Source organism: Clostridium sediminicola (assembly GCF_050402865.1).
Lineage (GTDB): Bacteria > Bacillota > Clostridia > Clostridiales > Clostridiaceae > Clostridium_AF > Clostridium_AF sediminicola.
The window spans coordinates 1-115343 of the sequence record NZ_BAABMF010000012.1; the positions used below are offsets into that span (position 1 = coordinate 1).

The 115343-nt window shown below is 29.0% G+C and carries 137 protein-coding genes, 1 tRNA gene, 2 pseudogenes and 1 riboswitch; of the genes and pseudogenes, 124 read left to right on the forward strand and 16 right to left on the reverse strand.

The features are described 5' to 3' along the window. A partial coding sequence (locus ACQ3F0_RS17435) for a hypothetical protein (protein ID WP_428866637.1) occupies positions 1-211 on the forward strand: 211 nt, incomplete at its 5' end. Between the two features lie 154 nt (positions 212-365). On the opposite strand, the gene ACQ3F0_RS17440 is transcribed toward ACQ3F0_RS17435, so the two are convergent. After that, complete coding sequence (locus ACQ3F0_RS17440; RefSeq protein WP_428866638.1) at positions 366-980, reverse strand: 3'-5' exonuclease; 615 nt, start codon at positions 978-980, stop codon at positions 366-368. A 213-nt stretch (positions 981-1193) separates the two neighbouring features. Here ACQ3F0_RS17440 and ACQ3F0_RS17445 point away from each other — a divergent pair, with 213 nt between their 5' ends. Continuing rightward, positions 1194-1610 carry a secondary thiamine-phosphate synthase enzyme YjbQ gene (locus ACQ3F0_RS17445; protein ID WP_428866639.1) on the forward strand — a complete coding sequence of 139 codons (417 nt, stop codon included), beginning with the start codon at positions 1194-1196 and terminating at the stop codon, positions 1608-1610. 441 nt (positions 1611-2051) lie between these two features. Continuing rightward, a complete protein-coding gene (locus ACQ3F0_RS17450) occupies positions 2052-2177 on the forward strand; it encodes a hypothetical protein (protein WP_428866640.1) in 126 nt (41 codons plus the stop codon). A gap of 27 nt (positions 2178-2204) precedes the next feature. Here the strand turns inward: ACQ3F0_RS17450 and ACQ3F0_RS17455 are convergent, their stop codons facing one another. Next, positions 2205-2372, reverse strand: a complete 168-nt coding sequence (locus tag ACQ3F0_RS17455) for a hypothetical protein (RefSeq protein ID WP_428866641.1) — start codon at positions 2370-2372, stop codon at positions 2205-2207. A 181-nt stretch (positions 2373-2553) separates the two neighbouring features. Here ACQ3F0_RS17455 and ACQ3F0_RS17460 point away from each other — a divergent pair, with 181 nt between their 5' ends. From ACQ3F0_RS17460 to ACQ3F0_RS17475, 4 genes are all read left to right on the forward strand, one after another. After that, positions 2554-2922: an ArsR/SmtB family transcription factor gene (locus ACQ3F0_RS17460; RefSeq protein ID WP_428866900.1), complete on the forward strand. Its 369-nt coding sequence runs from the start codon at positions 2554-2556 to the stop codon at positions 2920-2922. An 11-nt stretch (positions 2923-2933) separates the two neighbouring features. Continuing rightward, positions 2934-5057 (forward strand): heavy metal translocating P-type ATPase, encoded by a 2124-nt coding sequence (locus tag ACQ3F0_RS17465; protein WP_428866642.1) that lies wholly within the window; start codon positions 2934-2936, stop codon positions 5055-5057. Between the two features lie 123 nt (positions 5058-5180). Then, entirely contained in the window at positions 5181-5369 is a 189-nt protein-coding gene (locus ACQ3F0_RS17470) for a hypothetical protein (protein WP_428866643.1), read from the forward strand. Positions 5370-5717: 348 nt separating this feature from the next. Then, positions 5718-6647, forward strand: coding sequence for a Ppx/GppA phosphatase family protein (locus ACQ3F0_RS17475; RefSeq protein ID WP_428866644.1), 930 nt, complete (start codon positions 5718-5720; stop codon positions 6645-6647). A gap of 17 nt (positions 6648-6664) precedes the next feature. On the opposite strand, the gene ACQ3F0_RS17480 is transcribed toward ACQ3F0_RS17475, so the two are convergent. Beyond that, the gene (locus ACQ3F0_RS17480; protein WP_428866645.1) at positions 6665-7390 is read right to left on the reverse strand and encodes a hypothetical protein; all 726 of its coding nucleotides are present in this window, start codon (positions 7388-7390) and stop codon (positions 6665-6667) included. A 171-nt stretch (positions 7391-7561) separates the two neighbouring features. Here ACQ3F0_RS17480 and ACQ3F0_RS17485 point away from each other — a divergent pair, with 171 nt between their 5' ends. The 5 genes from ACQ3F0_RS17485 (at position 7562) to msrA (ending at position 13295) form a co-directional block, all read left to right on the forward strand. Beyond that, a complete protein-coding gene (locus tag ACQ3F0_RS17485) occupies positions 7562-8761 on the forward strand; it encodes an FprA family A-type flavoprotein (protein WP_428866646.1) in 1200 nt (399 codons plus the stop codon). 236 nt (positions 8762-8997) lie between these two features. After that, on the forward strand, positions 8998-9996 hold the full coding sequence (locus tag ACQ3F0_RS17490; protein ID WP_428866647.1) for a GIY-YIG nuclease family protein: 999 nt from the start codon (positions 8998-9000) through the stop codon (positions 9994-9996). 123 nt (positions 9997-10119) lie between these two features. Further along, positions 10120-10980, forward strand: coding sequence for a DegV family protein (locus ACQ3F0_RS17495; protein WP_428866648.1), 861 nt, complete (start codon positions 10120-10122; stop codon positions 10978-10980). 110 nt (positions 10981-11090) lie between these two features. After that, positions 11091-12617: a transcriptional repressor LexA gene (gene lexA / locus ACQ3F0_RS17500; RefSeq protein ID WP_428866649.1), complete on the forward strand. Its 1527-nt coding sequence runs from the start codon at positions 11091-11093 to the stop codon at positions 12615-12617. Positions 12618-12815: 198 nt separating this feature from the next. After that, positions 12816-13295, forward strand: a complete 480-nt coding sequence (gene msrA / locus ACQ3F0_RS17505; RefSeq protein ID WP_428866651.1) for a peptide-methionine (S)-S-oxide reductase MsrA — start codon at positions 12816-12818, stop codon at positions 13293-13295. Positions 13296-13449: 154 nt separating this feature from the next. On the opposite strand, the gene ACQ3F0_RS17510 is transcribed toward msrA, so the two are convergent. After that, positions 13450-13797, reverse strand: coding sequence for a cupin domain-containing protein (locus ACQ3F0_RS17510; protein WP_428866652.1), 348 nt, complete (start codon positions 13795-13797; stop codon positions 13450-13452). Between the two features lie 371 nt (positions 13798-14168). Here ACQ3F0_RS17510 and ACQ3F0_RS17515 point away from each other — a divergent pair. The 9 genes from ACQ3F0_RS17515 (at position 14169) to ACQ3F0_RS17555 (ending at position 21142) form a co-directional block, all read left to right on the forward strand. Next, a tRNA-Leu gene (locus ACQ3F0_RS17515) sits at positions 14169-14255 on the forward strand. A gap of 513 nt (positions 14256-14768) precedes the next feature. After that, positions 14769-15746 carry a hypothetical protein gene (locus tag ACQ3F0_RS17520; protein ID WP_428866654.1) on the forward strand — a complete coding sequence of 326 codons (978 nt, stop codon included), beginning with the start codon at positions 14769-14771 and terminating at the stop codon, positions 15744-15746. Next, a complete protein-coding gene (locus tag ACQ3F0_RS17525) occupies positions 15731-16498 on the forward strand; it encodes a hypothetical protein (protein WP_428866656.1) in 768 nt (255 codons plus the stop codon). Before ACQ3F0_RS17520 ends, ACQ3F0_RS17525 begins: the two co-directional genes overlap by 16 nt. Before the next feature lie 78 nt (positions 16499-16576). Further along, positions 16577-17155 carry an imm11 family protein gene (locus tag ACQ3F0_RS17530; RefSeq protein ID WP_428866658.1) on the forward strand — a complete coding sequence of 193 codons (579 nt, stop codon included), beginning with the start codon at positions 16577-16579 and terminating at the stop codon, positions 17153-17155. A gap of 186 nt (positions 17156-17341) precedes the next feature. Beyond that, entirely contained in the window at positions 17342-17569 is a 228-nt protein-coding gene (locus tag ACQ3F0_RS17535; RefSeq protein ID WP_428866660.1) for a hypothetical protein, read from the forward strand. A gap of 190 nt (positions 17570-17759) precedes the next feature. After that, the gene (locus tag ACQ3F0_RS17540) at positions 17760-18662 is read left to right on the forward strand and encodes an NUDIX hydrolase (RefSeq protein ID WP_487250444.1); all 903 of its coding nucleotides are present in this window, start codon (positions 17760-17762) and stop codon (positions 18660-18662) included. 58 nt (positions 18663-18720) lie between these two features. Then, positions 18721-19167 carry a riboflavin biosynthesis intermediates N-glycosidase gene (ybiA, locus tag ACQ3F0_RS17545; protein ID WP_428866663.1) on the forward strand — a complete coding sequence of 149 codons (447 nt, stop codon included), beginning with the start codon at positions 18721-18723 and terminating at the stop codon, positions 19165-19167. A gap of 17 nt (positions 19168-19184) precedes the next feature. Continuing rightward, positions 19185-20201, forward strand: a complete 1017-nt coding sequence (locus ACQ3F0_RS17550) for an SPFH domain-containing protein (protein ID WP_428866665.1) — start codon at positions 19185-19187, stop codon at positions 20199-20201. Continuing rightward, the gene (locus ACQ3F0_RS17555; RefSeq protein ID WP_428866667.1) at positions 20201-21142 is read left to right on the forward strand and encodes a diacylglycerol kinase catalytic domain-containing protein; all 942 of its coding nucleotides are present in this window, start codon (positions 20201-20203) and stop codon (positions 21140-21142) included. The genes ACQ3F0_RS17550 and ACQ3F0_RS17555 overlap by 1 nt, the downstream gene beginning before the upstream one ends. Positions 21143-21181: 39 nt before the next feature. Here ACQ3F0_RS17555 and ACQ3F0_RS17560 read toward each other — a convergent pair whose 3' ends face one another. After that, entirely contained in the window at positions 21182-21334 is a 153-nt protein-coding gene (locus ACQ3F0_RS17560) for a hypothetical protein (RefSeq protein ID WP_428866669.1), read from the reverse strand. A 1406-nt stretch (positions 21335-22740) separates the two neighbouring features. Between ACQ3F0_RS17560 and ACQ3F0_RS17565 the strand changes: the two genes are divergently transcribed. Continuing rightward, entirely contained in the window at positions 22741-23238 is a 498-nt protein-coding gene (locus ACQ3F0_RS17565; protein WP_428866671.1) for a DUF6241 domain-containing protein, read from the forward strand. 56 nt (positions 23239-23294) lie between these two features. Here ACQ3F0_RS17565 and ACQ3F0_RS17570 read toward each other — a convergent pair whose 3' ends face one another. After that, positions 23295-23651 carry a helix-turn-helix domain-containing protein gene (locus tag ACQ3F0_RS17570; RefSeq protein WP_428866672.1) on the reverse strand — a complete coding sequence of 119 codons (357 nt, stop codon included), beginning with the start codon at positions 23649-23651 and terminating at the stop codon, positions 23295-23297. A gap of 246 nt (positions 23652-23897) precedes the next feature. Here ACQ3F0_RS17570 and ACQ3F0_RS17575 point away from each other — a divergent pair, with 246 nt between their 5' ends. From ACQ3F0_RS17575 to ACQ3F0_RS17660, 18 genes are all read left to right on the forward strand, one after another. Then, positions 23898-24539: an MBL fold metallo-hydrolase gene (locus ACQ3F0_RS17575; protein ID WP_428866674.1), complete on the forward strand. Its 642-nt coding sequence runs from the start codon at positions 23898-23900 to the stop codon at positions 24537-24539. 122 nt (positions 24540-24661) lie between these two features. Then, a complete protein-coding gene (locus tag ACQ3F0_RS17580) occupies positions 24662-25153 on the forward strand; it encodes a lamin tail domain-containing protein (RefSeq protein ID WP_428866675.1) in 492 nt (163 codons plus the stop codon). Positions 25154-25172: 19 nt separating this feature from the next. Continuing rightward, positions 25173-25670, forward strand: a complete 498-nt coding sequence (locus ACQ3F0_RS17585; RefSeq protein WP_428866677.1) for a hypothetical protein — start codon at positions 25173-25175, stop codon at positions 25668-25670. Positions 25671-25726: 56 nt separating this feature from the next. Further along, positions 25727-26176 (forward strand): COG2426 family protein, encoded by a 450-nt coding sequence (locus tag ACQ3F0_RS17590; protein WP_428866678.1) that lies wholly within the window; start codon positions 25727-25729, stop codon positions 26174-26176. A gap of 116 nt (positions 26177-26292) precedes the next feature. Continuing rightward, positions 26293-26688, forward strand: a complete 396-nt coding sequence (locus ACQ3F0_RS17595) for a hypothetical protein (protein WP_428866680.1) — start codon at positions 26293-26295, stop codon at positions 26686-26688. 57 nt (positions 26689-26745) lie between these two features. Further along, entirely contained in the window at positions 26746-26877 is a 132-nt protein-coding gene (locus ACQ3F0_RS17600; protein ID WP_428866682.1) for a hypothetical protein, read from the forward strand. Between the two features lie 54 nt (positions 26878-26931). Beyond that, a complete protein-coding gene (locus ACQ3F0_RS17605; RefSeq protein WP_428866684.1) occupies positions 26932-27117 on the forward strand; it encodes a hypothetical protein in 186 nt (61 codons plus the stop codon). Positions 27118-27292: 175 nt separating this feature from the next. Next, positions 27293-27625 (forward strand): hypothetical protein, encoded by a 333-nt coding sequence (locus tag ACQ3F0_RS17610; RefSeq protein ID WP_428866685.1) that lies wholly within the window; start codon positions 27293-27295, stop codon positions 27623-27625. A gap of 96 nt (positions 27626-27721) precedes the next feature. Beyond that, entirely contained in the window at positions 27722-28027 is a 306-nt protein-coding gene (locus ACQ3F0_RS17615) for a TIGR04104 family putative zinc finger protein (protein ID WP_428866687.1), read from the forward strand. Positions 28028-29569: 1542 nt separating this feature from the next. Beyond that, positions 29570-30016, forward strand: coding sequence for a hypothetical protein (locus ACQ3F0_RS17620; protein ID WP_428866689.1), 447 nt, complete (start codon positions 29570-29572; stop codon positions 30014-30016). Between the two features lie 103 nt (positions 30017-30119). After that, positions 30120-30527, forward strand: a complete 408-nt coding sequence (locus ACQ3F0_RS17625) for a DUF2251 domain-containing protein (protein ID WP_428866690.1) — start codon at positions 30120-30122, stop codon at positions 30525-30527. Positions 30528-30560: 33 nt separating this feature from the next. Beyond that, complete coding sequence (locus ACQ3F0_RS17630; RefSeq protein ID WP_428866692.1) at positions 30561-30821, forward strand: DUF7660 family protein; 261 nt, start codon at positions 30561-30563, stop codon at positions 30819-30821. A gap of 149 nt (positions 30822-30970) precedes the next feature. Next, the gene (locus ACQ3F0_RS17635; RefSeq protein WP_428866694.1) at positions 30971-31621 is read left to right on the forward strand and encodes a HEAT repeat domain-containing protein; all 651 of its coding nucleotides are present in this window, start codon (positions 30971-30973) and stop codon (positions 31619-31621) included. A gap of 401 nt (positions 31622-32022) precedes the next feature. Continuing rightward, positions 32023-33396 (forward strand): MBL fold metallo-hydrolase, encoded by a 1374-nt coding sequence (locus tag ACQ3F0_RS17640; RefSeq protein ID WP_428866695.1) that lies wholly within the window; start codon positions 32023-32025, stop codon positions 33394-33396. 18 nt (positions 33397-33414) lie between these two features. After that, complete coding sequence (locus tag ACQ3F0_RS17645; RefSeq protein WP_428866697.1) at positions 33415-33840, forward strand: hypothetical protein; 426 nt, start codon at positions 33415-33417, stop codon at positions 33838-33840. An 83-nt stretch (positions 33841-33923) separates the two neighbouring features. Continuing rightward, positions 33924-34355, forward strand: a complete 432-nt coding sequence (locus ACQ3F0_RS17650) for a hypothetical protein (RefSeq protein WP_428866699.1) — start codon at positions 33924-33926, stop codon at positions 34353-34355. Between the two features lie 1686 nt (positions 34356-36041). Then, the gene (locus tag ACQ3F0_RS17655; RefSeq protein ID WP_428866700.1) at positions 36042-36353 is read left to right on the forward strand and encodes a hypothetical protein; all 312 of its coding nucleotides are present in this window, start codon (positions 36042-36044) and stop codon (positions 36351-36353) included. A gap of 52 nt (positions 36354-36405) precedes the next feature. After that, a complete protein-coding gene (locus ACQ3F0_RS17660) occupies positions 36406-36744 on the forward strand; it encodes a hypothetical protein (RefSeq protein WP_428866701.1) in 339 nt (112 codons plus the stop codon). Positions 36745-37332: 588 nt separating this feature from the next. Here the strand turns inward: ACQ3F0_RS17660 and ACQ3F0_RS17665 are convergent. Beyond that, a pseudogene (locus ACQ3F0_RS17665) lies at positions 37333-38421 on the reverse strand (IS3 family transposase). Between the two features lie 812 nt (positions 38422-39233). Between ACQ3F0_RS17665 and ACQ3F0_RS17670 the strand changes: the two are divergent. The 6 genes from ACQ3F0_RS17670 to ACQ3F0_RS17695 all read left to right on the forward strand — a co-directional run bounded on the left by ACQ3F0_RS17670 (position 39234) and on the right by ACQ3F0_RS17695 (position 43452). Beyond that, positions 39234-39785, forward strand: coding sequence for a hypothetical protein (locus ACQ3F0_RS17670; RefSeq protein ID WP_428866703.1), 552 nt, complete (start codon positions 39234-39236; stop codon positions 39783-39785). A 4-nt stretch (positions 39786-39789) separates the two neighbouring features. Continuing rightward, positions 39790-40596 (forward strand): transposase, encoded by an 807-nt coding sequence (locus ACQ3F0_RS17675; protein WP_428866705.1) that lies wholly within the window; start codon positions 39790-39792, stop codon positions 40594-40596. A gap of 549 nt (positions 40597-41145) precedes the next feature. Continuing rightward, positions 41146-41475, forward strand: coding sequence for a hypothetical protein (locus tag ACQ3F0_RS17680; RefSeq protein ID WP_428866707.1), 330 nt, complete (start codon positions 41146-41148; stop codon positions 41473-41475). Between the two features lie 98 nt (positions 41476-41573). Then, entirely contained in the window at positions 41574-42002 is a 429-nt protein-coding gene (locus tag ACQ3F0_RS17685) for an OsmC family protein (RefSeq protein WP_428866708.1), read from the forward strand. A 138-nt stretch (positions 42003-42140) separates the two neighbouring features. Next, positions 42141-42626 carry a GNAT family N-acetyltransferase gene (locus tag ACQ3F0_RS17690; protein WP_428866710.1) on the forward strand — a complete coding sequence of 162 codons (486 nt, stop codon included), beginning with the start codon at positions 42141-42143 and terminating at the stop codon, positions 42624-42626. Between the two features lie 376 nt (positions 42627-43002). Continuing rightward, positions 43003-43452 (forward strand): hypothetical protein, encoded by a 450-nt coding sequence (locus ACQ3F0_RS17695; RefSeq protein ID WP_428866712.1) that lies wholly within the window; start codon positions 43003-43005, stop codon positions 43450-43452. Between the two features lie 170 nt (positions 43453-43622). On the opposite strand, the gene ACQ3F0_RS17700 is transcribed toward ACQ3F0_RS17695, so the two are convergent. Beyond that, positions 43623-43904, reverse strand: coding sequence for a hypothetical protein (locus ACQ3F0_RS17700; protein ID WP_428866714.1), 282 nt, complete (start codon positions 43902-43904; stop codon positions 43623-43625). Then, positions 43901-44494 (reverse strand): transposase, encoded by a 594-nt coding sequence (locus ACQ3F0_RS17705; RefSeq protein WP_428866902.1) that lies wholly within the window; start codon positions 44492-44494, stop codon positions 43901-43903. Before ACQ3F0_RS17705 ends, ACQ3F0_RS17700 begins: the two co-directional genes overlap by 4 nt. 607 nt (positions 44495-45101) lie before the next feature. Here ACQ3F0_RS17705 and ACQ3F0_RS17710 point away from each other — a divergent pair. From ACQ3F0_RS17710 to ACQ3F0_RS17730, 5 genes are all read left to right on the forward strand, one after another. Then, a complete protein-coding gene (locus tag ACQ3F0_RS17710; RefSeq protein WP_428866715.1) occupies positions 45102-45233 on the forward strand; it encodes a helix-turn-helix domain-containing protein in 132 nt (43 codons plus the stop codon). Continuing rightward, positions 45220-45966 carry a hypothetical protein gene (locus ACQ3F0_RS17715; protein ID WP_428866717.1) on the forward strand — a complete coding sequence of 249 codons (747 nt, stop codon included), beginning with the start codon at positions 45220-45222 and terminating at the stop codon, positions 45964-45966. Before ACQ3F0_RS17710 ends, ACQ3F0_RS17715 begins: the two co-directional genes overlap by 14 nt. A gap of 38 nt (positions 45967-46004) precedes the next feature. After that, positions 46005-46349: a hypothetical protein gene (locus tag ACQ3F0_RS17720; RefSeq protein ID WP_428866719.1), complete on the forward strand. Its 345-nt coding sequence runs from the start codon at positions 46005-46007 to the stop codon at positions 46347-46349. 244 nt (positions 46350-46593) lie between these two features. Further along, positions 46594-47823, forward strand: coding sequence for an aminopeptidase (locus ACQ3F0_RS17725; RefSeq protein ID WP_428866721.1), 1230 nt, complete (start codon positions 46594-46596; stop codon positions 47821-47823). Positions 47824-48051: 228 nt separating this feature from the next. Further along, the gene (locus tag ACQ3F0_RS17730; protein WP_428866722.1) at positions 48052-48345 is read left to right on the forward strand and encodes a hypothetical protein; all 294 of its coding nucleotides are present in this window, start codon (positions 48052-48054) and stop codon (positions 48343-48345) included. A 320-nt stretch (positions 48346-48665) separates the two neighbouring features. Here ACQ3F0_RS17730 and ACQ3F0_RS17735 read toward each other — a convergent pair whose 3' ends face one another. Then, a complete protein-coding gene (locus ACQ3F0_RS17735) occupies positions 48666-49799 on the reverse strand; it encodes an IS91 family transposase (RefSeq protein ID WP_428866724.1) in 1134 nt (377 codons plus the stop codon). Next, positions 49792-50655 carry a tyrosine-type recombinase/integrase gene (locus ACQ3F0_RS17740; RefSeq protein WP_428866726.1) on the reverse strand — a complete coding sequence of 288 codons (864 nt, stop codon included), beginning with the start codon at positions 50653-50655 and terminating at the stop codon, positions 49792-49794. The genes ACQ3F0_RS17735 and ACQ3F0_RS17740 overlap by 8 nt, the downstream gene beginning before the upstream one ends. Before the next feature lie 181 nt (positions 50656-50836). Between ACQ3F0_RS17740 and ACQ3F0_RS17745 the strand changes: the two genes are divergently transcribed. From ACQ3F0_RS17745 to tnpA, 12 genes are all read left to right on the forward strand, one after another. Then, positions 50837-51004, forward strand: a complete 168-nt coding sequence (locus ACQ3F0_RS17745; protein ID WP_428866727.1) for a hypothetical protein — start codon at positions 50837-50839, stop codon at positions 51002-51004. A gap of 374 nt (positions 51005-51378) precedes the next feature. Next, positions 51379-53490, forward strand: coding sequence for a BglG family transcription antiterminator (locus ACQ3F0_RS17750; RefSeq protein ID WP_428866729.1), 2112 nt, complete (start codon positions 51379-51381; stop codon positions 53488-53490). 5 nt (positions 53491-53495) lie between these two features. Then, positions 53496-53933, forward strand: coding sequence for a PTS sugar transporter subunit IIA (locus ACQ3F0_RS17755; RefSeq protein WP_428866731.1), 438 nt, complete (start codon positions 53496-53498; stop codon positions 53931-53933). A 45-nt stretch (positions 53934-53978) separates the two neighbouring features. After that, on the forward strand, positions 53979-54257 hold the full coding sequence (locus tag ACQ3F0_RS17760; protein ID WP_428866732.1) for a PTS sugar transporter subunit IIB: 279 nt from the start codon (positions 53979-53981) through the stop codon (positions 54255-54257). A gap of 15 nt (positions 54258-54272) precedes the next feature. After that, positions 54273-55547 carry a PTS ascorbate transporter subunit IIC gene (gene ulaA / locus ACQ3F0_RS17765; RefSeq protein ID WP_428866734.1) on the forward strand — a complete coding sequence of 425 codons (1275 nt, stop codon included), beginning with the start codon at positions 54273-54275 and terminating at the stop codon, positions 55545-55547. Then, a complete protein-coding gene (gene trpA / locus ACQ3F0_RS17770; RefSeq protein ID WP_428866736.1) occupies positions 55548-56276 on the forward strand; it encodes a tryptophan synthase subunit alpha in 729 nt (242 codons plus the stop codon). It abuts the gene before it with no gap. 608 nt (positions 56277-56884) lie between these two features. Beyond that, complete coding sequence (locus tag ACQ3F0_RS17775; protein ID WP_428866738.1) at positions 56885-57715, forward strand: hypothetical protein; 831 nt, start codon at positions 56885-56887, stop codon at positions 57713-57715. Positions 57716-57962: 247 nt separating this feature from the next. Then, the gene (locus ACQ3F0_RS17780; protein WP_428866904.1) at positions 57963-58175 is read left to right on the forward strand and encodes a CatA-like O-acetyltransferase; all 213 of its coding nucleotides are present in this window, start codon (positions 57963-57965) and stop codon (positions 58173-58175) included. A 184-nt stretch (positions 58176-58359) separates the two neighbouring features. Beyond that, positions 58360-58887: a hypothetical protein gene (locus ACQ3F0_RS17785; RefSeq protein WP_428866740.1), complete on the forward strand. Its 528-nt coding sequence runs from the start codon at positions 58360-58362 to the stop codon at positions 58885-58887. A 36-nt stretch (positions 58888-58923) separates the two neighbouring features. After that, positions 58924-59049 (forward strand): hypothetical protein, encoded by a 126-nt coding sequence (locus ACQ3F0_RS17790; RefSeq protein ID WP_428866742.1) that lies wholly within the window; start codon positions 58924-58926, stop codon positions 59047-59049. A gap of 341 nt (positions 59050-59390) precedes the next feature. After that, positions 59391-60164, forward strand: a complete 774-nt coding sequence (locus tag ACQ3F0_RS17795) for a 4Fe-4S binding protein (protein ID WP_428866744.1) — start codon at positions 59391-59393, stop codon at positions 60162-60164. Between the two features lie 217 nt (positions 60165-60381). Continuing rightward, positions 60382-60708, forward strand: a complete 327-nt coding sequence (tnpA, locus tag ACQ3F0_RS17800; protein ID WP_428866746.1) for an IS66 family insertion sequence element accessory protein TnpA — start codon at positions 60382-60384, stop codon at positions 60706-60708. 289 nt (positions 60709-60997) lie between these two features. On the opposite strand, the gene ACQ3F0_RS17805 is transcribed toward tnpA, so the two are convergent. Then, positions 60998-61636, reverse strand: a complete 639-nt coding sequence (locus ACQ3F0_RS17805) for a type 1 glutamine amidotransferase family protein (RefSeq protein WP_428866748.1) — start codon at positions 61634-61636, stop codon at positions 60998-61000. Between the two features lie 130 nt (positions 61637-61766). Between ACQ3F0_RS17805 and ACQ3F0_RS17810 the strand changes: the two genes are divergently transcribed. The 8 genes from ACQ3F0_RS17810 (at position 61767) to ACQ3F0_RS17845 (ending at position 67527) form a co-directional block, all read left to right on the forward strand. Next, positions 61767-62699 carry a helix-turn-helix transcriptional regulator gene (locus ACQ3F0_RS17810; RefSeq protein WP_428866750.1) on the forward strand — a complete coding sequence of 311 codons (933 nt, stop codon included), beginning with the start codon at positions 61767-61769 and terminating at the stop codon, positions 62697-62699. 325 nt (positions 62700-63024) lie between these two features. Next, complete coding sequence (locus ACQ3F0_RS17815; RefSeq protein ID WP_428866751.1) at positions 63025-63372, forward strand: hypothetical protein; 348 nt, start codon at positions 63025-63027, stop codon at positions 63370-63372. A gap of 254 nt (positions 63373-63626) precedes the next feature. Beyond that, positions 63627-63935 (forward strand): hypothetical protein, encoded by a 309-nt coding sequence (locus tag ACQ3F0_RS17820; RefSeq protein ID WP_428866753.1) that lies wholly within the window; start codon positions 63627-63629, stop codon positions 63933-63935. A 239-nt stretch (positions 63936-64174) separates the two neighbouring features. Further along, entirely contained in the window at positions 64175-64306 is a 132-nt protein-coding gene (locus tag ACQ3F0_RS17825) for a hypothetical protein (RefSeq protein WP_428866754.1), read from the forward strand. Between the two features lie 74 nt (positions 64307-64380). After that, positions 64381-65496 (forward strand): NAD(P)-binding protein, encoded by a 1116-nt coding sequence (locus tag ACQ3F0_RS17830; RefSeq protein WP_428866756.1) that lies wholly within the window; start codon positions 64381-64383, stop codon positions 65494-65496. A 170-nt stretch (positions 65497-65666) separates the two neighbouring features. Further along, positions 65667-65924, forward strand: coding sequence for a hypothetical protein (locus tag ACQ3F0_RS17835; protein ID WP_428866758.1), 258 nt, complete (start codon positions 65667-65669; stop codon positions 65922-65924). A gap of 309 nt (positions 65925-66233) precedes the next feature. Next, positions 66234-66947 (forward strand): class I SAM-dependent methyltransferase, encoded by a 714-nt coding sequence (locus ACQ3F0_RS17840; RefSeq protein ID WP_428866760.1) that lies wholly within the window; start codon positions 66234-66236, stop codon positions 66945-66947. Positions 66948-67029: 82 nt separating this feature from the next. Next, positions 67030-67527 carry a Csac_0668 family 2Fe-2S cluster-binding (seleno)protein gene (locus ACQ3F0_RS17845; protein WP_428866762.1) on the forward strand — a complete coding sequence of 166 codons (498 nt, stop codon included), beginning with the start codon at positions 67030-67032 and terminating at the stop codon, positions 67525-67527. 29 nt (positions 67528-67556) lie between these two features. Here the strand turns inward: ACQ3F0_RS17845 and ACQ3F0_RS17850 are convergent. Next, positions 67557-67715 (reverse strand): annotated as a pseudogene (locus tag ACQ3F0_RS17850) (flavodoxin family protein); the annotation flags it as partial. 161 nt (positions 67716-67876) lie between these two features. Here ACQ3F0_RS17850 and ACQ3F0_RS17855 point away from each other — a divergent pair. The 17 genes from ACQ3F0_RS17855 (at position 67877) to ACQ3F0_RS17935 (ending at position 81444) form a co-directional block, all read left to right on the forward strand. Next, positions 67877-68131 carry a hypothetical protein gene (locus ACQ3F0_RS17855; RefSeq protein WP_428866764.1) on the forward strand — a complete coding sequence of 85 codons (255 nt, stop codon included), beginning with the start codon at positions 67877-67879 and terminating at the stop codon, positions 68129-68131. A gap of 511 nt (positions 68132-68642) precedes the next feature. After that, positions 68643-69035 carry a hypothetical protein gene (locus ACQ3F0_RS17860; protein ID WP_428866765.1) on the forward strand — a complete coding sequence of 131 codons (393 nt, stop codon included), beginning with the start codon at positions 68643-68645 and terminating at the stop codon, positions 69033-69035. An 816-nt stretch (positions 69036-69851) separates the two neighbouring features. Then, on the forward strand, positions 69852-70850 hold the full coding sequence (locus ACQ3F0_RS17865) for a LacI family DNA-binding transcriptional regulator (RefSeq protein WP_428866767.1): 999 nt from the start codon (positions 69852-69854) through the stop codon (positions 70848-70850). A 347-nt stretch (positions 70851-71197) separates the two neighbouring features. Beyond that, positions 71198-72499, forward strand: a complete 1302-nt coding sequence (locus ACQ3F0_RS17870) for an ABC transporter substrate-binding protein (RefSeq protein ID WP_428866769.1) — start codon at positions 71198-71200, stop codon at positions 72497-72499. Positions 72500-72570: 71 nt separating this feature from the next. Continuing rightward, complete coding sequence (locus ACQ3F0_RS17875; protein ID WP_428866771.1) at positions 72571-73224, forward strand: carbohydrate ABC transporter permease; 654 nt, start codon at positions 72571-72573, stop codon at positions 73222-73224. An 18-nt stretch (positions 73225-73242) separates the two neighbouring features. Beyond that, a complete protein-coding gene (locus ACQ3F0_RS17880; protein WP_428866773.1) occupies positions 73243-73440 on the forward strand; it encodes a hypothetical protein in 198 nt (65 codons plus the stop codon). Between the two features lie 2 nt (positions 73441-73442). After that, positions 73443-74258, forward strand: coding sequence for a carbohydrate ABC transporter permease (locus ACQ3F0_RS17885; RefSeq protein ID WP_428866775.1), 816 nt, complete (start codon positions 73443-73445; stop codon positions 74256-74258). Positions 74259-74281: 23 nt separating this feature from the next. Next, positions 74282-75016, forward strand: coding sequence for a hypothetical protein (locus tag ACQ3F0_RS17890; protein WP_428866777.1), 735 nt, complete (start codon positions 74282-74284; stop codon positions 75014-75016). An 85-nt stretch (positions 75017-75101) separates the two neighbouring features. Further along, the gene (locus tag ACQ3F0_RS17895) at positions 75102-75611 is read left to right on the forward strand and encodes an MgtC/SapB family protein (protein ID WP_428866778.1); all 510 of its coding nucleotides are present in this window, start codon (positions 75102-75104) and stop codon (positions 75609-75611) included. Between the two features lie 569 nt (positions 75612-76180). Continuing rightward, a complete protein-coding gene (locus ACQ3F0_RS17900; RefSeq protein ID WP_428866780.1) occupies positions 76181-76390 on the forward strand; it encodes a hypothetical protein in 210 nt (69 codons plus the stop codon). 290 nt (positions 76391-76680) lie between these two features. After that, entirely contained in the window at positions 76681-77502 is an 822-nt protein-coding gene (locus ACQ3F0_RS17905; protein ID WP_428866781.1) for a class I SAM-dependent methyltransferase, read from the forward strand. A gap of 174 nt (positions 77503-77676) precedes the next feature. Further along, positions 77677-78351, forward strand: coding sequence for an HD domain-containing protein (locus ACQ3F0_RS17910; RefSeq protein ID WP_428866782.1), 675 nt, complete (start codon positions 77677-77679; stop codon positions 78349-78351). Positions 78352-78476: 125 nt separating this feature from the next. Then, positions 78477-78914 (forward strand): NUDIX hydrolase, encoded by a 438-nt coding sequence (locus ACQ3F0_RS17915; protein ID WP_428866784.1) that lies wholly within the window; start codon positions 78477-78479, stop codon positions 78912-78914. A 48-nt stretch (positions 78915-78962) separates the two neighbouring features. Next, positions 78963-79523, forward strand: a complete 561-nt coding sequence (locus tag ACQ3F0_RS17920; RefSeq protein WP_428866785.1) for a GNAT family N-acetyltransferase — start codon at positions 78963-78965, stop codon at positions 79521-79523. 246 nt (positions 79524-79769) lie between these two features. After that, the gene (locus ACQ3F0_RS17925) at positions 79770-80147 is read left to right on the forward strand and encodes a hypothetical protein (RefSeq protein WP_428866787.1); all 378 of its coding nucleotides are present in this window, start codon (positions 79770-79772) and stop codon (positions 80145-80147) included. A gap of 141 nt (positions 80148-80288) precedes the next feature. After that, complete coding sequence (locus tag ACQ3F0_RS17930) at positions 80289-80504, forward strand: hypothetical protein (protein WP_428866788.1); 216 nt, start codon at positions 80289-80291, stop codon at positions 80502-80504. Positions 80505-80553: 49 nt separating this feature from the next. Next, the gene (locus ACQ3F0_RS17935; RefSeq protein WP_428866790.1) at positions 80554-81444 is read left to right on the forward strand and encodes a GNAT family N-acetyltransferase; all 891 of its coding nucleotides are present in this window, start codon (positions 80554-80556) and stop codon (positions 81442-81444) included. A gap of 174 nt (positions 81445-81618) precedes the next feature. On the opposite strand, the gene ACQ3F0_RS17940 is transcribed toward ACQ3F0_RS17935, so the two are convergent. Together ACQ3F0_RS17940 and ACQ3F0_RS17945 are read right to left on the reverse strand one after the other, a co-directional pair. Beyond that, positions 81619-85839, reverse strand: coding sequence for an acyl-CoA dehydratase activase-related protein (locus tag ACQ3F0_RS17940; RefSeq protein WP_428866791.1), 4221 nt, complete (start codon positions 85837-85839; stop codon positions 81619-81621). Between the two features lie 146 nt (positions 85840-85985). Continuing rightward, on the reverse strand, positions 85986-86552 hold the full coding sequence (locus tag ACQ3F0_RS17945; protein WP_428866793.1) for a DUF2238 domain-containing protein: 567 nt from the start codon (positions 86550-86552) through the stop codon (positions 85986-85988). A 240-nt stretch (positions 86553-86792) separates the two neighbouring features. Here ACQ3F0_RS17945 and ACQ3F0_RS17950 point away from each other — a divergent pair, with 240 nt between their 5' ends. The 13 genes from ACQ3F0_RS17950 (at position 86793) to fliB (ending at position 97630) form a co-directional block, all read left to right on the forward strand. Next, entirely contained in the window at positions 86793-87704 is a 912-nt protein-coding gene (locus ACQ3F0_RS17950) for a radical SAM protein (RefSeq protein WP_428866795.1), read from the forward strand. A 53-nt stretch (positions 87705-87757) separates the two neighbouring features. Next, positions 87758-88042 carry a hypothetical protein gene (locus ACQ3F0_RS17955; RefSeq protein WP_428866797.1) on the forward strand — a complete coding sequence of 95 codons (285 nt, stop codon included), beginning with the start codon at positions 87758-87760 and terminating at the stop codon, positions 88040-88042. 284 nt (positions 88043-88326) lie between these two features. Next, a complete protein-coding gene (locus tag ACQ3F0_RS17960; protein WP_428866906.1) occupies positions 88327-88476 on the forward strand; it encodes a histidine phosphatase family protein in 150 nt (49 codons plus the stop codon). Beyond that, on the forward strand, positions 88469-88993 hold the full coding sequence (locus ACQ3F0_RS17965; RefSeq protein WP_428866798.1) for an HXXEE domain-containing protein: 525 nt from the start codon (positions 88469-88471) through the stop codon (positions 88991-88993). The genes ACQ3F0_RS17960 and ACQ3F0_RS17965 overlap by 8 nt, the downstream gene beginning before the upstream one ends. A gap of 308 nt (positions 88994-89301) precedes the next feature. After that, the gene (locus ACQ3F0_RS17970; RefSeq protein WP_428866800.1) at positions 89302-89850 is read left to right on the forward strand and encodes a nucleotidyltransferase family protein; all 549 of its coding nucleotides are present in this window, start codon (positions 89302-89304) and stop codon (positions 89848-89850) included. Positions 89851-90013: 163 nt separating this feature from the next. Then, positions 90014-91099, forward strand: a complete 1086-nt coding sequence (locus ACQ3F0_RS17975; RefSeq protein WP_428866802.1) for a DUF3626 domain-containing protein — start codon at positions 90014-90016, stop codon at positions 91097-91099. 483 nt (positions 91100-91582) lie between these two features. Next, positions 91583-92485: an NAD-dependent epimerase/dehydratase family protein gene (locus ACQ3F0_RS17980; RefSeq protein WP_428866803.1), complete on the forward strand. Its 903-nt coding sequence runs from the start codon at positions 91583-91585 to the stop codon at positions 92483-92485. Between the two features lie 448 nt (positions 92486-92933). Next, positions 92934-93437 carry a helix-turn-helix domain-containing protein gene (locus ACQ3F0_RS17985; RefSeq protein WP_428866805.1) on the forward strand — a complete coding sequence of 168 codons (504 nt, stop codon included), beginning with the start codon at positions 92934-92936 and terminating at the stop codon, positions 93435-93437. A 58-nt stretch (positions 93438-93495) separates the two neighbouring features. Next, positions 93496-94449 carry an alpha/beta fold hydrolase gene (locus ACQ3F0_RS17990; protein ID WP_428866806.1) on the forward strand — a complete coding sequence of 318 codons (954 nt, stop codon included), beginning with the start codon at positions 93496-93498 and terminating at the stop codon, positions 94447-94449. Between the two features lie 121 nt (positions 94450-94570). Next, positions 94571-95011, forward strand: coding sequence for a MarR family winged helix-turn-helix transcriptional regulator (locus ACQ3F0_RS17995; protein ID WP_428866807.1), 441 nt, complete (start codon positions 94571-94573; stop codon positions 95009-95011). Between the two features lie 20 nt (positions 95012-95031). After that, positions 95032-95949 carry a 4Fe-4S binding protein gene (locus tag ACQ3F0_RS18000; RefSeq protein ID WP_428866809.1) on the forward strand — a complete coding sequence of 306 codons (918 nt, stop codon included), beginning with the start codon at positions 95032-95034 and terminating at the stop codon, positions 95947-95949. Between the two features lie 74 nt (positions 95950-96023). Continuing rightward, entirely contained in the window at positions 96024-96476 is a 453-nt protein-coding gene (locus tag ACQ3F0_RS18005) for a GNAT family N-acetyltransferase (RefSeq protein ID WP_428866811.1), read from the forward strand. Then, positions 96473-97630: a flagellin lysine-N-methylase gene (gene fliB, locus ACQ3F0_RS18010; protein WP_428866812.1), complete on the forward strand. Its 1158-nt coding sequence runs from the start codon at positions 96473-96475 to the stop codon at positions 97628-97630. Before ACQ3F0_RS18005 ends, fliB begins: the two co-directional genes overlap by 4 nt. Before the next feature lie 115 nt (positions 97631-97745). Here fliB and ACQ3F0_RS18015 read toward each other — a convergent pair whose 3' ends face one another. Next, positions 97746-98906 carry a MerR family transcriptional regulator gene (locus ACQ3F0_RS18015; RefSeq protein ID WP_428866814.1) on the reverse strand — a complete coding sequence of 387 codons (1161 nt, stop codon included), beginning with the start codon at positions 98904-98906 and terminating at the stop codon, positions 97746-97748. A 264-nt stretch (positions 98907-99170) separates the two neighbouring features. Between ACQ3F0_RS18015 and ACQ3F0_RS18020 the strand changes: the two genes are divergently transcribed. From ACQ3F0_RS18020 to ACQ3F0_RS18130, 23 genes are all read left to right on the forward strand, one after another. Next, a complete protein-coding gene (locus ACQ3F0_RS18020) occupies positions 99171-99338 on the forward strand; it encodes a hypothetical protein (RefSeq protein WP_428866816.1) in 168 nt (55 codons plus the stop codon). Positions 99339-99513: 175 nt separating this feature from the next. Then, positions 99514-100047 (forward strand): GNAT family N-acetyltransferase, encoded by a 534-nt coding sequence (locus tag ACQ3F0_RS18025; protein WP_428866817.1) that lies wholly within the window; start codon positions 99514-99516, stop codon positions 100045-100047. Between the two features lie 96 nt (positions 100048-100143). After that, positions 100144-100803, forward strand: coding sequence for an HAD family hydrolase (locus ACQ3F0_RS18030; protein ID WP_428866819.1), 660 nt, complete (start codon positions 100144-100146; stop codon positions 100801-100803). Positions 100804-100965: 162 nt separating this feature from the next. Continuing rightward, positions 100966-101062: riboswitch (guanidine-I (ykkC/yxkD leader) on the forward strand. Positions 101063-101147: 85 nt separating this feature from the next. Continuing rightward, positions 101148-101537 (forward strand): ACT domain-containing protein, encoded by a 390-nt coding sequence (locus tag ACQ3F0_RS18035; RefSeq protein ID WP_428866820.1) that lies wholly within the window; start codon positions 101148-101150, stop codon positions 101535-101537. A 1-nt stretch (position 101538) separates the two neighbouring features. After that, the gene (locus ACQ3F0_RS18040) at positions 101539-101802 is read left to right on the forward strand and encodes a nitroreductase family protein (protein ID WP_428866822.1); all 264 of its coding nucleotides are present in this window, start codon (positions 101539-101541) and stop codon (positions 101800-101802) included. Positions 101803-102057: 255 nt separating this feature from the next. Continuing rightward, complete coding sequence (locus ACQ3F0_RS18045; protein ID WP_428866823.1) at positions 102058-102672, forward strand: MBL fold metallo-hydrolase; 615 nt, start codon at positions 102058-102060, stop codon at positions 102670-102672. A 107-nt stretch (positions 102673-102779) separates the two neighbouring features. After that, complete coding sequence (locus tag ACQ3F0_RS18050; protein ID WP_428866825.1) at positions 102780-103241, forward strand: flavodoxin family protein; 462 nt, start codon at positions 102780-102782, stop codon at positions 103239-103241. 17 nt (positions 103242-103258) lie between these two features. Next, positions 103259-103903: an NAD(P)H-dependent oxidoreductase gene (locus tag ACQ3F0_RS18055; RefSeq protein ID WP_428866826.1), complete on the forward strand. Its 645-nt coding sequence runs from the start codon at positions 103259-103261 to the stop codon at positions 103901-103903. A gap of 45 nt (positions 103904-103948) precedes the next feature. Continuing rightward, positions 103949-104530, forward strand: coding sequence for a GrpB family protein (locus ACQ3F0_RS18060; protein WP_428866828.1), 582 nt, complete (start codon positions 103949-103951; stop codon positions 104528-104530). A 154-nt stretch (positions 104531-104684) separates the two neighbouring features. Then, on the forward strand, positions 104685-105107 hold the full coding sequence (locus tag ACQ3F0_RS18065) for a VOC family protein (protein WP_428866830.1): 423 nt from the start codon (positions 104685-104687) through the stop codon (positions 105105-105107). Positions 105108-105174: 67 nt separating this feature from the next. Further along, positions 105175-105669 (forward strand): GNAT family N-acetyltransferase, encoded by a 495-nt coding sequence (locus tag ACQ3F0_RS18070; RefSeq protein ID WP_428866832.1) that lies wholly within the window; start codon positions 105175-105177, stop codon positions 105667-105669. Between the two features lie 90 nt (positions 105670-105759). Then, a complete protein-coding gene (locus ACQ3F0_RS18075) occupies positions 105760-106251 on the forward strand; it encodes a prolyl-tRNA synthetase associated domain-containing protein (protein WP_428866834.1) in 492 nt (163 codons plus the stop codon). Between the two features lie 124 nt (positions 106252-106375). Continuing rightward, a complete protein-coding gene (locus ACQ3F0_RS18080) occupies positions 106376-106591 on the forward strand; it encodes a hypothetical protein (RefSeq protein ID WP_428866836.1) in 216 nt (71 codons plus the stop codon). A gap of 340 nt (positions 106592-106931) precedes the next feature. Then, positions 106932-107399 carry a GNAT family N-acetyltransferase gene (locus tag ACQ3F0_RS18085; protein ID WP_428866838.1) on the forward strand — a complete coding sequence of 156 codons (468 nt, stop codon included), beginning with the start codon at positions 106932-106934 and terminating at the stop codon, positions 107397-107399. A gap of 44 nt (positions 107400-107443) precedes the next feature. Then, on the forward strand, positions 107444-107893 hold the full coding sequence (locus tag ACQ3F0_RS18090) for a hypothetical protein (protein ID WP_428866840.1): 450 nt from the start codon (positions 107444-107446) through the stop codon (positions 107891-107893). Positions 107894-107935: 42 nt separating this feature from the next. Further along, on the forward strand, positions 107936-108436 hold the full coding sequence (locus ACQ3F0_RS18095; protein ID WP_428866842.1) for a hypothetical protein: 501 nt from the start codon (positions 107936-107938) through the stop codon (positions 108434-108436). A 37-nt stretch (positions 108437-108473) separates the two neighbouring features. Then, on the forward strand, positions 108474-108995 hold the full coding sequence (locus tag ACQ3F0_RS18100; protein WP_428866844.1) for a hypothetical protein: 522 nt from the start codon (positions 108474-108476) through the stop codon (positions 108993-108995). A 170-nt stretch (positions 108996-109165) separates the two neighbouring features. Next, positions 109166-110080: a class I SAM-dependent methyltransferase gene (locus tag ACQ3F0_RS18105; protein WP_428866846.1), complete on the forward strand. Its 915-nt coding sequence runs from the start codon at positions 109166-109168 to the stop codon at positions 110078-110080. Between the two features lie 213 nt (positions 110081-110293). Beyond that, positions 110294-110995 carry a FadR/GntR family transcriptional regulator gene (locus ACQ3F0_RS18110; protein ID WP_428866848.1) on the forward strand — a complete coding sequence of 234 codons (702 nt, stop codon included), beginning with the start codon at positions 110294-110296 and terminating at the stop codon, positions 110993-110995. 364 nt (positions 110996-111359) lie between these two features. Then, positions 111360-112067, forward strand: coding sequence for a FadR/GntR family transcriptional regulator (locus ACQ3F0_RS18115; RefSeq protein WP_428866850.1), 708 nt, complete (start codon positions 111360-111362; stop codon positions 112065-112067). 134 nt (positions 112068-112201) lie between these two features. Then, positions 112202-112903, forward strand: a complete 702-nt coding sequence (locus ACQ3F0_RS18120; protein WP_428866852.1) for a FadR/GntR family transcriptional regulator — start codon at positions 112202-112204, stop codon at positions 112901-112903. 33 nt (positions 112904-112936) lie between these two features. After that, on the forward strand, positions 112937-113824 hold the full coding sequence (locus ACQ3F0_RS18125) for a sugar phosphate isomerase/epimerase family protein (protein WP_428866853.1): 888 nt from the start codon (positions 112937-112939) through the stop codon (positions 113822-113824). 27 nt (positions 113825-113851) lie between these two features. Beyond that, positions 113852-115240, forward strand: a complete 1389-nt coding sequence (locus ACQ3F0_RS18130) for a transaldolase family protein (RefSeq protein ID WP_428866854.1) — start codon at positions 113852-113854, stop codon at positions 115238-115240. Positions 115241-115343: the final 103 nt, after the last annotated feature.

A 115343-nucleotide genomic window follows, 5' to 3' on the forward strand; every position in this document is an offset into this window, starting at 1 on the left:
AAGCTCCCAGGAATTTAACGTCAATAACTCTATTCAAAATAATTTAGTTTCACTAGTTAGGGTTTACACTAAAAATATGAATATTCGTACTTGTTTCTATACTTTTATTATACGAGGAATTTATAAATTCCATCCATCAGGCGGTAGAAGAAGCATATATAGCGGAAAAGACATTGGAGCAAGCTTTAGAAAGTCTTATTCATTTTCGTAATACATGCGTTAATAAAAATTATTGTTTGAGCTTGCGAGTTATAATTTTTTAGCAAGTATTTAAGAAAATGAATTAGACTTTCTTAGTGAAGTGGAAGGACTTTTACACTATATATGCCTTTGTTCTTTGTTATCAATATAAATTAAAACAGATGCTAAAACAAATCTATTTGTTCTGAATTTTCTTCACCTAGATTAATTGGTCTGTTTTGGGATAGAAGACAGCACATATACATTGCTGCTGTGTCAAATCTTGCATCGTGAAAAGATACTTTGTCAGCGTTGAATAAAATTTTTGTTCTTCTAAGAATATCGTCAGGATCAAGATTATAGTGTTTAACAACTTCTGATAGTTTAGGATTTTTAAAATCTACACCATTCCTACCAGGAATTTGTACAATATTTTTAAAATATTTCATAGTACAAAATTCTTTAGCTATTTCTGTTTCTAAATTCAGTCTTCCGAACTCAGCGTCTATAAATTTTTTGTCAAATTTAGAATTATGAGCTATGAAGATTGAGTTGATAAGATCATTTTTAATTTCTGATATAGAATCTTCAAATAATCTGCCATTAGATAAAATGGCTAGCTTGTCTACACTAAAACCGTGTACTTTTTCAGCACCAGGTTCCATCTCGCCGTCTTCTATCATGAAAAAGAAGTTTTTTGCTTCTTTAAAAGTTTTGTTTTCTTCAATTATATAAGTTAATTGAACAATTTTTCCAGGGCGCAACCCTGTGGTTTCTGTATCAATAAAAATACTTTTCATATTTTTCTCCTTTTGTTTTTATCAATAATTTAGTTTGTCTATATATAACAAGATTATATCACATGGAGTTTTTATAGTGAAACATAAATATAGTATTGATTATTTTTACAAATAATAATAGAATTAAGATAAAGTATAAAATAAAGTAAAAATTCCAAATAAAATATAAATATTAAAAAAATGGAAACTATAAAAGTAAAAGGGTGAATAAAAGTGAAAACTTTTCGAAAAGAATTATGGTTTGAGTTAAGAAAGAGAAGAGGATTTGTTAATATTACAGATGAATTGGAGAAATGTTTAAAGTCTAGTGGTGTTAAAGAAGGGCTCTTATTATGTAATGCAATGCATATTACTGCATCAGTATTTATTAATGACGATGAAGAAGGTCTGCATGAAGATATGGAAAGATGGCTTGAAGAATTAGCGCCAGAAAAACCTTATAGTATATATGCTCATAATGGATTTGAGGATAATGCAGATGCTCATTTAAAAAGAACTATTATGGGAAGAGAAGTAGTAGTTGCAATAACAAAAGGTAATTTAGACTTAGGGCCATGGGAACAAATTTTTTATGGTGAATTTGATGGAAAAAGGAAAAAAAGAGTATTAGTAAAGATTATAGGAGAATAGCAATATGGTGTTATTTCAAGTGTTAACTACATATAATTAAAAATTATCTAGAAAATAAGATGAATATAAAACGACGAGTGATAAGCTCGTCGTTTTAGAGTGGTGAAATTATTTAGTTTCGGGAACTATTCTTGGGTTTTCTCTTTGGTTTTTATGCTTGTGTTGTCCTTTTTGGTTTTCTTCTGGTGAAGGTCTTTTAGTACCTTTTTTAGCCATAAAATACCTCCTTTGTGAGTTATGTTTAATTCTAAAACATGTTTATCTGAATAGGGGGGAATTAAATTTGTTATAGATACTCACATTAAATATTATCTGTAGAAATCAAGATAATATACATAGAGCAAATATTATTTTTGATTCAGTAAATAATAAGAATGATTAAAAATTATTAATTTTTGATCTACTTAAAATATTTTTTATCTTACATTTAGGAGGAATTAGATGAGTCAAAGTAGCAAAGGAAAAAAAAGAAGAAAAAAAGCACCAGTAACAAAAAGTAATAAAGAAACTTTTAGAACTGAAGATATGGAAAAACATCATTCTCAAGGAGCAATTAAAGAGCAATAAAAAAGTGCGGAAATTTTCCGCACTTTTTTATTGTGTAGATTTATTATTTTTTGTTTTATAATTTGGAGCATCTACTCTATTAACCATACCTGCATCAGATATTTTGTGACTTTGAGAGGTAGGGTCCATTCTTTGAGCTCTTCTATCGTTATTTTTTTTTGTGGATTTTTTTGGTGAGCGGGGTGCTTCGTACATAAAAAAACTCCTTTCTATATTTAGACAAGGTTATTTTTTGCAAGAAAAAAAATTTTATTCGTAAGAGAAATATTTCCTTAATTTTATTTACATTATATAAAAAATATAGTATTATTATATCAACATATGAACAAGCATTCATATGTTTACATATAATGAATGAGGTGATATTTTGAAGGAAATGGATACGTGTATAGATAGATGTGATTGTAATATATTGCATCATGAGATTGTAAAGGAAGTAGAAAAAGGATTATTAAGCGAAGTAAAAACTAAAGACTTAGCAGATTTTTTCAAAGTTTTTGGTGATCCAACTAGAATCAAAATTTTAAATGCGCTATCTATACATGAAATGTGCGTATGTGATATGGCATATTTATTAAAAATGAAGCAATCAGCAGTATCTCATCAACTTAGAGTACTTAGAACTGCAAGGCTTGTAAAATACAGGAGAGATGGAAAAACTATTTTTTATTCTCTAGATGATGAACATGTACAAACAGTATTTAAACAAGGATTAGATCATATAATGGAAAAATATATTGGATAGGAGTAAATAACATGGGAAAGAAAGTTGAATTAGTATTAGATGGTTTACATTGTGCAGGATGCGCTGCTAAAATTGAAGATAAAGTAAGTAAATTAGATGAAGTAGATGAAGCAAGTTTAAATTTTGCTCGTTCTATATTAATTTTAGAGACAAGCACTAAAGAGGTGGACAATCTAGTAAATAAAGTAACAAAAATTGTAGATAACACTGAAAGAGGAGTAGACGTAAAATTAAAAACAGGACAATCTGAGAAGAAAGCTAAAGGAACTATTGCAGATCATATAAATAAAAAAGAGCTTATTATACTTTTAATAGGATTAGCAATTTTTGCTGTTGCATTAGGAATGAAAGGATCTCAGTTTGAACTTATAATATTCATTGTAAGTTATGTTATAATTGGAGGATCTATTATACGAAGCGCTTTCAGAGGAGTAACTAGTGGAGAATTGTTTGATGAGAATTTCCTTATGGTTATAGCTACTTTTGCAGCATTCTTTGTTGGTGAATATCCTGAAGCTGTTGCAGTTATGATTTTCTTTAGAATTGGGGAGTTGTTTCAAGATGCTGCAGTTGACAGATCAAGAAAGTCTATTGCAGATATTATGGATATAAGACCAGATTATGCAAATTTATTTGTTCTTGGGATTGTTAACAAAGTTAATCCTGAGGATGTTAAATATGGAGATACAATTTTAGTAAAAACAGGCGAAAAAATTCCTTTAGACGGTGAAATAATTGAGGGAAAAGCAGCTCTTGATACTTCTGCTTTAACTGGTGAGTCATTGCCTCTTGATGTTGAAGTTGGAGATGAAGTTTATAGTGGTGCTATCAACTTGAATGGGTTATTAAAAATAAAAGTAACAAAAATATTCCAAGAATCTACAGTTTCTAAAATTTTAGATTTAGTTCAAAATGCTTCAAGTAGAAAAGGAGAAACTGAAAAGTTTATTACAAAATTCGCAAAGATTTATACTCCTATTGTAGTTTTTGCTGCAGTATTGGTGTCAATAATACCTCCTTTTATACTAGGTATTGGAGAATTTTCTCAATGGGTTTATAGAGCAGCAATATTTTTAGTTGTATCTTGTCCATGTGCTTTGGTGGTTTCAATTCCACTTGGTTACTTTGCAGGACTAGGTTCGGCATCAAAGAATGGTATATTAATAAAAGGAAGTAACTTTTTAGAAGCTTTATATAATGTAAAACACATTGCTTTTGATAAAACAGGAACATTAACTAAAGGAGTTTTTAAAGTAGTAAGTATAGAAACAACTGATAGTTTTAGTGAAGATGAAATTTTAAAATACGCATCTATAGCTGAAAATAACTCACAGCATCCAATAGCAAAAGCAATTGTTAAAAAATACAATAAATCTATAGATGAATTTAAAATTAATAATTATGAAGAAATTGCTGGTAAGGGAATAAATGCAACTACAATAGAAAATGATAAAGAAATCCTAATTTCTGTTGGTAACAGCAAACTTATGAAGGAAATTGGCGCTGACTTTAGTTTGATTAATAAGCCAGGAACTCATATTTATGTAGCAATTAATAAAGTTTTTGCAGGATCTATATTGATAAGCGATGAAGTAAAAGAAGAATCTGAAAAAACAATTGCTTCTTTGAAAAACATGAATATAAGCGAAATTGCTATGGTAACAGGTGATAATGAAGAAAATGCTAGATTCTTTGCTAATAAAGTAGGATTAGACAAGTTCTATCATAGTTTATTACCAGGTGATAAGGTATCGGTAGTTGAAGAAATTAAAAGTAAAATCGATGCTTCAAGCAAAGATAAGTTAATATTTGTAGGTGATGGAATAAATGATGCACCAGTACTTGCAAGAGCTGATATTGGTGTAGCAATGGGAGGAATAGGCTCAGATGCAGCCATTGAAGCTGCTGATGTTGTTATAATGGATGATGATATGACAAAAATTCCAAAAGCTATTCAAATAGCTAATAGAACTAGGAAAATCGTAATGCAAAATATTGTTTTCTCAATAGGGATAAAATTAGCAGTTTTACTTCTTGCGGTTATAGGAAAATCTACAATGTGGATTGCGATATTTGCAGATGTTGGAGTTGCATTGTTGGCTGTTCTCAATTCTATGAGAATACTAAAAGATTAGTTGTAAGTTGAACTGTATATTGAAACCTTTAAACTAAAATTAATTAGCGTATCCTAATGTATAATTAAAGAATATTAATCTACAACTTTGGAAAAGATATCTTTAGAAAGGATGTGATTAGTTTTGGTAAGAAAAGGATTCAATAAAGGTGAGTATGAAACGGCTGTGGAAAAAGTTAGAGCATGCTTGCAACAAGGTTTAAGTGTTAGACAAATTGTTGAGGAGACAAATCTTTCTCAAGAGCAAATAAGTGAAATACGAAATAGAATGCAAACTAAACAAGATCAAGAATGGAATGATACTATAATTTAACTACAGCTTAGGCTGTAGTTTTTGTTTGTTGTATACGAGGAATTTATAAATTCCATCCTTCAGTGAGTTGAAGAAGCATATATAGCGTAAAAGGCATCGTAACAAGCTTTAGAAATTCTTATTCATTTTTGTAATATATGCGTTAAGAAAAATTATTGTTTGAGTATGCGAGTTATAATTTTTTAGTATATATTTAAGAAAATGAATTAGAATTTCTTAGTGAAGTGGAGTGGCTTTGTAGCTATATATGCATTTGTTCTCATAAATCCAACAAATCCTTCATAAGATAGATTAAACAAAAAAATCACAAAATGAGTTTGTAGTATAATAATCATCTTGGTGGTGTTTATGAAAAAAATAGGTGTTATTGATATTGGGTCAAATTCAATTAAGTTAGATATTTATTTGGTAAGGGATAATGGAGTTATTGTCAAAAAGAATAAACATAGAAGTCTTATGAGTTTGGAAGATAATTGCCGTAATGGAGATATGAGCGAATATTATATTCAGAGTACATTAAAAGTAGTACAAACCTATGTAGATCTGTGTACTCTTACAGGGATTGATGATATTGTTGTTTTTGCTACTGAATCTATTCGCAGGGCAAGAAATAAAAGGGATATTATTAGAGGCATTGATGACTTATGTCATATTAATATAAACATTATGAGTGGAAAAGAAGAAGCTTTCTATAGTTATGAAGGAATTAAAGATGACGTTGACGTAACAAGTGGTATTATGATAGATATTGGAGGAGGAAGCACAGAAGTATTATTTTTTGATAATGAGAAGGTAATGGAATCTATATCATTTCCTTTTGGTGCAAGAACGATTTCTAATAAATTTCAGCTAAAAGATTGTATTACTGAAATTGTGGAGAAAAAAATCATGGAATATTTAGTTTATAATTTTTCACATGAAATATCTTGGTTGAATGGAAAAAATGATCTTGTACTTGTAGGTTCTGGAGGAACGATGAAAAATGTAGCGAAACTTATAAATAGTAATATAAATCCTTGTCTAGGTAAAAATGATAATTACTATCTTACAGATGAGTATGTAAAGATAATCTATAAAGTTATTAAAAACAAAAAGATAGAGGATATCAAGAAATTAAAAGGGATGTCTGACAGAAGAGTTGAAGTAATAAAGGGAGGTATAGAAATATTATTATCCTTCTTAATGACTACTGATATTAATTCAATAATAGTTAGTAAAAAAGGAATTAGAGAAGGTGTATTAAAAGATTATTTAGAAAAGAATCCATATAACAAATGATGATATGATTTTTGACATCATTTGTTAAAGGGTATTGTCTTGATTGCAAAGCTATACAAATTTGGATATTCAGCATTAAGATGACGCATATAGTAGAACCATTCGCATAATAAATAAGAATATGTTCTGTCAATATCTTTAGCAAGATGTTCAAGATCTTCCTCGGATAGAAAATCCAAGTCTTCTCTATAGGATAATTCTTCGTTAATGTGAAGTACTTCAAAAATTAAATCACTAAAAGTTTCGTGTTCTTGAAGATTTGAATTTTGTAGTAAATCGATAAGATAAATCCGTTTAGAATTCAAAAATTTGTTAAGAGATTTAAAATCACATTTACTACTTTGTACACCAAAATCTTTATATTTAATATATTGTGCAAAGCTTTTAAATTCTCTTTCTTTTAGCTTTATTACTTTATTTAAATCGGATTTTGCTTTTTCAGAATCATAGGCTAAGGGTAAATTTTTAAAATAATGAATTAAATCTGTTCCTACTTCACTAAAGAAGGTGCTAATAATCATATTTCGCATTGCTGTTTTTTCGTCTTTTCTCTTTCGTGTTAAGAGTTCATTTAAAATGAAAGTAACAAAGAGTGTTGAAATAGGAAGATAACCTAGTTGAATAAGGATAAATTTAAAAATATATTCAGAGTCATTAAATATATAAAAATGTATAGTGTTTATTAAAATAGAAATTATGATAAATGATAAATATAATTTATAGGTCCAACTTTTTTTATGCATAGTATATCATTCCCCTAGTTTGAGTTGCTAATTTATGTTATTATAATAATTTATTTTATCAATAATAATACTATCAGTAAAGGATTATTGGAACTTTCACTGACTTGTGATAAAATATGTTTAGTGTTAAACTATTATCAATCAATAATAATTAAATGAGGAAGTGGTTAGATGAACTGTAATATGAGTATAACAGAAAAAGTATTCTGGGTTGGAGTCAACGATAGAGAAACACATTTATTTGAAAATTATTGGCCGTTGGAAAAAGGAGTTTCATACAATTCTTATATAATAAATGATGATAAAGTTGCAATTTTAGACACTGTTAAATTCAATAAAACAAGTGAGTTTATTGATAACATTAAAGCTGTTATTGGAGATAAAAAAGTAGATTATTTAGTTGTAAATCATATGGAACCAGATCATTCTAGCTCTATGAGTGCAGTAATTGCTGAATGGCCTGATGTTAAAATTGTTGGGAATAAAAAAACATTTGATTTTATAAAAGGTTTTTATGAAATACATGATAATTTTTACGAAGTAGCTGAGGGGGATGTTTTAGACCTTGGGGAGCACAAACTTCAATTTTATATGGTTCCTATGCTTCATTGGCCAGAAACAATGGTTACGTATGATTGTACTGATAAAATTCTATTTTCAATGGATGCATTTGGTGGATTTGGTGCTTTAGACGGTACTATTTTTGATGATGAGGTTAATTTAGAATTTTATGAAGATGAAATAAGAAGATATTATTCAAATATTGTATCCAAGTATAGTCCTATGGTTCAAAAAGCATTAGCTAAGTTAGGTGGATTAGAGATAGAAATAATTGCTCCTACTCATGGTGCTGTTTGGAGAGATAATCCTGGAACAATAATAGATTTATATGACAAATGGAGTCGATATGAAGCAGAAGAGGGCGTTGTAATAGTTTATGGATCTATGTACGGAAACACTGCTAAAATGGCAAATCATATTGCAAGAGTAGTAGCAGAATGTGGTATAAAAAATGTTAGAGTATATGATGCTTCAAAAACTCACGTATCTCATATTATTAGTGATATTTGGAGATTTAAAGGTATTATCTTGGGATCATGTGCGTATAACGGTACTATATTCCCAGCTATGGAAACTGTAATAAATAAAATATATCACTCTGGATTAAAAAATAGATACTTATCAATATTTGGTAATAAAGCGTGGAGTGGCGGTGGAGTAAAAACTATTAAAGCGTTTGCTGATAGAACTAAGTTTGAGATTGTAGGGGACTCTGTAGAGGCTACTTATTCGCCTAAAAAGACTGAGTTTGAAGCATTGACTGAAATGGGTAAACAAATTGCTGAATTAGTTAAAAGTAATCCTAAATAGAAATATGAACCTGATAATTATTTTATCAGGTTCATATTTAGTTATAAGTTGTAAGTTTTAAGTTAAGGATGATTTTTTCAAAAATCTTAGATTTAAGTTTTTATCGTTTTCTATGATAAGTATAAGAAGCTGTGATAATTCAAATTGAAATAAATTAAATTTTTGCTTTGAATTCATTGAAAGGCTTCCTTAATTTACAACTTTCAATTTACAACTATCAATAAGGATGTGATCAAATGAAATTAAAACAAAAAATAAAGCTATTACCCACTTCACCTGGTGTGTATTTAATGAAGGATTCTCTAGACAATATTATATATATAGGAAAATCAAAAAACTTAAAGAAGAGAGTTAATTCATATTTTTATGAATTGAGTAATAGAAGTTCTAAAATAGACAAGTTAGTTAAGAATATAAAGGATTTAGAATATATTTTATGTGATACAGAGTTTGATGCTTTATTGTTAGAGTGTTCATTAATAAAAAAATATAAGCCAAGGTATAATAAATTAATGGTTAATCATGAGAAGTATCCGTATTTAAGTGTTACTTATAAAGAAAAATATCCTAAAATTGATGTAGTACTGCAAAAACAAAATGATGGAAGTCTATACTTTGGACCCTTTAATAGTTATAATAAAACAATAGTTGTAAAAACTATTTTAGAAGAAGAGTTTTATATAAAAACATGCTCTGTAAATTGTTTTAATAAAACATACTCAGGATGTTTAAATTATCATCTTTCAAAATGTCTAGGTCCTTGTAGAGGGGAAATTTATAGACTGGAATATTTAAAGAAAGTTGAGATGTTGATTGAATTTTTAGAAAGTAAAAGTAGTTTTTTGATAGAAAAATTGGAAAGTACAATGAAAGAAGCTGCTGAGAAAGAAGATTTCGTAAAAGCTATTAATATAAGAGATAGATTGAAAGACATTGAATATATCAATAATCAATTAGTAAATCTGTCGGATAGTAAACTCAATAAAAAAATTGTCATATTGGATATTATACAAAAAAATTTATATAAACTATATTATATAAAAGGATTAAATATTGTAGATAGAGAAGTTATAACTATGGATTCTATTGATACTACTTATATTAAGGATAAAGCGGTAAAAGTTTTTGGAGAAAACCATGGTGAAGCAGTAATGAATAAAGAATCAATTGATAGTATAAATATAATAAATTCTTTTATAAAAAAAAATAAAGATAAAATCTTTTATGTAGAATAATGAAAATTCTATTGTTTATTCGGATATTTTTGGTAAAATAAATATTAAATACTAATTTAATTTGAATAATCGACTAAGTTATATTGAATTATATCTAAAAAATAGGAAACTAAGGAGGAAATTATGGGTGTAAAGATAGTAACAGATAGTACTGCATATCTTACAAAAGAGTTGAGAGATAAATATGATATAAGCATTGCGTCCCTTAATGTTATTTTTGGCAATGAAAGTAAAAGAGAATCTGATATGACAAATAAAGAGTTTTATGAAAGGATTGAGAGGGAAAATGTGATTCCAACTTCATCTCAGCCTTCAACGCAGGAACTTCTTGATTTGTTCACTAATATCATAAAAAAAGGGCACAAAGTCTTAGCTATATTTATAACATCAAAAATGAGCGGTACATTTCAAGCAGCCCACTTAGTGAAAAATATGGTTAAAGAAGATTATCCAGATGCTGATATTGAAATTTTAGAGTCAAATTCTAATTGTATGGAACTTGGATTTGCTGCTTTAGAGGCAGCTAAGGCTGCTTTGGACGGAAAAAATTTTAAAGAAGTTATATCTCATGCAAAGGATATTATAAATAAAGGGAAATTTGTTTTTGCTCCTGCGACACTGAAATATCTAGAAAAAGGTGGACGTATAGGTAAGGCAAGTGCTTTACTAGGAAGTGTTCTAAAAATAATACCAATATTGACTGTACAGGAAGGCCAAGTTATTGTAGCTAATAAAGTAAGAACTTCAAAAAAAGCTATTAACACTATTATAGATACTTTTTTGAAAGATATAGACAAGTATGGTCTTGGTGGAGCAGTAGTGCATCATATCAATTGTGAAGAGGAAGCTAAAAAAATAGCAAATGCGCTAAAGATTAAAACTGGCAAGGATATTTTAATAGGATCAATAGGTCCTGTTATCGGAGTTCATGTTGGTCCGGGAGCAGTTGGAATTGCATATTTTACTCAGGAAAAAATTGAATAATTAAAAGAAAGATAAAAACTGTTGATTCAACAGTTTTTTTGTTACATTAAAGCCTATATGGTATAATTAAAGTTACAGAAAAAAGCACCCCAAACATAAGGAGTGAGCAAATGCACAATTTTGAAAAAATAAATAATAATCAGAAGAAATTCATAATAAATAAGCCTGTAGATACTAAAATAGATATTGTTAAAGGTAAAAAAAATAGTGGAAAAACTACAGCGTTGAGTTATAGAATACTATTCCTAAAAAATAATTATTTGATGAATTCTAGTGAAGAGATTTTAGTTATTTTATATGATGAGTATGATAAAAAAGATTTTGGCAAAATTTATAAAAGTATATTAGCGAAAAATGATAAGTTATTTGAGTCTTTACTTACTAACATTAATGGAGAATCTGAAAAAATAAAACTGAAGAATTTTGCTGATATTCTTGATCATTATTATTTGAAATATAAAAACATCACTGAAGTAGAATGGGTAGTAATGAATGAGAAAAAAGAAATTAAATCAATAGTAGAGGATAGTTTACATAAGACTCAAGAAAAATTTCCAAGGATAAGAATTTTAAAAAAAGAAAATTGGGAATTCTTTTATGATGAGATTAAGTGGATAAAAAGTTGTAAATATAATGATTTAAATGAATATTTAGATGCTCCAAGATTAGGAAGACGAAAGCAGAAAAAAGGACCCAAAACTATTAAAAAGGGTAGTTCTGCAAGAAAAGCAATAATAGAATTATTTCAAATTTATAATGAAAACTTAAAAGAACATAATTTTATTGATTATGAAGACAAGCTCTTCTATGCCAATGAGGCTTTAGAATATTTAAAAAAAGAAAATTTAAAAAGAGAATATTTATCCCCATATATACACATTATAATTGATAATAGTGAGAAATTCTCAAAATCCGAAATTGATTTTATAAAAAATTTATACAATGAAAAAAGTTATTCGACATTTACTTTTTCTGCAAATATTGATAACTCTTTGAACGAAAGCAAGTTTTCTAATTTTGTAAGGAATGGGAGAGTTTATAGTAAATCTATAGGGGATGATGTAAAGAAATTTTCGCTTAATAAAACATATTTTATTGAGAATAATGAGATAGAAGATTGTTCAACACTTGAAAGATATAAATATTTTGATTTAAAACATGTAAGAGAATACAATATTTTAAGAGATAGTAGCGGTTTTGGAGAACTAATTTTAGAAGATACAGAAGAAATAGAATATAAGCCTGAAGAGTTAATAGATATACCTATATTCAGTAATATTGCTGCAGGGGAACCAATCATGATATCTCCAGAACAAGAGGATAACTTTAATTTACCAAAATATTGGCTAAAAGGGATGAGAGATTGTTTCATTCTGAAAGTTAAAGGTGATAGTATGATAAATGCAAATATAAATGATGGAGATTTTGTGGTAATACAGAAACATAACGCAGCCAGTCACAATGAAATAGTAGCTGTAAATATTGAAGGTAGCGCAACCCTTAAAAGGTTATACTTGAAAAATAATAAAGCTATGTTGATGCCGGAAAATGAAAAATATGAGCCTATAAAAATAACTGAAGAAGAGGGCGTCTACATATTAGGCAAAGCTGTAGGAATTATTAGACCAAAACAATAAACCAGCACTAAGTGCTGGTTTAGTATATAACTATTAATTTTAGGGGGAATAGGTAATTTCTATTTGTCTATATATTTATAATAATATATATATGTTACAGTTAAGTGTTAAAAATGTTTCTAAATTATGAACTATTTTTCTGCTACAAACAATATTTTAGAAAATAGCTTAAGAAAAAATTTAGAAAGGAGTTTTGAAATGAAAGAAATAGTATTAGCAGGTGGATGCTTTTGGGGAGTAGAAGCTTATTTTGCAAATCTAAGTGGAGTAAAAGAAACTTCAGTGGGTTACGCAAATGGTAAAGGTGAAAATCCAAGTTATAAATTAGTATGTGAAACAGAAACAGGTTTTGCTGAAGCTTGTTATATAAAATATGATGAATCAAAAATAACCTTAGAAAAGCTATTAGAGGCATATTGGGTAATAGTTGATCCAACAATAGAAAATCGTCAAGGACCTGATGTAGGAACACAGTATAGAACAGGAATTTATTTTATTGATAAGGAAGATGAAAATATTATTTTGCAATCAAAACGTGAAGAGCAAAAAAAATATAAAAATGAAATTGTTACAGAGATAGAATCTTTGAAGAATTACTACAATGCAGAAGAGTATCATCAGAAGTATTTGGATAAGAACCCAGAAGGATATTGTCATATTCCTAAAAGTTTGCTTTAACAAAACTTTTAGGAATATGATAATTGACAGTTTTCAATGCTAAGTTGACAGTAAAGGATACTTTTCAATAAATTCAAAGCTTATAATTTTAGATTTCTGAAAGAAAATCATCCTATACTGACAACTGTATACCGTCAATTGTAAACTGAAGAATTTATGAGTTTATTACTAAAGCCATGAATACTAGGTTTTCTTCACCAATGTTTTTGATTGCATGACCACTTCCGCTTGGAGTAAAGATAGTATCTCCAACTTCTAATGTTTTTTCTACTCCATTATCATCTGCAAGAGCTTTTCCATTTATAATATAATAAGTTTCTGAGTTTCCCTCATGAACGTGATATCCAATGCTAGAGTTTTTTGGTAAAGTAACTTTGGCAAATATTCCACATTTACCGTTTAATTCTTCTTTGTTTAAGATTCTTTGAATAGTTACTTTTCCTTCTCCACCTTTAAAATTTTCTTTTTCTTCAATTAGTATTTCTTCATTTAATTTAATCATAAAAATCACCTTCCTAATAATAAGATTTTTCTTAGAATCATTTAGTTTTTATCTTTGTTCTTTTATAAATTATATCATCTTCTATAGAGAATCTAAAGTGAATTTAGATATATATAATGGTATTAAATATAATTATAAAAGGTAGGTTTAGGTTTGAATGAAAAGATTTATTTTCCATCCTTATTAGTATATGCATTACAATAATGTAATTCCAATATATTATGATAAAAATTTTACTTTAGCTGGATAAGGTTTGTTTGAAAAAAAGTTATAATATATTTCAAAAAAAATTTTAAAAAATGCTTGACTTAATTCTTGTATCATGATATTATAATATTCGTCGGTGAGTGAGACGCAAGAAAATTTAATAAGCCGGAGTGGTGGAACTGGCAGACGCGCAGGATTCAAAATCCTGTGGTAGCAATACCGTGTGGGTTCGATTCCCACCTTCGGCACCATTGATATGACTAACGTGAGAGCCTCTTGGATAATTAATCCAGGAGGTTTTTTTCGTCGAAATGCCCGCTTTTTGTTTAAACCTTAATAACACAAATTGGGATTAATTAGAACAAAACATAGAAAATTTTAACTATGGACAAGTTGCTTGGTTTATGTGATTTTGATTTATTATAAGTTTATTTATGGAAATTATTTTAGATAATTATGGATAATTGACAATGAGAAGCGTATTTATAATTATGAAATTAATTGTATAGATAGACATTATGTTAAATGATGGTATTTATAAATATACAAGTTTATTTATAAATATAAAAAGATTTTGATTAATGAAATTAGAGTTAATGAACTATAATGTAAATCGTTATAGTTTTTATTTTTTTGAGAAGATATTAAATTAATAAAAATTGGGTATAATCATAAATACAAAGTTAATATAACACAAATACTTTAAATGTAACATTAGTTATGTTATATTTAAAGTGAGAATGTTATATTAGGAGGTGTTAGTTATGAAAGATATTGTAAAAGCCTATTTAAGAGAGAATGTTGATGAAAGTATTAATATAGAATTATGGGATAGCAAAGATTATTTACCGCTATTTTTATTGGAAAGATATACTTTTTATAAAGTTAATATATTAGGAAAAGCTTGTTTATTAATTCAAGTTATTGATGATATTCCAGGAATAGACGATTTGAAAAAACACTTAAAGGTTATTAGAAAGAGCACTAATGAGCATTTAGTTCTTTTGTTTAAGTCGATTTCTACATTCAGAAGAAAAAGCTTATTAGAATCACATATACCTTTTATTATTGAAAATGGACAAATGTATTTACCATTCTTAGGTTTGGATATGCAAAAGATTACTGAAAAAAATATTAAAGAAATAAAAAAGTTTTCGCCTATGACTCAGTTGATATTTCTTTATTTTCTGTATAATAAAGATCTGAGCATTTATGCAACTGAACTAGCTAATATTATTAATACATCATTAATGACTACTACTCGAGCTTTAAATGAACTTTATCAACTAGATTTATTAACTTATGAGATAAGTGGTAAAACAGGTAGAAGCAAAGTATATAAGAGGATTAATGATATAGATTATTATGACAGAGGATTTGAATATCTAAAAAATCCGGTTAATAAGGTTGTTTATGTTGAAAAATCAGAAAAAAATCTACCATTTGCGGGATTGGAAGCTTTATCAATGCAATCTATGATAAATCCACCCAAAAGACCTGTAAGAGCAATTTTTAAAAAATTTGCGAAGGAAATTGATCAAAATGTAATTAATAATCCAGATAAAATTGCAGATATGGATTTAATAGAGATAGAGATTTGGGATTATGACCCTAATCTTTTAGTTAAGGATAATATGGTGGATATTGTTTCTTTAACAATGTCAATTAAAGATATAAATGATGAAAGAGTAGAACAAGCAATAGAAGAAAGGTTAAAGGGTGAAACATGGTTTACGGCATAGAGAAATTTAAAGAATACTTTAATGATTATACAGGACAATATGTTTTTATAGGAGGTACTGCTTGCGACATAATCTTAAATGATATGGGTACAGACTTTAGAGCTACAAAAGATTTAGATATGGTGTTATTAATCGAAGCTTTAGATGAGAGTTTTGGAGAAGTATTTTGGGAATTTATAAAAGATGGTGGTTATGTACATAAGCAAAAAAGTACAGGAAAAGACCAATTCTATAGATTTGAAAAACCTTCACAATCAGGTTTTCCAGCTATGATTGAACTATTTAGCAGAAAATCTGATAAGATAAAGTTTAAGTTTGATTCAACATTAACACCGATTCATGTAAGTGATGCTATATCTAGTTTATCAGCAATTTTATTAAATGATGATTACTATGAATTGTTGGTAAAAGGTAAAAGTATTGTTGATGGATTATCAGTACTTTCTATTGAATATGTTTTACTTTTTAAAATAAAAGCATGGTTAGACCTTTCAGAGAGAAAAGAAAGTGGAGAGGCAATAGATTCTAAGAATATAAAAAAACATAGAAATGATATATTCCGCTTACTAATAAATATTCCTCCAACTAGTAAAGTAACGATTAATGCAGAAATTGAGCATGATCTATCAGAGTTTTTCGATAAGATTTCTGATGAGAATATTGATTTGAAAAATCTTGGTATAAAAAGAGTTAAGTTTGAAGATTTGTTAGAAAGAATACGTGGACTATTTAATAGTAATGCAGTTATATAGTTAACATTTTGAGTTCTAATTCGTATGAAAAAGATATTGACTCAGCATTTATTTTAATGATTTTGGGAGGCTTATAAAATGAAATATTATAAAATAATGCATGATGAAAATGGGACTATGGAAGATATGGTATGTTTTTCTGATAAAGACTATGAAAATAAATATAGTGTTAAAGGAAATTATTTATACGAAGGTAAAATTATTAAAGATTGGAATCCTGATTTTACATTTTATTATAATTCTGAAGAAGGTTATAGGCCAACTGATTATTTACCTAATAATTTGAGTTGGTTATTAGTATCATCAAAGTTTGTTGAAATAATAAAAAAAATTGGAGTAAGAGAAGTGCAGTTTCTACCCGTTGTCATTAAAGAAGTGAACACTGGGAAAATTATTGAAGGTTATTCTGTGCTTAATATAACAAGATTGACTAATGCTATAGATTTACCCAATTCGCTGTATACTGAGATTGAAGCAAGAGATATAAAGGTTATATCAGTAATTAAATATGCATTGAATAAAAACAAACTAAAAGGCTCTCATTTAGTAAGGTTAAAAGCTCATAAATTTGCGACTTTTATTTCTGATGAAATTAAAAATGAATTAGAAAAGAATAAGATAACTGGATTTGGTTTTTTAGAAGTAAAAGTAGTATAGAACTATAAAATAGATAATCAAAGATAATAAGAGTTTTATTGTAGGAGGTTTTCAATATGATAAATAAGAAACTAAAGGAAATAGATATAAATGACGGAGACCACTTTAAAAATCCTAATCGACTTATGGCTTGATTTTTCATGTATATATAAGGAATCCCAAATAGAAATTTAGTGGAGGTTTTACATGAAATATACTTATAGTGATTTAGTTGAGGACTTAGAATTAGGACAAGAAATTGAGTTTAAGTATAGTGGTGATAGATATTCAATAAGTGCTAATATAAGTGGATGGTATTTAACGAAATATGGAGAAGTAGAATATCAGTCTTTCAAAGATATAGATGATTTATTACAAAATGCTAGGATTAATTCGATGTCTTTGAAAGATATATGGAATGAAACAACTTTTTAAAGCGTTTATATAGTCAGGAAGTAAAAAAATCAGTAAAGACCCCTATGGTTAAATATTAATAAATTATTATTTAACTTTAGGGGTCTTACTTATAATTTTGAAAATGGAGTTGACAATGCTGTTTGATAGTACTATAATAATACTAACAGATAGATAGTATCAAAATGATAATATGAGAGAAGGGGAAACATTGAATAATAATTTATTAGATAGCAACGGATTAAATGAAGAAGAATTTTTACAAAATTATAATATTACTAAATATGATAGACCATCTATGACAGTTGATATTTTGTTATTGACAGTGTCAGATCAAGAATCGGAAAGTTATAGGAAACTTCCTGAGAAATCATTAAAAGTTATGTTGATTAAAAGGAAGGAACATCCATTTATTGGTCAATGGGCTTTGTCGGGTGGATTTATTCAAATAGATGAAAATATTGAGGATGCAGCATACCGGGAATTGCAAGAAGAGACAAACGTGGATAATGTTTATCTAGAGCAACTATATACATATGGAGATGTAGGAAGAGACCCTAGAGGTAGGATAGTGAGCACATCTTATATGTCATTAGTAAATTCTAAAGAAATTAAGATGAAAGCTGGTAGTGATGCTGAAGATGTAAAATGGTTTGAGGTGGACTATAAGTTAACAAAAGAGGAACGAGAAATAGAGGAAGACGGTTTTATAGAAAACAATCATTATGAGATTAGATTAACTAATGGCGAAACTATTTTGTCATCTACAGTGATTGTAAGTAGACATATAAAAGGTAAGCTCGTTTCATATAAAAGAAAAATTTTATCAAGTGATGGAATAGCTTTTGATCATGGTCAGATTATTCAATATGGTATTGAAAGATTGAGAAATAAAATTGAGTATACTGATATAGTTTTTAATTTGATGCCTGAATTGTTTACTTTAACAGAGTTACAAAAGGTCTATGAAGAGATTTTAGATAAAAAATTATTGAAAGCTAATTTTAGAAGAAAAACAGCTCATATGGTAACTGAGACAGATAAGTCCACTTCTGACTTTGGACATAGACCTTCGAAATTATATGAATACAACACAAGATGGAACGTTAAATAAGAGTAAATAGAGTAGTAGATAAATAGTAATTATATGACTTGGCGAGGGGGGAAAATAGGTGAGTAAAATAATAAATTTTTATAATACAGATAAAGCATATGGGTGTTTTTCAAATTTTTACGTGGCGCCTTTTGAATTAAAGGGACTTAAATGGAGGACATCGGAGCATTATTTTCAAGCAATGAAGTTTGAGGGAACAAAACATTTTTTTGAATTAAATAAAATTGAGAAACCTATGGATGTTGCAAGAATGGGAAGAGATAGAGCACGACCATTAAGAGCTGATTGGGAAGCAGTTAAAGATGATATTATGTATGAGGCTTTGGTATGTAAATTTGAAAGCCATGAAGAATTAATGAATATTTTATTATCAACCGGTGATGCAGTAATAGTTGAACATACAAAAAATGATAGTTACTGGGGAGATGGTGGAGATGGCTCTGGAAAGAATATGTTGGGTAAATTATTGATGAAGTTAAGAAATGAAAAAATGAATAGTAAATAAAACTAGGAGGTAATATTATGTTTGGAGTTCGTTTTGTTAAATTTCAGCCTAGGGATTACGTAATTGTTTATAAAAATGGGAAAGTGATTAAAGAAGGTACAGGTTTATCATTTTTTTACTATGCACCAAGGGTATCGATGATTAAAGTGCCATTAATTAGTACTGAAACACCATTTATATTTCAAGAATTAACATCAGATTTTCAAACAATTACGATTCAAGGACATGTAACATACAGAATAGTTGATCAAAAGAAAGTTTCAGAAGTATTAAATTTTACTTTAAACTCTAAGGGAGATAAATATGTTTCAGATGATCCTCAAAAGTTATCACAAAAAGTAATTAACATAATTAGAGTTGTAATGAAAAAAGCTATAGAAAATATTAAACTTAAAGAAGCTGTAACAACTAGTGATGTAATTGCAAACAGAGTACTTTCAGACATAAGAGCAAATAATGAAATTGACCTACTTGGTATTGAAATTTTAGGTATGTCCATTTTATCAATATTACCAAACAAAGAAACAGCAAGAGCCCTTGAAGCAAGTGCTAGAGAAGAGATTCTAGAAAAGGCAGATGAAGCTATTTATGAGAGAAGAAATGCTTCAATTAACCAAGAAAGAATAGTAAAAGAGAATGAATTCAATACAGAAATTGCCGTTGAAAATAAAAAGCAGCAAGTCCTTGAGAAAAAACTAGAATCTGAACGTTTTGCTCAAGAAAAACAGAATAAAATTATAGAAGAGAAGATGATTTTTGATACTGAACTTGAGGAAAAGAGAGCTAAATTGATTGACCTATCAGTAGAGAATTCAAAGGCAGAAGCCGATTCAAAAGCCTATGCTTTATCAGCAGTTATGAAATCACTTGAGGATATTGAGCCAAGTGTTCTTGAGACTCTTTCTAAGATGGAAATGAAGCCTGAAAAATTAATAGCTATAGCCTTCCAAGACCTTGCAGATAATGCTCAGAAGATTGGTCAGTTGAACATTACCCCTGATTTATTGCAGGAAGTTATAAAAGGAGTAAGCTAATGAAACGATTTAGCGACCGAAAAATTATTGTTATTAAAAGATCTACTAGGCTAGAAGATTTAATAAAGAGATATAATACCCTTGAACAAGCAAAGTTTTATGTGGAAACTCTTGGTGGGGATTTCTCGGATTATTTAGAAGAGGAAAAGAACTATAGGGAAGCTATAAAAAAACTATTTCTAATGCTAGAGCCTATTGGTAATGTTCAGTTAATTGATAGAATGTATGTACCTAACTTTATCTTTGGCAATGATGATATAGTCATTGTTGTTGGGCAAGATGGGCTAGTAGCTAATACTATGAAGTATCTTAATGAGCAACCAATTATAGCAATTAATCCAGATTGCAAACGATGGGATGGGAAGTTATTACCTTTTCAGGTGAAAGATAGTGTGGCTATTGTGAAGGACGTAATCTATAATAGATATAAAATAAATGAAGTTACTATGGCAAAAGTTAGTTTGAACGATGGACAGATATTGTATGCAGTGAATGATTTTTATCTTGGACAAAAGACACATGTTTCATCAAGGTATAAATTGACTCATGGTAATATTACAGAAAACCAATCATCAAGCGGTATTATTATTTCTACTGGACTAGGTTTAACTGGGTGGATGAAAAGTGTGTTAGCTGGAGCTAGTAATGTAATGAACAGTTTGACTGGTGGTAATTATGATTTAAATCAGGGGAAAAGGATGGCATGGAATGATCGATCATTAGTCTATTCAGTCCGAGAGCCTTTTCCTTCAAATAATACATCAACATCTTTAGGTTTTGGGATAATAAAAGAAGGAAACCTTCTACTTGTTCAGTCAATGATGGCTGAGAATGGTGTTATTTTTAGTGATGGTGTGGAAGATGATTTTCTATCATTTAATGCTGGAATCACTGCAACCTTTGATATTGGAGAGAGGGTAGGACGATTGGTTAAAGGATAATAGCCAAAAGGGAGTGTTTGTGGATTTCATTACAATACTCTATTTTCTTCCACCGCCAGGACAAGAATTACAAGCTCTATCACTATCTAGAGCATGCAATTCTTGTTCTGGCTTTTCATTATCTCTAAGACTACACAAATCGCTGTTTCTCACAGAGTCCCCAATACCAATTCCAGCAGACAAGCAAAACATACTAGCTCCGCTAGTATGCCAAGCTTTTCTCCTTTCTGCATACTACTTATTTTCTGCATATTATTAAATTACTGCAGTTTCTTTACTAGAACTTTTTTTAGGCTGAACATTTCTAATAGTTCCAGTTCACTTTCATTCTTCAAGTCAACTGGAACTAAAGAACTGTACAGTCTTTTGTATATTAGATTATTAGAGTAGATAGGGAGGATGGACAAGCGAGTAAATATTTAAATGGACTAGCATTTGCAAGAATGCAAACGCAAGTCCACTTTAAAAATTACCCAAGCTTGTCCATCCTTTGTTATTAAGGGAAAGATATTTTCTAGTATAGATGTACTGCAGTATATGGAATATTAAATACTATTTTTATTTTATGTGAAGTGATATTTTTATTAGGGAATTTATTTAAAGATTTTAATTATACTTGTTATTGGTATATATTCTTATAGATATTATTCCTATATATAGTGATTTAGCATTTTATAATTTTACTTTGGGCACTATTCCCACCACCCAACGAACTGCTTTGTCGTAGAGATAAATCAACTTCAACTATTAATTTATTCAAGTCCAAAACTTATTAAAGCCTAAGATTTTGTACATGAATAAATTAAGTTTACGTAGGATTTATCTTTATTACTGAACATTTCTAAAGCTCCAGTAGTCTTTCGCTATTACTACAGCCTCTTGGAGCTTAAGAACTGTACAGTCCTCCAATTTGTTCTTATGGGTACCCGGTGGAGTGCAGCTAGTACTTAATAAGTAGAGGTTACTGGAAGAAGAGAGAGTACTTTATTTAGCATTTTATAATCTGAAAAACAATTCAACAATGGTAGATAGATCAAAACTAGAGTTGATAAAAGTACCAGGGATGGGTGGACTAGCTTTCAGCAATTGATAGCATGGACAAGTAAGGGCATTGTCTTTTCCACACAATCATGCTGCAAGCTGTTCCACCCGAAAAGATGCCAAAGAAGAAGGGCTTTGAGGGTCTGAAAATAGGGTATTTTTCAACTAGCTGCTGTGGACAAGGATAACAGGCCTATAGAGCGGCAGGCTAGCAAACCTTGTCCACAGCAGCTAGTCAAAAAAATTAATTAAATTCATATCCCACCCTCCGCCCAGCTAGAAGATGGGGGAGGGAGAGTGTACTAGATACAGGTGGATAAGGTGGCTCAGAGATTGACAGATTATTCTGTTAAGTGATAGGATTGAAACATACGTCAACTATGGAGCATATTGGATTTGATTTCGCGGTATCCGGATTATGTAGGTTGGGGCTTAATGGGAAATACGTTACTTCGAGGAGATTATACACCGAAATGTAGAAGTATTCGAACCATGGACAAGTCACTTATTTGAAATGAATAATGTTGATAAGAATACAAAGTTTAAGGAGTTTTAAAATGAAAAAGGTTTTAATTGCAAGTGCGTTAGTGGCAATGTTATTGGTTGGTATAGGGTTTGTTAAGGTAGTAAATAGGGTCCAGGGGGCGGACGAATTAAAAGCAGCGATAGAAGCAGAGGAAGTGGCATTGGAAAAAGCTAGAAAAGGCGACGACAACGAATACGTATTAGTTAAAAGTGTAACAGGCGGAACATTCAGCAAATGGGAACAGGATAATATGAGACCGTGGGTTCTAGACACAATGCACCATATGGCTAATACAAAGATTGTCGCTGACGCAATACGTGGTGAGGTACCTATCACACCCGAGAAGGTGGAAGAAGTGCTTGCGATGGTAAATAAGTATGAGTATACAGATAAAGCAAAGTTATTAAGTATATTAAAGAACTGGAAAAACGGAGACTTTAGTAACTGTGTTGAAGAACATAATTATTTATGGGAACAGTTAGGTGGTACGATTGGTAAAGCTACGAGGTTACGAATAGGGGTGGAATAATTTCCGCTTCTTTTTTATGTAATGAAATTGTTTTGTCAGTGATAGCAACTTAGCAATTACATGTCCTCATTAAATAATTCTTCAAATGATGCCTTCAATATGTTTAACATTTTCTGTTTTTCTGAAGCATTCATTTTTTTTACAATTCTTTGTATAATACGAATTTCAGGTTCATCATCGATAGATCCATTTAGAGCAAGTAAATAATTATAATCTACTTCTAATCTTTCAGATAAAGCTTTTAAAGTAGCATTATCTGGACTAATGGCACAATCTTTTTCAATCCTAGATATAGTAGAGTGACTTATGCCAATTTCCTTTGATAATTGACGTTGACTCAGATTTTTAGACTTTCTTTTTTGAGTAATGTATTTTCCAAGTGTAATTTTTTTCTCTAATAAATTATCAGACAAAATATCCCCTCCTAATTCTTATAATATTATACTATGATTGTAACATCGATTCAACAATACCTAGAGCAACAAAAAACTGTTCTATTTTTTAGTTACATACAGCAGCTAGTATAAAAATTAATGTAATTCATATTCCACCCTTTGTAAAACATATATAAATATTTGAAAATATACTTAACAAAGTAATGTAAGTGATTTAAAATAATAGAGGTAATGTTTAAATATAGAAAATAAGGATGTAATGTTATGAATAAGATAAATAAGACAAAAAGAATATTAATGAGAGTTTTATTATTGATATTGCTGACATTTGCAATGATTAGTATAACTTCATGTAAAAGTAGTCCAGTAGATCGATTAACTGATACATTGAAAGTACATTTTATAAATGTTGGTCAAGGTGATGCTATTCTAATCCAGTGTGATGGAAAGAATATGTTAATAGATGCTGGTTCTAATGATAAAGGGGAGTTAGTTAAAGCATATTTAGAGAATGAAGATGTAGAGAAATTAGACTATGTAATAGGAACTCATCCCCATGAGGGTCATATAGGTGGACTTGATTTTATTATTGATAACTTTGAGGTTGGTAAAGTAATAATGCCAAAAGTAACAACTAATACTAAAACTTATAAAGATGTAATAGATTCAATAAAGAATAAGAACTTGAAGATAAAAGAACCTAAAGTTGGGACAAGCTATAGTTTAGGGAATGCTTCATGGCAGATTATAGCTCCTAATAGCAGTAACTATGAAAGTATAAATAATTATAGTATTTGTATAAAGTTAACTTATGGATATAATAGCTTTCTTTTTACTGGTGATGCAGAAGCTTTAAGTGAAGCAGAAATGATTAAAAGCGGTATAGATCTAAGTTCAACTTATTAAAATTAGGTCATCATGGAAGCGATTCTTCAACAACGGAAGAATTTTTAGCTGCAGTTAAACCACGATATGCAGTTTTAAGTGTTGGAACTCCTAATGATTATGGCCATCCCCATAGAGAAGTGATGAAGAGATTAATGGAAGATCATATTCCTTTATTAAGAACAGATCAAAAGAATTCTATTGTTGCAACTAGTAATGGTAAAGAGATAATTTTCAATTCTAGTACAGGAGGTAGTATTAGAAGATATCAACCTGGTAATGATTCTGTGGAGAATATTTTATCTGAAGTTCAATCATCTGAAATTGAAGAATCTATTGAATCTAATTATGGTATAGAAATAACTGATATAGATAGGATAAATGAAATAGTTACTATTAAAAATACTTTTGATAAAGATGTAAATTTAGAAGGATGGACTTTAGTTTCTGTAACAGGAAATCAAAAATATGTTTTTGATGATTATATTATTGAAGCGGGAGATTCAATTACTGTTGCTCGTGGTAAAGCTGAAGGAGATATTAAGTGGTGTAAGAGTTATATATGGAACAATGTGAGTGAGGATAAAGGAAAGCTCATTGATCCTAATGGGAATATTGTTTGTAATTTTAATTAAAGAAAAGGGCGTGGTTAAAATGAAAAGAACTTTTCCAATATTAATCTTAGCATTAATAGTAGTACTAGTATTAAGTGGATGTACCCAAAGTAAACCTGTTATAACCATAGATGGTATATTAAGAACCATAACAGAAGAGGAATACGAGAATATATATACCGATGATATAGAAAATCCTCAGATTGAAAACTTTAAATATTATGAGTTAAGAGTAAAAGGTAATAATCTTAAGAATATTGAATTAAGAGATGTAATTGTTCCTGAATTTAAATATATATCGAAAGAGTTAAATGAATATAATTCTGATATATGGGCTCTAGGTAATACTCTTATTCAAGATAATACTAATGAAGATTTTTTTGTTTATGAATATAAGGTATTGCTTAATATGACTGAAATAACAGCTGATGAATTGAAAGATGTTCTAGATGAATTTGAAGTGAAAGTACATATTGAAACTAAAGATGGTTATGAAATCAAAGAGGAATATAATCTTGGCGAGGAATTGAAATTATAAAATTGCGTTAATTAATGTGAAAAGGTAAATACATATGAAAATCTGGGAGGATTACTATGAAATATTTTTTAGTCTTATTATCTGCAGCAATACCCCTTACTGAACAAAAAATTGCTATTCCCATAGGTATAAATGAATTTAATTTAAATCCAATAAGTGTTTTCTTTTCAACTTGGATAGGATGCTTGCTTCCTGTTCCATTTATTCTTATTTTTTTCGATAAAATATTCCAATGGCTGAAGACTGTAGAATTCTTTAATGGATTTACACGCTTTGTTGATAATAAACTAAGAAAGAATACTAAACATATGGATAAATATAAAGAGCTAGGGTTAATAATATTTACTGGAATCCCATTACCTACAACTGGATTATGGACAGGGAGTGCAGTTGCAGTATTTTTAGGATTAAATAAGAAAAAATCTATGATATGTTGTATAATTGGATCTTTTATTTCAGGTGTGATTATCAGCTTTGTAGCAATATATTTTCCGCACTTATTATAATTATTTATTGTGTGTTAATTAAATTTTAGAAGGGGGCTATACCTAAGTATTCAACTGTTATGTTTTGTTATGTTTTTTATATCAGATTTATAATTTAGATATGCAAGGAGGATCATTTGAAAACTAAATACATACCGATAGTAATATTAATCTTATTAGTAGCATTTATCTCTTATAAAAATCAAAAAGTAGAAAACTTAGCATTAAAAGATGTTTCTTCTATTGAATTTCATTATTATGGAACAAAGAAATTAACTTATATAAAAGATGAAAATCTAGAACAAATGAAAGAATTCATTTCTATGTACAATAAAGCAAAATATTATGATAATACTGTAGGTACAACTCCCAGCATTACGGTTCTAATTACACTAACTAATGAAGAAAAGATTACTGTTTGGGGCGGAACACAAGGGTTTCAAACAGTTGAAATGAAAGGTAAGCAATTTAACATTAAGGGTAAAAAATTAGGGGATTATTTTAAAGAATTAAACAAACAATATGATTCTTAATATTTATAATTTGATAAACTACAGAAAAAGAATGCGAATTAAAGGGAGTGATTTAATATGATTTTAATTTATGCAATAATTTTTTTCTATATACTTTACTATATAGTTAGAGGGGCAGTTGAAGAGGGAACACTTAAAGCATTAAGAAAATATGATAGATTAAAAAATCAGGAAAATAAAGGCGAGTAGATTCCTTCAAAATAGTAAGATATTATGGACTAATTAAATAAGAGGAGAGATTTTATGAGGATAAGAAAGAATTTATTAATATCTTCAGTTATAGTAGTTCTAATAACAGTACCTTTATTACCTTGTTTTTATAGCGCTGGATACCAATTTATGTTCGGATATCCACTTCCTTATTTCACTATTTATGATTATGCCCTCATAATGAAATACTTTTTGGGAGAATACATATACATACATTAAGTTTTATCGTGGATATAGTATTAGTATATTTGTTATTTATTTTAGTGTCTTTTATTATAAATAAGTTGAGAAATAATAAAATACAAAATACATAATATTCTTTTATTCCGTCATATTTGTTTAATAATACGGAGAAAAATAACTCATTATAATATTATGGGAGGGGTGAATACTTATGAATTTATTAGGTATTATTACAATAATATTAGGTATAATTTATTTGATATATTCTATTTTATTCAGAAACAAGATTACATACTACAATAGAAGTTTTAAAATAATAGAAAATAAAGAAAAAGATTATTTTAGATTACAATTATATTTTTCTATCTTAAATTCATCATGGTTGTTAATAGTAGGTTTATTGACATTAATTTTGTTTTATTCAGAAATTAATTTTATTATATCGTTAATATTACCATGCTTAGTAGCACCGTTAAATTTCCATATCATTAATTATATTTTTAAAATCATTAGTAAACATAAAGGATATATTGAATATGAATGAAATTGGTTATGTTGCTGATTGATTCATTATTTTCTTAAGTTATGGCACAATAGTATGATATGGCGAAACCAATCAGTTTAGAGGGAGATTTTTATTATGCATATTCAGAAATGTAAAAATTGCGGTAATCAATTCAAATGGAAAGATATTGTTAAATCAATTTGGCGAGGGTATAAACCCATTAAATGTGATAATTGTAAGACTATACATTACATGAAATCATCTAGTCGTTCAATAATTGCTTTAATGTGCTTTATGATAAGTGTATTTGTAATTAAATATTTTTTTTACAAAGAACCATTATTTATATATATTTTTCTTATTTCAATTTGTTATTCTTTGTTAGTATGTCTTGCACCATTTTTTACAAAATATGACATAGAAGATAAAAAAATTAAATAAATTTAAAATTTGTATTATGTCGTAAATTTCATATAGGGCGCAACAATGGGTCAACTTTAAGTCTAAAAGTTGACCTATTGATATTTTAATATAAATATTATCTTTTATGTAAGTATTAATATATGATCAATAGTTATTGATTCTGTTTTCTATATTCTTTCCCAATCTTATAAATCCCTTAGTTCTAGTTGGAATTAAAGTTCTAGTCCCTAGTAACCAGCATTGGAGGGTGGGTGGGCCGCTTCCGATTCATTTTGTGGAACAGCCATGGACGGCAAGTCCATAAAATACCGATTATCTTTTAATCTTTTAATCTTTTTCTTTTATTCTTTTGCACTCCATCGGGTACCCAAAAGAACAAATTGGAGGACTATACAGTTCTTAAGCTATAGCTGGCTTGAAGAATTGAAAGACAGATAGAGCTTTAGAACTGTTCAGTAAAACAAAGCAGTTCGTTGGGTGATGGGAATAGTGCCAGAATATGAATTAAAAGTATCCCAATTAGGTATAGGAGTAGTAACTGATGGACCACTATAACAATTAAATAAACATAATTATAATCATTTGTCTTTGGAAGTATTTGATAAAGAATCATTAAGTGATATAATGTAAATTAATGACATTGAATTTAACTAATGGCATTCACTAATTCTGTAGATTATTTCTAAGTTAACTTTGGCATCATCCTAGGAGATTCAACCGTGAAATTTAATTTATACATGTACTAAAATCTCGGGTATCAGGGAGTTAGGGTGCATATGTAAATTAATTATTGAGCTGAGATATCTCCAACCAAAGGTAGCAGTTAGGAATAAGCTTTTCCTTTTGTACAAACAAAGGATGGACAAGCTTGCTGTAATTTTTAAAGTGGACCAGCTTCATGTAAGCTAGTCCACTTGAATATTTACAGTGCTTGCCAATCCGTCCTGGTCTACTCTGATTATCTAATGCTAAAAGAGGCTGCACAGTTCTTAAGGTTCAGTTGACTTGAAGAATGAAAGTGAGCTGGAGCATTTAGAAATGTTCAGCCGATCAAGAGAATCCATTGTGAAACTTTATTTATACTTGTCCAAAATCTCAGGCTTCAGTGAGTTATGGACAAGTATAAATAAGTAGTTGAACTGGAATCTCTTATAATGTTGTAGTAAATGATACTGCAGTATTAAGTAAAATGCAGAAATCTAGTAAATAGCACAAAGGGGAAAAGCTTGGCATACTGGCACAGCTAGTATGTTTTGCTTGTCTCCTGGAATTGGTATTGAAGCTTTAGGAGAAACGAATAATAATGTAGTCTGAAGATGGGATAAGTAGAGATAGACAAGGAAAGGGTGGACAAGTTCCTGACATTTCCTTATTTATCTTTAATATTCTAATTAGTTCACAATTTATATAATAGATGACGTAGCTATTGAAATTGAATAATACGGTATTAAAAAATAAAATAATTACTATTATAGAAATATGCTATAATCTCTATAGAGTTAGTTAGAATTTATAAGATTATATGAATCAAAAATTTTTATATTAGGGGAGGTTATATCGTTGAAAGAATATACTCTGAATGTGAATTATATAATTGACGATATACTGTCTGTAATACCTACAAAAGTGATTTATCAACAATCAAATAAAAATGAAATACAGAACATTCATTATGAAATCAATTTTGAAAACCATCGTTTTATATCTAATGCATCTGATGATACTGAATTTGCAATAATTAATTTACAGCGAGTAATTCCGCCAAACATAAGCATTGCGTGCTGTCAATCTTGCAGACATGGTAATTTCTGTCCATACGGTGATAATGATAATGAAATCTTTTGTTTAAAAAACATGATATTTAATAATAAGAGTGAAATATGTAAAATTTTTACAGAAGATTACGATGTTCTTAGAAAAAGGAGCCGAAAACTTCTTGATTTTTGCACAGATTATAAACCTATATCTCATAATGTGTATTATACATACAATGATTGGGGATTATGAGCATAATCTTCATTTACAGTTACAACGTAACAGTAAGGTATGGTGTAATAATTCATTTGATAATCATGGAAAGTAAATCTAAATATATTTTTAGGAGGTAACTATGAATAGTGATTTAAACCAAGAAGAAGAGAGTTATGTCATAGATTCTCCTTCGCCAAACGATAAGTGGACTACTGTTTTTGAGGATAATGGGGAAACTGGCTATATGTACTTATGTAGTTCTAACGAAGATGGAGAGTTTAATCAAATAGTTGATCATCTATGGATCTATAATAAAATAAATCCTCCAATAGAAGAATGTAAAAATGTCTTTATTATATGGTCAGACGATTCAAACAGAACTGGATTAATCGTAGATGGTGAATGTTGGGGGATATTTGATTTATCCAGAAAAAGAAAACTAAATGCTCCAAGAGAAAAAAATATGATTACTTCAATAGAGCGGGAAGCATGGGACAATGGTATTGGAGAAAATAAAGGTGAGCCTTTAAGACTGGATACTATTTAAGGTACAATCTTGTCATATGGGAGGTTATATATATTGGAAGAAAAAACTTTATTTGAATTGGTAGATGAAGTTGAAGATGAAAATACGTTCATAGGTTTCATTGAGGTATTAATGAAAGACAGAATTAAAAACAAAGTAATTGATGAATGGCAAAATGATACTATTGAAGGGTTTTTAGATTCGGCTTGTACGTGGGCGAAATGTTCAAAAAATGGATTGAAATTTTATAAAAAGCCAAATAACCCATGGAAAAGGTGTGCTCAAATAATCTATATGGGGAAAATTTATGAGTAGATTAATGTGAATGATTAATTTGTTTCACAATATTCTTAATCTATGACGCAACAGTAAGAGATAATGCTTTATACATTTATTACTCAAAACATAATTACTACATAGCATAGTTGTATTGGCTCGTATACGAAAATAAAAAAATATAGTTGGTGAGAGAAATCAGAAATATAGAAAATAATTTAGAAATAGAACTAAATAAATTTTGGGATTGGTCAGGTAAATCACCAGAACAATACTCTATGGACAGAGGTTATGGTGAATGGGAAGTTGATTATCCCAATTGGATACCTCTTATAATTTGTTTCAATAATGCCGTTAGATTTATTAAAAGAGGACACAACTCGGAAAGATTGGTTAGTTTATTGTTAGATGTAATTGCCTTAGATAATGAGGGAGAAACACTGCTTGATGAATGTGTAACATCGTTAGATGATAATGATTTTGAATTCATTATCCAGTGTTCAATTACACATATACAAAGTGAAGCAAGATGGCAAATTGCATCAATGATTGGAATAAAACAGAAGAAGAAATGGGAAAGATATTTATTAAAATTTATTGAAGATAATAATAAATATGTTCAAAGGAGAGCTCTATTGGCGCTATATAATTTTGATGTAAAGAAAGCTACTACTATTGCTCTTCTGAAAATCAAGGATGAAGATGAGTATATGCGTTTAGCTTCACTAGATATACTATATCTATCAGGTTATGAAAATTTGGTAGATGTTATGAAACTTCTTAAATATGATAAGTCATTGATCATACAACAAAAAATTAGAGATATAAATAAAAAGTAGCTTGATATGGGTGCGTCAAGACATAATAAAAGAGATATGTGCATTAGTATAGAGAAAATTATAGTTATTGAATATTCTTATTTAACGATTCAACTATGAAAAGCGAATAATTTATTAAAGTACTGTATGATTTTTGTAATTTTATGGTATTTTTGCGTCGTACTTCAAATCACTTCAAGAATATAGATTCTAATGTTTATGGAGTTTTTTTGATTGGTTAAACAATTCAAAAAAGGTAGATAGATTAGATATAGATATTGTAATTGTTCATCCTTTATGGAATAAGTTAATAGCTTAACAAAACAATGAATTTGATTTAGAATAGTAGGTAGAAAGCAGATATCTAGCAGAATTTAAATTAAATTTGCTTAGTTGATAATTAATAAAAAGGGGACAATGAAATGATAAATAAAACCAATAATTCAAAAGGAATGTTTGCAAAGATCTCAATATTATTAATGCTGATATTTGCCATGATTAATATAACAGCATGTCAAAATAATTCACAAAAAACTATATCAAATGATATAGTAAGTGAAAATACAAGTGAAGTAGACAATGAAAGTAAAGGTACCAAAATTTCTGAAACTGTTGTTGATTCAGATGATAATCTAAGCGGTAATTTAAAAGTACATTATATAGATGTTGGACAAGGGGATGCAATTCTTATCCAGTGTGAAGATAAGTATATGCTTATAGATGCTGGAAAGAATGATAAAGCTGAGGTAGTTAAAGAATATTTAAAATCACAATATGTTGATAAATTAGAATATGTCATTGCGACACATCCACACGAGGATCATATTGGTGGTATAGATGTTGTTATAGATAATTTTGATATTGGTAAAGTTATTATGCCTAAAGTAACAGCAACAACAAGGACTTATAAAGATGTGATTAATTCTATAAAAAATAAGAATTTGAAGATAACTGTACCTAAAGTTGGGACAAGCTATAGCTTAGGAGATTCTACATGGGAAATAGTAGCTCCAAATGCTAGTGATTACGAAGATACTAATAATTATAGTGTTTGTATCAAGCTTACCTTTGATAATAATAGCTTTTTATTTACTGGGGATGCTGAAGATGTAAGTGAAAAAGATATGATTAATAATGGAATAGATCTTAGTGCTGATGTTTTAAAATTAGGCCATCACGGTAGTAGATCATCAACAACAGAAGAATTTCTTGCTGCAGTAAAACCGAAGTATGCAATAGTAAGTGCTGGAAGAATGAATGACTATGGCCATCCCCATAAGAAAGTAATTAATAGATTAGAAAGTGACGGTATTCCTGTATATAGAACTGATGAATGTTCTACTATAATAGCTATAAGTGATGGTGAAAATATTACTTTCAATTGTAATCCTGGAAGTTATTTATCAGGTAATGATTCAGAGAATAATAATTTTAATACAGATAGTAATAATGATTCTAATTTAGGTAATATGAATCAAGAAGAGAACAGCTCAACTAATTCTAACAGTGGTATTGAAATTATTGATATTGATAAAGTTAAAGAAATTGTAACTATTAAAAATAATTCTGATAAAGATGTAAATTTAGAAGGGTGGACTTTAGTTTCTGTAACTGGTAATCAAAAATATGATTTTGAGGATTATATTATCAAGGCAGGTGATTCAATAACTGTTGCCAGTGGTAAAGCTGATGGTGATATTAAATGGAGCAAATCTTATGTATGGAATAATGAGAGTGAAGATGAAGGTCAGTTAATAAATAGTAAAGGAATGATAGTTTCATATTTTAAAGAATAAAGTATAGGAGAGGTTAAAATGAGAACATACTACTGTAATCCTAAATGGTGTGATAAGAAAGAAACGTGTAATTTACATATTATTAAACATTTTGGTAGTGGAGAAAAAATAGCAGAAGACATGAGTGATATATGCTTACCTAAATATAGACTATATATAGAAGGCGATTTTTATAAAGCTTTTCCTAATAAATATTACTTTACAGAGTTGCTTAATTTTTATGATAATATTTGTCCTGGAGAAGGATGTGGAAAAAGAGAAATATATTATAAAAGAGATGTTGTTGGACCTTCAAAGATTGAATGTAAATTAGGAGAAAAATTCACATGTGAACATTCTAAACATCCCGATAATGAACCTCCATTATGTATTTTAAAAGATCTTAAAGAGAAAGGTTATATCAGTAATACTGATAACAAACAGATTAGGGAGGATGAAGATTAAAAAGAGTATGAGTATAGATTAGAAAAGGTGAAGTGAGTTAAGAGGTTAAAATTTTTATTATTGTTATCAGAAAGAGGTGTTAAATGATAAAACCTAAGTATAATATTTTTGGTTTTTCGAATCTTATGGATGGAAAACTAAGAGAAGAAGTTGAAAGGCAATTAAGTGATGATATTAGACATTATGGAATTAATAATCAAATCTTAAAATATGACTGGTCTGAAAGTTGTATTGAGGGAAGATGTTCAAGAGTGGGTGATAGTTGTATTGATAATTATTCTGATATAAAAGTTTTTAACTCCATGGATGAAATTATTGCAGATGGTTGGGTAGATTTTATTCATGAAAAGCAATTTGATTTATTTATTGTTTATTGGGATCAACTGGATTTATATGAGAACGGAAAGGTAAAAGAAGTTAAACAGTTTGGAGTACCAGAATATATCTATGAAAAATTACCTAACGATTTAAAAATAAAATATAGTGAAAATGTAGTTTACATTGATTCAAAATAGTATGATTAATTTTTTGAATATTATGAAACACTAGATACTTTGAAATAAGGTGAGGTAGATAATTTGGATAGAAGAATTCTGTAGATGTTTTTTATTATTTATCTGATATAAAGGGAAATCACAATGTGGGTACACTTTATCTAAGATACCAATAGAGTTAAAACGAAGGGGTGGACAAGCTTGTAATGTTGATATATGTGCTTGTCACTGAAAGTACATGTACATGAAATCAAATATTGGAAGCATGTCCACCCCGCCCCAGTCTAATGTAGTAAATCAGGTATTCTAGCAAAAGGGTGGGTGGGCTGGATTCTAATGCACTTATTTTAGATACGGAACAAAAGGACAAAGGAGGAAATGCGTTGTGATATGCGTGTCCCCTTTGTCCTTTTGTGGAGTATCTAAAATTTCCTTAAATTCATTTAAATCTTTTGCACTCCATCGGGTACCCAAAAGAATAAATTGGAGTTGATTTATCTATCCGACAATGCAGTTTGTTGGGTGATGGGAATAGTGCCAGAATATGAATAGAAAGTATTAAAATTAGGTATAGGAGTAATATCTATATAACCAATAGAACAATCAAATAAATATAATTATATTATTTCTTGTAGTATTTGATAAACAATTATTAAGTGATATAATGTAAAATAATTACATTCACTAATTCTGTAGATTATTTCTAAGTTACCTTTGGTAACATCCTAGGAGATTCTACTGCGAAATTTAATTTATACATGTACTAAAATCTCGGGTAACAGCGAGTTATGGTGCATGTGTAAATTAATTATTGAGCTGAGATATCTCCAACCAAAGGTAGCAGATAGGAATAATCTTTTCCTTTTGTACAAACAAAGGATGGACAAGCTTGCTGTAATTTTTAAAGTGGACCTGTCTGCATTATAGATTCTACCGTGAAATTTAATTTGAATATGTCAAAAATATCAGTCATTAATGATTTTTTGACATGTTCAAAATATTTACTGAACTGAGATATCTATTGTAGGCTAGTACACTTTAATAGTTACTTAGCTTGTCAATCCGTCCTGGTCTACTCTGATTTTCTGATAATAAAAGAGGCTGTACAGTTCTAAAAGGTCCAGTTGACTTGAAGAATGAAAGTGAACTGGACCTTTTAGAAGTGTTCAGCCGAAAATACTGTTGGTGAAGAAGTTACTGCAGTGATTAAGTAAAATGCAGAAATCTAGTAAATAGCACAAAGGGGAAAAGCTTGGCATACTGGCGAAGAGAGTATGTTTTGCTTGTCACCTGAAACTTTTATTGGCACTATAGGAAAAACGATAAATATTGTAGTCTGTATATAAAGAAGAAACAGGACAAGAATTGCATGCTGTGGTAGATAGCTTGTAATTCTTGTCTTGATGGTGGAATTATATAATCAAGAAATTATTTAAGAGCTTATTTGGTGTAAGCAATTTAGCTTTTAAATAATTCTTCCTTATTCAAATCATTTCTGGGCTAAGGGAGTATTCAAATGTAATATCAGCTTGCTGTAATGGAATTTGTATGCTTCTTTAGCCCAGGTATTTATCTTCTTATTTACATACATTTAATAAGTATTTTTATTGATAATATTATCTATATTGTATATAATTTAGTAAAAAGATTATGATTTCTTAATTCATCTTCGTAAAATATCATGAACTTTTAAAAGGGGAAAAATTGATGAATAATCAAGATAATAATAAAGAATTAAATCCTTTAGAAAAACAGTTAAAAGAAATAAACGAATGTCAAAAGAACGCTAACAATCCTGGTTATTTTGTTGGATCAGGTAAAGTTCCAATTCCTTCAAAAAATTTGCTTAATTCACCAATAGTATCCTTGATTATAGGTTCTACATTTCTAATACCTACAATATGTGATTTAGTTAGTGATTTTAGTATTCAAACTATACTTGGTAATGTAATTGAAATTATAATAGGACTAGGGTTTATTATTGGAGGTATTATTCGATTATTAAAAAAAATTAAATAAGTTCACCTTATTCATATATAGTGAATTTAATTTAAGAAGAGGGTGATTGAAATTGGAAAATAACAGAAACATTAGTTTGATTTATTTATTTAGTTTTATATTTATTATTATTGGAATAGTAAAGGAACTTACTACTAAACGACAAAACCGTTTAGCAATATGGAATAAAATGAAAAGTAAAGGATTATTGTCTCATATAGTTAAAAAGGGGTTATTTTGTTATGGAGCAATTAGCTTTCTTATAGGGGTATTTTATCCATTTATACGGTTTGGTTTTATTTATAAAGAAACATTTAAAGGTTGGTTTATTCTTGTGAGCATTGGAACACCTTTGTATGGAATAATTATGAGTTATATTGAATGGAAATATTATAAAAAAAAATGCGAATGAAGCATTGTATTATGGACTTTTGAGAAACAAATAGCAAAAACAGTTAAAATAATTAATAAGATTTATGGTTGTAGTCGTTTCATCTTTTTCATATAAGGCGAAATAATGGGTCAACTTTCAATATTTAAGTTGACCCATTATTTATTCGATAAGCAACATTATTATAAGTATATTTTTAATTCATGTAACAATCTATGATCAATAGTTACTGATTCAGTTTTCTAGATGCTTTCCCAATCTTATAAATCCCCTCATTCTAGTTTGAATTAAAGTTCAAGTCTCTAGTAACTAGCATTGGAGGGCGGGTGGGAAGCTTCCAATTCATTTTGTGGAACTGCCTAGGAGGTTAAGTCCACAAAATACCGATTATCTTTTAATCTTTTTTCTTTTATCTTTTGCACTCCATCGGGTACCCATAAGAACAAATTGTAGGGCTATACAGTTCTTAAGCTATAGCTGGCTTGAAGAATTGAAAGACAGATAGAGCTTTAGAAATGTTCAGTAAAGATAAATCCTACGTAAACTTAATTTAGTCATGTCCAAAATCTGGATTTATGTCAATATAGTAGACACAAAAAATCGGACTTATCATGCAGATTTTTTTAGTTCATTTTCATATTCTTGAGGGGTGAGATACCCAATACTACTGTGAATTCTTTTTCTATTATACCAAGACTCAATATATTCGAATATTGCTAGTCTTGCAGCATCGAAATCATAATATGTAACTAGATTTACTTCCTCTTTTTTTAAGGAAGCATGAAAGGATTCTATACATGCATTATCATAGGGGTTTCCTTTGCCACTAAAGGAATGAAGCAGGTTATTTGCATCTACAAATTCTTTGAAATTACAGCTTGTATATTGTGATCCTAAATCACTATGAAGCACAACTTTATCAGTTGGCTTCTGATTCTTAATCGCATTATCCACAGCTTTTATAGCCATCTCTGTATCCATACTCTTTGAAAAAGAATAACCAATAATTTTCCTTGTGCATAAGTCCAAAACAGATGCTAAATAACACCACCCAGTACGAAGTGTATAAATGTATGTAATGTCAGTTACCCATTTTTCATTGAAAGTATTGGTAGAAAAATCTCTATTTAAAACGTTTTCTCTTTCTTCTACTTTATTCTTAGATGAATAGGGTTTAAATTTTCTTACAACAATAGATTTTATACTTAGTTTTTTCATTAATCTTTGAACTCTTTTGAGGCTGATTTTAAGTCCCTTAGCTATAAGAACTTTATGAACCTTAGGTGCCCCATAACGTTTTTTAGACTTATGGTATATTTTCAGTATTATATCCTCAAACTTTCTATTTTCGATACTTCTATTACTTTCGGTTTTATTTAAATATTTATAATAAGAGCTTCTACAAACACTAAGTAGTTTGCACATTATCTTAATATTATGCAAATGCTTATTTTCTTCTCGAATATGGCCATGGCCTTTTTTAATATTTCATTTTCCTCTTCAAGTCTAGGCATCTTTTTTAGCATTGCTTGATATTGAGCTACTGTTACTGCCTTATCATCATCTGCTTCATACTCCTATTGTTGATTTTGACACGCCATATTCGCTAGCTAATTCTCTTAATGTTTTACCAGTGTTATAGAGTTCCACTATAGTATTTTTAAATTCTTCTGAATAATATTTTGTTTCTTTTGTCATCTATAGACACATCCTTCCTTCATACATTTTATAGTGTCCTGATTTCTGTGTCTACATTATTATACTAACATCAACTTTTAAAATTGCTGTAAGCTTGTCCATCCTTCGTTTAGTACTATCTAGTAGTAAAGTAGTTGAATTGGTTGGATTTATTATTTAGTCTAGTTTTATTTGTAAAGATGAATATGCTTTTTAATAAGAGTAAGTATTTATATATTTTTTAGTATGTGGTATTCCTATATATAGTGATTTAGCATTTTATTATTTTACTTTTGGCACTATTTCCACCACCTAACGAACTTCATTATTTTGCTGAACTTTCTAAAGCTCTATCTGTCTTTCGATTCTTCAAGCCAGCTGTAGCTTAAGAACTGTACTGTCCTCCAAATTGTTCTTTTGGGTATGAAGTTGGTACTTTAGAATCAGAGGTTACTGTAAGGGAAGAAAGTACTTTATAGAGCATTTTATAAATGGGAAAGCAATTCAACTAAGGTAGAAAGAGTTAAAATAGGTGTTATAATTGTACATGGGGTAGGTGGACTAGCTTCCAACAAATGATAGCATGTACAAGCAATTATATTGTCATGCCCGTACAATCATGTTGCAAGCTGTTCTACCCGTAAAAGATGCCAATGAAGAAGGGCTTTGAGGGTCTAAAAATCAATTAAATTCATATCCCACCCGCCCAATGTCATCAACTTAAGAAAAGAGTTCTTTTTGATAAAAAGAATTCTTTTTTCTATTTGAATAAAGATTTATAGTACACTATTATAAGAACAGAATATATTTAAATGACAACCAGAGGTAAACTAATGATAAAAGCATTTGATAGAATAAGAGAAAATTTCAATAAAATAAGTTTAGATAGAATAAAAGATATAGGTAGAATGTCAGAAAGAGATTTTATAAGAAAAAGAAAAATGAGCTTCGAAGATATGACACGTATAATCTTAAATAAGAGAGGTAAAACAACTACTATGGAGATAAATAATTATTATAAGGAAATTAACAGAAGAGAGTTGCGAACAAGTAAACAAGCCTTTTCAAAACAAAGACGTAAACTAAATTCAAAAATGTTTATACAATTAAACAATGAATATGTTGAGTCAATTTATAAATATGCTGAAATTGGAAAGTTGAAAGATTATATTGTAACTGCAGTAGATGGAACCGTTTTGCAATTACCAAATTCAGAAGAATTGCGTAAAGAGTTCGGAGGACAAAAATCAAATAAAGAAGGCGTTAGATCTACAACAAGAGCTACTGCCTCAGGAATAAATGATGTAAAAAACAATATTATGATTGATGCAATAATAGATAAGTATAGTATGCCTGAACGTGAATTAGCTCAAAAAAAACATTGAAAATATGTACTCAATATTAGGAAAGGATAACAAGATTATTACTATCTTCGATAGAGGTTATTTATCTATCCAAATGTTACTGTTTTTAATGGATTATCCTATCTTTTATCTTTTTAGAGTTCAAGGAAATACTTTTAATTTTGAGCGTAAATCAATGAAAACAAATGTTGAACTAATACAATTAGAACTTTCATATAACAGGCTTGCAAGAATATCAGATATGAATATGAAGAATAAGGGAAAAGAACTTAAGTCTCTTTCAGTAAGAATGGTGAAGATAACATTGGAAACTAGTGAAGATGAGTATTTACTGACAAATATTCCATTTGAAGATGTAAATACAGAAGAAATGGGGAAATTATATTTTGAACGCTGGGGAATAGAGATTGCATATGATGTTATTAAGAATAAGTTATATATTGAAAATATTTCTGGTAAAAGTAAAATTATTGTTGAACAAGATTTTTATTCTCAAATCCTTGTATATAATATGGCAGAAGACCTAAAAAATGATGCTAATTTAAAAGTAGACAAGCAAAAAAATCCAAATTTGAAATATGATTATAAAGTCAATGTCAATGTTTTAGTAGGTACTTTTAGAGAATATATGATTAAACTAGCTATAGAAGAAAACCTGGAAGAAGCTGAACGATTACACACATGGATGTTTGAAGAAATCATGGGAAATTTGGTTCCTGTAAGACCAAATAGAAAATATCCACGTAAAGAATATAAAGGAAGGAATAAGTATAGAGACAATAATAGAAGAAATTCAAAACAACTAATTTATATGTATGAATTAACCATGTAATAATTATCCATTACATGGTCTTTTTGTGGTATTTAAAATTATATTTAAAACTTAAGAAATGCTTATTTTTGAAATTCGGAAAACATCAATATCCCTTAAGTTGATGACATTGCCACCCGCCACTCGCACTAGAAGTTGGGATAAGTAGAGATAGACTAGGGAAGCGTGGACAAGATCCTGACATTTCCTTATTTATGAGTTTAAAGGTGCAGTATTCTTTATGGAACGGTACAAGATTGCCCACCCTAGCTAGTTTAAAATAGTATATACAATATTCAATATTATTCTCATAAATTAAAAACATCTAAAGCCTTAAGGTATCGACCTTTATAATTTTAATTAGTTCTCAATTTGTATAAAAGGCGTACTAATTAATAAATATGTTAACACGAATAAGTTGTTCTTTGAAAACTGAATAATACGATATTTAAAAAATTAAAATATTTACTATAGTAGAAATATAGTGATGTAGAAATATGAGAAATCTGTTATAATTTCCATATGAGTTAATTAGAAATTGTAATAAAATGTGTATTATAGGAGGTCTCTATGAGAAACGAAGATATCTACTTAAAATTGATTGTGGAAGACAAAATAAATGGTGACAAGGATGGTTTCCATTGGAAAAGTCATGGTCGGACAGCAATGATATATTTTGTTGAAAATAATTCTATTGTACCTATCGAAGTTGAAATGCCAGGAGTAGAGTATCTCGATGTATTGGTTTATGGAGAAATAGAACATATTAAGAATAGATATTGTATTGATAATAATAAGTGGGAAGTAATTGCAATTGAAGATAGGTTTAGAATTCAAAATCTATTGGTACAATGGCTAAATAGCAAAAGTCTACGACATGATGTATATATCCGTAAATAATCTACAACCAAATCGGAATATAACATAATCTTCTTAAGTTACGACGCAACAGTAATAAATTACGAACTATAAAATGAATTCTATCAGGAGGGTTTATTATGAGTAACAAATTAACAGCAAGAGCAGATTTGATAAATGACAAGGTGAAATTTTCAGGAGTATCTCGTGATAATAATGAGGTGTTTATAGATGCTGTACAACCTTTAGGTGATGGCGATGGATATACTCCACTTGAGTTATTTCTTATGAGTTTAGCAACCTGCAGTGGAATGACTTTGGCTTTATTACTAAGGAATATGAGTAAGAATGTATCTGAAATAAACGTAATTGCATCAGGTGAAAGAAGAGAAACATTACCAAAATATTTTAAAAGTATACAATTGAGATTTGAACTTGCATCAAATGATGTACAGCCAAATGATATTGAAAATGCTATAAAAAATATGGAAGAATATTCATGTCCTGTTTGGAACATGGTAAAAAACAATATTGAGATAAGCAGTGAATATAAGATAAAATACCGATAAAAATAAAATGTATATTATAATATTTTATACACATTATTCTTAATTTGTGACGCAACAGTAAGATATGACGAAACTGTTACTTATGATTAATATGAATAAAAGAGTGTATAGACATTGTAAAATAAGGTGGGCTTTAACATGGAACTAAATATAAAACAAATGAATTATGATGAAGCAAAGAAAATTTCAAAATGGATTTATAAAGAATCCTATTCGATTTATAGTATGGATGAAAGTGATAACTGTATCAATGAACTTCTTAATGGTCATTATTTTTCAGTTTCGGACAGAGAAAATAATCTTGTAGGGTACTATTGCTTTGGTGAGTCTGCTCAAGTTCCAGTAGGGAACCGATTTGGTGTTTATGATTCCGAAGATATTACTGATATTGGTTTGGGAATAAAACCAAATCTGTGTGGTCAAGGATTAGGGCTTGATTTTTTAAGTAGTGGGTTAGAATTTGCCCGAAATAAACTATCGGCAAAAGGGTTTCGTTTGACAGTAGCAACTTTTAATCAACGTGCAATAAAAGTATATCAACGGGTAGGTTTCAAAAAAGTTAATTCTTTTGAAAGAATATCAGAGATTGGGAAAATTGAATTTTGGGTTATGATTCTATGTTAATAAGGAAATCAGTTAATTCACACCTTTCTTATAAGGCGCAATAACTATAAAACCAAATAATTTCTTCAAATACCGTATTATTCATTAATGGAATTTACGGTATTTTTATTTCGCAATTCAAATATAGTGTCTACTAAGCATTCATTAAAAATGCCTAGTAGACAACTTGAATAAAAGGCGTACTAATTAATAAATACGTTAACACGAATAATTTGTTCTTTGAAAACTGAATAATACGGTATTAAAAATGAAAATATTAACTATTATGGATATATAGTTATGTTAAATATGTTATAATTTCTATAGAGTTAGGTCGAAGTTATAAGATAAGATGAACATAAGAAAATTCTATATTTTATAATCAGGAGGGTATAATATGAAAAAGTTATTTTTTATATTAGGATTTACTTTAATATTGTTAATGTTGTTTGTTGGTTGCAAAAAAACGAATAATACTGTTTCAATAATTACTGACAGAAATACATATACTCCAGTAATGTCTTCTGCAAGGGGAATTAAGATGACACCCGATTTTAAATCTAAGAAGAAATATACTAAATTAGAGTATCATTGGATTACTGATTACGGAGAATTTATTAGCGATTTTGCTCATTTAGGAAAAGAGGTAAAAAATCAAGGTGAAACTGTATTGTGGAGTGCCATTGAAAATGATAAAGTTGTTGATATAAAAAGTCCTTTTAATATACAATTAGAAATCATTGATAGTGAGAAGCAAGAAATATTAGCGAATACAAAACTAACCATTAACCCTAATAAAGGTTTTTATGAGATAAAAAAAACAGAAATAGTATCGTCAAATCAATAACAATATTAATTCATATTCTTCATATAAGGCGCAATAACTATAAAACCGAATAATTTCTTAAAATACCGTATTATTCAGAAATGGATTTTATGGTATTTTTATTTCGCAATTCAAAGATACTACGAATTAATGGAAAACTTAAATAACGTATTGGTCTGTTTTTTCAAATTTTAGCAATAATGTCTAAGGTTAGATTGTGAACCTTTATAGCCCTTCTGTGAAATGATATTGTGTATAGTCTTATATGTGTTACCTTTTTGGTATAATTTGAAAATATTATCTTTGTATGGGTCCAATATACTTTTTTTTGTAGAACGACGAGTAACTGTTGGTGTAAAATCAGGGTCAATATATTTTTTAACAGTTCGTCTATCTAAAGCTAAGATTTCAGCTATTTTTGTCATAGAAGATTTCTTAGTATATAAATCTCTTGCTTTATTAACCAATTTCATTTTTCGCTTCGTTTTATTTCTTGACGCAACTCTAATGTATTTTTAAAATATACATCAAGTTCCTTTTTATTTAATGATAATAGTTTATTGAAAACATTTATATTCATATTTAATTGTTTGCAGACTAAACTTTTAGTAATCCCTTGTGAGAGCAACTCATTTGCTTTTTTCCATTTCTTTTCTAAAGTCAAATGTTTATTTTTTATTTCTATAGATAGGATTTTAGAACTTGAGGATGATTCATTCTTAAGTTCTTCACTAACAATAATACTAGCTTTAAATTTATTTTTTAAATAATCTTTACAATAATCGGTTAGATTTTTTAATAGATGAAAACGATCGCTTACTTGAATAGTGGAAGGATGTGGTAATGTAATTGCATTTTTATAAGTTATAGAACCATCTCTTGAAATGACTTGTAGATTTTTATAAGTACTTAACCATTGTTTTACATCTTCTAAATTTCTAGAATTGATGATATCAATAATTTTATGTGTTTCAATATCTATCATAATACTACCATACATATGTCTCTTTTTTATAGCAAAATCATCAATACATATCTTAGTGATAGTATCTTTATTTAGAATTTCCGTTCCTTTTTTTTAAGAGATTGCAAACTGTACTTTTACCCTCATCTTCTAATCGTTTTGTTTTTTTACCTTTGGGAGATAAAAAATCATAAGCTTCTGCAAAGGTTTTATGATTGCAATTAGGATTATTGCAAAACATTTTTCTATTATTAATGGTACTGTCCTCCAAATTGTTCTTTTGGGTACCCAGTGGAGTGCTTACTGGTACTTAATAAATAGAAGTTACTTGAAGGCAAGATAGTACTTTATAGAGCATTTTATAATTGGGAAAATAATTCAACTAAGGTAGAGAGATTGGAAATAGGTATTAGAATTGTACACAAAAATAATAGTAAAATGATAATTCACCTATGGAATTATGTTTACAAAACTAGATTTTCAGATACAAAAAGTGATTTTTGTTTACAAAACTAAAATTTCAATTACAAAATGGGATTTTCGGATTACAAATGGGAAATTGGCTTTTCAATTCTCCCTTTTTTTTGAAATCATGAGAAAGTTTATTTTAAAAGAGTAAAATATTATCGTTATTCAATAAATACATATTGGATTTTATTAAATTAGGTAGTATAATTATGGTATTAATTGTTGAGGGGGAACTATTATGAATCAGTATAAACTATCCAAATGGCTCAAAGCTGTTATTATCATTGAAGCTCTGAATAAAATCTGCAAGGGACTTAATTGTCAGCCTGGTGACAACTTGGAATGGAGTGATTGCGATGAAAATAAGTAAATTATCATTGATTTTCAAAAAGGCACCTTTCCCGGCAATAATGACAATAATATCTTTTGTGTTTTTTATAGGAGCATATTTCTTAGTAACTGTGAAATCAATTGAGCCATACTATTATGAGGGGTTATTATTTGCAGTGCCATCTGTTTGTTTTGCAATAATCACTTTTTTCACTGTAACAGAAAAATTAAAAATTGTTGTTTCATCTGTAATAACAAGTGTCTTGATTTTGGTTTTGAGTGTTGCAATGCTATTTGTATTTGTTTTTATGGCTTTTGACGCAGTAACAACTCAAACAACTGATATAGATAAATATGAAAGAGTATTAAAACTAACAGATTATCCAAATAACTCATTAACAAAATACTTTCCTGGTAGAATTCCAGGTAACGCAAAAGATATTGTATTTAGATATAATCCAGCTTTTATGCAGGGTGGTGAAAATTTTGATTTAAAATTTAAAACGGATTTAGACTCTATTAATAGTTATATTGACGAATTTTCACAAAAAGCAAAGTGGATTGGAAAAGCAAGTGATAGTGAAGTTGAAAAAAATGGTGTATTTTTAGGTTCTTTTAGTACTTTTGGTTATATGAATTTACCAGAAGACTTTACAATTTATCTAATCAATAGTAACCCTTATGAGCCTAACAATTGGAATCATGGTAAGTTAAGTCTTGTTGCTATTAGCAAGCAAAGAAATGAGATAATATTTCTTGCAGAAGATTGGTAATCAAATTATTTAGTTGTATCATATTAGGAGGTTATAAAATGTTAGTCAACCCTTTGGATGACGTTATGTCTTATTTTGAATTTACATTTTTTGCTTATATAGTATTGTTTATAATTGTAAGTTTGAATTTTTATAAAGCAGTATCTATTAGAAAGAATTTACCTAACGGTAATTCTATTAGCAAATTAATACTAAGAATTGATTTGGTTATTGATATTTTATGTGGCATAGCAATGTTAGCAGGTTTAATATTTCAGGGTGTATTAGCAGACAATAATGCATTAGGCCATAATACTTGGTTTAGCATACTTTTAGGCATTTCAATTGTAAGCTTTATTATTTTTGCATTAAATGTTATTGTAGTTTTGAAAAGAAGAAAATGAGTATACAGTAGATTGACTTATATGCACTTTTCATATAAAGAGCAATAACTATAAAACGGAATAATTTCTTGAAATACCGTATTATTCAGCAATGGATTTTAGGGTATTTTAAATATGCAAATATTTACTATTATAGAAAGATAGTGATGTAGTAATATGAAAAATCTGTTATAATTTTCATATGGATTAAGTCGAAATTATAAGATATTGTGCAACTAATAATTATTATAAAAGGAGTTGTGATATGGATAACAATTTACTAGAAAAATATGCTGGTCTTATTGTAAAATCTGGAGTAAATATTCAAAAAAATCAAACACTTGTAATAACTTCACCTATAGAATGTGCGGCCTTTACAAGAACCATCACAAAAATTGCATATGAAGAAGGGGCTAAGGATGTAGTTGTGGAATGGGTGGATGAATTGCTTTCTAAAATTAAGTTTTTATATGCAAAAGTAGAGGTGTTTGAAGAATTTCCAGAATGGCAGAAGGAATTTTATTTATCATATGCACGAGAAGGTGCAGCTTTTTTAGCTATTGATACTAAAGACCCAGAACTTATGAAAGATATAAATTCTGAACGAATATCAAAAGCAAGTAAAGTAAGAAGTTCTGCACTGAAAGAATACGCAAATAGAAAAATGTCCGGTAAAAATTCTTGGTGTATTGCAGCATTTCCTACAAAGGCTTGGGCTAAAAAAGTATTTCCCAATATTTCAGAAGATGAAGCAATAGAAAAACTCTGGCAGGCTGTATTTAAAGTTACGAGGATAGATGAAGACAATGACTCTGCCCTTTCTTGGAACAAGCACATAAGGAGTTTAAAAATAAATTCGGACTTTTTAAATTCCAATGAGTTTAAATATATGTACTATAAAAATTCATTAGGTACAGATTTGAAAATAGAGCTTCCTGAAAATCATATATGGATTTCAGGTTCTGCATATACTCCAGAAGGTATAGAATTTTGTGCTAACATACCTACTGAAGAAATATTTACACTACCTAAAAAAACTGGAATAAATGGAACTGTAGTAAGTTCAATGCCATTAAGTTACAATGGCAGTATAATTGAAAGAATCTGTCTTACTTTTGAGGATGGAAAAATTGTTGATTTTTACGCTGAAAAAGGATACGAGGCACTAAAGGAACTTATTGAAACTGATGAAGGTTCACATTACCTTGGTGAAGTTGCTTTAGTACCTTATAATTCACCTATATCAAAGATGAATACGATATTTTACAAAACTCTATTTGATGAGAATGCGTCTTGTCATTTAGCTATAGGTGCCGCCTATCCCTGTATAAAGAATATTGAGAATATGTCAAATGAGGAACTTGGGAGACTTGAAATTAATGATTCGAGTATACATGTAGATTTTATGATAGGTACAGAGGACCTTGAAATAATAGGAATTACAAGAACCAATGAAGAAATACCTATATTTAAAAATGGTGATTTTGAAGTTTAAACATAAAAAATTAATATTTAAACTAATCTTTTTATTGTGGTTAAGCCGATTTTTTCTTATTAAGGCGCAATAACTATAAAACCAAATAATTTCTTAAAATACCGTATTATCTAGAAATGGATTTTACGGTATTTTTATTTCGCAATTCAAAAATATTGTCTATCAACTGTAGTAATTAGAATAGTTAGTAGATCTTATGTATAAAAGATGAATTAGAAAGGAGATAGAATGAATAAAGATTTTTCCAGAAAAAGAAAGCAGGCATTAAAAGATTGGAAGTATATACAGAGTAATTATGGCTTTTGTCAAAGTCATGATTACGATGATGAGAGAATGTGGAAATTATTAGAGAATCCTTCAAATGAAGTTGCCCTAAAAATATTACTTGAATTCATAGAAAGTATATTTAGAATGGGATATGTTTCTCCTACAGAACTTTCTAATAACTTAAGACAACTACCTTTAACTGATAAAAAAATTGTACCAATAAAGAAAAGATGGATTTATGGTAAAGAATTGTAATTCGCAATATGTTTAGGTAATTATACGAAGATTGGCGTTAAAAACACTCAAACCTAAAATGAAGACTTGAGTGTTTAAGTGCTGATACTACGCCAAACTTTGGATAATTGTCATTGTACGAAACCGCGGTTATTTAAACAAGATCTATGGGGTTTGCATTATTTCATTCTGGATAATTTTAAATAGTATTTAAGGAAAAAGTTCTGATATATAGTAAGAAAATATATAAAATAAAGTTTGATAAGTGATTTTGACATACAATCCCCCTCCCCATAAAGAGGCATATTCAAAAGCTATGCTATTTTGATATTGATTGGTGGTTAATTGCTAGGAGCTATAATTCTTCTTAGTTTTTCTGAACCACAATGTGGACATTTTGTTATATCTCTACCGGTAATTTTTAAAATCAGTTGAAGTGTTGAAAGTCTTTCTTTAACTAAAATAGGTGTATTGGTAAGTTCTTTACAGATTTTTAGTTTTATAGTTTTGTTTCTATTACCAAGTAAGCCATAGTGTCTTATTTTCATGAATCTCAACGGGAGTATATGAATTAGAAACCTACGGATAAATTCGTCAGCAGAGATAGTCATTTGTTTACTTTTGTTTTTATCTTTGTAATCACGCCATTTGATTGTGATATTACCGTTATCAATATTAATGATACGGTTGTTGGATATGGCAACTCTGTGAGAATATCTACCTAGATATTCCACTACATAAGCAGCATTTTTAAAAGGAGGTTTGCAATAAACAACCCATTCTTTTGAATAAAGATAGGAAAGTAGCTTTTCAAATTCAATGTCAGTGGATAGGTACTCTTGACTACCATGAAACTGAAGTTTGTTTTGGTAGTATAATTGTTCCAAATGATATAGAAACTTACCTCTGAATTTGCGAGATAGAACTTTTACTGGGATAAAGAATTTCTTTTTGCTATTTACCCATTTTCCTATAGAAGAAAGACCACCACCAGGTACAATACAGTGAATGTGAGGATGATGCATTAAATTTTGTCCCCAAGTATGTAACACAGAGGTAAATCCAAGTTTAGCACCTAGATATTTTTTGTCTGATGCCAGTTCATCAAGAGTTTTAGCAACAACTTTAAACATTAATGCATAAAGTTCTTTCTGATTTTGATAAGCTATCATATTTAGTGTATCTGGAATGGTGAATACAACGTGAAAGTATCCGATGTTAAGTAAATTGCTTTTTTGATTTTCAATCCAGCGTTCTTTAGCAAGAGATTGACATTTAGGACAATGTCTATTTAGGCAAGAATTATATGAAATTTGAGTACTACCACAATTTTTGCATATATCTACATGTCCACCTAACTTGGAAGTTCTACAATTTTCAATCGCAGACATAGCTTTGTGTTGTACAAGGGTAAGTTTGTGGTTATAACGATATTCTGAGCCGTATTTTAGAAAGATATCTTGAACTTCAGCCATTAGTTTTCTCCGTTTCTATTAGCGTATCAAGAGGGCTAATTACATTTAAAGATTCAATTTTGAGTATATGTAGATAGACACAGGTTGTTCTTATATTTGAATGACCTAGTAATTGTTTGATGTGAAATATGTTTGTGCCTGATTCTAGTAAGTGAGTTGCAAAACTATGTCTTAAAGTATGTAGTGTAACTTTTTTAGTGATTTTAGCTTTTTTTATATACTTACGAAATATATTTTGAACTGCTCTTGAAGTAATGTGATTACCAGTATGGTTTCTACTATAAAAAAGCCAACCTTTAGGTTTGTAAGATTTCCAATAAACTCGTAATATCTCAAGGTTAGATTGTGAAAGTAGAGCATATCTATCTTTAGATCCCTTACCATTGCGAATTAGCAGTTGCATTTTTTTACTATCAATATCTGAAACTTTTAGGCAAGCAACTTCCTTAAGTCTAAGGCCGGCACCATAAACAGTCATTAAGATACATTTATCTCTTAAATTGTCGCAAGCATCAAAAAGATTTTGAATTTCTTCTTTGGTAAGAATTTCAGGAAATTTGCGATGATGACGGAGGCGAGGTATTTGTTTGTAATTTAGAGTGATGTTTAAAGTTACACCATACAAGAAACGAAGAGCGCTATTATAGGTATTTACACTTTCAGAAGTAAGCTTTTTTTCTGTAGTTAGATAATGAAAAAATTCTCTTATGTGCCTTACATTTAGTTCAGTTGCTGGTTTATTAAAATAATTTTGAAATAGTTTAACTTTGGTATAGTACTCATCTTGAGTATTTTTGCTTAAACCTCGAAGTTCTATATCGAAATTAAGTTGTTGTAAAATTTGTTCTTTGGTCATATTTAACATCTCCTTTTAACTAGAAATTATTTCCTTGTTAAAAGGGTTGTATACAAAATAGCGAATATTAAGTTTAGTGCATGATACTATGTTTGATGGTTTTAAAACCACCGCGGTAGCGGTTTAGTGCTATGATTATAAAGTGAATGTCAATGTCTTAGTAGGTACTTTTAGAGAATATATGATTAAAGTAGCTATAGAAGAAGACCTGGAAGAAGCTGAACGATTACACACATGGATGTTTGAAGAAATCATGGGAAATTTAGTTCCTGTAAGACCTAATAGAAAATATTCACGTAAAGAATATAAAGGAAGGAGTAAGTATAGAGAAAATAATAGAAGAAATTAATAGTAAGCAAATTATAAGGATAAATCAACCATGTAATAATTTTAAAAAGATGGTCTTTTGCGGTATCTAAAATTATATTTAAAACTTGAAAAATAATTATTTTAAAAATTTAAAAAAGTAACAATATCCCTTAAGTTGATGACATTGGGTGGGAGGGAATCCATTGCACTTGTTTTAGATATAAAGTAAATGGACTATGTGAGACTATTGGAGTTTTAGAAATGTTCAATGAATTGCCACATTTGTTAGAAAGGATTTCTTCATGATATTAGTGCATAATCGATTTACAATGTGGAATCATGGTGCTATATTTATATTAGTCATTCCAGTTGAAAACATTATTTGCAAATTAAATGTGGCAAAGAGGTGGTTGCTTGTTAGACAAAAGAAAAATTAGTTTAATAAAAGTTTTTATAAAAGAAAATAAATTTGTTACTATTGATAATTTATCTAAAACTTTTAAGGTTAGTAATAGGACTATTAGATATGATTTAGATTCAATAGATCACTGGTTGAAAATGAATAATTTTATCCCTTTAATTAGGAAACCAAGAAAAGGGATTTATTTAGACATATACAAAATTGATTTTGAAAGACTAAAGGAACTTTTAGATCAAAATGACTATATAAATTATGTGCTTTCACCAGATGAAAGAATAAAAATAATTTTATTAACACTATTAAATAATTCTTCAAAAGTTTATATTAAAAGTTTAGCTGATAAATTAGTAGTTAGTAAATCAACTATAGTAAACGATGTCAATGCTGGTGAAAAGATTTTAGAAAAGTATTATCTAACTCTTTCAAGAGAAAATAGCTATATTCAAATTATAGGAAGTGAAAGTAATAGAAGAAGATTAATCTCATATTTATTAAAAAATTATAAAGACGATAAAAGTAATTTGGTCTTGAATGATACTATGAACTACTATATAAAAACAATGAAAACATGGTTTCCTGAAATTGATCTCGAGTATATAAGGAATCAAATTGAAATAATTCAGGACTTTATGAAAGTTGAATTTAGTTTTGAAAGTTTATCTAATCTCATCACACATATAGCGCTGGCAATTGAAAGATTAAAGGTAGGTAAAGATATAAAAATAGACTCAAACCAACTAAAAATAATAAAAACTAAAGAAGAATTTGTATGGGCAAAAAAAATATCAATAAACTTATCAGAGAAATTTGGGGTAGTAATTCCAGATGATGAGATTGCTTATATAACATATCATTTAATGGGAGCTAGATTAAATGAGGTAGAAAATTATGAAGATTATAGTGAAAAAAATAATAATATACTTAATTTAATAGAATTGATTGTTGAACAAGTACAACTTGAAATGAACGTATTAATCTTGGATACAATTTCTTTGAAAAAGGATATATTCTTGCATATGGTTCCTGCTATTCAAAGAATAAAATTTAATAATTATTTTGAAAATCCTTTGCTTGAAAGTATTAAATGTGAATATGAAGAATTGTTTAATGCATGTGGTGAAGCATTGAAAATAATTGAGGATAAATTTCGAATAAACTTTGATGAAAATGAGATTTCATATATAACAATGCATTTTGCAGCAGCACTTCATTTACAACAAAAGAACTTAGTTAGCTGTCCTAAAATATTACTGGTGTGTGCTAGTGGTCTTGGCACATCTAGATTATTAAAAGCCAGATTGCAATATTATTTTGAAGATTTTGAAGTAGTAGATGTTATTTCATATCAACATTTAGATGAGTATTTATCTAATCCATTTATAGATTTAATTATTAGTACAATTCCTATAAAAAGTGAAAGTATTCCTGTAATTGAAGTTTCACTTTTATTGGGCAAAGAAGAAATTGAAGTGTTATCTCAGTATTTAAAATATAAAGGAAATTTAAAACCATTGCATAATACAAATGAAATGATGATTTCAGATATTCTTTCAATTGTTGAATCAAATTGTGAGGTGAAAAATAAAACAGAGTTAGAATCACAAATTAGAAATTATTTTAACAATAGTAAGTTATTTATGAATTCTAAAAAATCAAATGTTAATAATGAAATTATTTCACCAGAAAATATCAAAGTAAATGTTTTATGCAATTCATGGAAAGAAGCAGTATTAAAAGCTAGTCAAGTATTAATAGATAAAGACTATATATCTAAATTGTATTTGGATAATATTCTAAGAGATTATGAAAGTAATAGCGCGGCTTTAGTAATAGCTCCTAGTATTGCAATGCCTCATACAAAAGGGGATAAAGGTGTTTTTAAAACTGGAATATCAATTTTGATATTGGAAAAACCAGTTTCTTTTAATCATTCTAAATTTGACCCAATCGATATAATTGTATTTCTTGCAGCAAAAGATAAAAATAGCCATGTGGAGGATTTAGTTAAAATTATAGATTTTATGTGTGATAAAGATAATTTAAAGAGAATTAAAGAAGCTAAAACTTCTAATGACATATATAATTTAATATTTGAAGGGAGGTGATACAAATGATAAGAAATTTTGTGAAAAGAGAATCAGTATTAGTAAATGTAGAAGTTGAAAATTGGGAAACAGCTGTAGAAAAGGTAGGAGAATTACTTTTAAATATTGGAGCAATAGAAGAGAAGTATATACAAGCTATGATCAATAAGGTACATGAATTAGGATCATACATAGTCATTGCCCCACAGATTGCTATGCCTCATGCAAGACCTGAAGATGGAGCAAAAGAAACTAATATCGCGCTTATAACTTTAAAAAATGGAATTAATTTTGGACACGAAAAAAATGATCCTGTAAAACTTGTTATAGGGCTTGCAGCTACTGACAGTGCTCTTCATATTGAAGCATTAGCTGAACTTATGGAATTACTAGGTTCAGAGGGGGTGTTAGAAAAAATTATTCATAGTAACAGTGAGGAAGAGTTATATGGCTATTTAGTGTAAAGGTTGTAAGTAAAGAATACAAAAAAATGAATAGGAGGAATATTTATGATTAAGATTTTAACAGTGTGTGGTGCAGGGGTTGGTAGCAGTATGATGTTGAAGGTGTTTACTCAACAAATTCTAAAAGCTGAAAAAATTCAAGCAAAGGTTGATGCAACAGATATTGGATCAATTAATCCTGGAGAGGCAGATATTATAATTACTACAAGTGATTTTGCAAATGTACTAAGAAATTTAACAGCCATAATTGTTAGAATAGATAATTTAACTGATAAGGTTTTTTTAAAAAAAGAATTATTAAAAGCAATAGATAAATTAAAATAATTAGGGGGTTATTGTATGAATATATTAATGTATTTTCTATCAAAGATTCTTAGTGAAGCAGCATTTTTAATAGGGCTGGTTGCATTAATAGGATTACTTGTACAAAAGAAAAGTTTCAATGAAACAATTTCAGGTACTGTAAAAACTATGGTAGGATTTTTGATTATTACTACAGGTGCTCAAAGCATGGGTATGGAGTTAACACCATTGCAACCTATGATACAATCAATCTTTGGAATGGAAACACAATTTGTAGATATTGGTGCTTCTATTGGATCAAGTATGAATGATTTTGGTGCAGCGGCAACCTTAATATTTGCACTAGGATTTTTAGTGAATGTTCTATTAGCAAGATTCACTAAATATAAATATATTCACTTATCTGCACATGTATCATTCTTTTATGCAGGGTTAATTGCAGCATTACTTACAGTTGGAACAAATTTATCTGCTGTTATGATAACTATAATAGGTTCATTAATCCTAGGTATTTATTTGACTTTCTCATGTGCTTATATGGCACCACTTTTAAAGAACATTCCTGGGGCAGAAGGATATACTATTGCACATTCAAGTTCAATTGGATGTTTCATTTCGGCTAAATTAGGAAAAGTTTTTGGTAATAAAGATCATGATTTAGAAAAGATTAAACTTCCTAAGAAACTGGAATTTTTAAGAGAGACTACAATTGCTTTAAGTGTTATCATGACATTAATATTTATTTTAATATCAGTACTTGCAGGACCGTCCTTCATTAGTGAGCAAATCAGTGGTGGAAGAGATATAATTTCCTTTTCAATTTTGAAAGGATTAAAGTTTGGTTTATGGATAACAATTATTATCGCAGGGGTTAGAATGATGTTATCAGAGATAGTTCCAGCCTTCCACGGTATTTCCGAAAAAATAGTACCCGATGCAGTGCCTGGATTAGATATACCATTGTTATTTCCTAGTCACCCAACTTCAGTAATCGTAGGATTTTTATGTAGTTTGATAGCAAGTCTTATAGGAATGTTTATTTTAGGGGCCTTAAAATATCCTATCATTGTCTTCCCAGCATTAATTCCAACATTCTTTACAGGAGCAGTAACAGCAATATTCGGTAACTCTACTGGTGGTAGAAGAGGAGCAATTATTGGTTCTACAGTTAATGGATTTATCTTAATAATTGGACAGGCATTATTAATACCATATATAGGTGGATATGAAGATGTTATGAGAGTGTTATGTGAAACTGATTATGCCTTCTTTGGACCTATTTTAGGATGGATTTTAAGGATATTTGGATAAATGGATAATTTAAAGGAGGTTTTAAAAGATAACAAAAGATTACTAACACTTTATATGACTTTAGCATATCCTTCTTTTAGTGAGTTTCTAAAGTACCTTGATATATTAGTTGAAAATCAAGTTGATATTTTAGAAATTGGAATACCTGTTCAAAATCCCTATTTAGATGGAAAAGTAATTTCTCAAACATATAATAAAGTTAAAGTTGACGGCTTTGACAAAATTCAATGTTTGAACATGCTAAAAGAAATAAGAAACAGATATCCCAAACTACCCATAGTAATTATGTCATATTATGAAGGCATTGTAAATAATTCGCTACTAGAAAATAGCGATTTATACGATGCGTTATTATGCCCAGATGAATTTTTGAACAATTCTAACAAATTGATTCAAATATATAATGAAGATATGACAGATAAAGAAATAATAGATAAGCTGAATTATAATTCATATTTTGCTTATGTTATGTCAAGCAATTCCCCTACTGGTTCTATTGGGGAAATTCCAACAAATTATATAAATACGATTAATAGAATACGGAAATATTCAGATATTCCTGTTCAAGTTGGATTTGGCATTAGTACTGCAAAGCAAGCAAAAGAAATCCTTTGTAATGGTTCTGATGGAATTATTATAGGAAGTGAAATAATAAGAAAAATTAATGAAAATAATATTATTAACTTTGAGGCATATATTGATGAATTAAGAGGAGCACTTTTGAACTAGTGTGATTTAGTTTATGAGAAGTAAATTAATAAATAACATTGAATTATATAGATTATTTCCCTATTTACTTTGTAGTATTCAAACAAGGTTTGTAGTGGAAATAATCTTTTTTTAACTAATGACAGATAAGTTTGTTGAAATATTTGAAGTAGGCTAGTAGTTACACGAAATAATTTAGAATAAATATATTGAAATATTTACCAAAATGAATATGATTTAAGAGGAAGTTTCACAATTTATAATAGGTTTCATGTATTAAAAATCAAATCAAAGTTTTATATATGATATATCTACTCCTATAGAAGTAATGATAAATATTGTATTTTAGATTTTGTTACCTATTACGTAGGTGCTTTTATGACGAAGGATAGACAAGCACTTATAATTTAGAATTTGGACTAGCAGTAATGGAATTTGGATACTTCTTTAGCCAGGTATTCATCTTCTTATTTACATATATTTAATAAGTGACTATATTGATAATATTTTCTATATTCGATATAATTTAGTGAAACGATTTGATTTATTGATTGATCATTGTAGTATATGGCGAATTAATAAATGATTTTTTACATATAGTTAGCATAAGATGATTTGGAGGAATTGTTATGAAAAAAATAAAAACATGGGGTTTAATTACTGCTGTAGCACTGATATTTGTTGCTATAGTTATAGGAGTATTAAATTATAATACAGATGAAATACCTAAAAATGATTTATTAACACAAAAAACAATAATTAAAACCTTAAAAAAACATGGTGTTTCTCTAAAAGAAGATAGATCAAAGTCTTCTAATGATTTTGAACTAAGTGGAGTTAAGCCTGCTATTTTTAGTGTGGATAATGGAAAAGGAACACTTTTAGTATATACATTTAAGTCTATTGGAGAACGTAAAGATATAATAAGTAATTCTGGCAAGTATGATAATCAATTTTCTTTATTTGAAATACCATTAAAAGCAAAAAATGCCTACTTAGTTTATATAGTATCGGCACCAGAGAATCCAACCACTGAGGAGTGGAAAAGTATGGCCGAACCAATACATTTAATTTCTAATACAGTATTTAAGTATTTAAATGATGGGAAAGAGATTATTTTTAAAGGGGAGAGTGAAAGTTGGGAAGGGACATTTACCCTAAAATATTATAAGCATTGGTGGCATAATGAAAAAGGTATGCTTAAAATTGAATGTCACAGTGAGGAATTACCAGAAATTCAGTATAAAATGACTGATATAACTGATGTAGGACCTATTATAGGTGAATATAAAACTACTTCAGGTGGAGGTAGTATAACTGGTGCGACTCTTGATAAAGATGGCTATCTAAATCTTGGACACGGTAGTTCAAATGGTGCTATACATAATATCGAAAAGGATATTTTCTTTACAATTAAATGGAATGGAAAGGAAGAAAATATTATACTGAAGCCACAATAATATTTTCTTCTTTTCCATTTTTATTCTTATTTTTATAAATATTCGGCTATCAGCAATATCCACCCAAAAAGTAATTAATGTTATAAAACAAGAACAATAATGATAATTATGATATGAATTATATGCATATAGGGCAAAATAATGGATCAACTTTAAATATTGAAGTTGATCCATTATTTATTCGATAATTAACATTATTATAAATATATTTATAAATTATGTAACAATTTATGTTCAATAGTTATAGATTTTATTTTCTAGATTCTTTCCTAATCTTATAAATCCCTTAGTTCTAATTTGGGTTTCATTTACAAGTATAACTCACCCAATTCAAATGAACCCTGTTCATAGTGTCCCAAGAATAGCATGGGGTAAATACTTTGAGGAAAATGGAAAGATAAAGTTGCCGTTATCTGTTCAAGTGCATCACTCACTGGTAGATGGCATACATGTTTACTGAGTTTTATTTCTAATATATCAATTGATTACAAAGGGACCCTCAATATGAACCACTTTTAAATTAATAAGTAACTATATTGATAATATTTTACGTATTAGATATAATTTAGAATACAGATTAGCGCATGATTTATGTTTGTAATAAATAATGAACTAACCTGTGCTACTGATAGGGAGTGGAGATTATGTTTAGAGTATCTTATGAGGTAACAGACGAAAACTTTTATGAGTGTATAGAAGTAAGTAAACAGATATTTTGGATGTATCATGATATATCTTTTTATGGGGGAATAGTTCATAATATTGATTTTGAACAGGTTGACTATAAAAAATTTATCATGTGTGAGATTTTAGATGAAAGACTTAAAACTTGTTATTTAGAAAAAGTTGTGAAATTACTAAATCAAGGATGTTTCACAGCACTATGTTGCCATGTTTTAAACCTCATGGAAGAAGAATTAAGGGATATTAAGATTATAAAATTGATAGACAACATATTAGAAGATGAAAGAATTAATGATATGAAATTTGAAAAAGATTTACTAATAACTATGAAAAATGCACTTAAGCAAAAGCCCACATATCAAATTGATAGGAGCAAAGAGTGGACTGATTTTCTAGATGGCAATACTTTTTATGAAAAACTGCCTGAAGTATACACAAACTATGTTATCACTTATTATCAATCTATGTTAAAAGGTAATACAATTTGATTCATCATTTAAATATTAAGAAATGGAGGGATTTCAGTGAGCTTAAATGATTATAGAGATGAAGCTGAAGAGTTTCTAAAGAAGATTGGTTCAGAGAATGAAGGTACCGATATAAAAGTAAATATGCTAGAGGATGAATTAAATTTTAAAAGAAAGAAATAAATAACCTAGGTGAATTAAAACATCAAATTTATGATATGGTATTTATACTTTTTGAAATAGCATCTGATTATAAGTTTGATTTAGATGATGAATGGAGTAAAGGTAGAAAACATATAAGGGGTATTTATCTTCTTGTTTATACATATTTAATAAGCGACTATATTAAAAATATTTTCTATATTGTATATAATTTAGAAAATAGATTTAAATTTGTTCATCCATCATTGTAATAAAATGTGTAGCAAAGTATACTACTAAATTTCTTTGTCTTGATTGTTTATATTGTCTATATTTTCATTTATATGTTAAGATTAAGGTGCCATATTAAAAAGGAGGATATTATGAAAAGACAAAATATTAGAAAGGCTTTAATAATTATATCGTTTCTTTTATTTCCGATAACAATATATTATTTCTCTCCATTTTTGATAATAGAAGGTATGACCAAAGGTATTATTACTGGAAGTTTTATTTTATTTACATTGTTATTTTTTATATCATTATTTTTCAATAGAGTCTTTTGTGGATGGATATGTCCATCAGGTGGGTTACAAGAAATTTGTATGGTTTCTTCTAATAAACAGGCAAAGGGCGGCAAGCTCAACTGGATAAAATTCTTTATTTGGACACCATGGATAATAAGCATTATTATAATATTTATTTCATCTAACAAAACAAAAGTAATTAATATTTTCTATGCAACTCATCATGGTATATCTATTGCTCAGCCTATCGCTTACAGTATCTACTATATAGTAGTTGGTTTGGTTGTTATTATGTCATTTGTTGGTGGAAAGAGGGCATTTTGTCATTATGTTTGTTGGATGGCTCCGTTTATGGTAATAGGAACTAAACTTGGCGCTCTTTTGAGATTACCATCACTTAAATTGTTAGCAGATAAAGAAAAATGTACTAATTGCGGACTATGCAATAAAAATTGTGTGATGAGTCTTAATGTATATGAAATGGTACAGAAAAGTTCCATGGAAAATTCTGAATGTATTTTATGTGGAAGGTGTATTGATAATTGTCCTAAAGGTGTTATAAAATACTGCTTTTGCAGTAATATTACTGAAAAATTAAGTGAGAGTAAACATTCTAGACATATAAAATAACATTTTAACATTTAGTGCCTGTATATTTTACTAATTTAAGACGCTTATTTCATATAGGTCGCAATAATGGGTTAACTTTAAATATTGAAGTTGACCCATTAATTATTCGATAATCAACATTATTATAAATGTAAGCGTCAAAAATTTTCCGCCTAGTAGTTTCCAGGTTCCTTTGCTAGAATAACAGATAATAAAACCTAAGGAGGAATTGTCTGTTATGAATGGAGAATCATCGGCTATTGATTGGGATGATATTTTAAACAGATTTCCTTTGCGTAAAGGGTCTATCAGAGACTTTTGTAAAGAAAATAACATTAGCATCCATCAGCTATATTACAGAAGAAAAGTTATAAAGAAGAAAGAAAATCAAGAATTTCATGCTGTCAACCTTAAAGAAAAATCTTCTGAAAAGATATCTAATACATCAAAATCGTATCCAACTAGTAGTATTAGAATTGAGATAGGAAAAGCTAAGATATATATTCAAAATAATGACAAAGCTTCTCTATCATCTATTCTGGAAACTATTATAGAAACATGTTAAATATAGATAAAATAGATACAGTTTACTTAGCTTGTGGGGCTACAGATCTTAGAAAAAGTATCGATGGATTAAGGTTTATAATTTCGGGTTGCTGCCCGTAATCATTCCATAAAGGAGTGTAGCTTTTTTTAATGATTTAACAAGCATTTGAACAGAAGAAAACACGGCGATACCTCCTTAGTACCAACGTGTTTTTCTTTTTCCGCTTTGTGCGGCGGGTAAATTTCCAGATTGTTTGTTAGACATCCCATATGGTCTATGTCCCCGTTCTGTTTATGACAAAGGTGTATCAGTTTTCTTTGCTAGACGGCAAAGTCTGCATGAGGGCAAAGAAATGTTTAGGCTCACCGGTACTAAAATATTCATACCAAGATTCCAGTGTGTTTGATTGAAAAACACCTATATGCTCAATAATTTGTTTCGCCCACAACAAAGCTCCGGTGGAACTTGCAGTAATAAGGTTGTTATCCACTACAGATGGTTTGTCTATATAAAAACTTTCCCCTTTATAACCAGGAGAAACCATTTCAAGAAATCCCGGTCCATTACTGGTATGCGGACGCTTATCCAATAGCCCAAAGTTGGCAAGCGCAGCGGTAGCCCCACAGATTGCACACACCGTAGCCCCTAAAGAGAGAAATTCGCTTGCTTTTTCGATGATAGCGCCATGCTTTGGGTCGCTCCATGTATCTGCGCCCGGTAATAGCAACATGCTTGTTTCACTCATAACAATATCATCAATTAAGCAATTTGGCACGATTGTCAGCCCGCCCATTGTATTGATTGGCTCTTTAGAATAACTAACCGTTTTGAGCGATACACGTTGCACGCCCTTTTTGAAAAATCGACCAGAATTCAGCTCCGAAATAACATACCCAAGTTCCCAGTCGGCTAAAGTATCAAGAACGTAAACATAGATTGTAAACATAAAATTCCTCCATTTTCATTGTTTTATTGATTTGTTTGCTTTTTTATTGTACCATGTAATTGTTGACAGCAGTATGGCAACAATCTATAATAAAAAATGAAAAAAAGAAATTTTGGAAGGCGGCTATCAGATGAAAGTTGACAGACTTGTTAGCATTATTATGATACTCCTTGATAAAAAGCGTATAGGCGCACAGGAGTTAGCAGATATGTTTGAAGTTTCACCCCGCACAATCTATCGTGATATAGACACTATCAACATGGCGGGTATTCCTGTTCGATCAACATCGGGAGTGGGCGGCGGCTTTGAAATCATGCAGAAATACAAGATTGATAGAAAGGTTTTTTCGACTGCCGACCTTTCCGCTCTCTTGATGGGGCTTTCCAGTCTTTCCAACATGATACGAGGTGATGAACTGGTAAACGCCCTTGCGAAAGTCAAGAGCTTTATCCCTGCCGACAGAGCGAAAGACATTGAATTAAAAGCAAATCAAATATATATAGATTTAAGTCCGTGGATGGGCAACAGGAATGTGCAACAATATTTAGAAATTATCAAAACAGCTTTACAGGAAAGCAAGCTACTTTCTTTTGAATATGCAGACCGCTATGGAAATAAAACCGCACGAACAGTCGAGCCGTATCAGCTTGTATTGAAAAGTAGTCATTGGTATTTGCAAGGGTATTGCCATAAAAGAAATGATTTTCGCTTATTCAAACTATCCCGCACATCAAACCTACAAATACAAGAGGAATTTTTTACGCCACGAGATTATCAAAAACCGCAGTTAGATTTTACTGATATTTTGGCAACTATGCAAACAAAAATCAAAATTCGTATTCATGAATCTGTCATGGACAGGGTACTTGATTATTGCACTTATGAACACTTTTCGCCAGACGGTGATGAGCATTACATTGTTAGTTTTCCTTTCATAGAGAACGAATACTACTACAATATTCTTTTCAGTTTTGGGGATAAATGCGAGTGTTTAGAGCCGTTACATATCCGCACAGAAATGAAGCGTAGAATACATGATATAGCTACCATATACGAAAGTTAATACACGGAGTAAGAGAAAAAGACAAACGAGTTGCTTTGTCATTTTTATTCCGTTCCAACTATCACGCCTATCAATGGACGGGTAGTGTTTGCTTTCCAAGCTTGACTACAATTTGATTATTTTCCTATAACTACTAAATCATCTGAGCATTTTTCGCAAGTTTGTTCATTTTCAGTTAATTTATGATCTATGACTACTTTTTCTAAATTTGCTAAATTATCTTTTTTACCTATGTTTTTAGAAGGCTTATTTCTTTTGTATGTGATTTCTTCAATTGTGGGTTCTTCTATTTTTACGGATTGTTAATCAACTTTTAGAATCCAAAATGAAAATATATACTACTTATAGGAATATTATAATAAAAAAATATGAGATATCTGCTATAATTTTGATGATATTCACTTTATCAGGATGTAATTCTACTAAAGACTTATTAACTCACAAAATAGAAGCAAACGATATAGATAAAATTCAAATCATATTGGCTATGGGTAATCCAGAGTATGATGCAAAATCAAAAATTATTACAGAGAAAGACGAAATTAGTTCACTTGTAGATATTTTTAATAAGGCTACTATCGGTAAAAAGATTGAAGATGATGATATAGTATGCTCTGATGCAAGTAAATGGAGATTTATTCTTATTGCAACCTTTTCATATAAGGTTCAATAACTATAAAACTAAATAATTTCTTAAAATACCGTATTATTCAGAAATGGATTGTACGGAATTTTTATTTTGAATACGATCGCATTGTGAAATGACTTTTAGAATTAAAGATAAAAATATATACTATATTATAGAGATACTATAATGTTAAAAAATGAGATTTCTGTTATAATTCTTTTATGAATTAATTCAAATTAGTAAAATATTGTGTCATATCTGTAACCAAGATTAATTATATTTTGTCTGGGGGGGTCAATATGGAATATATATGTCCACATTGTGGCAAAGCTGTATCGTGTAAGTGGTGGGGAGTGAAACTGCATCTGAAATGCTCTAACTGTCATCAACATATATTTGCATCAATAAAAATCAAATTAATAATCTTGAATTTTGTTGGAGGGTTCACAGGAGTATTAATCACTCCAATGATTATTATATTTACAGAACTTGCGATAAGGAAAAAACTATTACTTGTTTTATTAGCCAGTTTTGTATTGTGTTCAATTGTCCAAGTAATTGAGTTGAAAATATGCCGTGAAGCAAATGTGAAAGTTGAAAATAGGTAAATATAACCTGCATTTGCATTTACGTCGCAGTCTTCTTATAAGGTGTAACACTAAGGTAAAGTGAATTTAATATTAGGGAGAGAATATTAAAAAAATTATTGCTGGTTGGTTATTTAGACGTTCATTTATATTTACGTGGGTAATCGTCATACTATTTTTGTTTTTAATAAACCTATTACAGCAACATTCATAACTATCGGGTGTTTCCTTGGTATAGTTATAGGTGATGTTCTAGGTGGATGGATAAGATCAGTAGGAATCGGGAGATTGAAGCACTAATAAAAAGTGGAATTGAAGTGAGTCCAGAAGCAAAGGCACTGGCATACCATCATTATGGGATATTTGACAAAATGAAAACAAAGAAAGCATAATCGTTATTTCAATTTTCACTAATGTATAGAAATTTTATTGAGTTATACACTATATAATAAGGGAGGTGTTCGAAATGGAAGTCGCTATTATGGGAGCTGGATTGTCTGGACTTTCTTGTGCTATAACATTAGAAAGATATGGAATTACACCAACTATTTTTGAAAAAAGAAATAGTGTGGGAGATAGATTTGTTAATGCAGAAGCAATGTTCAGTATTCTTAATAGACCTGTTAAAGATTGTTTACCTTACATAGCAGAGAACTATCATATAAATTTAAAACCTATAGGTGAAGTTGATAAATTATTTGTACATTCTAAAAATGAACTTGGTACTATTGATGGAAAAATTGGATACACAAATATAAGAGGTAGATATAAGAATTCATATGAAAATCAATTAGAGAAACAAGTAAAATGTAATATTAATTTTAATTCAACCTATGAATATGAAGAGTTATGTAAAAATTTCGAGTATGTTGTATTAGCCACTGGAGATGGAGAATATGCTTCTCTTTTAGGTAATTATAGGTGTGATCTTACTTGCACAATAAAAGGAGCAACTGTTGAAGGAGAATTTGTAACAAGTAATCCTAGTGTATGGTTTAATTATGAGATAATCCCCAAAGGATATGCTTGGTTGATACCTTTTTCTGAAAAAGAAGCAAATTTAGTTATTGCTTATCCTGATTATCCTGACAATATAAAATTAGATATAAATGATATGTGGGAAAAATTTTATAGTTTAGTATGTAAGAAATTAGGTCAAAACTTTAAGATAACTGACAACTTTGAAATTACAAGATATATGATTGGCATATGTAATAAACCTAAAATTGATAATACATATTTCGTTGGAAATTGTTTTGGTGCTATTTCTCCAGGGCTCGGATTTGGACAATATACATCAATTTTAACAGGAGTATATTCTTCATATGATATTTGTGGAGTAGGAACTTATGAGGAACTTACTAAACCTCTATTTGAAAATTACAATCACTCTCTTGTTTTGAGAAGATTTTTAGAGAATTTAACTGATGATGAAATAGATTCTAAAGTTAAAAACTTAGATAACAAAATTATAGGGAAATTATTTGATAAAGTATGTAGTAGTAATAGCAGTATTGAGTTACTTCAATTATTAACTCCACTTATGAGGCTATGGAATAATTACAAAGAGTTTAAAAGTTAAGGAATATTCCTATTTGGATAGAAATCAAAAATATACTCAATCTAATTTTTTTATCTATAGCGGTATTATTAACATATAGACTTCCGCATGATTCATACTCCATAAGTCAATACATTATAAGGCCAATAAAACTTGGGAAAAGTACAATTTTTCTTGCAGGGATAATTCCTTTGATAGTGTATATTATAGGTATTAAAGGTATTTTAAAGTTAGAAAGATTTTCTGGAAAAAGTAAAATACTTATATTTATGTTGGTAGCAATAATTATAGTTCCAATAATGAAATGGTCATTAAATTTTACTAGAACTAATTATCACTGGATTATGAGAGATGGGTTAAATGCTGTCGACTTAGAAGATTCACGTATTGGGTTAGGAATCTCTGATGAAGAATTAACTTACAGTTTTTGTTGCTTAAATAAAAATTAAATAATTTCTTAAAATACCGTATTATTCAGTAATGGATTTCGCGGCGTTTTTATTTTTTGATAATTATCTTATTAGACTGTAAAGCACATGCTCACAGAGTTGCTTTATGGCGATTTTAACGAGTGTTAAATAGTGTGAATATACTAGTATTAAAGGTATGGGCAATGCGGTTTAAAATTCGATATATGTTCACTGAGAGGTATTTCAAATCTAGATATATGTATAAGTGAAATATGGGAATTTGGAATTTCTTTCATTCTGTTGTATAATTTTAGAGGCGGTTTTATTTTATATATGGGAGGATTAGAAATGTCAGATAAAGTTAATTCAGAGATTATTAAAACGGAGAATGATATATTTATTATGTTAGATAATTTATTAGAAAATAGAGAGAGTGAATGGTGGGGTGATTTTTATTCTGATAAACAAAAGCCAATTCCATTCTTTGAAAATATCCCTGATGAGAACCTTATTTCATACTTTGAAAAAGGGTTATTAAAGCAGGGGAAAGCGCTTGATATCGGTTGTGGAAACGGTAGAAACTCTATCTTTCTTGCAAAGAAAGGATATGAAGTTTATGGGATAGACTTTTCAAAAACCTCTATTGAATGGGGAAAGAAAATAGCAAATGAGCAATCAATAAAAGTTAATTTTTTATGCCAATCAATAGTTGATTTTCAGGATGAAGCCGAGAGTTTTGATTTTGTATATGATGCCGGATGCTTTCATCATATAAAGCCACATAGAAGAGAACAATACTTAAAAACAATCTTAAAATACTTAAAATCAGATGGATATTTTGCAATGACGTGTTTTAATTCAAAAGGCGGTGCTAACATATCTGATTATGATGTTTACAGAGATAATTCAATGCATGGAGGATTGGGATTTACTGAATATAAACTAAAAACAATTTTAGAACCTTATTTTGAGATACTTGAATTTAGAGAAATGATAGAGTCGGCTGATAAAAATATATTTGGGAAATCTCTTCTTTGGACAGTCCTAATGAAGAAAAAATAAAACACCAATAATTATATATTATTGATGATAAAAAGTATAATTGTAATAAATATAAACTAACTAATACTTTGGAGGCACAGAAATGGAAAACAATAAAATTAAAATATCTTGCTGAGTTAGTAATGAAAATTCTGCTGGTATAGTAGAAAAAGTACATGTTTGTCCAGTTTGTTACGGAGAAACACAAGAAGTGAAGAGGATCACTGTTAAGCATTTTGTACTCGATAGTTTAGTTGATGAAGTGAAAGAATATAAGTATCATATATGCTTAAATGAAGAATGTGATGTAGTATATTTTAATGCAGATCATAGTTCAGTATTTAAAAAGGAATCTTTAAAAACACCTATATGGTTTAAGAGAGGTGCAAACCCTAAATACATTTGCTACTGTAACCAAGTAACAGAGCAGCAAATCATAGATGCTGTTATTAATGAAAATGCGAAAGATATGAAGGATATTGTAAGAATCACTGGAGCAATGAAAAATGGAAAATGTGAAACTAAGAATCCTTTAGGTAAATGTTGTGGTTCTGTTATAAAAGAAACTATAAAAAAAGCACTAGAGATGAAAAAACTTTAATCAAAAATAAATCTTCGTAGTTTATAAATGGTTATGATACCTAATCTTTTGCCATTCCAAAGAGATGGTCTTTTTTCATCACCATAATACTTATTCATTCCATATACCAAACCGTCAAGTAGTGCTTTCATAGGTGGTGTACAATACCATGAATAAATAGGTGTAGCCAAAATAATAACATCACTGTCAATACCAATTCCAGGAGACAAGCAAAACATATTACCTATGCTATAGATATCACAGTTCAATAATTGAAATTGATTTATTTATGTACTAAAATCTGTTATAATTTCCATATAAGTTAAGTCGAAACAGTGAAAAACTACGAATTGAAAAGGGGTAGAAATTCGTGATAATGATTTGGAATCGAAAAGAAGTTTTTATGGGATATTCTTTGAAAAAGTTTAATGAAGTGCGTGAGATTCTTGCTGCAAACAAAATCAAATATAACTGTAAAGTGGTTAATAATAATAGAGGTACAAAAGGAAGTATAAGAAGTATAATTGGTAACTTTGGCGAAAATATGGACTATGCATATACTTATTATATCTATGTTCATAAGGAAGATTATGATAACGCCTGTGTAGTATTGCAAAATAATTAATTTGAAGATTGTTTTAATTTAATAAAATGTTATTCGTAGAATATTTATTTTAAGTCATAATGGTAAGAAATTACGAATGAAGAAAGTAGGGGGAATTTATGAATAGAGTATATTTTGTAAGGCATGCCAAGCCACATTTTTCAATACATGATGATTTAAGTAGACCTTTAACAGATGAAAATATTTTGGAGAATCAAGATATCAATTGATCTAGTTTTAAATAAATTGGAATAAATTAAGTGTTTATCATTTAATTAATTGAAGTTATAATTTAATTAAAGTTAAGAAACAAGAAAGTAAAAGAGTAAGAGAGTATCATAATATATGGATAATGGTTAGAAAAGATGATGAACGATTTTTATTACCTGGCGAAATGACAGGCGATCTTATAAATTTTTAATTGAACTGGAATCTCTATATTAAATAAAAGTAAGTTAATTTTTAATATAGGTAATAAATAAAATTGTAATAATACTTGTTATTTATGGTAAATGTTTTTGGAGGGATTTATATGTTTTATTTTGTTAAGGATGTAGAAGATAATGTCATGAATGTGAACTGCTTTTCTGAGGTTCCATTTCTAGAAGAGGCATTATTCAATATGTCATTAGAAAAGATCATTAAAGAGTATGAAAATATAAAAAAGTGGTTTATGCTTAATGAGATAGTTAATAATTTACAGAGGAAAGGTGCTGCAGGGGAGGAGTTAAATTTTTTTCTTGTAGATGAGATTCCTTATAACGATATGGATTATACTCATGATACTCTACAGAAAAAAATCAAACAAAAAATAGGGTCAGAGTTTGAAAAATTTGAATATGATTTGAGATTAAGATTAAGTAGGACATGCTCTGTAATTTTATTTGAAGCTAAGATTAAACATGTTTTAAACGAAATGATTTAATACAAAATATTCATCATTTATAACTAATATTTTGTGAATCAATTTTGCGCAGTTGTAGATGGTATATGGATTTGAAATTTGAGAAGAATAGTTGCAGATGGTATCTGAATAAGATTAGATAAAATATTGAGTAAGATGTTTTATCTAATTTTATTTATGTTTTTCTATTCTTGCACCGCCAGGACAAGAATTACAAGCTCCGTCCTAAATCGGAGTATGCAATTCTTGTCCTAGCGCTTTTATATCCCATAGACTACAACAATATTCGTTTCCCACAAAGTATCAACAACAATTCCAGGAGACAAGCAAAACATACTAGCTACGCTAGTGTGCCAAGCTTTTCTGCTTTCTGCTAAATACAGATTTCAACATTTTATACAATAGCTGCTATAGCATTTGCTAGAACATTATAAGCGGCTAACCATTTCTAAAAGGAGTAGATTACTTTCATTATTCAAGTAAGCTGTTCCTTAAGAACTGTGCAGTCTTTTGTTATAAGGGTATTAGAGTAGAAGGCGAGATAGTACTTTATAGAGCATTTTATAAATGGGGAAACAATTAATTTAGGTATCTAGATTAAACTAGGTGGAAAACAGTATAGTTTGAAGTTAATTCAAGTTATTGTAAGAGGGTAGATATTATAAAGTGTTTATGATATGATATAAAGAGTTTTAATTTAAAATTTAGTTTACACGTATAGGAAAAATATTTCTTCAAGCACTTAATTTACGAAAATGAAGAATGCTATATGGACGAAAAACAATTAAAAGTTCAACATTTAAGAACAATTTAAATTATTAATATAGGAGTATGTGTATGAAAGGGTTAACTATCAATGATATAGCAGAAATAAGTGGGTATTCAAAAAAAACAGTTTCTCGAGTTATAAATAATGAAAAGAATGTAAGAGAATCAACTAGAAAAGCTATACTAAGTGTAATGAAACAGTATAATTATAAACCCAATGTATATGCTAAGAACCTTAACAAAAAAGTTAGTAAGAATATACTTATTTCTGTTAGAAAGTCACGTGCAGCAATGAATGAATGGATTAATACATTACTGTTTGATTTAGTGGTAGAATCTAAAGCATTGGGGTACAATTTAATTGTTGAAGATTTTTATGTTGCTAGGGATTTTGAAAATTCTCTAATCAATACCTACAGTAATTTTATTGACGGTGTTATTCTCTTTTATGAAAAAGATAATGATGAAAGAATAAAACTATTAAATAGATACAATATTCCTTTTGTAGTATTTGGTATGAGCTATACAGAAGGTGTTACATATGTGTCAAATGATAATTATGAATCATCTAAAAATGCAATAAAATATATTCTGGATAAAGATATGAGAAAAGGTAAGGTTTTATTGGGAAATAGAATTCCTACCAATATTGAACGTGTTAATGGTGCATTAAGTGCATTCAAAGACAGAAATATAGATGATAGTAATCTTAGAGTAGTTTTTGGGCTTATTAGTGTTAATGATGTTTATGAATATGTAGTTGATCTTATTAGCAAATCTGATTTGCCTGAATTTTTTTATGTTTCTGGTGATGATAAGGCGCTTGGTGTTTTAAAAGCATTAAACGAATATAATATTAAAATACCTAGTGAAGTATCAGTTATTGGGTATGATAATATACCCTCATCTAAGTTTTATTTTCCTAGTTTGACTACTATTTCACCTAATTATAAGGAGTTATCAAAAAATGTTGTCTATAAATTACATCAACTTATTAATGGTGAAGCAGTTGTAGAGTCATTTCAGGTTAAATCTGAACTTGTAATACGTGATAGTACAAAAAAATAACTAAAGTTAGTACAATGATATAATTTATTTGTGATTAAAAAACCTGTAAAATACAGGTTTTTTTTATGCAATTACAAACAAATATATAGAGTAAAGTAATTTATTAATTTTTATCTAATAAGAAAACATTATTACAAAATAGTATAAAAATCGTGCATGAAGTATTTCTTTATTGACGAGCAAAAATTAATATGATACTATAAAGACACCGGTGTCATAAAATTATAGATGATAGATATTAGACAATTTTTTTATTAAATGAAACGGTATACCAATATGAGTAAAAGGATATGATAAGTATTAAATCAAGCTTATATCTATCATCTAAAAAGAAGGGGAGTAGGAAAATGAAGAAAGAATGTACAAAAAAAATGAAAAAAGTATTTTTATTGTTGTTTGTATCTGTAATTTCTTTATCTGTCTTAATAGCTTGTTCAACTGATGGTAAAACAAATGAACAAGTGAATGATAGTAAAAGTAAATCCGAGATCATTAACCTTGAGTTTGCAGTTAAGGAAACAGGATCTACACTAGAAGCTTACGAAACTATAGTAAGTAAGTTTAACTCTGAAAACGATGATGTTAATATTGAGGTCGTATCTTATGGAAAAGATTATGGATCTTTGCTTAAAGCAAAAATGGCATCAAACGATTTACCAGATTTATGGACGACTCATGGATGGGCTGTATTTTTATATGGAGAATATTTACTACCTTTAAATGAACAGCCTTGGACTGATGATTTGATACCTGAGATCAAGCCTACAATGACCGATCTAGATGGAAATATTGTTGCACTACCACTAGATATTGATATTAGTGGTATGATTTATAACAAAACTATTTTAAATGAACTAAGTATTGAAATTCCCAAAAATCAAGAAGAATTTATTGCAGCTTGTGCAAAAATTAAAGAAGCTGGATATACCCCTGTTCACATAGCAGGGAAAGATGCATCTGATGTTGCTGGCCTTGTGAGTCGTGTTTCTTTATCTACATTGACTACTTCTAAAACGAATAATTATGCTGATCAACTATATGATGGGACATTTGATTGGTCCAATTACAATAAGGTATCTGATTTTATACTATCATTAGTTAAAAATGGATATACTAATGTTGACTATCTAACTGCTGATAAGTCTGGAACTTTCAATGGTTTTGCACAGAATAAAGTAGCTTTTGCTTTTCAATCAAATGGAACATTAGCGGAAGTAAGTAAGATCAATCCCAATGCCGATGTTGCAATGATGAAGATACCAGGGTATACTTCTGGAGATGAGCCTTTCTTAATCAGTGGAGAGCGTGATGCTGTAGGAGTATGGAAAGATACTGAATATAAAGAAGAGGCACTCAAGTTCTTAAAATATTTAGCAAAGCCTGAAAATGTATTAGCAGTATCAGAAGCTTACTCTTTACCTCCATCAATGAAAGGTGTTAAAAGTGATGTTGAATCAATCAATAATCTTCTTAATCAATTAGAAGGAACAAAAGTTACTAATCACTTTGACAGAGAATATCTACCAAATGGTATGTGGAGTACACTTAAAGCCTTCGGTCCTGGGGTATTATCTGATGAATTAACACCTGAAGAAGGATCTGAGCTGATGGAAAAAGAGTATAACAGATTAAGAGAAGTTAATAATTAATTGTGGTAATTAAGAGCTGAGATTGCACCTGTGTATGGTGTAATCTAGCCTTAATTATATGGAGGTTAGAAATGAAGACAGATAACAAAAATCGACTGTTTTGGATGTGTTGTCCTGCTATAATATTAATTGGTGTTTTTGTATTATTACCTCTTCTTAAGGGTATACAGTTATCGCTGACAAATTGGAATGGTTTTTCACGAGATTATTCTTATGTGGGATTTTCAAATTATAAAAACTTGTTTACAGATGCAAAAATTATTAATGCCTTCAAAAATACAATATATGTAGCTATTGGTGACACAGCTACTCAGAACATTTTAGGGCTGATTTATGCACTTCTCCTTAACAGAGCTTTTAAAGGAAAAAATATCGTTAGGGCAATTATTTATATGCCCGTCATGGTATCAGGATTAATTATGGGATATATATGGTTCTTTATTGTTCAATATGATAATGGAGCTCTAAATGATATAGTTATGCTTTTTAATATGAATCCAATAGATTGGCTAGGAGATGGAGATAGGGCAGTTAACTTTATCATGATTATTACATCTATGCAGTTTGTGGGACAGGCGATGATTATATATTTGGCAGGACTACAAGGTATACCAAAAGCTTTATATGAAGCTGCCTCTATTGATGGTGCGTCAGGTATAACTAAATTCTTTTATGTGACATTACCAATGTTAAAGCCTGCTATATTAACAACAGTAACATTATAACTAATAGGTAGTTTACAAATGTATGACCTTGTCGTAGCATTAACTGGTGGTGGCCCCGGATTTAGTTCCCATACCATATCAACAATGATTAGTTACTTGTATTTTGATACACAAAATGCTGGGTACTCAGCGGCTCTTGGTGTGGTATTATTTATAATTATTATGACAACAACAATTTTTGTAAATAAAATTGTGAATAAGAAGGAGGCTTATTAATATTGAAGAATACAAAAAATCCAATGTTATTGATAATTGGAGCAATCATAGCCTTTTTTCACTTTATTCCACTATATATACTTAGCATAGTAGCTTTTAAAACTCCTAGTGATTTATCCTCAAGGTGGTTACCACCTAAGTATTTAACATTTAAGAACTTTAGGTTAGTTTTGGAAGATGGTAATGTAATAAAAGCATTAATGAATACGACATTTATAACACTTTGTTCTATAATTTTGGTGATTATAATAGCATCTATGGCTTCTTATCCACTTTCAAGGATACAAAATAGAACTAGTATGATTTTAGTCAATATTGTTCTTGCCGTTATGATGATACCATCTCTTAGTGTAATTGTACCACTTTATGGGATAATGATGAAGATAAATGCAATTAACACATATTGGGGAATCATACTAGTTCTTGTTACGTATAACTTACCAATGAGTATATTTCTTTTTACAAATTTCATAAAGAGTATACCAATAGAACTTGATGAGGCAGCGGCTATAGATGGATGTAATCCGGTTAAAACATTTTATAGTATTATTATGCCGCAATTACTTCCTGTTACTGCAAGTGTAACCATTTTAAGTGGAATAAAGATATGGAATGATTATAGGTTTGCATTATACTTTTTACAAAAGCCAAAATATGAAACACTGACATTATTTATATCAAAATACTTCTCTGACTTTGCATCTAATCTTAATGCAGCGGCGGCAGCAGCATTAATGGCTATTTTACCAGTAATTCTTGTGTTCTTATTTTTACAGAAGTATTTTGTATCAGGTGTATCAGATGGAGCAATAAAATAGATAGTTAGGAGATGGGATTTAGAATGAATTTGAATTATAAAGAGTTTGTATCAAGAGTAAAAGAAGAATTTAATAATAATATAAAAAGTATACCGAGTGAATGGAAGGTGTCAAAAAAACTAGCTGATAAGATAACAGAAGATGGTTCAATGAACGACTTTTATGGATCAACATCAGTGATTAAATTAAGTGAAGAAGATAGAAATAAATGTATTGCGTTACGAGATGAACTATATAAAAATAATAATGATATGCTTGTAAGGTTACACTCAAAAACATTTCATCTAACTATTCATGCTTTTTGTAATGTATATAACGTGTCGAAGGATAAGAAAGAAATAAAAAGAAAAATGGATTCCATTGAAGGAGACATTAAGGAATTATTCGCACAATTTAATAGAGAATATGGGAAGAAAACTATAAGATTGAAAGTTCTTGGTCCTAGTACAAGTGGCAGTGATGTTGTAAGCATCAAGTTTATACCTGATTCTGAAAAGGACCACAATATACTTTATGACCTGTTCAATAGATGTGAAAAACTATTTCCTCTTAATAAACCTTTTACACCCCATGTATCCCTTGGTTATTTCAAACTAAAGAAATATACCAAAGATGAAATACAGAGATTGTACTATGATATTAAAAAGGTATCAGATAACTCCGGTTTTTATATTGAATTACCTGTTGGAGACCTAGCATATCAACACCATTATCATATGAATGATTTTAGAGATGTTTTTATGGTGAAAGATTGTTAAATTAAATAATTTTGTATTAAGATATACCTTGTTGTATTATTTATTAGTGCATCAAGGTATATGTTTTATGAAGGGGAGAGTAATTATGGTAGAATATGAACTTATGTTGTCTGATGTATTTATCAGACTATTATTATCTTTTATACTAGGTGGAATGATTGGTTGGGAAAGGATGTATACAAATAGGCCAGCGGGTCTTAGAACACATATTATTGTTTCTATTTCAGCGTGTACAGCTATGCTTGTTAATTATGAAGTATTTGCAACATTTGGTAGATATACTAATATGGATCCAAGTCGTATGGGATCTTATGTAATAAGTGGTATAGGATTTTTAGGTGCAGGAACAATCATTAGAGAAGGAGATAAAGTTAAAGGATTAACCACAGCAGCAAGTCTTTGGGCATGTGCAATGATTGGGCTAGCTTGTGGAACGGGATTATATGTACTTAGTATTGCATCTACGTTTTGTATCCTCTTCACACTATTTAGTATCAATAAGTTTGAGCATAAAATTAGTGATAAGAAAAGAAAAGGTGTAATTGATAATGATTTATTAGAATCTAAGAATTGTAGTAATTCATATAAGTTGTAGTGCGTTATTTATATATTATCAGAACTAATATAAAATTATTTTGTGATAAAACTAATGTTTATAAATGGGTCAACTTTGAAACTTGAAGTTGACCCATTTATTATTAGTTTATTCAATATTGCTATTAGTAAGTGACCTAAACTAGTTTTTATGACTTGAACTTATAGTAAATATAAGAAATTAATAAAATTTGGGCTATTTATAGAAACATTATAATGATAAAATATGGTAAATGTGTTTTGGCATTTTTATTTTGCAATTCAAAGATATTGTCTACTAATCGCAGTATTTATTAAAAATGCTTAGTAGACACTTTGTATAAAGACTATGTAACTATTCAATTGTATAATATAATGTTGTAAAATCAAAATATTTACTATTATGGAAATATAGTTTCGTGAGAATATGTTATAATTTTTATATTATTTAAATAGAAAATGTTATATTATAGAATTAATTCATTTAAAAGGAGAAGATTTAAATTATAAGGCGTGCTTATTTAGCTTATTTGGGCTATTGCAATAATATTATAGAAAAACTAAAAAAACTGATTTGAAGGTGAACGTGATATGTGTCAAAGATTATTTAAATCTATGTTATATGGGGCTTTTATGGGTTCATGTGTGGTTCTAGGTAGATGGATTATGGAGTATATTTTTAATCCTAAACTATTACCAAACGGGTATTTCTGTGATTTTATAATTGGAGTATGTACTTTTATGATACTGTCATTAGTCTCTGAATTTCTCAAAATTAGAAAAGAAAAAGAAGGAGAATGATCTTGTCTGCATTATGTGTAAGTGTTTATTTAAATGCATAACAGTAAAATATTATATTTTAATACAGTATTTGGACTGTTGGGCTGGAAATGAAAAATTAAGAACCTTTTATTTAAAAGCGGGATTTGATTTTTGTGGAGATTTTCCTGAAGATAATTATATGAGTAGTGTTTTTAAATATGAATAATATTTTTTATTTGGTTTGTACTTTTCTTAAATACATCTCAACATTAGAAAATTACTAATTAAAGATTTTTTATAGATTCTTGTATATAGGAGGACTAATAGATATGGAAAAGATAGATGAAGTGTTTGAATTTTATAATTCAGGTGCTGAAAAAGGTAGATTAGAAAGAGGACTTGGAAAAGTTGAATTATATAGAACAAAAGAAATATTGATGAAATATATTACTAACACTAAAAATATAATATATGATGTCGGTGGAGGTATTGGAATTTATTCTTCTTGGCTCTCGGAAATGAATAACACAGTACATCTTTTAGAATTAGCACCATCAGCAGTTGAATATGCAATTAAAAATCAAGATGAAAATAATACTTTTATTGCAGAAGTTTGCGATGGTAGAAATATTAATAGGGCTGATGAAAGTGCAGATATTGTTTTGCTTATGGGACCATTGTATCATTTACAAAATAGAGATGACCGATTACAAGTTTTAAATGAAGCTAAGAGAGTTCTAAAAAAAGGCGGACTTTTATTTTCAGTAGGAATATCAAAATTTAGCTCTACAACTTGGGCATTGTCAACCTATGGAAAAGATAATAATTTTTTAGATGATGATATATATAATAATATGATTGAAAATGAGTTATCCTCAGGTATTCATATGAGACCAAAAGAATATCCATATTTTATTGCTCAAGCATATTTTCATACTCTATCAGGACTACAAAAAGAGGTTGAATCAGTAGGGTTTGAAACAATTCGAAAGCATGCAATAGAAGGAGTGATTTGGTTTACACCTTGTTTAAATGAAAAATGGGAAGATGAGAGTAGTAGAGAAAGATTATTAAATATTGTAAGACGTACTGAGAATGAAGATGAAGTTATGGGAATGAGTCCACATTTTATGATTGTATCAAAAAAATGATTATTATCTTTGTTTAAGTTTAATTCAGAATGTTCTTAAGTTGAGACGCAACAGTTAAATATGGAAAATTAGACTATTAGAAAGTATAAGGCATGGAATAGAATAGTTGACAAAAGAACGTATGTTTGTTATAGTGATTCATAGAATTATTTCAATAAATAGGAGGTAATATTAATGAATATAGATACAAAACATAAAAAAATTATAGAAATTGTTCAAGATAAATTAACATGTTCTGCTCACAATTTAGATCACGTATTTAGAGTTTATAATCTTTGCTTGTTGCTTTCAAAATATGAGAAAGATGTTGATTTAGAGGTTCTGATTCCATCAGCATTGTTGCATGATATTGCAAGAGTAGAAGAGAGTAGAGATAAAACAGGAAAAATTGATCATGCTGTTTTAGGGAGTGAAATTGCAGAGGATATATTACAGAAGTTAGAATATAAAGAAGAGAAAATAGAAAGGATAAAGCACTGTATTATAGCACATAGGTTTAGAACTGGAAACGAGCCTAGCACAATAGAAGCAAAAATACTTTTCGATTCAGATAAACTTGATGTTATTGGTGCAAGCGGAATTGCTCGTACTTTTATGTTAGCAGGACAATTTGGACAAAGATTAACAGTTGACGAACCACTTAATAACTATTTAAATACTAATACTGTTGAAAACGGAAGGTTAAAAGATGTTTCAAAACATACTCCGTTTATTGAATATGAAGTAAAGTTTAAGAAAATCCCTGATAAATTGTATACAAAAAAAGCAAAAGAAATCGGCAAAGAAAGACTTAAATTTATGGAAGAATATTTTAATCGATTAAGGTTAGAGATAACAGGCATTGAATAAAATTTATTCACTATATAATTTAAATTAAATGTATTTATAAAGTGATTTTTAAAGTGGATAAGATGTTTTAGGAAAAACTTATCTTAAAGTTAATAATAACATCAATAAGGAACGGAGAGAAGATTATGCTAAAGGTAAATTTTTACGAATTAGATACAATAGAAGACGATAAATTATTATTTGCTGTAATAATGGCAAAGTTTAATGGACATTGGATTTATGTAAGACATAAGAAAAGGTATACCTGGGAAATACCAGGAGGACATAGAGAAATTAATGAAAATATAACTGATACGGCTTCAAGGGAATTGTTTGAAGAAACAGGAGCAAAAAAGTTTAATCTTACTCCAGTATGTATTTATTCAGTAGAAAAAGATGAAACAGTAGATTATACAAAATCTTTTGGTCAATTATTCTATTCAGAAGTAGAAACATTAGATGAGTTGCCTGATTCTGAAATAAAAGAAATTAAATTACTCGATGATATGCCAGATGATTTAACTTATCCTTTAATTCAACCATTTTTACATAAAAAAGTGTTGCACTTTCTTAATAAAGTGTAATCGAAGGTAGCAAAACTTTATTAATCATGGAATCAAGTGGAGGAGATTATGATAACGAAAGATGTTTATGAAGAATGTCCAATGTATAAAAATAAACTTATTACATTAAGGCAGACAGGCCTGGAAGATACCCAAGAATTATTAAAATGCTATTCTGACGAAAAGGCAGTACCATTTTTTAATTCTGATAATTGCAATGGAGATAACTTTCACTACACAACAATCGAAAGAATGAAACAAGCAATTGACTTTTGGAATTTTTCTTATAAAAGCAAGCATTTTGTAAGGTGGACAGTAATTTTGAACGATACAAAGGAAAAGATTGGCACAATTGAAATGTTTCATAGAATTGCAGATGATGAATTTAATCACTACGGGGTATTACGAATTGATTTACAAAGCAATTACGAAACGCAACCAATTATTGATGAGGTTTTAGGAATTGTTAATGAAAATTTCTATAAAGCTTTTGATGTTAAAGCTATTCTCACAAAAGCTATTTCAGATGCTACTGAACGAATTGGCTCATTAGTACAAAAAGGATACCAGTCAATGGATAAGAAATTCATGACATATGATGACTATTTTGTGAGTTTTAAAAATAAGTAACGCTGAATAGGGAGAGTGCTGAAAAACTAAATAATTCCTTAAAATGACGTATTATTAAAGTAATGGATTTTAGGGTATTTTAAATATGCAAATATTTACTATTGTAGAAAAATAGTGATGTAGTAATATGAAAAATCTGTTATAATTTTCATATGAGATAAGCAAAACTGTAAAAAACTACGAATTGAAAAAAAGGTGGGAATTCTTGATAATGATTTGGAATTGAAAAGTTAATAGGAGGTATGTATGAAAGTAGAAAGACCTATTTTAATAACATATATTGTAGATTTGAATTTTCTCAATGTATTTTTATTGATAGCATCATTCTTTCCAAAATCACTTGAACAATTTGGATTTTATTATACCCCAATAACTTCTTTAACAGAAGTTATTAGTAAAATATTAATGATTATAAGTCTCTTAATAATATCTTACGGACTTTTGAAACTTAAAAAATGGGGATATATGCTAATGGTAGCTTACAATTTGTTTTTTTTAGTATTATCTATGGTTTTTATGTTAAAACAATTTGGTGAATCATTTAATATGCCAGGTTTTATAACATCGATTTTAGGACTTATGATTACCTTTCCATCAAAAAGATATTTCATTAAAAATAACTAGTGTTCGTAAGTTTCTTATAAGGCGCAATAACTATAAAATCAAATAATACATATAAAAATGAAAATACCTACTATTGTAAAAACATAGTGGTATATAAATATGAGAAAAGATTATTTATATTTTGTGAAGGAGGTATTGAAATTGAAAGATTTTATTGCTACTTTTTTTGCTTGCATTTTTGTTTGTGGAGTTGGCACATTCTTCTTTGCCGGTTTTATTCTTGATAATATTTTGGGCATTATAATAGTTATCGCATTCTTGTTAGCATTGTTGATTACAGCTTATATAAATCTAGAATCCAGATTAGAAGAATTAGATAAGAAAATGGAACAGTTATTAAATGACAAACAAGACTAAAATTGTTAAACCTAAAGTGTAACTTTAACACATTAAAAGGAGATTTTAAATGTTAGAAAAGAAATTAAATCAAACTATTTGTTTAAAACAATATATATCAGAAAAAGAGTATAAAGAAATAAATCAACTTGATGAACTTTGCTGCTCACAGGACAAAACAAATTTAAAGTTAGAATTAGATTATAAGTTAAATATGAGAAGAAACTCTGAAATAGGATTAAAAGATATTAATGAGTTTTTATATTATGTTGAAGATATTTTGGTAGGCTATCTTGGTATTTCAAGTTATGGAGGCAGTAATATTGGTGAAATCAATGGCATGGTTCATCCCGACTTTAGAAGAAAGGGGCTATTTAAAAAGCTATTTAAACTTGCAATAGATGAGTGTAAGAAAAGAAGCTTTGATAAGCTGTTACTATTAACAGATGGCAAATCTAACTCAGGTGTTGAATTTATAAATACGGTACACGGTAAATATGATTTTTCAGAGTATAGAATGAAGCTACTTAACAAACCTACTTCAGATAGTATAAAGTCTATTAATTTGCGAAAAGCTGGAAAGCTGGACGGGAAAGAAATTGCGAAACAAAATGCTGTATTTTTTAACCATTCAGAAGAATATGAATGGTTTCCAGTGGAAGAGGGAGAATTAAATGAAATTACATACATGGTTGAATTAAAGGAAACTGTTATTGGAAAAATTAGGGTAGAATATAGTAATAATTCAGCTTTTCTATGTGGTTTTGGAATATTGCCTGATTTTAGAGGTAAAGGATATGGAAAAGCAGCTTTAAAAGAAGCATTACATTTAATAAATGAAAAAAATATCTATGAGACAGAATTGGATGTAGAATGTAAAAATAATAATGCACTAAATTTATACAAAGCTTGTGGTTTTGAAGAAAAGTCTGTAATGAATTATTATAAGTATAACATCTAAAGGTTGGTTTAGAACTAGCTTTTAGACGAGTAAAAAAAATGGAGCTCTAGGTATAGATGGAGCTCCATTGTTACTGATTTTGCGTCTGAATTAGAACTGAATATAGAGTTTCTTCATAAAAGGTAAAAGCAAGCCGAATAATTATCAGCTCGCCTCTTGATAGCTGTATCTCATTTACCCAAGGTTTTTGAATGCTACTGTTAGCATAAGCTTGATTCTATTAAGTTGATTTACTTGGCTTGCTCCTGGGTCATAATCTACCGCTAATATGTTTGCATTTGGATACTCTTGTTTCAATGCCCTTATCATTCCTTTACCAGTGACGTGGTTAGGCAAACATGCAAATGGCTGCATACAAATAATATTTTCAACTCCACTCTCTAGTAGTTCAATCATTTCAGCTGTCAAAAACCATCCTTCTCCAGCATGATTTCCTAGTGAGAGAATTCTCTCTGCACCTGCTGCAAGCTGCTGAATAGTTTTTGGATTTTCAAATCTACTGCTTTTTTCTAGAGCATCTCGAACGTATTTTCTAAATGATTCTACATATTTAATTGTTACATTACCCGCTAAAGCTTTAAATTTACTTTTGCCTAAATATTTGCTCTTGAAGTTTGAATTAAATACACTGTATAAGAAGAAGTCAATAAGATCAGGCATTACCGCTTCTCCGCCTTCTTTTTCAATAATTTTCACAATCTGATTATTGGAATAAGGATTGAATTTAACAAATATTTCACCTGTCAATCCTATTTTAGGCTTTCTGATATGTTTTAAAGGTAAATTATCAAAGTCTTTCACAATACCATTTATGATTTCTTTAGATTTAAATAACTTTCCATTAGTAATATCTTCAATACAAACTTTCTTCCATTTAGCATGTAATTCCTCAGCAGAACCTTTCACAATCTCATAAGGTCTGGTTCTATAAATTAATCTCATAAAAAGATCACCATATAATATTGAAATAATCATTTTGTTTAGCATAGGAAGTGTAATTTTAAATCCTGGATTTTTTTCTAATCCTACAGCATTAAGTGATATTACGGGAATATGACCCATACCTGCATCCTGCAATGCTTTCCTGATAATTGCAATATAATTTGTAGCTCTACATACACCACCGGTTTGAGAAATAATTACAGAGGTATTATTGGGATCATAGTCTCCATATTTTAAAGCAGTAATAATCTGTCCTACTATTATTATTGATGGGTAACAGGTATCATTATTAACATATTTTAAACCTTCTTCTATAACTCTATCATCTACTTCAGGGAGTACCTTGAAATTATATCCACAACTTTTAATTGCTTCTTGAAGTAATTCAAAATGAATAGGCGATAACTGAGGAGAGAGAATAGTATGCTTTTTCTTCATCTCATTCGTAAACAAAACTCTTTTCCAATGTTCTTTTATCGCTTCAGGGTTAATGTGATTTTTTTCTCGCTCTTCAATAGCTGCTTTTAGTGATCGAAGCCTTATTCTAGCAGCACCCAAATTATTCACTTCATCAATTTTTATTAGTGTATATAATTTATTGTTACTTTCTAATATTTCTGATACCATATCTGTTGCAATTGCATCTAAACCACATCCAAATGAATTGAGTTGTACTATCTCAAGAAAATCTAGCTTACTTACAAAGCGCGCTGCTGCATAGGCTCTTGAATGATAAGTCCACTGGTCAACTACTCTTAATGGGCTTTGAATATTTCCTAGATGAGCAACTGAATCTTCTGTGAGAACAGCCATACCTAAATTATTAATAAGTTCAGGAATGCCATGATTTATTTCAGGATCAATATGATATGGTCTCCCACATAGGACAATTCCTTTTTTGTTCTTTCTTTTTAAATATTGAAGAGTTTCTTCTCCTTTTTTTCTTATATCTTCTTTAAACTTTTCATTTTCGTTCCATGCTATGGAAAGAGCTTTGTCTATTTCATTTTTTCTAAAACCATATTCCTTAAAAGTATCATAAAGGACTTTTGAGAGTGCATTTTTATTATCTAAAGTAACAAAAGGATTTATGAACTTAATGTTTTTCTCTTTTAAAATTTCCATATTGCTTCTTATTACTTCTGGGTATGATATTACTAATGCACAATTCAAACTATTATCACTATGATTAAATTCTTTTTTTTCATAAAAAACACAAGGATAAAAAATCATATCTACTTTACACTCAATAAGACTCATTATATGGCCGTGAACAAGTTTTACTGGGTAGCAGGCTGATTCAGATGGTATAGTTTCCATTCCCTTTTCATATATATTCTTATTACTTCTTGGAGATACTTCAACTCTGTAACCAAGCTCTGTAAGGAAAGTGAACCACAGTGGATAATTTTGATATATATTCATTACTCTTGGAATACCTATAACTGCCTTGGATTTCTCTTTTGGTAATGGTAGATATTTAAACAATCTTTCATATTTATATGCGTACAGATTAGGAATATCCTTCACTCTGTCTAACTTTCCGCTTCCTCTTTCACATCTATTACCACTTACAAAGGTACTTCCATTATCAAACCTATTAATAGTAAGCAAGCAGTTATTCGCACATCCTTTGCACCTTTTATGATGAACTTGGCTTTGAAATTTATCTAACTTTTCTTTATTTAAAAGACAGCTTTTTTCACCCTCTACATACCTCTCTTTTCCGATTAAAGCACACCCATAAGCTCCCATCAAACCAGCAATGTCAGGTCTTACTACTTCTCTTCCAGATATGAGTTCAAAACTCCTTAGTACCGCATCATTAAGGAAAGTGCCTCCTTGAACAATAATTTTTTCACCCATTTTTTCTGGATTCTTAATTTTTATAACTTTTTGCAAAGCATTATTTATAAGAGAATATGATAGTCCAGCAGATATATCCCCAACTGTGGCTCCTTCTTTCTGTGCCTGCTTAACTCTTGAGTTCATAAACACAGTGCATCTAGACCCAAGATCAACTGGTTCCTTTGCAAGAAGAGCCTTTCTACTAAACTCTTCAATTGTTAAATTCAATGATTCAGCAAATGTCTCAATAAATGATCCACAACCAGAAGAACAAGCTTCATTGAGCATTATATTCTCTATTACTCCATTTTTAATCTTCAGGCATTTCATATCCTGACCACCGATATCTAATATAAACTCCACTCCAGGCAAAAATTTTTCGGCAGCCTTATAATGAGCAATAGTTTCAATCTCCCCAATATCAATTTTTAAAGCAGTTTTTATTAATCCTTCTCCATAACCGGTTACTACAGACTTAATTATCTCCGCTTCCTGTGGAAGATTATTATACAAATCACTAAGTATGACTATCACTCTTTTAAGAGGGTCTCCTTCATTACTACCATAATATGTATACAGTATTTCATGATTCTCTCCCATTAGAACAACCTTTGTGGTGGTTGAGCCTGCGTCGATACCTAAAAAACACTTACCTTTATACCCTGACAGTTGAACTTTTTTTATTTTTTCTTTTGAATGTCTCTTTCTGAATTGGTTTAATTCCTCTTCATCAATAAACAATGGTCTTAATCTTTTTACTTCATTTTTACTACTCTTCCCCAGATCATCTAACCTATCGTACAGTTCTTTAAAGGTTAAAGGAGCACTTTTTTCTGAAGAAATAGCTGCGCCTAATGCAACAAAGTAGTGTGAATTTGAAGGAAATAGAACATTTTCATCTGTTAAATTCAAAGTTTCAATAAATCTCGTTCTTAATTCTGAAAGAAAATATAGTGGTCCACCAAGAAATGCAACTTTACCTTTAATTGGCCTTCCACATGCAAGACCACTGATTGTTTGAGTCACTATACTTTGAAATACTGATGCTGCAATATCTTCTTTAGCAGCGCCTTCGTTTAAAAGGGGTTGAATATCACTTTTAGCAAATACTCCACATCTTGCTGCTATAGGGTAAATATTTTTATGGTTCTTTGCTAATTCATTTAAGCCACTTGCATCTGTTTTAAGCAAAGATGCCATCTGATCTATAAATGCTCCAGTGCCTCCTGCACAAGATCCATTCATTCTCTGTTCTACTCCATTTTTAAAGTATGTAATTTTGGCATCTTCTCCACCTAGTTCTATGGCTACATCTGCACTATTAATAAACTTTTCAACTGCTAAACTACAGGCAATTACTTCTTGTATAAATGGTACAGCTAACCATTCAGAAACGGCTAAACCGCTAGAACCAGTTACCTTAAATGTTATACATCTTTCATTAAATATATTATAAACTTCCTCAATGAGTTCTTTTATACTATTTTTAATATCCGAATAATGTCTCTTATATTTACTGTAAAGTATCTTTTCATTTGTATCTAGCACTACAATTTTTATTGTTGTTGATCCAACATCAAAACCTACATGCAACATATTCTTCATATCTCTACCTCTTTCTAACTAATGTGATATAGTATAAGCACATGATAGATATTTTTCCCATTTTTTCAAATTATATTACTAAATATTGAAATAAAAAGAAAAGCGAGAGATTTTGCAATCTGATAGCACCTATCTATAGTATTAACTTACTTATTTGTAAAAGGTGTTTTCCTAAATGCAGCCAAAATACCTGCTAAAGTTGCTCCAAATATATTAAACATTAAATCTAAATTAGTATCTACTTGACCGTGTTGGTTTTCAGTTTTAAATATAATATCTAAAATAAATTCTAAATTTTCAAGAAAAACCCCAACAGTAATTCCAATAGATGTTATAAGAATAAAAATAAATATTTTAGATCTTGAAAAGAAACTAGTAGTTGAATCCATGATTGAATAACAGAAAAGCGAAAGTGAAAAAGTTCCAAATACATGTAAAGCTTTATCAAACCAATTTGTAGTTATGTAAAGGTTAAGGTATTGTCCAAATGAGTTATGTAATATTGCTGTTATAATAACTAATGCCTTAATATTATTTTTTACTTTAAATTTCTTTTTATTTTCAAAATAAATAAAAAGTAAAAAACTAAGATATATTGGTATTAAATTACAAATAAAATGATGTTCCTTTTTCAGTATAAATCCGATTGCAGTTAGAAACATAATTATTGAGAAGTAAATAGTTAAAAGTTTTGAAATGTTGTTTTTTTTCATGAAAAATACCTTTCAAAATTTATTTTTTTATTTTCTTTGAACATTGAAACAAAATTAACAAAAAACTGTTTATATATATAATTCCCAAAATTTAAATTTAATTTATGAGTAATTAACCAAATTAATAATATTTTTAGTCAAGTTTATTGCTTCTGGAGTGTTCTTAAAATAAGTTTTAATAAAAATATTAAAAATAGAAAAATATATGGGTTAAAGATAAAACATGAAAGGATGAAACCTATGTATAAACCTGGATACTTAAAATTACTCAAAAGTGGTGAACTAGAGGAAAGAGTTAATCTTCTAAATTCAATGCTTAAGAATTGTACTTTATGTCCTCATAAGTGTAAAGTAAATAGATTAAAGGGAGAAAGAGGCTACTGCAAGACCTTGGGAAATGTTATTATATCTGGTGCACAAGTTCATCTTGGTGAAGAAGATGAACTAGTAGGAAGCTATGGATCAGGTACAATATTTTTTTCTCATTGCAATTTGAAATGTGTATTTTGTCAAAACTATGAAATAAGTTATTGTGGGGAAGGGCAAGAAATAAATCCAGATAAATTATCCCAAGTTATGATTAGCTTACAAGAGAAAAAATGTCATAATATTAATCTTGTTTCTCCAAGCCATATAGTACCTCAAATAGTAGAAGCAATTTTTATTGCTGCAAAAGAGGGATTAAATATCCCTATAGTTTATAACACAGGCGGATATGATTTCGTAGATACAATAAAGCAATTAGAGGGAATTATAGATATTTATATGCCTGATATAAAGTTTTCAGATGATGATATTGCATATAAATATTTAGGGGTAAAAAAGTATTTTACAACTTCAGAAGCTTGCGTAAAAGAGATGCATAGGCAGGTTGGGGATTTAAAGGTGGATGATAGAAACATTGCATATAAAGGACTTATGATTAGACATTTGGTGCTCCCAATAAATTTAGCGGGAACAGAAAAGATAATGAGATTTTTATCGCAGGAGATATCTACAGATACATATGTAAATATAATGGCACAGTATTATCCTTCCCATAAAGCCTATAACTTTGATGAATTAAGTAGGAGAATATCAAATCAAGAATATGAAAGTGCTATAAAAAGTGCTAAATTAGCAGGTTTAAAAAAATATAAGTACAATATGTGATATTAAAGAGTGAATCTTGATTTTTGTTATTTGTATGGAATGGAGTGAAGCATGTGAAGGTAGGACTTATAAGGCATTTTAAAGTAGATTTAAAAAGGAAAAGTTTTATGACATCAGAAGAGTATAATAAATATATGGCTGAATATGATATTGCAGGAGTAATAAAAAACGAAGTAGTTATTGATAAGGAGTGGGATAAGTGTTATTGTAGTAGTTTAAACAGAGCTATAATTACAGCAAAAACAGTATATCATGGTGAAATTAATATAACTGATAAGTTAGTTGAGATACCAACTGCAGCTTTGATAAAAATGATAATTCCATTACCATTAAAATGAATTTTACGGTGTTTTTATTTTTTAATTCAAAGATAGTACGAATTAATAGGACAACTTAAATAAAGTATATGATGTTATCTATCTTAATTATTGAAATTATCAACTTTTTTAGTCATATTCTTTACTTTTAATAACTTCATGGATATGAGTTATTACCTTAACAAAACAATGAAATTGTTTTAGAATAGTAGTAGGAAGTAGATAACTAGTAAATTATAAATTGAGTTGTCTTAGTTAATCATTAATAAAAAGGGAGCAATGAAATGATAAATAAAAGCATAATAATGCATAATTTGAAGGGGGATTTTATGAATAAAGTATATTCTAGTCCTTATAAAAGGGCTGTAGATACTAAAAGAGAGGTTGCAAATTCATTTAACTTAGATATTGAAATTATTGATGATTTTAGAGAAAGAAAAGTAAGTAATGAATGATATAAAAATAATGGTATGGCTTTTTCCAATACTTTTTATTTTCCACGATTTTGAAGAATTAATTTTTATGCAACTGTGGATAAGTAAAAATAGACTCTATTTATGTGAAAAATTCCCTAAAGTATCAAAAAAGTTATTACCTCATTTTGATAATATTACAACATCATCTTTCGCTTTTGGAGTAGCGGAAGAATTTATTTTGATTAGTATAATTACAGTGGTTTCCTTTATTACGAATTGGTATAACCTATGGATAGGTTTGTTTATTGCATTTGCTTTACATTTAGTAATACATTGCTTTCAAACATTGATTGTAAGAAAATATGTCCCTGCTATTGTTACAAGCATTATTTGTTTGCCTATTTGTATTTATATCATTAAGAATATAATACCAATATTCCCGTTAGGTACGGTTGTCTTGTATGCCATTTTCGGCTTTATAATAATGGTGGTCAATTTAGTTATTATTCATAAAGGTATGGATATATTCAACAAATGGTTAGTCCAATATGAATAGCAAAGCAAATGAGCATAATCTAAATTTCAAATAGTGAGTAATATTCTTAAAATAGCGTATGATTCATTTTACGGCATTTTTATTTCGTAATCCAAAGAAAGTCAAATTAACTAGAAAACCCTTATATGGTATATGAAGCTACCATATTAATTGTTTGATTTATAAACTTTTATTTTAGTCATATTTATTATTACAAATAAATTAAAGTAATAGTTTTGTCTCAAAAAATAAATATGGAATAAAAATTGCAACCTTTTCTTACGTTGCGATGCAACAGTTAAATATGAAAAACAAGAGAGGACAGAAAAATGTTCAATACTTTAAGTTATATCGGTAAAAAACTTAATAATTCAAATATAGTATGGGGAGTTGGTGCGTCCATATTGCTAAATCAATTTGGGCTTATAGAGAAACCTAATGATATAGATATTTTTGTAGATATAAAGGATATTCATAAAGCAGATAATATTCTTAAAGGAATTGGTGAAAAGAGTATTTATGAAAAGACTTCCACATATTCAACAGAATATTTTTATGAGTATATAATAAATGGATTTGATGTTGATGTAATGGCAGGATTTGCAGTTAATCATAATAGTGGAGTATTTGAATATATTTTTGACAAAAAGTCAATTACAGAGTTTAAAAGAATTAATGGTGTAGATATTCCTTTCACATCTTTAGAAGAGTGGTATGTAATTTATCAATTAATTCCTAACAGAGAAGCCAAAATAAAAATGATAGAAAATTACCTTCTATCAAACGGAATTAAAAGAACTTTTTTATTAGAGAGAGCATTGGAAGGCTGTTTACCAATAGAAGTAAGAAAGAAAATTGAGAAAATCTTAAGTTCGTAATGTTTACGGAATGCGAACTAACTATTAAAATTAAAATATTTACTATTGTACAATTTTAATTTAATCAAATGTTATTCGTAGAATATTTATTTTAAGTCATAATGGTAAGATATTGCGAAATGAGGTATTTATATGAATTTTAAGTATGTAGGGAGATAAATAAATGGAGAAATTATTACCACATGAAATTAAAGCAATTGAATTTATAAATATGAGTTCAAAAAAAAAAGAAACTTTCGATAAGGAACAAATTCAAAAACTTCTTAAACAGAATTTATTAGAAGATATACAAATAGAGAAATTGATTAATAATATTTTTCAATATTCATTTGTAACTATAAACTTTCATCCTGATAGAATTTCAAATAGAGGAACTCTAATTATAGAAGAAATATTGAAAGAAGGTATGTATTATAGTCAGTTTAAAACTGGGACTACAAGTGGAAGTAAAACAGCTTATACAGGTGGAGAACGTGATTTATGGGAAAGAGAACTTTTTGGAGGGCACTATCATTGCAAAGAAACCAATCATGATAGAAGAGTAAAATATGGTTCCCTTAATATCATGAATTACAAAGATGGTGCATCTCCGAGGTTTGGCTCTTGTTATTTTAAACTCAATAGGAATATCTTAGATAGATGTACTTTTACATTTGGAGATAGTTATCTAAAACCTAAATCTACTGGAACTAAAGATTCTTTTTATTCTATTATGAGAACTATGCTAGATGAAATAATACAAAGAAAAAGATTTTTCAATAGTAACGGTTATAATTTAATAAAAGCAATAAAGTATTTATCAGAGATGAATGAAAATAATTTATCTACCCAATATGGTAGTATAGGCAAGGCTTTGGATGATTATATTGAAGTACAAATTCATGGTGATATAAATCTTAAGAATGATATTGAGTGTTTTGTTCTAGATGAATCATTTAAAGGAACAGAAATATTACAATATATATTGAAAATCTCAAAAGAATTTGACATTAATGTTGAATGGATATCTGCTCGCAAAGTATTTGTGAATGATATACCAGATGAATTTAGAGGGCCAATAATAAAACCATTTGCAAAAAAGATTTTAGAAGAACTTCAAACATCATTTAATTATATAGATGCAAATACAATTGGAAGAGCTTCTAGATTAATAGAGCGTAATCCTAGTAAATGGTCTGAATTTGGTGACACAAATAAAACCTTCCAATATTTAAAGCAACTATGGCATGTATTAGTTCAATATGGGTAATATTAGTATACAAAAATGGCATAACTATTTACTGTTACCCCAAAATGCTTTATTAGATTAAGTCACAATGTTCTTATAAGGCGAAATAACTGTAAAACAAAATAATTTCTTTAAATACCTTATTATTCAGCAATGGATTTTACGGTATTTTTATTTCGCAATTCAATCGGATTGTAGAATAACTATCATAATTTCCTTATGAGTTGAGTCGATATTGTAATTTATGGCGATATAACATAATATAACTAAATAAAAGGAGTGGTTGTATAAAATGCGTACTAATTAATAGATATGTTAACACAAATAATTTGTTTTTTGAAAACTGAATAATACGGTATAGAAAAATAAAAATTTTTATTTATATAGAGATATAGTGATGTGGAAATATGTTATAATTTCTATAGAGTTACTTCAAAGTTGTAATATACTGCCACGTATGAACGATGTAAAAAACTTAATAAATAGGAATTTGTAGGGGATTTTATGAGACGTATATTAGTTACAGGTGGAACTGTATTTGTTAGTAAATATATAGCAAAATACTTTCAATCAAAAAATTATGAGGTTTATGTTTTAAATAGAGGTACTAAAAAACAAATAAAGAATGTTAATTTAATTTGTGCAGATAGAAATAATTTAGAGGATTATCTACAACAGTATTCTTTTGATGCCATAATAGATGTATGTGGATATAATCAAAAAGATATTAAAAATATATTAGATGCTGTTGGAGAATTTAAAGATTACATATTTATTAGTTCATCTGCTGTTTATCCAGAAACAAATATACAACCATTTTCAGAAAATCAAAGTATTGGTTTGAATACGATTTGGGGTAAATATGGAACTGATAAGATTGAAGCAGAAGAATACTTGATTTCAAGAGTATCTAATGCATATATTTTAAGACCTCCTTACTTATATGGACAAATGCAAAATGTATATAGAGAGCCATTTGTATTTGAATGTGCTTTAAAAAATAGAAAGTTTTATATTCCTAATGATGGTAAAATGAAATTGCAATTTTTTCATGTAGATGATTTATGTAAGGTTATTGAAAAAATATTAGAAAAGCATCCCAAAGAACATATACTTAATGTTGGAAATACAGAGTTGGTAGATATAAATACATTTGTTGAATTATGTTATAAGGTTGTAGGAACACCTTTAGAAAAAATATATGTAACTAATCATGATAATCAAAGAGACTATTTTAGTTTTTATGATTATGAATATAGTTTAGATGTATCGAAACAAGCTGAATTATTATCAGAACAAAAGGATTTATTTGAGGGATTAAAGGAGTCTTATGAATGGTTTAAGGATAATTTTGATGAAGTTGCAAAAAAAGATTACATCAATTTTGTTCAACAAAATTTTGAATAATTATTTAGGAATAAACGTAGTCTAATCTAATCGATAAATTCCAATTTGTTGAGTTTAAGTAACGTGATTTTAGGTTCGCAACGTATTCAATATAATCATGGTTAAAATATAAGCATTGAAGATTACTAATTAAGTTTTGAATCATAATTAAAAATATGTATTATGTATAGAAATATTACAATGATAAAATTAGATAAATATGGAGAGTGAGAAAATGGCTGTATTATCCCAAAATAAATATATTTTAAATATAGGGGAATTATTAATAGAATCGGCTACAATTTAAGATCCAGAAATTTTAATTTATATATTCATCCTCGTAAAAAAATACGAAGTAAAGATTATTTATATAATCCTTAATGCAGACTCATAAGATGGGTTAATTTTTTGCTTGATTAATTCCAAAAATGGTATTATAATTATAAATGGAATTAAAAGGAGGCATATTATGAAAAATATAAACGAGATAATGTTAAATCCTATCCGGATGAGAATAATCCAGGAACTTGCTTCAGGGCAAAGCATTACAGCGACAGATCTTTGTAAAAAAATTAGTGATGTACCACGAACAACCATGTACCGGCATATAAAAATTCTGATTGATAACAATATTCTGTCTGTTGTATCAGAAAAAAAAGTTCGAGGAAGTCTTGAAAGAACAATTGCTTTGAACATTTCAGATATTTCAAAGCACAACACTATTGAAAATGCTGCTCAAAATGCCTTTGGATTTCTGATGTGCAATTACGCAAAGTTTCACAATTATTTCAGTGGCGAAAACCCTGATCCTGGTAAAGATAGAATATTTTTAAACGATACTGTGCTGATGATGAGTGATACAGAGTTCGACGATTTTTTAGCGGAACTACGCGAAATTATTGTAAAATATAACTTTGAATCAGCGGACGGAAGAAAGGCCAGAGATATTTCTATAATATCCTCACCTTCATAATAATTAATAAGGAGTACGTAAAATAACTAAATCAAAAATGAAAAGAGGGAAAAAGATTATGATGCTATTTGGAATAATAGTTGCAGTGATTACAATTTTCATGTTAATTGGTGCGATTTTACACGCTTCATATTTTAAAGGAAAATTAGAACAAATTAAACCTTATGGTCAGCTTGTTGATGTTGACGACGGACAAATGCATGTCTATTCAATGGGCAATGGTGAGAAAACAATTGTATTACTTCCTGGTATGGGTGTTCCGCTTCCGTCTGCTGATTTTGCTCCGCTCATACGTAAACTCAGTGAAAAATACACAGTTGTTTGCGTCGAGTATTTTGGCGTAGGTTTTAGCAGTGAAACTTCAAAGCCACGTACCTGTGAAAGTTATGTTGAAGAAACAAGAACCGCACTCAGCCAAGCGGGTTTTAAAGTACCGTATGTTCTAATGCCACATTCGATTTCAAGTATTTACAGTGAATACTATGCTTCTAAATACCCCCAAGAAGTAGATGCTCTTATCTCTCTTGATGGCACATCAACTGCTTATTATGATGAAATGCCAGCTATTTTTAAATCAATACTTAAAATTGCAAAATTCCAACAGGCAATAGGTATTACCTCAATTTTATCGCCTTTATCTGTAAATAAAAACGACTTGTTTTCAAAAGGTTTTACTCTAACAGAAATAAATGATGCAATTGTATTTTCAGGTTTTTCAATAAATGATACCGTTTTAGAACAGATGACAAATTCATCTGAGTTTATAAAACAAACCATGGACTTGCCTTTCCCTGAATCTGTTCCATACTTCAAAATTATTTCCAAGCAGACTTACGAAACGCCAAATAAACAGCTTAAAATGACGCCTCAAGAATATCAGCATAAACATCTTCAGCGAATTGGTGAATATGCAAAATATGAAATTCTTGAGGGTAATCACTTTATCTATCTAAATAATATTGATCGAATTGTTGAGATTACGGATGATTTATTACTCAAAGCGAATCTATAATGAGCAATGGTTGACTAGTAAACTAATTGGATTTATAATTAAATCAATTAGTTTACCGGTGAACGTTTTTTTTAGTTGTATGAAAGTTGGAGATTGTATGGGGTAACGAAAGGAATAAGATATGAAAGCAATGGAATTTGGTTCATTAATCAGAGGCATAACAGCTAATGTGAATTATTTTATAGGGTTAAATGTTGAACAATATGGCATCAAGCAAGGGCAATATGAATATTTCTTACTTATATATACAATACCTGGTATCAATCAATTGGAATTAGCAAGAATTAAAAAGGTTGGAAAAGCCAGTGTGACAAAAGCTTTAAAAAAGTTAGAAGAAGAAAATTTTGTACGTAGAGAAGTAGATGAGCATGACAAAAGGAATTTTCATTGTTATGTAACGGAAAAAGGTGAAAAAATTATTGATGAACTTATGATGGTGAAAATGAATGTAGAAAAAGATCTTTTTAATGGGTTTTCAAAGGAAGATAAAGCTTCTCTATATCATTTACTTACTTTGTTGCATAATAATTCAGAGAGATTAGCAAATAGTAGTGATAAATAATTACAGGAGATGAAAAAACAATGGATATGAAGAAAGTAATGCCCAATATAAATAAATATATTGATAAAAGTCTGCCATATATTAATCCAAGTGAACATGCTCACAAAGGGTTAAATGTGCCTGAAATAGTTTTAAAGTATGGAAGTATCAAAACAAAGGCTAAATCACTACCAAATTTATATAAATACATGGTTGGATCTATAAAAGAAATGAATAAATCATATAAAGAATTATACAAGCAGCCGAAAAATCCTTCAAAGCAAATTACACCAAAAGATTTAGAAGATATGAAGGCTCTTGCTTTGAAATGTGGTGCAAGTATCATTGGCTTTGCTGTAGTCAATCCTTCCTTTATTTTTGAAGATAAGAAGATTATTTACCCTAATGCAGTGGTTTTTGTGATGGAAATGGACCATGAAATTATTAATACTGCACCTTCAAAAAGTGCAGAAAAAGAAATCTTTAGAACTTATTATGAGTTAAATGTAATGGTTAATAAGATTAAGGATTTCTTAAATGACAGAGGATATAACGCAGAAGCTGGACCGTCATTAGGTGGTGAAGTGAATTACCCCCTTTTAGCACAAAAGGCAGGTTTAGGTACTATAGGAAAACATGGTATGTTGATCACACCTAATTTTGGACCATCATTAAGAATAGCGGCAGTTTATACAGATATTGAAAACCTACCTATAACTGATAATAATGAACATCTTTGGATTAATGAATTTTGTGAAAATTGTAATCAGTGTGTAAAAAAATGCCCAGGGGGAGCTATATTTAAACACCCAATAGTTTTCAAAGACGATTCCAAACAATGTATAGATTATAAAAAATGTGCTATTCCTTTTTCAAGAAATAATGGGTGTACGGTATGTGTTAAAGAATGTACTTTCTTTAAAGGGGATTATGAGAAGATCAAGAAGTCAATGTTATAAATTGAAATTCACATGGATAGTTGCTATAATCTAATATTATTGATAAAGTATTTCAATATTCAGGGGGATATAACATGGAATTGAAAGATTATGAGGTTCTAAGTGATGGAGAAATTGATATTATTATATTCAAAAAAAGTAAAGGAGATGCTCTAAAGGGAAGATCACCAGAGTATAAGTTTCAAATATTACTACATGATACTAACACTCTTATTGGTCATATAAATTTAAGATTAGGAAATTCAGAAAAAGTAATAAATTATATAGGACATATTGGATATGGTATAGAAAAACAGTATCGTGGAAATAAATTTGCTGCAAAGGCTTGTAGGATTATTAAAGAAGTAATAAAAGACCATTCAATGAATAAAGTTATTATCACATGCAACCCAGATAATTATGCATCAAGAAAAATTTGTGAAACTATTGGAGCAAAATTAATTGAAATTGTAGATATACCAAAAACATCGGATGCCTACTCAGTAAATGAGACACAAAAATGTCGTTATGAATGGAGAGAAGAATGAAAATACGAGTGCCAGATTATTTTAAAGACTTTAAATGTATAGCTTCAGAATGCGAAGATACATGTTGTGCTGGATGGGAAGTTGTAATTGATGATGAAGCATATAACCACTATCAAAAGGTAGAGTCAGATTTTGGGGAAAGATTAAGAAGTGAGATAGTACATAAAGATGGAGAGAATATATTTAGATTAAAAGGTAACAATTGTCCATTTTTAAACCAAAATAAAATGTGTGACATATATAGTGAAATTGGAGAAGATAGCCTGTGCTATACATGCAAACAATATCCAAGATACATAGAAGAATATGGAAGTTTACGTGAGATAGGAATATCATTATCATGTCCAGAAGCTGCAAGACTAATATTGAGAGATTGCAGCAAAACAGAATTTGAGTTGAGCGAAAATACAGAGGAAATCACTTCATATCATGATATTGATGCTATGCTTTTTATATATCTTATGCAGTGTAGAAAAGTAATTATTAATATTTTCCAAAACCGTGAGATTGATTTAGAGAATAGAGTTTCTTTAGTTCTTAAATTTGCCAATGGAATTCAAAAAAAAATAGATGAAAATAATATACAGGGTATAAAAGGTATTAAAGAAAAATACGTAGATAATAACTTTTTAAATGAAGAGATTAATAGTTTACATAAGTATAAAGGTAAAGAAAGTGTTAAATACCATAGAATGCATGAATTCTTTAAAGTATTTAAGGAATTAAAACATATAAACCCTAATGATCCATTGGGCTTAGATAATGTATTAAGATATTTTTGGAAAAGTGATGATAATGAAGAGATTTATTTAGCTAAACATAAAGATTTTAATAAATATTATGAAGATAAGATGTACAAGTTTGAAAATCTATTAGTTTACTTTGTATTTAGATATTTTATGAAGGCTGTTTTTGACTACGATGTATCTGCAAAAGTAAAGTTAGCAGTAGTTAGTTACTTAATGATTAAAGAATTATTTGTATCAAGATGGATAGAAAATGGTGAGTTTACTGATGAAGATGCAGTAGAAATAATGCATATGTATTCTAAAGATATTGAACATTTAGAGGAAAATATAGAAACTTTAGCAGAAGTTTTTAAAACTAATAATGTATTCAAATTAGATGAACTTCTAATTATATTAATGAATTAGGGGAAAGTACTGATCAAAAATCTCAGGAATCAATGTGTGTCGAAATATAGAGAAGCCAAAATTGGCTTCTCTATATTTCGGGAAAAGATTTCAAATTTAGATAGCTTTTAATTCATTACTTATTATTTTCAGAATAACATTTTAAGGCTTCTCCAATAAATTTAGATGAACCACTGCCGTATTTATTATCGATTGCTTTGATAAACTTAGGCTTTGATAAATAAAGATCAGCTGTAAACTCCAAATAGTTATCTCCCATATCCACGTTTAAAGATTCTTGTTGTTTTTTAGTTATATCTGCAATTTCCTCAATAATTTGTTGGATATCTTTTGAAGAAGGATCTTTACTTAAGTCAGATGTAAGATTTTTATAAAGTATATTTATTTTAGGCTGCTTATCGCCTAAGAAATTTTTCAGAGCTTCTCCAATAAATTTACATGCACCATTTCCATATTTCTTATCAACTTCTTTTATCCACTCAGGATTTAATAAATAATTTTGTAACATATAGTACCAATGATCGTCTCCCTTATCCATTTTGAAAAGTTTATAATCTTTTTTAGCTGTATCTGATATTTCTTCAGCAATTTGTTGAATCTCCTTTGAAGAAGGGTCTTTAGTTAAATCAGATACAAGCTTTTTATATAGTTCTTTTAATTTAGGATGCTTATCTTCCAAGCAATCTTTTTTAAACTCATCATATTGTTCTGATATAGTTATTATATCACTATTAAAATTTTTCTTTATAGCTTTAGTATATTTTTCAATACTTCCATATTGCTTTATAGCAATTTTTGCAATTTCAGATTCATTAGATTTACATTTTTCAATAAATTCATTATATTTATTTACACTACCCCAACTTTTAATTATCTTATCCTCATGTTCTTTTTTTAATTCTTCCAATACATTAAAATATTCACTCATATCAAATTCTTTAAAACTCATTGTATTTTCTTCTTTTAATGTTTTGTCTATGAGCTCAATTAAACCATTCAATCTATTGCGTTTTAAAATAAGCAGCTTTTTTTGATTTTTAAGTGCTTGGCTTTTATCAAAGTTAGGGTTATCCATGATTTCTTTGATTTCTTTCAAAGGTAAATCAAGTTCTTTAAAAAATAAAATCTGCTGCAAGGTTTCAAGAGCTTCATCATCATAAAGTCTGTAACCAGCTTCTGTGAATTTGCTTGGTTTTAACAATCCAATTTTATCATAGTGATGCAGCATGCGTACACTTATTCCTGCCAAATCCGAAACTTGTTTTACTGTTCTCATTACTATACCTCCAAGTTTGATTCTAGAGCTATCAATACAGGCTAATATTCCGCCGGCCATGAGTTCTTAACAATATATTGAAACTCTATTATTATATTACACTATGACATAATGTTAGGGTCAACAGTTTTTTTAAAAAAATTAATTCTAAAATCCTTAATATTAAATAAAATTATATAAATCCAATGATGTGTATATATGAAAAATATGTTATAATTTGCATATGATTTAACCAGAAGTAAAAATTAAGAAAGGATGGATTACATGTATGATCCCAGTTTAACAAATGAGATAATGAATATGATTTCAACAAGTGAGGCATTAAATAGAATTTCTTGGGTTCTTTATTGGGGAATACCAATTATTATAGTTTTACTTGTATGGATAGGTGTTACTTTAAGAGGTATAAAAAAGAACTTAGAGAATAAATAGGTGTAGAAGATGGTTATGCTATCAAGCGATAGAGGTAGTAAAAAATAATTTGAAAAGTAAACTAACATATAGTTATAATATATAGATATTGAATTAACGGAAGGGTAAACAATTAAGAAAAAAATTGAATCTAATAAATCTAAAAATGATAAGATTTTTGAAGGAGTTGTATTTGATGAATGAAAGAAAAACTAAGGATAAAAAAGTAATAATCAGAAAAGCGAATAAGTCTGATGCTAAAACATTAATAGATTATCTGAACATTATTGGAGGAGAGTCAGATTTTTTAACATTTGGAGTAGATGAGTTTGGAAGAAGTGTTGGACAAGAAGAAGACTTTATTGAGAATGTGTTAAAAAAGGAAAATGCTTTATTTATTATAGCAGAAGTCAATGGGAAAATAGTTGGGAATTTGAACTTTTCAGGAGGACCAAGAGAAAGGAATGCACATGTTGGCGAATTTGGAGTAAGTATTCTTAAAGAATATTGGGGAAATGGTATAGGGGAAGAACTCATAAAATATTTAATTAGGTGGAGTGAAAACACGGGAATAATCAGAAAAATCAATTTAAGAGTTAGAACTGATAATACAAGAGGTATTAATCTATATAAGAAACTTGGTTTTTCAAAAGAAGGAATAATAAAAAGAGATTTTTTAATTGATGGCAAATTCTATGACTCTTTATTAATGGGGTTACCTATTGATTAATTGATTTTAATGAAATGGAACGAAAATGGGTTTGACTATTACTGATAAAAATCTACTTGATATATTAAGTTAATAACAAATGAGAGGGAGATAAAATTGAAATATCGCTGTTTAATTTTAGACCATGATGATACAGTAGTTAAAAGCACACCAAACATTCACTATCCTTCATTTATTGAAGCTCTAAAAGTATTAAGACCGAATATGAAACCTTTATGCTTTGAAGAATTTGTTGCATATTGTTTTAACCCAGGGTTTTCAGAGTTATGTAAAGATATTTTGAAGTTTAGTAAAAAAGAACAGGAGTATCAATACAAAATATGGAAAAGTTATACAAACACAAAAATACCTGACTTTTACCCTGGTTTCTCTGAGTTGATAACAGAATACAAGGAGTTAGGTGGTATAATATGTGTTGTATCTCATTCAGAGAGCGAACAGATTACGAGAGATTACATGTTAAATTGTGAGTTAAATCCAGATTTAATATTCGGATGGGAATTAGAAGAACATAAGCGGAAGCCTAACTCCTATCCAATAATAGAAATTATGAAAAGATTCGATTTAGATAGTAAAGAGATATTAGTAGTAGATGACTTAAAACCTGGATTAGATATGGCAAAAAGTTGTAACATTGCATTCGCTGGTGCAGGATGGTCACATGTTATTCCAGAGATAAAGGACTATATGAAATTAAATTCGGATTATTATTTTTCAACTGTTGATTCTTTGAAGAGATTTTTACTGTCAGCTTAAGGAGTTATTACGTAATATTTATATAAGGCAAAATAACTATAAAATTATAGTTGTAATGTATAAAAATTAACTGGAGAGATATTAAAAGATACATCAAATTTATTGATTTAAATATTGTCCTATGCTAAAATTGATTTAATATTATTGAAAGTTAAAAAGTTTAACATAGTTTTCTAGGGTTCCACAGTATATAACTGGATAGGTCCAAGAGAGAACGCACAGTTCACTGTGTACACGGAAGGATAAAAGCCTGGGAGATATTAAAACAATATTTCTCAGGCTTTTTATTTTTAATTATTTTAAGAATTATACCAGTACTTGTTAAGGAAAGGATGAAATAAAAGATGTCAAAAAAAATATTAACAATGAAATTATTAAAAGAAAAATATGGGGTTTGTAGGTTAAACAAAATTGATTCAATTCCTAACTGGATAAAAAATAGTGAATTTTATTCTATAACAAAAACATCAGATGAATTATCAATTGTGTGTAATCAACAGGATGTTCCCAATGATATAAAGTGCGAAAAAGATTGGAGAATTCTAAAAATAGAAGGACCTTTAGATTTTTCTCTAATTGGAATTCTTGCTTCAATTAGTACAATATTAGCACAAAAGGGAATAAGCATATTTGCAGTCTCCACCTATGATACAGACTACATACTTGTTAAAGATAGTGATATAGATAATGCTATAGAAGCATTAGTTAATGAAAATTATGAAGTTATAAATTAATTTGAAAGAAGATTACAATCATTATAGACTACTTACTGATACTCAATCAATTGGAGCGTCTATTCAAACAATGATTTTAGCTGCAAAGGATTTAAGACTTGGTTCTCTTTGGATTTGTGATATTTTTTATTCTCATAAAGAAATATGTTCTTGGTTAAATCGCAAAGATGAACTTGTCGCTGCTGTAGCTATAGGGTATGCAAATCAATTTCCTAATTCACGTCCACGAAAGCAATGGAAAGAAGTTACTGAATGGATGAGGTAACTCATTTACAATCAAAGGCAAAAGTTGAGTTTTTTAGGCAAGCTTTAGATGAATTAAGGAATAGTATCATTAAGAAATTTGGTGAATACTGAAACTGAGATATTTCATTGAGGAATATCTCGATTCTTTTTATTATACGAAAAATTCATAAATTTTTCATCTAAAAATAGAATTAATAAAACTTAACAAAAATGATGTAATAATATAAAATGATAGATATAATGTATAAAAATAGTAATACTAGGGGGATTTATAATGTTGTTTAAGCCAGTGAAGACTCAAAAAATAACAGATAACATTTTTGCAATAAGAACTTTAATATCAAATTTTTATATTTATACTGATGGAGAAAATTCTATATGTTTTGATACAGGCTATGTACCAATGATTATTAAGGCTGCACTAAGAAAAATCAATCTGACTTCAGATTCACTTTCACATGTTTTTCTAACACATTCGGATTATGATCATGTTGGTGGAGTAAATTTATTCAAAAATGCACAAGTTTTTCTATCATCTGATGAAGAAAAGATGATTACCTTCAAGAAAACAAGATTATTATTTTTATTTAACAAAAGGATTAAAAGAAAATACCAATTATTAAACGATGGGGATGAAATAAACATAGGTAAAATCAGAGTAAAAGCAATTTCAACTCCAGGGCATACCCCTGGTTCAATGTGTTATATAGTTAATAACAGTATTCTATTTGCTGGGGATTCGTTGACAATTCGTAATGGTGAAGTGAAACCGTTCTTTTGGTTACAGAATATGAATACTAAACTTCAGAAAGAATCAATTGAGAAACTTTTCAAAAGGGTAAAAGTAGACCTTGTTTGTACAGGCCATTCAGGATATTTAAGAATTTAGTTTTATGTATAGTAATGAGAAATCTGTTACAATATTCAAATAAGTTAAGCTGAAAATGTAAAATATTGTGTAGTAAAGATTATGAATATTGCTTTAGGAGGACGGGAATGAAAACTGTAGTAATAAAAGAATGCGAAAGTATAACAATTCCAAATTCTATTACATTTGATTTAACGCAAATGGCAGTAAAGAATTGCATTGGCTGTTGGTCTTGTTGGTGGAAAACACCGGGTGTATGCACTTATAAGGATTTAGATGTATTTTATCATGAGTATATAACGGCAGATAAGGCTATCTATTTTTCAAAAGTTATAAAGGGATTTGTAAGTGGTAATTTGAAAACGCTTTTTGATAGAATGATACCACTTTATCTACCATATGTAACCTATAAGACAGGTGAATCTATGCACGTTCCAAGATACGAAAATTATCCTGATATTGAATTTTACTATGAAGGTGAATTTGAAACTGATGCTAGTCGTCAGATTTTTGTGGATTATATACGCCGAGTATTTTATCAGTTCTATTCAAAGAACATTATCATAAAACCTATTAAGGAATTTATTTAAAAGGACGGTGACAACATATGAACACAATAATTCTAAACGGTTCACCAAAAGGAAATTCAATAAATAGTAATACAAGAATTTTTACGGAAGAGTTTGTAAAAAACATGAAAAGACCATGTGAAATAAAATGTATCGCCGAGGCTGATCCTAAAGAACTTGCACAGTATATTAAGAACTTTGATGCAATAATTATTATGTTACCGCTTTATATTCATGCTATGCCGGGAATTGTTATGAAGTTTATAGAAGGGTTAGAGCCTGCAGATAATGATGGTAAATATATAGGTTTTATTGTTCAAGCAGGATTTATAGAAACTGCACAGGAAAAGTTTGTTGAACGTTATTTTAAAGATTTGTCAAGGCAGCTAAATTATAGCTATTTGGGCACAGTTTCAAAAGGAGAGGCTGCTGGTATTTATATGTATCCTAAAATGTTTAAAAAAGTGCTCAAATTAGTTGCTGATTTAGGTGTGGCATATGAAGAAACTCATGCTTTTGACAAGGATATTGTAAAGAGGCTGGGCAAACCCTATGAGCTTACAAAGTTTCAGTTGAGGATACTTAAGTTAGTTAATAAAGTAGGATTAGGAAATGTAGGGTGGCATAAAATGTTAAGGAAAAATAATGCGTTGGATAGAAGATTGGATAGACCATTTTTATGATAAAGATATTAGTGTTCCAAAGAACAGAAAATTTAGGAGGTCACTATGGGAAAAGCATTATCTGAAATGTCATTAGAAGAACTTTGGGAATTGTTCCCGATTATTTTGAAAGAACATAATCCTTCTTATAAGGAATGGTATTTAATTGAGAAAAATGAAATAGTTAATGTTTTAGGTCATAATAGTATTAAGCGAATTAATCATATCGGGAGCAGCTCGGTTAAAGGATTGATTTCTAAACCAACAGTAGATATTTTGTTGGAAGTTGATTGTACTTGTGATATAGAACAGATAAAATTACAGTTAATTAATGCTGGTTGGATATTGATGTCATTTGAATGTAAACCATATTTAAATATATCTTTTAATAAAGGGTATACTTTAAATGGTTTTGATGAAAAAGTTTTTCATCTTCATGTTAGATTTTTGGGAGATTGGAATGAATTATACTTTAGAGATTATCTTATAAATCATAGAGAAGTTGCTGAAGAATATGGGAAATTGAAACAAGCACTTAAAGATAAATACGAACATAATAGAGATGGGTACACCGAAGCTAAAACAGAATTCATAATGAAATATACAAAGAAAGCAAGAGAATATTTTGGAAATATATATAATCTTTGATTAAGATTTATATTAATATCTTTCGAATTAATACATTATTGATAAACTGAAGATAAGAATTTTGAAGCAGAAAAATTTAAGGTATTAAAGGTATTAGCAGTAAATAGCTGTCAGTAAGATTATTATATTTTGTAAAGAAAGTAGGGTAAATAAAATGATACAATCTATTGTACACATTGCGTTAGTAGTAAAAGATTATGATGAAGCCATTGAATTTTATACAAAGAGACTTCATTTTACATTAATAGAAGATACATATCAACAGGAGCAAGATAAGCGATGGGTTGTAGTATCTCCACCAGGCTCGTCTGGAACTACAATATTACTTGCAAGGGCTTCAAAACAGGAACAAGTATCTTTTATTGGAAATCAAGCAGGAGGAAGAGTTTTTTTATTCCTTGGGACAGATGATTTTTGGAGAGACTATAATGATATGATAGAAAAAAAAATTGAATTCGTTAGAGAACCAAAAGAACAATCATATGGTATTGTTGCAGTATTCAAAGATTTATACGGAAACTTGTGGGATTTAGTTCAATTTAAAGAAAATCATCCAATGTTTCAAAGAGTAAAATAGGTTAAACAAAGCAGTATTAATAAATGAAAATACTTACTAAGCTCTAAATATATTGGGAGGTGAAAATATGATTATAAGAAGAGTTGAAATAAAAGATTCAGAACGATTCTTGAATATGTTAATACAATTAGATAATGAAACAAATAATATGATGTTTGAACCAGGAGAAAGAAAAACAACTATAGAAAAAATGAAATCTAATATTAGTAATATAGATAATTCAAAGGCACTTACATTGGTAGCTGAAGATAAAGGAAATATAATCGGCTTTTTATCTGCCGAAAGAGGATTTGCTAATAGGATAAAACATAGCGCTTATATAGTTATAGGTTTATTAAAGGATTATAGAGGAAGAAATATTGGAGTGAAGTTTTTTGAAGAAATGGAGAAGTGGGCGTTAGAATGTAATATTACAAGATTAGAACTAACAGTGATGACTCATAATGAAGGTGCAATACGACTATATAGCAAAATGGGATTTAAAATCGAAGGAACAAAAGAAAAATCACTTATTGTAAATGGAAAATATGTGGATGAATATTATATGGGTAAAACTCTGTAGCTATCATGTACAAATCTACAATAAATATCAACATAGCTGCGAAGTGAAGGAGTTTAGATATAACAAAATACTATGATAGGAGTGTTAATTATGAAATCAGTTCGACAAATCGTATTTGATTATTTATCTGATATGAATATAACTTATGATATTATTGAGCATCCTGCTGTTTATACGATAGAGGAAATGGACAATCTTAGCATTGATACTAATAACCAAGTAGTTAAGAATTTATTTGTCCGAGATGATAAAAAGAAAAGATATTTTCTTATAGCTGTACAAAAAGATAAACGAGTTAATTTAAAAGAACTAAAGACAAAGTTAAATTGTAGACCTCTTAGCTTTGCATCTGAAAGTGCATTAGATGAGATTCTAGGATTGAACAAAGGTGCTGTTACTCCTTTTGGGATATTAAATGATACAAAATGCAAGGTTGAAGTTGTATTAGATAACGATGTTCGATATTTTCATCATATAGGTATTCACCCTAACGACAATACAGCAACAGTTTGGATAAAGCCTGAAGATTTGGAAGCAGTAATAAAAAAGCATGGGAATGAATTCTCATATGTGGAAATCTAGGAGTAATAGATAGATTAATTATAAATATTTGGTGTTATTTACCTATAGAAAGTTAAAGGAATCTATGATAAAAATATAATGTGCTTACATTAGCTTAAACAAAAGAAAAAGGAGGAAATGCTGGATGATTACATATAAATTAATTATGGGAATTATATTTTTTATTATTGGATGTGGATCTTTATTTGGGTACATTACTAAAAATGAAAAAATGTTTTCGAAAAAAGAACGTATAAAAAAAGTTTATGGAGATAAAGGTGGAATTATTTTTCATTTTGGAAAGTATGTTGTTGCTCCAATTGCAATTGGATTGATTATGATAATTTCAGAATTATTTTAGTTACTAAATTTTGATAAGGTGCAATAACTATAAAATTAAATGATTTGTATAATACCGTATTATTCATTTAAAATGGATTTTACGGTATTTTTGTTTCTGAATTCAATTATATTTTTATTAACTGCAGTGAATAATTTACTCTTCGAAAACTGAATACTGTGGTATAATAATAAGAAATATTTGCTATTGAAGAAATTTTATGGTGTTTAATATATGAATATTGTAATGGTAATCCTCTAGATGAAAAAAGTTTGAATTAAATATTTTGTAAAGAAAATTATTCAATGTTCCAGAGAGTAAAATGTGAAAATATAAAGATTGGTATAAGCGGAGGAGAAAAATGAATATATATTTAAAAGATATTGATAAAGAAAACTGGGAAGAATGTATTTTTTTAACTACCGATAAAGATGGTAAACATTTTCTTTGTGAGGAATTTGTTGCATCAAATGCTTTGTCTATTGCTCAATCAAAAATTGAAGATGGTTGGATTACAAAAGCAATATATCATGAAGATACTATGATTGGATTCACAATGTATGGATTTTCTTATGAAGAAAATTTTTATGAGATATGTAGAATTATGATAGATCATAAATACCAAGGAAAAGGATATGGTAAAGTAGCATTAAGAAAAGTGATAGGAGAAATGAGAAACTTTAAAAACTGTGATGAAATATTTTTATCCTTTGAGCCAGAAAATCAGATTGGGAAAAACCTTTATAAAAGTTTTAACTTTAAAGATACGGGTAAAGTTATTGATGGTGAACTGTTGTATAGTTTGAATTTAAAAATTATAAGAGCTTGAGATAAGTAATAATTCCAGTAATAAAAGTTAACGGGAGTGGTTGAATGAAAAAGATTAGTTGTAACAGATTTTTATATTATCTCATTCCAATGATAGTAACGGGAATTATATGCATTATTGGGTATATTTTTATCAATGGTATTCCATTGTTCAATGTTCCAGAAATAGAAGAAGTTTCATATGTTGAAATCTCTGATAGTCAATTAGATATAAAATCACGAAAATTTACTAAAGTCGAGGACATAGAGAAGGCAATAAGTCTGACTAACTTTCTATATTATAGCTTTGGAAAGCCAGAACAAAAGGAGCCATTAATTAAATTTTCATTTCATTTGAAAGATGGAAAATCATACGTTATCAGTTCAAATGAAAAGACTGTATTTGTCAATGGGAAAGCATATAAACTCAAAGGCGATAACGGAAAAACTTTTACAAACCTTACAGAAGGAATATTCTTTTTCAGTGAAATGGTAGAAAAAGAGAAAGATAAATAAATTAAAGGGTTTTAAGTTTATTTTATTAGGGGGTTATAGATAATGGTATTATTTATTGAAAGTATTGTTCTATGTGGACTATTTACTCTAATGGTGCTTCCACCACTTTATAAAAATCCATTAAATTGCATAATGTCCTATCCTACAGCCATTAGGCAAAGGGTGAAAAGTTTGCCACAGTATCAGTCAGAAATAAAAAAATATGAGACGAAACATATTACTGCTAAACTATTGTTTGCACTTGTGTGTATTATTCTTATGGCAGCAGTGGCATGGTTTTCAGGTTGGAGAACTTCTAGAGAAGCTTTTATAAATATATTTATATTGTTTTTTATAGTTAACCTTTATGATTTATTTATATTAGATATATGGCTTTTCTGTCATAACAAAAAAGTAATTATTCCAGGTACTGAGGACATGTTAAAAGAGTATAAAAACCCTGTTCATCATATAAAAGGTGCCGTTATCGGTACATTAATTGGATTAATTATAGCAACTGCATCAAGCGGAATTATTGGGTTATTTAATTCTTTTAAAATATGAAGTAAGGTTTATTTATACAGCAGAGGGGAGAAACATAATGAAAAAAAAATTTACAATTATTATAGCAGTTACATGTTTTTTAGCCATATCTTTTTTTTGTTGGCGCTATATATCATTAGAGAGTTTTTCAGACGAAGGAGAATTGGCGGATTATATTTCTCGTGAAGAAAATATTGAGAAAGTTGATATCAAGGAAACAAAAGTACAAGATGGATTCTTAGCAGTTTATTACAATAACGGAACAAAGGATAAACTCATTATTTTAGAGGAAGATAAGATTTTCTCTAATAGATACAAATACTTCGGTGGTTCTTCTAGTTCTTCTGAATTCAATACCTTCAATTTTGGACAATCATCTACATGGGCTTTAATTGTTGTGTACGGGAATAATAAGGAATTGAAAGCTAATTCATATGAATTTGTTAACAACGGAAATACATATACTAGTGAAGAACTTGGAGATTATGTGTTAGATATATATAAGATTAATGAAACATCAGATATTTCAAGTAACGGACATTTATACGATAAAAATGGAAAAGTAATTTGCCAATTATGAAAAAAGCGGTAAAGACGCTTTCCTATACAATAAAAAATCCGTTACTGTAAATGTAACGGATTTGTAAATTATTCATCATTTATACCTCTATTATACCACAAAATAAGGAAATTTTCAAGTCTTGTATAGATGTCAATGAGATGGTATTAATTACTAGAGGTGATAATTTTATGGATAAAAAAAGTATGACTGCATTAGTAAGTGCATTTTCAAGGGCATATCATTCAGTGGAAAATAAAGAGAAAGTATTTGATGATTACTTGGCAAAAGACATTTTAACTAAAAGTGAATATAATCAAATTGCAAGTAATATGTCAAAAGGGATTAAATTTTTCAATCCATTATTCAAGGGTACAGAGGAAGAGGCTTTACGTTGGATTGTAGATAATCAACTATCTCCATCCCCACTTGGTAGAGCAGCATTTGCAGAAAAAGCACTTGAAAATGCTGTGAGAATTGGAGCAAAACAATATATGATTTTTGCTGCCGGGTATGATACATTTGCATATCGTCAGCCTGAGTGGGCTTCTGAAATTCAAATCTTTGAACTTGATCATTCTGCTACTGCTATTGACAAGCAAAAACGTATTTGTTCAGTAGTAACAGAAAAGCCTACTAATCTGCACTGTGTATCTGTAGATTTTACAGAAAATAACTGGGAAAATGATTTAATTGCTGTTACTGAATTTAACCAAAGCAAAATTAGTTTTTGTAGCTTACTAGGAATAAGTTACTATTTGTCTAAGGAGACCTTTGCGGAAACAATCAAAACTATTTCAAGCATTGTACCAAAAGGTAGTGGGATTGTTTTTGACTATCCAGATGAGGATAGCTATACTCATAAGGCAGGAGAGCGTGCTAAAAAGCAAGCTGCAATGGCTGGTGCAGCAAATGAAAAAATGCTTGCAAGCTATTCATATTTAGAATTGGAAAAGTTATTGGCTGATAGCAATTTCTTGATTTATGAACATTTGACACCGAAGGAAATAACAGAGCAATATTTCAAAGAATATAATAGATTAAATCCAGAGCATACTATAACGGCCTTTGATAATGTGAATTATTGTTTGGCGGTGAAGAAGTAAAATATTAAAAAATGTAATGAAAAATTATACTCAATCAACCTCTATATTGACAAAAATATTAATAAATATTAAGCTTTTATTATATGGTCTTACTACAATACCAGAATACCAACCTAACATTGATTTGATTAAGTGTTTATTAAATTAAAGGATGAATTTTGAAAAATAAGATCAAATAATATAGTTAAGTTTTTTATAGTGAGGGGTGTTACTTTGAGTAAATTTTTAGGAGAGATAGAAAAATCATCTTCTATGTCTTTAAAGGTTGTAGAGAAGTTTCGAGAAGCATTAAAAGAAGGGCAACTTAAGGTTGGGGATAAACTTCCACCTGAGCGAGCATTAGCAGCACAATTAGGAATAAGCCGTGCACCATTAAGAGAAGGGTTAGGCATATTATCTGCCTATGGAATATTAGAGACCAAACCAGGAGAAGGTACCTTTGTCACAGATAAATTTGCAGAAAATGTATTTGATTTCTTAGGTATTAGTGATATTTCTAATAAAGAAAACTTTATGAATTTACTTCAGTTTAGAATTATTTTGGAAGTTGGAAGTGTTGATATGGCTATCAAGAATATTGATAGTGAAGAATATAAGAAAATGGAATTTGTCATCAATAAGTTACAAAAGGAAACTGACAAAGATAAAATTGTTCTAATTGATGCTGAATTTCATGAAATGATGATTAGATTAACTAAAAATCAAATACTTATAGAAACTTATAAAATGATTTCTAAACTACTTATAAAATTATTTTCGAAATTGATGGGGCAAGGTGACGTACGTACTGATATTATTAATGCCCATAGAGAGATATTGAATTATCTTAAAGATGGAGAAGTAGAGAAATGTAAAAATTCACTTCGTAAGCATATTTATAATAATCGCGAATTAATAGATAAATATAGTGATTAGAAATTGGTTCGTTAAAAAAACGCTCCTTGGTCTACGGATTATGGAGCGTAATTTTTATTGTTTTGAATTTATAAATTTCTTCCTTATAAAAAAAAATTCTGAAATGTCTGATATTTTAGTTGACAAAAATATTAATAGATAGTACTATATTGGTATAGCAAGTTTGGTAAGACCGCTATACCGATAGACCGAAATAGCTTTACTGTTAGATAAATTACTTTTACAAATAAATTAAAAGTAATTAGTAAATTTTAAATATAGCGGTCTAACCGCTATACCTGAATACCACTAATTTAATTACTGAACTACAGATTTAAATAATAATAATGAAAAACGGTAGTTCCTTATAGTGAGGTGAGTTGTATTGAATAATTTTTTAGGGGAGATAGAAAAAACTTCAGCTATGTCTCTGAAGGTAGTAGAAAAGTTTCGAGAAGCTTTATCTCAAGGGGAGCTTAAGATTGGTGATAAACTACCCTCAGAAAGGTTATTAGCAGAACAGTTAGGAATAAGTCGTGCACCTTTGAGAGAAGGATTAAGTATATTATCTGCTTATGGAATACTAGAATCAAAACCTGGAGAAGGAACTTTTGTGACAGATAAATTTGCTGAACATGTATTTGATTTCTTGGGTATTGGTGATATCTATAGTAAAGAAAACTTTAAGTTCTTACTCCATTTTAGAGTAATTATGGAAGTTGGAAGTGTTGATATAGCATTAAAGAATTTTAACAGTGAAGCATGTGAGAAAATGGAACATATGATTGATATGCTGGAAGAAGAAAAGGATAAAGATAAAGTTGTTCTAATTGATGCTGAGTTCCATCAAATGATAATTAAATTGACTAAAAATAAAATAATAATAGAAATTTACAAAATGATTTTTAAATTACTTAAATCATTAATTACAAAATTAATAGTTCATGTGAATGTAAGGGAGAATACAATTAGTGATCACAGAGAAATATTAAATTATCTTAAAGCTGGCGAGGCAGAAGAATGTAAAAGAGCAATTTGGGAACATCTAAACAACATTGACGTTTATTTAGATAAATATTTTGAATCTGATTAGATAAAAACAGCTTTATATTTATAAAAAAATAATAAATAGGTAACTTCACCTATTGTGGTCTAACCGCTATACCTGTATACCGATGATTTTTTAAAATATAACAGAAAAACTTTTTTATAGTGAGGTGTGTTGATTTGAATAATTTTTTAGGAGAGATAGAAAAATCATCAGCAATGTCGCTGAAGGTAGTTGATAAGTTTCGAGAAGCTTTATCCGAAGGAGAACTTAAGATTGGAGATAAACTTCCACCAGAGAGGCTATTAGCAGAACAGTTAGGAATAAGTCGTGCACCTTTGAGAGAGGGGTTAAGTATACTATCTGCTTATGGAATACTAGAATCAAAACCAGGAGAAGGGACTTTTGTAACAGATAAATTTGCTGAGAATGTATTTGATTTCTTGGGTATTGGTGATATTTCCAATAGGGAAACATTTATGAGCATACTTCAATTTAGAAGTATATTAGAAGTTGGATGTGTTGATGAAGCAATAAAGAATATTGATGAAGAAATATTCAAGAAAATGGAAAACAATATAAATATGCTACAAAACGAAACCGATAAAGATAAACTTGTTCTAATAGACGCTGAATTTCATGAAATGATAATTAATTTAACAAGAAATCCAATACTTATAGAAACATATAAAATGATATATAAATTACTTAGAAAATTAATCACAAAGTTGATTGTTCATGAAAGTGCGCGACAGGATATTTTTGATGCCCATAGAGAAATCTTAAATTATCTTAAAGCTGGTGAAGCAGAAGAATGCAAAAGAGCAATTTGCAAACATATAAATGACAATGATAAGTTTTTGGATAAATATTTAGAATAGAAATTGGATAAAAAAGTTAGGAGTTGAAGATAAATGAGTAGATTAAAGTCAATTGTTTTACCGGCATTTTTCCCTAGTTCAAAGAATTCAGCTGATGGATTTATTGGGGCATTAAAAATAATTAAGGGGTACGATATAGACCTTATTGAGTTTTATTATGGAGGTGATAATAAACAAATAGTTAAGGAAGAGATAGAAAAAAATAATTTGCAATCCATATATTTGGGAGCTATAGCAACAAAAACTCAAAAACTTAATCTTTCTTCCTTAGATGAATCATTAAGAAGAAAATCTGTTGAAGTAATTAAAAATTGTATTGATGATGCTTACTATTATAATTCAACTTCATTATTAATAAATAGCGGTCCTAGACCAGATTCAAAAGAAAATTTATCTTTAGCTTTAAATTCCTTCAATAAATCAATAGAAGAAGTACTTCAGTATACCAATGAAATAGCAAAAGATTATTTATTAGATATTACTTTAGAAACTGGAGATATTGATGTTGATTACTGTGAATTGATTGGAAATACAGATTATTCTATTGATGTTGTTAAAAACATAAGAAAGAAATATAAAAATTTATACATAACAATGGATACAAGTCATCTAAAACAACTTAATGAATCACCTATAGAGTCCATTATAAAAGCAAAAGAATTTTGTAGTCATATACATTTAGCTAATTGTGTATTAAAGGATAAAATGTCCAAATTATATGGGGACAAACATCCTGAGTTTGGGATTCTAAACGGTGAATATAGTTTAGAAGATATTGAGAAAATATACAATCAAATTAACGAAATCTATAAGGAAAACAAATTAGTAATAGGTGCAGAAATCATCTGTTGGGATGGAGAAGAAGTATCTTTATTCCAAAATACAGTTGAAAATATGAAGTGGTTTTATAATGAAAAATAACTTATATTATCCTGAGGGGGTACAATCATGAAAAAAGAATTTTTAGAATTAAGACAATCATTACTTTTTAAAACAGCAGTAGGAAATTTTGTAGCTGAATGCGGGAACATGAGAGATAGCTTTTCAAAGGAGTTTGCTGATGCAACAGAAGAACGAAAAAGTGAAATAGCAGACATCATATCAGAAATCTCAATAGATATGCAATCATATATCTTGAGATGGCATTTGCAAAAACTTGAAGATAATGAGATTGTAGAAACTACTATTATAAAGGAAGAAGTAAGTAAGAATTTAGATTTATTAGCTCTATGGGGATATGAAGATAAAGTCCAATATGTAAAAAATGAGATTGCTAGTGTTGAAAGAAGTAACCAATTGAAAATTTCAAAAATGACAGACAAAGGAATAATTAATAATCGTTTAGGAAATGATGCTGCCTACGGGTTAACTGATGCTATTAGAAGAGGGACATGCCTTGTTACAACTAACCCAGTTATGATAAATCAATTAACAAAAGATGAATCAGAGAAAATGACAAAAATAAGAGACAGAATAAAAAAAGAAAACCCTGATGCTACACCTGAAATGTTAGTAACTTTATTAACAATGGAAGTAGTTTATGAAAGTTGTATAGAATTATGGCCTATATATGAATCAACAGATAGAGAAATGGGATATGTAAGTCTTCAAGTAAGTCCAAAGAATTCGAATAATGCAGAAAAAATGTTTGATGAAGTTAAATTTATTTACGATGAACTTGGTAAGAGATTAAACGGGGTACCTAATCTTGTGTTCAAGGTTCCAGCAACAGAAGCATCTCTTGATACTGTAGGGAAAATGACTAAGATGGGCATAGGTGTAAACATTACTGGAAGTTGTTCGGTAGCTCAACATATTGCATTAGCAGAGGTTATAGAAGAAGGAAATACTAAAGCTTCATTCTTAACAATGATGTCTGGAAGATTAGATGATAGAATTGCAGAAGAACTAGAAGAAAAAGGCATTGAAAATGCAAAAGAAGTAGCTAAGAAAGCTAGTGAATTAATAGTTAAGCGTTCATACAACACTTTATACGGTGATCGTGACTATAAAAAATCAGTTCTGTTGATAGCATCACTTAGAGGACCATGGAATATAGATGCTGCTATAGCGAATAAAAAGTCACCTATATTTATTACATGCTTCCCTCCAAAGGCGCAAGAATATGATAGCATAGAAAGAGAGATAATATCTACTATAGATGATGAAATTTCACAAGATATTATTGATACATTAATGAACAGCAAAATATTTAGACAAGGCTATGAAGTAGATGGTCTTACTAAAGAAGAGTTTGCTACATTCTTCCCTGTTCAAGTAACATTAGAATCTTTCTGTAAACAATATGATGAAACAATAGAATTCGTAAGTAAATAAAATTTTTATTTATAGCAAGTACAACTCTCTTTAGTAAGTATTGTAGTGGTTCCAAGAAAAAGTAGATTTATACGTGTTTCAAATTTTACACTTTCCAAGTATT

Bases quoted from the DNA above. Each gene is read 5' to 3' on its own strand.
- ACQ3F0_RS18080 (WP_428866836.1), top strand. From the start codon at position 106,376: ATGATTACATATAAATTAATTATGGGAATTATATTTTTTATTATTGGA.
- ACQ3F0_RS17670 (WP_428866703.1), top strand. From the start codon at position 39,234: ATGATAAAAGCATTTGATAGAATAAGAGAAAATTTCAATAAAATAAGT.
- ACQ3F0_RS17745 (WP_428866727.1), top strand. From the start codon at position 50,837: ATGATTAAAGTAGCTATAGAAGAAGACCTGGAAGAAGCTGAACGATTA.
- ACQ3F0_RS18035 (WP_428866820.1), top strand. From the start codon at position 101,148: ATGTCAAAAAAAATATTAACAATGAAATTATTAAAAGAAAAATATGGG.
- ACQ3F0_RS17900 (WP_428866780.1), top strand. From the start codon at position 76,181: ATGTGTCAAAGATTATTTAAATCTATGTTATATGGGGCTTTTATGGGT.
- ACQ3F0_RS18055 (WP_428866826.1), top strand. From the start codon at position 103,259: ATGAACACAATAATTCTAAACGGTTCACCAAAAGGAAATTCAATAAAT.
- ACQ3F0_RS17960 (WP_428866906.1), top strand. From the start codon at position 88,327: ATGCATAATTTGAAGGGGGATTTTATGAATAAAGTATATTCTAGTCCT.
- ACQ3F0_RS17715 (WP_428866717.1), top strand. From the start codon at position 45,220: ATGAAAATAAGTAAATTATCATTGATTTTCAAAAAGGCACCTTTCCCG.
- ACQ3F0_RS17550 (WP_428866665.1), top strand. From the start codon at position 19,185: ATGTTTGGAGTTCGTTTTGTTAAATTTCAGCCTAGGGATTACGTAATT.
- ACQ3F0_RS17915 (WP_428866784.1), top strand. From the start codon at position 78,477: ATGCTAAAGGTAAATTTTTACGAATTAGATACAATAGAAGACGATAAA.
- ACQ3F0_RS17830 (WP_428866756.1), top strand. From the start codon at position 64,381: ATGGAAGTCGCTATTATGGGAGCTGGATTGTCTGGACTTTCTTGTGCT.
- ACQ3F0_RS17450 (WP_428866640.1), top strand. From the start codon at position 2,052: ATGAGTCAAAGTAGCAAAGGAAAAAAAAGAAGAAAAAAAGCACCAGTA.
- ACQ3F0_RS18015 (WP_428866814.1), bottom strand. From the start codon at position 98,906: ATGAGAACAGTAAAACAAGTTTCGGATTTGGCAGGAATAAGTGTACGC.
- tnpA (WP_428866746.1), top strand. From the start codon at position 60,382: ATGAATGGAGAATCATCGGCTATTGATTGGGATGATATTTTAAACAGA.
- ACQ3F0_RS17865 (WP_428866767.1), top strand. From the start codon at position 69,852: ATGAAAGGGTTAACTATCAATGATATAGCAGAAATAAGTGGGTATTCA.
- ACQ3F0_RS17760 (WP_428866732.1), top strand. From the start codon at position 53,979: ATGATTAAGATTTTAACAGTGTGTGGTGCAGGGGTTGGTAGCAGTATG.
- ACQ3F0_RS18065 (WP_428866830.1), top strand. From the start codon at position 104,685: ATGATACAATCTATTGTACACATTGCGTTAGTAGTAAAAGATTATGAT.
- ACQ3F0_RS18050 (WP_428866825.1), top strand. From the start codon at position 102,780: ATGAAAACTGTAGTAATAAAAGAATGCGAAAGTATAACAATTCCAAAT.
- ACQ3F0_RS18075 (WP_428866834.1), top strand. From the start codon at position 105,760: ATGAAATCAGTTCGACAAATCGTATTTGATTATTTATCTGATATGAAT.
- ACQ3F0_RS17615 (WP_428866687.1), top strand. From the start codon at position 27,722: ATGCATATTCAGAAATGTAAAAATTGCGGTAATCAATTCAAATGGAAA.
- ACQ3F0_RS17495 (WP_428866648.1), top strand. From the start codon at position 10,120: ATGGGTGTAAAGATAGTAACAGATAGTACTGCATATCTTACAAAAGAG.
- ACQ3F0_RS17440 (WP_428866638.1), bottom strand. From the start codon at position 980: ATGAAAAGTATTTTTATTGATACAGAAACCACAGGGTTGCGCCCTGGA.
- ACQ3F0_RS17785 (WP_428866740.1), top strand. From the start codon at position 58,360: ATGTTTAGAGTATCTTATGAGGTAACAGACGAAAACTTTTATGAGTGT.
- ACQ3F0_RS17525 (WP_428866656.1), top strand. From the start codon at position 15,731: ATGGTTTACGGCATAGAGAAATTTAAAGAATACTTTAATGATTATACA.
- ACQ3F0_RS17725 (WP_428866721.1), top strand. From the start codon at position 46,594: ATGGATAACAATTTACTAGAAAAATATGCTGGTCTTATTGTAAAATCT.
- ACQ3F0_RS17755 (WP_428866731.1), top strand. From the start codon at position 53,496: ATGATAAGAAATTTTGTGAAAAGAGAATCAGTATTAGTAAATGTAGAA.
- ACQ3F0_RS17940 (WP_428866791.1), bottom strand. From the start codon at position 85,839: ATGAAGAATATGTTGCATGTAGGTTTTGATGTTGGATCAACAACAATA.
- ACQ3F0_RS17460 (WP_428866900.1), top strand. From the start codon at position 2,554: ATGGATACGTGTATAGATAGATGTGATTGTAATATATTGCATCATGAG.
- ACQ3F0_RS17805 (WP_428866748.1), bottom strand. From the start codon at position 61,636: ATGTTTACAATCTATGTTTACGTTCTTGATACTTTAGCCGACTGGGAA.
- ACQ3F0_RS17625 (WP_428866690.1), top strand. From the start codon at position 30,120: ATGAATAGTGATTTAAACCAAGAAGAAGAGAGTTATGTCATAGATTCT.
- ACQ3F0_RS17485 (WP_428866646.1), top strand. From the start codon at position 7,562: ATGAACTGTAATATGAGTATAACAGAAAAAGTATTCTGGGTTGGAGTC.
- ACQ3F0_RS17730 (WP_428866722.1), top strand. From the start codon at position 48,052: ATGAATAAAGATTTTTCCAGAAAAAGAAAGCAGGCATTAAAAGATTGG.
- ACQ3F0_RS17700 (WP_428866714.1), bottom strand. From the start codon at position 43,904: ATGAAATTGGTTAATAAAGCAAGAGATTTATATACTAAGAAATCTTCT.
- ACQ3F0_RS17535 (WP_428866660.1), top strand. From the start codon at position 17,342: ATGAAATATACTTATAGTGATTTAGTTGAGGACTTAGAATTAGGACAA.
- ACQ3F0_RS17815 (WP_428866751.1), top strand. From the start codon at position 63,025: ATGAAAATATATACTACTTATAGGAATATTATAATAAAAAAATATGAG.
- ACQ3F0_RS17935 (WP_428866790.1), top strand. From the start codon at position 80,554: ATGTTAGAAAAGAAATTAAATCAAACTATTTGTTTAAAACAATATATA.
- fliB (WP_428866812.1), top strand. From the start codon at position 96,473: ATGAAAATACGAGTGCCAGATTATTTTAAAGACTTTAAATGTATAGCT.
- ACQ3F0_RS17655 (WP_428866700.1), top strand. From the start codon at position 36,042: ATGAATAATCAAGATAATAATAAAGAATTAAATCCTTTAGAAAAACAG.
- ACQ3F0_RS17795 (WP_428866744.1), top strand. From the start codon at position 59,391: ATGAAAAGACAAAATATTAGAAAGGCTTTAATAATTATATCGTTTCTT.
- ACQ3F0_RS18100 (WP_428866844.1), top strand. From the start codon at position 108,474: ATGAAAAAAAAATTTACAATTATTATAGCAGTTACATGTTTTTTAGCC.
- ACQ3F0_RS17575 (WP_428866674.1), top strand. From the start codon at position 23,898: ATGAATAAGATAAATAAGACAAAAAGAATATTAATGAGAGTTTTATTA.
- ACQ3F0_RS17950 (WP_428866795.1), top strand. From the start codon at position 86,793: ATGTATAAACCTGGATACTTAAAATTACTCAAAAGTGGTGAACTAGAG.
- ACQ3F0_RS17530 (WP_428866658.1), top strand. From the start codon at position 16,577: ATGAAATATTATAAAATAATGCATGATGAAAATGGGACTATGGAAGAT.
- ACQ3F0_RS17945 (WP_428866793.1), bottom strand. From the start codon at position 86,552: ATGAAAAAAAACAACATTTCAAAACTTTTAACTATTTACTTCTCAATA.
- ACQ3F0_RS17675 (WP_428866705.1), top strand. From the start codon at position 39,790: ATGTACTCAATATTAGGAAAGGATAACAAGATTATTACTATCTTCGAT.
- ACQ3F0_RS17740 (WP_428866726.1), bottom strand. From the start codon at position 50,655: ATGACCAAAGAACAAATTTTACAACAACTTAATTTCGATATAGAACTT.
- ACQ3F0_RS18020 (WP_428866816.1), top strand. From the start codon at position 99,171: ATGTATGATCCCAGTTTAACAAATGAGATAATGAATATGATTTCAACA.
- ACQ3F0_RS17775 (WP_428866738.1), top strand. From the start codon at position 56,885: ATGAAAAAAATAAAAACATGGGGTTTAATTACTGCTGTAGCACTGATA.
- ACQ3F0_RS18105 (WP_428866846.1), top strand. From the start codon at position 109,166: ATGGATAAAAAAAGTATGACTGCATTAGTAAGTGCATTTTCAAGGGCA.
- ACQ3F0_RS17890 (WP_428866777.1), top strand. From the start codon at position 74,282: ATGAATTTGAATTATAAAGAGTTTGTATCAAGAGTAAAAGAAGAATTT.
- ACQ3F0_RS17860 (WP_428866765.1), top strand. From the start codon at position 68,643: ATGTTTTATTTTGTTAAGGATGTAGAAGATAATGTCATGAATGTGAAC.
- ACQ3F0_RS18060 (WP_428866828.1), top strand. From the start codon at position 103,949: ATGGGAAAAGCATTATCTGAAATGTCATTAGAAGAACTTTGGGAATTG.
- msrA (WP_428866651.1), top strand. From the start codon at position 12,816: ATGAAAGAAATAGTATTAGCAGGTGGATGCTTTTGGGGAGTAGAAGCT.
- ACQ3F0_RS17480 (WP_428866645.1), bottom strand. From the start codon at position 7,390: ATGCATAAAAAAAGTTGGACCTATAAATTATATTTATCATTTATCATA.
- ACQ3F0_RS17710 (WP_428866715.1), top strand. From the start codon at position 45,102: ATGAATCAGTATAAACTATCCAAATGGCTCAAAGCTGTTATTATCATT.
- ACQ3F0_RS17975 (WP_428866802.1), top strand. From the start codon at position 90,014: ATGGAGAAATTATTACCACATGAAATTAAAGCAATTGAATTTATAAAT.
- ACQ3F0_RS17720 (WP_428866719.1), top strand. From the start codon at position 46,005: ATGTTAGTCAACCCTTTGGATGACGTTATGTCTTATTTTGAATTTACA.
- ACQ3F0_RS17970 (WP_428866800.1), top strand. From the start codon at position 89,302: ATGTTCAATACTTTAAGTTATATCGGTAAAAAACTTAATAATTCAAAT.
- ACQ3F0_RS17995 (WP_428866807.1), top strand. From the start codon at position 94,571: ATGAAAGCAATGGAATTTGGTTCATTAATCAGAGGCATAACAGCTAAT.
- lexA (WP_428866649.1), top strand. From the start codon at position 11,091: ATGCACAATTTTGAAAAAATAAATAATAATCAGAAGAAATTCATAATA.
- ACQ3F0_RS17690 (WP_428866710.1), top strand. From the start codon at position 42,141: ATGGAACTAAATATAAAACAAATGAATTATGATGAAGCAAAGAAAATT.
- ACQ3F0_RS17820 (WP_428866753.1), top strand. From the start codon at position 63,627: ATGGAATATATATGTCCACATTGTGGCAAAGCTGTATCGTGTAAGTGG.
- ACQ3F0_RS18070 (WP_428866832.1), top strand. From the start codon at position 105,175: ATGATTATAAGAAGAGTTGAAATAAAAGATTCAGAACGATTCTTGAAT.
- ACQ3F0_RS17685 (WP_428866708.1), top strand. From the start codon at position 41,574: ATGAGTAACAAATTAACAGCAAGAGCAGATTTGATAAATGACAAGGTG.
- ACQ3F0_RS17905 (WP_428866781.1), top strand. From the start codon at position 76,681: ATGGAAAAGATAGATGAAGTGTTTGAATTTTATAATTCAGGTGCTGAA.
- ACQ3F0_RS17695 (WP_428866712.1), top strand. From the start codon at position 43,003: ATGAAAAAGTTATTTTTTATATTAGGATTTACTTTAATATTGTTAATG.
- ACQ3F0_RS18025 (WP_428866817.1), top strand. From the start codon at position 99,514: ATGAATGAAAGAAAAACTAAGGATAAAAAAGTAATAATCAGAAAAGCG.
- ACQ3F0_RS17650 (WP_428866699.1), top strand. From the start codon at position 33,924: ATGATAAAACCTAAGTATAATATTTTTGGTTTTTCGAATCTTATGGAT.
- ACQ3F0_RS17735 (WP_428866724.1), bottom strand. From the start codon at position 49,799: ATGGCTGAAGTTCAAGATATCTTTCTAAAATACGGCTCAGAATATCGT.
- ACQ3F0_RS17870 (WP_428866769.1), top strand. From the start codon at position 71,198: ATGAAGAAAGAATGTACAAAAAAAATGAAAAAAGTATTTTTATTGTTG.
- ACQ3F0_RS17920 (WP_428866785.1), top strand. From the start codon at position 78,963: ATGATAACGAAAGATGTTTATGAAGAATGTCCAATGTATAAAAATAAA.
- ACQ3F0_RS17965 (WP_428866798.1), top strand. From the start codon at position 88,469: ATGAATGATATAAAAATAATGGTATGGCTTTTTCCAATACTTTTTATT.
- ACQ3F0_RS17810 (WP_428866750.1), top strand. From the start codon at position 61,767: ATGAAAGTTGACAGACTTGTTAGCATTATTATGATACTCCTTGATAAA.
- ACQ3F0_RS17565 (WP_428866671.1), top strand. From the start codon at position 22,741: ATGAAAAAGGTTTTAATTGCAAGTGCGTTAGTGGCAATGTTATTGGTT.
- ACQ3F0_RS17510 (WP_428866652.1), bottom strand. From the start codon at position 13,797: ATGATTAAATTAAATGAAGAAATACTAATTGAAGAAAAAGAAAATTTT.
- ACQ3F0_RS17910 (WP_428866782.1), top strand. From the start codon at position 77,677: ATGAATATAGATACAAAACATAAAAAAATTATAGAAATTGTTCAAGAT.
- ACQ3F0_RS17640 (WP_428866695.1), top strand. From the start codon at position 32,023: ATGATAAATAAAACCAATAATTCAAAAGGAATGTTTGCAAAGATCTCA.
- ulaA (WP_428866734.1), top strand. From the start codon at position 54,273: ATGAATATATTAATGTATTTTCTATCAAAGATTCTTAGTGAAGCAGCA.
- ACQ3F0_RS17580 (WP_428866675.1), top strand. From the start codon at position 24,662: ATGAAGAGATTAATGGAAGATCATATTCCTTTATTAAGAACAGATCAA.
- ACQ3F0_RS17455 (WP_428866641.1), bottom strand. From the start codon at position 2,372: ATGTACGAAGCACCCCGCTCACCAAAAAAATCCACAAAAAAAAATAAC.
- ACQ3F0_RS17825 (WP_428866754.1), top strand. From the start codon at position 64,175: ATGGATAAGATCAGTAGGAATCGGGAGATTGAAGCACTAATAAAAAGT.
- ACQ3F0_RS18130 (WP_428866854.1), top strand. From the start codon at position 113,852: ATGAAAAAAGAATTTTTAGAATTAAGACAATCATTACTTTTTAAAACA.
- ACQ3F0_RS17555 (WP_428866667.1), top strand. From the start codon at position 20,201: ATGAAACGATTTAGCGACCGAAAAATTATTGTTATTAAAAGATCTACT.
- ACQ3F0_RS17605 (WP_428866684.1), top strand. From the start codon at position 26,932: ATGAGGATAAGAAAGAATTTATTAATATCTTCAGTTATAGTAGTTCTA.
- ACQ3F0_RS17990 (WP_428866806.1), top strand. From the start codon at position 93,496: ATGATGCTATTTGGAATAATAGTTGCAGTGATTACAATTTTCATGTTA.
- ACQ3F0_RS17680 (WP_428866707.1), top strand. From the start codon at position 41,146: ATGAGAAACGAAGATATCTACTTAAAATTGATTGTGGAAGACAAAATA.
- ACQ3F0_RS17465 (WP_428866642.1), top strand. From the start codon at position 2,934: ATGGGAAAGAAAGTTGAATTAGTATTAGATGGTTTACATTGTGCAGGA.
- ACQ3F0_RS17610 (WP_428866685.1), top strand. From the start codon at position 27,293: ATGAATTTATTAGGTATTATTACAATAATATTAGGTATAATTTATTTG.
- trpA (WP_428866736.1), top strand. From the start codon at position 55,548: ATGGATAATTTAAAGGAGGTTTTAAAAGATAACAAAAGATTACTAACA.
- ACQ3F0_RS17895 (WP_428866778.1), top strand. From the start codon at position 75,102: ATGGTAGAATATGAACTTATGTTGTCTGATGTATTTATCAGACTATTA.
- ACQ3F0_RS17980 (WP_428866803.1), top strand. From the start codon at position 91,583: ATGAGACGTATATTAGTTACAGGTGGAACTGTATTTGTTAGTAAATAT.
- ACQ3F0_RS17490 (WP_428866647.1), top strand. From the start codon at position 8,998: ATGAAATTAAAACAAAAAATAAAGCTATTACCCACTTCACCTGGTGTG.
- ACQ3F0_RS17875 (WP_428866771.1), top strand. From the start codon at position 72,571: ATGAAGACAGATAACAAAAATCGACTGTTTTGGATGTGTTGTCCTGCT.
- ACQ3F0_RS18005 (WP_428866811.1), top strand. From the start codon at position 96,024: ATGGAATTGAAAGATTATGAGGTTCTAAGTGATGGAGAAATTGATATT.
- ACQ3F0_RS17985 (WP_428866805.1), top strand. From the start codon at position 92,934: ATGAAAAATATAAACGAGATAATGTTAAATCCTATCCGGATGAGAATA.
- ACQ3F0_RS17560 (WP_428866669.1), bottom strand. From the start codon at position 21,334: ATGTTTTGCTTGTCTGCTGGAATTGGTATTGGGGACTCTGTGAGAAAC.
- ACQ3F0_RS18085 (WP_428866838.1), top strand. From the start codon at position 106,932: ATGAATATATATTTAAAAGATATTGATAAAGAAAACTGGGAAGAATGT.
- ACQ3F0_RS18000 (WP_428866809.1), top strand. From the start codon at position 95,032: ATGGATATGAAGAAAGTAATGCCCAATATAAATAAATATATTGATAAA.
- ACQ3F0_RS17880 (WP_428866773.1), top strand. From the start codon at position 73,243: ATGTATGACCTTGTCGTAGCATTAACTGGTGGTGGCCCCGGATTTAGT.
- ACQ3F0_RS17520 (WP_428866654.1), top strand. From the start codon at position 14,769: ATGAAAGATATTGTAAAAGCCTATTTAAGAGAGAATGTTGATGAAAGT.
- ACQ3F0_RS17925 (WP_428866787.1), top strand. From the start codon at position 79,770: ATGAAAGTAGAAAGACCTATTTTAATAACATATATTGTAGATTTGAAT.
- ACQ3F0_RS18095 (WP_428866842.1), top strand. From the start codon at position 107,936: ATGGTATTATTTATTGAAAGTATTGTTCTATGTGGACTATTTACTCTA.
- ACQ3F0_RS18090 (WP_428866840.1), top strand. From the start codon at position 107,444: ATGAAAAAGATTAGTTGTAACAGATTTTTATATTATCTCATTCCAATG.
- ACQ3F0_RS18045 (WP_428866823.1), top strand. From the start codon at position 102,058: ATGTTGTTTAAGCCAGTGAAGACTCAAAAAATAACAGATAACATTTTT.
- ACQ3F0_RS17585 (WP_428866677.1), top strand. From the start codon at position 25,173: ATGAAAAGAACTTTTCCAATATTAATCTTAGCATTAATAGTAGTACTA.
- ACQ3F0_RS18125 (WP_428866853.1), top strand. From the start codon at position 112,937: ATGAGTAGATTAAAGTCAATTGTTTTACCGGCATTTTTCCCTAGTTCA.
- ACQ3F0_RS17600 (WP_428866682.1), top strand. From the start codon at position 26,746: ATGATTTTAATTTATGCAATAATTTTTTTCTATATACTTTACTATATA.
- ACQ3F0_RS17590 (WP_428866678.1), top strand. From the start codon at position 25,727: ATGAAATATTTTTTAGTCTTATTATCTGCAGCAATACCCCTTACTGAA.
- ACQ3F0_RS17840 (WP_428866760.1), top strand. From the start codon at position 66,234: ATGTCAGATAAAGTTAATTCAGAGATTATTAAAACGGAGAATGATATA.
- ACQ3F0_RS17645 (WP_428866697.1), top strand. From the start codon at position 33,415: ATGAGAACATACTACTGTAATCCTAAATGGTGTGATAAGAAAGAAACG.
- ACQ3F0_RS17475 (WP_428866644.1), top strand. From the start codon at position 5,718: ATGAAAAAAATAGGTGTTATTGATATTGGGTCAAATTCAATTAAGTTA.